The organism is Undibacterium sp. RuRC25W, assembly GCF_049339825.1.
Taxonomy (GTDB): domain Bacteria; phylum Pseudomonadota; class Gammaproteobacteria; order Burkholderiales; family Burkholderiaceae_D; genus Undibacterium.
The window spans coordinates 1-115,343 of sequence record NZ_JBMPPD010000003.1; the positions used below are offsets into that span (position 1 = coordinate 1).

Consider the following 115,343-nt stretch of genomic DNA (forward strand, 5'->3'; position numbering starts at 1 on the left):
TTCTTTGCTCACATCAAACAATTTAGGCGGGTTGCAACGCGATACGACAAACTCGCTGAACGATTTGCTTCATTTGTGGCAATTGCAGCTTCGATGCTTTGGTTAAAATAAATGTCAACACGCCCTAGTTAAATTTTCTAATGTCAACTCAGGTGCAATGTCTTTTGCTGGCTTGAGGACTTTACTCTGGTCAGCATGCGCTAAGACCTGACCCGACTTATCGAGCAAGAATGCGTAGCCGTCGCCAGATAACTTTACGTTCAGGATTTGTTCTACGATTTTCGTTAAAAAAACATCGGCAGCAACAACGCCGCCATCGCCTCCTTTTACAGGAGCTGCAAAAGAAATCATTAGCCCAGGTGGATTGACACCCATATAGGCTGAAGTAACGATCGGTTTTTTGGCTTCCATGGCAGCCTTGTACCAAGGCCGGACAGTTGGATCATAGCCAGCAGGCGGCGGATTGGCAGGATTATTGGTAAAGGTTTTATCTGGCTGCCCGAGGTAGACACTTAAAAAATTGCCTCCACCACGTATCATTGTGAGACTGGCTTCTAGGTCATTTCCCTTACCCAAGGCTTGCGACAGACTATCAACCAGAGAGGTATTAATCTGAATCCAGTTACTTAAGACGGCATTGTAGCTGGTGGCAACACTACGAATCTCGTTATCCAAGTCATTCACAATTTGTGACCGCATACGTAAGTAGCTACCAACAGTCAAAAATACCGTGCAGACTGTTACAAGCAAAGTAATAACGAAAATCAAACGCCCTTTGAGTGATTTCATCACATCTCCTTTGATATCTTGCCACGACAAATAGTAAAGAAAGACAAACGCCGAAAAGGTGCACAGACCTTTGAAGCATCAACTACATAGACTTGAATATGACGTTTTCATCTTACGCTGAAATATTACTTCGATATAAAATTTTTTCTGGAACGACACTTTTTTATACTATATTCTGGAACCAAAAACTGAAACAATTTTCACGTTACCCTACTAACTACGGTGCTTACAGCACGACGTATTCACGAATGATCTAACCATGAAAATAGTAAACACAGATCGGTTGGCGTTGCGTTTATTCAACACGAGTGACGCTGCATTCGTCTATGAGCTTCTCAATGACCCAAGTTGGATCCGGCATATCGGTGACAGGGGTATCACCAATGTAGATAAAGCGCGATCTTGGATCAACGATGGTCCATTACGATCACAGACAAATCACGGATTTAGTTTTTATGTCGTAACGCTCAAGGACACTGGGGTAGCAATTGGGGTTTGTGGACTAGTCAAACGTGAGGTCCTCAAACACGTCGATATCGGCTACGCATTTTTGCCACGGTATTGCGGACAAGGATACGCCGCAGAAGCAGCGCTCGCCACGTTGACCTACGCCAAGCAGCAACTCGGCTTGCAGAAGTTGGCCGCCATTACTTCACCGGAGAATGTCAGTTCAAACAAATTACTTAACAAGCTGGGATTTGAGTTTGAAGAGGTAGTGACGCTCGTGCTTTCGGGGGAGGAAAAGCGTAGCAATTTATATGGCTATATTTTTACGGATGAGAGTGAGGTCGATTTATCAATAGAAACGATCACAATCAATACCTGATTGCGTCTGGCAATGACCTACACCCCAGACGCAATCCTTCAGAAATCCTACAAAAAGCGATCGAGAATCTTACGACTGTGCCGATCAATCTCAAACATATCCCGAATCAAAAACTGTATCCCATGATTATCGGTCACCAACAAAGATGTCGCCCCAATCCGGCGAATATCTTCATCGCCACGAAGAACAAACTCTGTCTCACCGCGATCCGTACTCACATTCCAAGTACAGGGCAAGGCAAAGCTGCTGACGCTATTGATACGGTGAATTTCGGGCATAAACTCACGCCCTTCGAGCTCTTCTAGGACCAAATTCTTTGAATTCAGCGATAGGTCAGACAATTGATCGATCCAAGCGACTTCACGACCATCGCTTAAGACAATGGAAATACCAGCTAAAGGTGACTGAATCGGAAACGCCCTGACCGGCATGACATCGTCAAAAATTTCATTGGCTTCATTGGTCAGTACTAGTTTGCCAAAAGAATTCCGTTGCAGTTCAAACTTGGTGGTACTCATTCTTGTTCCTCAACTAAGGCTGCGTTTCTTGCTTGAGCCTGATACAGATTATAGTAAGCGCCTTGTTTGGCCATTAATTCATCGTGTCCACCGACTTCGACGATCTGCCCGCGATCAAGCACAACGAGACGATCTGCTTTATGCAAGGTGGACAACCGATGGGCAATTGCTATTGTGGTACGGCCTTTGACCAGATTATCCAAGGCTTTTTGAATTTCTTTTTCGGTTTGCGAATCGACGGACGAGGTTGCTTCATCCATGATCAGAATACGTGGATCGATCAGCAAGGCACGGGCGATAGAGATACGCTGACGCTCGCCACCAGACAGTCCCTGACCTCGTTCACCAACCATAGAGTCATAACCTTGCGGCAGTCTTAAAATGAATTCATGCGCATGCGCTGCACGTGCTGCGGCAATGATGTCGTCGCGGCTTGCATCTGGTTTGCCATAGGCGATGTTTTCAGCAATGGTACCAAAGAACAAGAAAGGTTCTTGCAAAACGAGACCAATGTTGCGACGGTAATCTGACACGGCGAATGAACGTATATCGACGCCATCAAGCAAAATTGCTCCTTCCGAGACGTCATAGAAACGGCAGATCAAATTGACGAGAGTACTTTTTCCTGAACCACTATGACCAACCAAGCCGATCATCTCACCGGGCTTAATAGTCAACGAGATGCCGCGGTTAACTGCACGATTACCGTAACGGAAACCGACTTCGCGCAATTCGATCTGCCCTTTCACTTCGTTTATGTGGACTGGATTTTGCGGATCTGGAACGCTGGAAACGTGGTCCAATATATCAAAAATACGTTTAGCAGCTGACGCTGACTTTTGCGTTACAGAGACGATACGACTCATGGAGTCAATACGTCCATAGAAACTACCAATAAACGAAACGGCAGCAACCAGCGCACCCACTGTGATTTCATTTTGGGCAACCTGCCAGATGCCAAACGCCCAGACAACTAAAATACCAATATCAGTCAAAAAGGAAACCGTTGGGGAAAATAAGGACCAAACTTTATTGAGCTTATCGTTGACGGCTAGATTGTGCCTATTTGCCTCACGGAAACGACCTGCTTCACGCGATTCCTGGGCGAAGGCTTTTACGACGCGGATACCTGGAATCGTATCGGACAAGACGTTCGTTACCTCACCCCATACACGATCAATTTTTTCAAACCCGGTACGTAATTTATCGCGGACAAGATGAATCATCCAAGCGATAAATGGCAACGGTAGAATAGTGACGAATGCTAGTTTGGTATTGATCTGCAGTAGAAAAGCCGCTGTCATGATGAACATCAGCACGTCTGTCGCGAAATCAAGTAAGTGTAAGGACAAATAAACGCAGATACGGTCACTCTCACTGCCAATGCGCGACATCAGATCACCTGTTCGCTTACCACCGAAATACTCCAGCGATAATTTAAGCAAATGTTCATAGGTCGCCGTGCGCAGATCAGCACCAATCCTTTCTGAAACCAACGCGAGGATATAGGTTTTACCCCAGCTTAATAACCAAGCAACCAGAGCAGAACCAAGCAAGCCACCGATATAGATCACAACCAATTTAGGATCTACATCTTTATGATTTTGATAAGGAATCAATACTTCATCTGTCAATGGCTTGGTCAGGTAACGCGGAATCATGTGCGCTGCGGTACCTAATAACATCAGCGTGAAACCGATAAACAATTGCACACGGTACGGATAGGCGAAACGCCATAAGCGAAATAATGTCCAAGTGGACGGCGGCGTGTGGATAACTTTGGTACAGACCGGGCACTCCTCCTCATCTGGCGCCAGCACTGCTTTACAGCTTGGGCAAATATTCTGCTCAGCCTCAACGACAGGCAATCCAGTGATGTGACTTTGTAATTGCTTGTTGAACTGATCAAGTAAGCGAATCGCCAGTAAATTTTGCCCCAGCGTGAACCGCCATTTGGCCAGCAGCCCTTGCTCATCGGATAACTGCAGATAGCCTACGCCAGCATGATCATGATGCGTTAACTGCAAATCTTTACGATAAGTCCACTTTTCCCACGTTGAATCTCCCGCAGCCTTTGACACTATCCCCTGATTAGTCACGACGATTAAGCCTTTAACGAAACGAAGTTTGTGATCGAGGTCAACCTCAAACGCACTTAAAACGTTTTCGCCTTGGGCGACTTGCTGTGACAATTCATTTTGCCATCTTGCTGGAAGGGCCGAAATGGATGATTCAGAACTGAGTTGTGGTGTGGTCATCGTGCTGCAAACTCCGGAGGTAGAGCTTGTCCCGCGTCAAATCGGGACATATTTTTGAAAAAAAGAGATAAGTTGCCGTCCGTTATAAGCTTCTGGCGTATCACGGAGACGACAATTTACGGTATTCTATCGAAAGAAATTAATCAGGCGAAACTGATCAAGAGACTTAACTGACGTTGCGCTGAAAGCGCAAGTATATCAGTTGACGAGTCTGATGCAGTCGGTTTGTATTGATTATACGAATGGTGCCAGATCGGAATAAATAAATTTTGTCATTTTTATTTTTAAAATGACAAGGAATTTTCTGAATAAGAGAAGAAAAACTCTAAAATGATAAGACCCGGTCAAAACAACCTGGCCACAAAGAAATTACTTACATGACGACAAAGAAGAAAGACATCAGCATTCTCCGTGTAAATCATTTGCGCGGACCGAATATCTGGACCTACCGCCCAGTGATTGAAACATGGCTGGACATTGGTGCGCTGGAAGACACCCCCTCAGATCAGTTACCGGGTTTATATGAGAGACTAACGACCTGGCTCCCTGGTTTAGTTGAACACCGCTGCGGCGTCGGTGAGCGTGGTGGTTTTCTGGCGCGCCTCAAAGAAGGTACATGGGCAGGACATATTTTAGAACACGTTGTTCTGGAATTACAAAATCTGGCAGGCATGCGTACCGGCTTTGGACAAACACGCTCAACACACGAGGTTGGCGTGTACAAAATGGCATTCCGAACACGTGAAGAGCAAGTTGGTCGTGCTGCATTAAACGCTGGTCGTGATTTGCTGATGGCTGCCATTGAAGACAAACCGTTTGACCTTGAAGCCAAAGTTGCTGAGTTGCGAGATCTGGTGGATGATCGCTGCCTTGGTCCAAGCACTGCAAATATTGTTGATGCTGCAACAAGCCGCAAAATCCCATCAATTCGTCTTACCGATGGCAATTTGGTTCAACTCGGTTACGGCGCGGCACAACGCCGCATCTGGACAGCGGAAACAGATCGCACCAGCGCCATCGCTGAAGGTATTGCATCAGATAAAGATTTAACTAAAACGCTACTCAAAGGTTGTGGCGTTCCGGTACCGGAAGGTTGCATTGTCCGCAGCGCCGAAGAGGCATGGGAAGAAGCACAAGACATCGGTTTGCCAGTCGTAGTTAAACCTTATGACGGCAATCATGGTCGAGGCGTCTCTCTGAACTTGATGACACAGGCCGATGTCGAAGCTGCTTACCATTTGGCTGCGCGTAAAGGCGACAGTAAAAGTGTCATCGTTGAACGATTTATCGCTGGTGACGAGCATCGCATTTTGGTTGTCGGTAAAAAAGTGGTGGCTGCCGCTAAAGGGGAATCCCTGTGGGTCGTCGGTAATGGTGTATCGAATATTAAACAGCTTGTCGATGATCAGATCAATATTGATCCCCGTCGTGGCACTGGCGAAGATTCGCCACTCAACGCCCTTGATCCGGAATACGGCGCAGAAATTTTGCTTGAGCTCAAACGTCAGGGAATGGATGCATTCTCTGTTCCTGTTGATGGACAACGGGTACTGATTCAGCCAAATGGCAATGTCTCTATGGATGTAACAGACTTGATTCATCCAGAGGTCGCAGCCGCAGCGACGCTTGCGGCGCGCGTCGTTGGCCTGGATATCGCTGGCGTCGATCTGGTTGCCGAAGATATTTCCAAGCCATTATCACAACAGCGTGGCGCAATCATTGAAGTCAATGCCAGCCCAGGCCTGTTAGCACATATTAAGCCAGCCAATGGTGAAGGCCGTGAAGTTGGAAAAGCGATTGTCGAACACCTATTTTCCTCAGAAGAATCTGGCCGCATCCAGATTGTAGGTGTTGCAGGTACCCACAACACTAGTCTGATTTCCCGACTGATTGGTGGATTACTCCACATCAGCAACAAGCAAACTGGCGTCGCCAGCAGTCAAGGCCTATATCTCAATAAACGTTTGGTGAGCGAAGGTGATTGTACGACCTGGGATAGTGGACAACGGCTATTGATCAACCGCAATGTCGAGGCTGCTGTTTTTGAAACGAATGCCCGTGCCATTCTGAAAGATGGTCTCGCGTACGATAAATGCCTGGTTGGCGTCGTAACAGATATGGGTGGCCACGCTGCGCTGGCTGATTACTATATTCAGGACGCAGATCAGATGTACAAAATCATGCGTACGCAGGTTGATGTCATTCTGCCCGAGGGTGTCGCCGTACTCAATGGCGCTGAACCAGCAGTCGTTGAATTGGCAGAACTATGCGATGGCAAGGTCATTTTCTATGCGCTCGATGCTCATTTACCTTCGCTCGTTGACCACAGAGAAAAAGGAGAGCGTGTCGTGTTCTTACGAGAACAACATATCGTTCTGGCGGAGGGTGCAAACGAAACTGCACTATTGCCACTGTCATCTCTCAAGCCTGCTAAAGCATCGCAACCAGAAACTATCTTGGCCGCTGTCGCTGCAGCATGGGCGCTGAATATCGATCCGGAACTCATTGAGGCAGGTCTCCGAACATTTGACTCGAGCCCGAAACAAAATATCGACGGGTAATCACAACAAATACCCAGGTTTATTACAGCAAGCAATCGACAAAGTACCTCAATGTAGTGCTGTAATGAACTGTTTGAACATGTAGCTATGTAGCGCCTAATTAATACTATTTTCTTGGTAGCGAGACAGAACAGATCATTGGTCGCTACCTGATTTACGCCCCTTTCAACAGGACTAAGTTTTATGGAAGTATCACGCATACGTGCCCTGCGCGGCCCCAATCTCTGGAGCCACCATACGGCAGTAGAAGCCATCGTTGCTTGCGACGAGGCTGAATGTTCAATTGAAAAACTCATCGGTTTTGAAGACCGCCTGCGAGCTTTATTCCCTGAACTAAGCATACTGCAACCAACCGGACACAATGATGCTATCTCTATGGCACACGTATTTGAGTTGGCAGCGCTCGGACTACAGGCGCAAGCCGGATGTCCAGTTACTTTCAGTCGCACAACGCAGACCTTAGAGTCTGGTATTTTTCAGGTTGTGGTTGAATACACTGAAGAGTCTGTCGGTCGCCTCGCGCTTGAACTCGCGGAAAAACTTATCAATGCAGCTCTAAAGAATGAAAATTTCGACTTGAATGTCGCGTTAGATCAATTGCGCGAACTAGACGAAGACGTGCGTCTCGGACCATCAACCGGATCCATCGTCAATGCTGCGATTGTCCGCAATATTCCGTATCGTCGTCTGACGGACGGTAGTCTGGTCGCTTTAGGCTGGGGCTCACGCCAACGTAAGATCCAAGCTGCCGAAATGGACGGCACTAGTGCGATCGCTGAAGCGATTGCCCAAGACAAAGAACTGACCAAAAAACTATTGCATGCGGCTGGTGTTCCAGTACCAATGGGACGTTCCGTGAGCAGTCCGGATGATGCATGGGAGGCAGCATTAGAAATTGGCCTCCCCGTAGTCATTAAACCTAAAGACGGCAATCAGGGTAAAGGCGTAACAGTTAATGTGACAACACGTGAGCAACTCGATGCTGGCTATCACACAGCCGCTGAGTTCCGTGATGACATTCTGGTAGAACGCTTCCTTCCTGGCAATGACTTCCGCTTGTTAGTGATTGGCAACAAGCTTGTCGCCGCAGCGCGCCGTGATCCACCGCAGGTAGTCGGAGATGGCAAGCAAACTGTGCGTCAATTGGTTGAGCAGGTCAATAAAGATCCGCGTCGCGGTAGTGGTCACTCCACGTCCCTTACAAAAATCCGTTTTGATGATATCGCCCTCGCAAGCCTTGCCAAACAGGGTTACGAAGCTGAATCAGTTCCACCCAAAGGACAGCGTGTCATTCTTCGAAACAACGCCAACTTGTCGACGGGTGGTGCCGCGACGGACGTGACGGATGATGTTCATCCTGAAGTCGCGGCACGTGCCATCGCCGCTGCACAAATGATCGGACTCGACATTTGCGGCGTGGATCTGGTCTGCGACAGCGTTCTAAAACCGATTGAGACGCAAAAAGGTGGCATCGTAGAGGTTAATGCAGCACCAGGATTACGTATGCACCTCTCGCCATCTTTTGGTAAAGGCCGTGCCGTCGGTGAAGCGATTATCGAAGCTATGTTCGACGAAGGCGATGATGGTCGCATTCCTATTGTCGCAGTAACGGGCACCAATGGCAAAACGACGACGGTACGACTGATCGCCCACCTCATGACTGCCAGCGGCTTACGCACTGGCATGACCAATACCGATGGGGTGTATGTCGAAGGCCGCCAGATTGACAGCGGCGACTGTAGCGGCCCACGTAGTGCACGCAATGTACTATCCCACCCTGACGTTGATGCAGCCGTATTTGAAACTGCACGTGGCGGTGTATTACGTGAAGGTCTGGCTTACGATCGTTGCCAAGTTGCCGTGATTACCAATATCGGTTCTGGTGACCACCTAGGTCTCAACTACATAACGACAGTGGAAGATCTGGCCGTGTTAAAACGCGTCATTGTGCAGAACGTTGCCGATGATGGTTATGCCGTTTTAAATGCGGCAGATCCAATTGTGGCAAACATGGCGGCTAATTGCCCATCGCCTATCATTTTCTTCGCAGCCGATAAACAGCAAGCTGTTATTGCTGCGCATCGCGCACAAGGAAAACGTGCCGTGTATGTTGACAATGGCAACCTAGTTGCTGCTGAAGGCAAATCACGCGAAACCATTCCATTAGCAGACATTCCAATCACCCGCAACGGCAGCATTGGTTTTCAGGTAGAGAATGTGATGGCATCGGTAGCAGCGGCATGGGCTGTGGGCCTTTGCTGGGAACATATCCGCGCTGGCTTGAAGACCTTTGCTAATGAGGCAGACAACGCCCCAGGCCGCTTCAATGTATTTAACTACCGTGGTGCGACGCTGATTGCCGATTATGGCCATAATCCAGATGCGATTCTGGCATTGGTAAAAGCGGTCGAAACAATGCCCGCAAAACGTCGCTCTGTCGTGATCAGTGGTGCTGGCGATCGCCGTGATCAGGATATCCGCCAACAGACTGAAATTCTTGGCGAAGCCTTCGATGATGTCATCCTGTATCAGGATCAGTGCCAACGCGGACGTGCGGATGGTGAAGTAGTTGCATTGTTACGTGAAGGACTCAAAGGGGCGAGCAAAACCACGCGTATCGACGAAATCAACGGCGAATTTGTCGCAATCGACCTGGCAATGGATAGGTTAAATGAAGGTGATATGTGCCTGATTTTGATCGATCAGGTTGAAGAAGCGTTAGCGCACATCGCTGCACGGGTCGCTCATAGTTAATCCGAGATCGAGATCATCTCGCTGACCATGCCGGGCACATGAATTCAATTTCATGCCCGGCATTTTTACCTCTTATGACGTTAACCTCAACGGTCAGAGCACCGGCTCTTTCACAATGCCAACCGCACGAAATACATTGGCACCACTGGCCAGCATATATACGCCGCCACAAAAAAACAGGCTAGCAATCAATTTAGGGATAAGACTAAAAGACGCGCCAGGAAAGGTTCGCCAGATAATGACGCTGACGATAGGAAAAAACAAACCGAAAAGCATACGACCAAACCAACCGGCATTTCCTTCCGCTCCGGTTGCGCAATTTTTATAAGCAAGAGCATTAAATTCGCCACTTTTATTCTTGCCAGCCAAAACAACTTCATTACCTTCATTAATCAACACTGGTTCTTTTGATTTCAGTTTTACTTGCTTATCACCAACCTGAAATAGGGCAATATGCATGGTACTCACCTCAGATTCATTACCACCACTGATACTAACGGTATTGCGCACACTTGCAGCGTGTCCTTTTAGTCGATCCATACTTGTCTCCATCTAATTTTTAGAAATTCACTTCATTTTTTAACCCCATTACGCTACTGCCAAATACAACTCACAACAAACTAACGTTCAAAACAAACTACAACTCACTTAAAGTACAACTAAGTTTAATTAGGGACAACCTGATAGCCGACTACACTGCCATTCCAAAAACAATCTGCTCACTGACAAGCGCTTTGATCGGCGGTCCAAAGCTATGAATATTAGGCAAAGTGGCATTGTGATGCGCGATGATCACAGCAGCCTGCGCATGCTCCTTATCATGGGTAGTATGCGCGTCTGAGACAAGGATAGCTGGAAATCCGAGAGCCGCAGCACGACGTGTGGTGGTATCAACACAGAACTCACTGGCATAACCACAGATCAGGAGTTGCTCGACTCTCTCACGCGCCAGCAAATCAGACAACTCCGTTTTCAGAAAAGAATCTGGTGTTGTTTTACGCAGAATGATATCCCCCTCCTCAACCACCAGATTTTGTTCTAACTGCCAGTTTTCGCCACCAAATTCTAGTCCAGAACTAGTTGATTCGTGTTGAACGAAAATGACCGGAACGCCTGCGTACCTAGCACGTTCAGCGAGTATATTGATACGCGCAATAACCGCATCCGCCTCAAAAGGGTGTGGCTCAGGGTCGAATAAACCGCGTTGTACATCAATAATCAGTAGAGCAGATTTCATTGATAACGAGTCCGGTATGAGAAAAACGAATGCAAATCCACTTGCTGGGCGCGATAACTCCGGTTTGCAGGTGTTTCTCAGTCGTCACCATACCTTACAGAGACCGCTTTGCATCGATTATGCTCAAGTTAAACAATGCAACAACGTACTTCTAGAAATTCTACAACTAGATAAAACATTATTTACATCATCCAGATCTCTGGACACAAATAACTACGAGAGCAACGGTCTGTGCTGGAGCTGCGCAATCGGGATGTCAATCAGCGGCAAGTGCTTATCAGCAGGAATGTTTCCTTCGACCATCAGCGATGTGTACCGCAAGCAGCAAACGCGTAAAAATGAAGAAAAATTATCAATATGTCCACGATAAAGACTGAGCTCATCGTACAACTTGGTGATCAACTGGTTGGTACTCATACCATCACGCTGGGCGATGTCTTGCAGTGTATTCCAAAACATCGTTTCTAAGCGAATAGAAGTCACGACGCCATGCAAGCGCAAAGAACGCGCTTTTGACTCATACAAGCCTGGGTCAGCTTTTACAAAAATCTCACACATCATGTCTCCCGTCGATCAACGATGCTTTATCGGAAAAGTTTTTACTTAATTATACGGTCAATGACAGTTTGGCAAATAATTTTCTATGACCGACCAAATCTTAGCGATAGCGAGTAAAAATCGTCTTTTGTAATATAGGCCCTCTCCATTCGAATTTAAGCACTCATTTCAATAGAACAACCTTTGTAATGTTGTTATCGTTTTTAGATAACTACCGTCCATCGATCCAACTTCTATTTATGGAATCGTTAGTTAAATTTCATCGCCAGCTAGAAACAATGCGCCCAGCACTAATACGATTTGCATTGATTCGAATGCGGAATAAAGATGCTGCGGAGGACGCTGTGCAGGAGGCCTTACTTGCCGTACTGGAAAAGCCCGATCAATTTGAAGGTCGCTCCAGTTTGCTAGTCTACGTAACCGCCATACTCAAGTTCAAAATCATTGATCACTCAAGGGACAGGAAAAAAGAAACCATTCTCGACAGATACGATAATGATTTCGATACGCTTGCCGTGGATAATCAAGATATAGGCGACGGCTATAAAAATAAAATTCTGCATTCTCCAGAGAATCCTGAAAACACAATGCAAGAGCAGGATTTCTTTCGCCTTTTAGAACACTGCCTTGATAATATGCCAGAAAAATATGCGAAAGTATTCGTCATGCATGAATGGCTGGAATTCGATACCAACGAGACTTGTCATGAGTTGAACTTAACGACCTCTCATCTTTATGTACTTTTGTATCGTGCTCGTTTACGTTTAAGCAAATATCTCAGCGTAAATTGGTTTGGAGATCACTAATTATTGATATGTGTATTCGCTAACTGTCGCATCAGGTGACCCTATTAGTATTCTAGGGAGTGACATACCCCATTTATTAATCGCAGCGATCTGTTCACATCATCGTCTGTGACACAGATCGCTACGACATTCGAAAGCGAACAAAAGCCTAAGGTAAATAATCTACCAGTTTTGAGCACCACCGTCTCGCGCAAACTGCCAATGCGTTTTCTGACAATGTTCACCACACCCTGAGACTTTTAACCTGCTGCACGCCGTGCAGAGAGTAACTAAGCCCGCAATAAAATCAAAAACTGAGCGAGCCACGCAGGATGAGCTGGCCACGCTGGTGCAGTCACAAAATTCCTATCTGTCACAGCATCGGTGACAGCGATATTGGCATAAATACCACCTGCTGCTTCAACTTCTGGCTGACACGCAGGATAGGCAGAGCACCGCACTCCTTCCAGCACTTTCGCAGCTGCTAAAATTTGAGCGCCATGACAAACGGCAGCGATCGGTTTGTTACTATGCGCAAAATGTTGCGTAATAGCGATGACACGCGGATTAAGTCGCAGATATTCTGGCGCCCTTCCTCCAGGAATCACTAGCGCGTCATAGTCATGCTCATTAATCTGTGCAAAATCATGCGTAATCGCAAACCGATGCCCAGGCTTTTCAGTATAGGTTTGATGCCCTTCAAAATCATGGATAGCAGTCATAATAAAATCGCCAGGTCGTTTATCTGGGCAGACTGCGTGAACCCGATACCCCAATGTCAGTAAAGTCTGAAACGGCACCATGACCTCATAATCTTCGACAAAGTCACCAACCAACATTAGTATCTTTTTATGTTCCATCGTATCTCCAATCGGTTATGCGTTATATGCTAGAAAACCCCTACCAAATCACCACAGATCTCAATTCAAATAGCCCCTAATCTCCGCTAATCATGTCGGCAGCAGAATAAGATAAATCAAGAAATAGCGGTCCATTGTCGAGTAAATCAGAGACAGCGCGGTAATGATGGGATACTACACGTCCGTAGTAATTGAAATAAAAACCCTTAAATTAAAGATAAGGGCAAGAAAATTCTCAGGTCGCAACTTATTACACAAAAATATGCAAAAATTTGCGTTAGTTAAACTATTTTTGCTCTTAAGAACAATGTTTGAGTAATGATTTCGTATAAAATTCAACCACGCAACAGGGGCTATCGTGTCCTTGTTCATACGGCAAAAAGTACCCGGAGACAAAATGCCCGAAGTTGCATCATTATATAAGAACAAAGTTCTGCTACTTTCACAGACTTTTTTCATCAAAGATAATAAAAATGAGCTTTTACTGTGTGCGCACAAGTATGACTTTGATATCTTATTTTTTGATCAAATGAGTGAGTTTGTCACTGCTGTTGAAAGATCCAAAGACAATGATCTTTTTGTCATCGATCTCGACGTGCTGTACAACATGCAGAACGACATGTCGCAGCAACGCCGTCAGACGATGTTCCTGAGCGACTTACTGCAAAGACTCCCTGTCCATCAAAACTACGTCTATTTACAGACAGTGCGCCAGGGCGAGCGCTTCTTGTTGCAGCAGAAACTGGTCGAAAGCAATTGCCTCGCCTATGCCGAAAAACCAATTACAAATGACATGCTCGTCGATAAGTTATTCAACTTATTTGGCTTGCACAAACGAGGCGAGTCCAACACCATCATCTATCTAGGTGAAAATATACCGCTGGATTTAGAAATATTGACAAAGAATGGCGTTGATATTATCCAGTGCGCCGATGCACGTGCATTGCACTTGCGGGTCAAAGAGACCCAACCTGATATCGTTCTGATCAATGAAACGCAGTACCTAAACACAGAAGCGCTGGTGCGGGTCATCAAGAAGAATATTGAATTTGATCCCGGCCGTGAAATTATCATGCTCCAAGATAAATCTGAACCACGCTTGGCGCGTAAGGCACTGGAGAGCGGATTTGATGAAATTCTTATTACAACAGATAGCGATGTACTGACACGCCAGATACTCAACCGGATTAATAAAATTCGTGCCAGCAAGGATTTGATTAGCCGCGACCGCGCGACAGGTCTGCTCAATAAAGTAGGTTTGCAGAATAAGGCGCTTGAAATGATTCGCCGCGCTGCCCGCGTTGACAAACCACTCGCTTATGGGATCATCGATATCGACAAATTCAAGACAATCAATGACACTTGGGGTCACTATTTCGGGGATATCGTCATTAAACGCCTGTCGCTAGTGTTATCGGCGCAGTTGGGCGAATATGATTTACTCAGCCGCTTCGGTGGCGAGGAGTTCGTTGCTGTATTCTGGGATTGCGATCTCGAACAGGGCAAACAAAAGCTTGATGCCATGCGCGAGGCATTTGGCAAAATCGTGTTTGAAGTGACCCCCAACGAAATTAAACATTTCAGCTTCAGCGGCGGTGTCGCCGACTTCCCGAGTTTTAAGACTGAAAATGATCTCTTCTTACAAGCTGATGCCATGCTTTACCAAGCAAAACAAGGCGGACGCAATCAGATTTGCATCAAGCCGACAGAACTAAACACCTAGTCTCAGGCAAAGCACGACCCGGATAAACGCAGACCGAGCTCATCCGGGCAACTGTTCTGGATGTTAGGCTATTCGGCTGTGCTTATCAAAATTAGCTCTTTCCAATGTCGACTGCGTTTATTTTCCTGCGATGACACCAATCACATCATGAGCGCCGGCACCAAATAATAACTCTTTGAGATGCCCAAGCTGATCGCGCACTTGTGCTGCCTTTTCGAACTCAAGATTTTTAGCATGCTCAAGCATTAACTTTTCAAGGCGCTTGATTTCGCGGCTAATCTGTTTCTCGCTCATCATTTCATATTTCGCCTGCTCTTGCGCTATCGCTAAATCTTCTTTGGCTTCTTGAGGATTGTAGACGCCATCGATAATATCTTTGATCTGCTTACGAATACCAGTCGGTGTAATGTTGTTTGCCAGATTGAATGCCAACTGTTTATTACGTCGACGCTCCGTCTCCCCCATCGCTCGTTTCATAGAGTCAGTGATCTTATCGGCATACAGAATCGCCTTACCATGCAAGTTACGCGCTGCACGGCCTATGGTCTGAATCAGACTTCGTTCAGAACGCAAGAAACCTTCTTTATCTGCATCAAGAATCGCGACCAGAGATACTTCGGGAATATCCAGCCCCTCACGCAACAAGTTAATACCCACCAGCACATCAAATGTCCCGAGACGCAAGTCACGGATAATTTCCACCCGTTCAACCGTATCAATATCGCTGTGCAAATAACGCACTTTAATCCCATTTTCTCCCAAAAATTCAGTCAACTGCTCAGACATTCGTTTTGTCAGTGTCGTCACCAATACGCGCTCATTCTTTTTGACCCGATCAGTAATCTCCCCGATCAGGTCGTCAACCTGTGTCAATGCGGGACGGACTTCAATTTCCGGATCGACCAGCCCTGTCGGACGCACCACTTGCTCCACCGTCTGATCAGCATGCTGATGTTCGTAGTCGCCAGGGGTCGCTGAGACAAATACGGTTTGTCGCAATTTACTTTCGAACTCAGCAAATTTCAGCGGCCGATTATCGAGCGCTGAAGGCAAACGGAATCCATAATCAACCAGGTTTGTTTTTCGCGCCCGGTCACCGTTGTACATCCCGTTCAACTGACCAGTCAACACGTGCGACTCATCGAGAAACATCAACGCGTCCGCAGGCAAATAATCAATCAACGTCGGTGGTGGTTCACCTGGTTTTGCACCACTCAAATGACGCGAGTAGTTCTCAATCCCTTTGGTGAAGCCGATTTCAGCCATCATTTCAAGATCAAAACGGGTGCGCTGCTCAATGCGTTGTTCTTCAATCAGTTTGTTTTCGCGACGGAAAAAATCCAGTCGTTCGCGCAATTCTTCTTTGATCGTTTCAATGGCCCGCAATACGGTTTCTCTTGGCGTCACATAGTGCGAGCCTGGGTACACCGTGAAGCGGGCAATCTTTTGTTTAATCCGACCGGTCAATGGGTCAAATAATTGCAAGTTTTCAATCTCATCATCAAACATCTCTACCCGCACTGCCAATTCAGCATGCTCGGCTGGAAAGATGTCGATGGTATCGCCGCGGACGCGGAAGGTGCCACGCGCAAAATCTACCTCATTGCGTGAATATTGCATTTGAATCAAGCGGGCGATCACATCGCGCTGACTGACTTTGTCTTTCGTACGCAAAGTCAGGATCATTTTGTGGTACTCGCTGGGATTACCAATACCATAGATCGCAGAAACGGTGGCGACGATAATGACGTCGCGACGCTCCATCAGTGACTTGGTGCAAGATAAACGCATTTGTTCAATATGCTCATTGATCGCCGAATCTTTCTCAATGAACAAGTCACGCTGTGGCACATAGGCCTCTGGCTGGTAATAATCATAGTAAGAAACAAAATACTCAACAGCGTTCCGAGGAAAAAACTCACGAAACTCACTATATAACTGCGCTGCAAGGGTCTTATTTGGCGCAAAAATAATCGCGGGACGACCGGTGCGGGCGATCACATTGGCCATCGTGTACGTTTTACCTGAGCCAGTCACACCTAATAACGTCTGAAAAAACAAGCCATCGTCGATACCCTCGACCAATTTAGCAATCGCGGCAGGCTGATCTCCCGCCGGTTCAAACATCTGGTACAGCTGAAAAGCTGAATTTGGAAAGGAAATAAACTTGGATTCATCCAAAGTCTCAGATAATGCGACTGAATTCACTGGTGCTACCGCCATGATGCTCTTACCTTTGCTAAAATATGAGGCTGTCATAGAACTTACTCAAACAGGCCGTCTTGCGTAATACCCTTGCGCAGCTTTATGCTACTGGTACCACCCGTACCTTCATCTCCGGCTGATCTGGCCTGAAAGTTTTTGCGTAAGTTTTATGTGTTGCATTGCTTTTACATTGCTAATTACTCAATCATACCAACCTTCTCTGTCACCGACAGACAACTATTCATATTATCACGATGACTGCTCTTGCCTCCTCCCCTCTGTTCTCCGCCATCGAAATGGCGCCACGTGACCCTATCCTAGGAATTACTGAAGCCTTTAACGCCGATCAAAACCCTGCCAAAGTGAATCTTGGTGTTGGCGTCTACTATGACGATAATGGCAAAGTGCCATTATTAGAATGCGTCAAAAAAGCGGAAGCCATTTTGATTGAAAAATATGCACCACGCACATACTTGCCAATCGAAGGTCTAGCTGCCTATGATAAAGCAGTGCAAGAATTGGTCTTTGGAGCAGACAGCGCCGTTGTGACTGAAAAACGTGCCATCACAGCGCAAGCAATCGGTGGTACAGGTGCACTCAAATTGGGTGCCGACTTCCTGCAACGTTTCTCTCCGAATTCCGAAGTCTGGATCAGCGATCCGAGCTGGGAAAATCATCGCGCCCTCTTTGAATCTGCGGGATTTAAAGTCAATGCGTACCCTTACTATGATGCGTCAACGCGTGGCGTGAACTTCAGCGGCATGCTCAACGCCCTCAACACGATGCCATCAGGCTCTATCGTCCTGTTGCACGCTTGCTGCCACAACCCAACCGGTGCAGATCTCACCGACGATCAATGGACACAAGTCATCAGCGTCGTGACAACACGCGGCTTGATTCCTTTCCTCGACATGGCTTATCAAGGTTTTGGCGACGGCATTGAAGCTGACGGTAAGGTGGTACGTCGTTTTGCAGAAGCAGGTGGCGCATTGTTCGTGTCCAACTCTTTCTCTAAATCGTTCTCTCTGTATGGCGAACGTGTTGGTGCCTTGAGTATTGCGGCAGGCAGCGCAGAAGAAGCAGCAAGGATTATGTCGCAATTAAAACGCGTGATCCGCACTAACTACTCAAATCCCCCTTCACATGGTGGCCAAGTAGTGGCGACCGTGCTCGCAACACCTGAGTTACGTCAGATGTGGGAAGAAGAACTGGCTGGGATGCGTGTTCGTATCCGCGACATGCGTAAAGCTTTTGTAGAGAAGTTAAAAGCACAAGCACCATCGCATGACTTTGGTTTTGTGATGCAACAACGTGGCATGTTCTCTTACTCAGGTCTAACCAAAGAACAAGTTGGCCTGCTGCGTGAAAATAATTCTATTTATGCAGTAGACACAGGCCGTATTTGCGTTGCAGCGTTAAACAGCAAGAATATTGATCTGGTCATCGCGTCGATCGCTCAGGTTTTGTAATTGAAAAAGCGTGGGACCATTGACAAGTAACGGTTCGACGCATATAATCTTTGTCTCTGTTCCCTGATAGCTCAGTTGGTAGAGCGACGGACTGTTAATCCGCAGGTCCCTGGTTCGAGTCCAGGTCGGGGAGCCACAGAATTCGAAGTACGTAGTGAACTTAATAAAAAATCACTGCAAAAAAAGTTTAACGAAGATTTTATCTTCTATTCCCTGATAGCTCAGTTGGTAGAGCGACGGACTGTTAATCCGCAGGTCCCTGGTTCGAGTCCAGGTCGGGGAGCCAAATTTTAAGGGCTTAACATGATTGTTAAGCCCTTTTTCTTCGCCAGAAATTTCTGGAAGCGGTAATTAACCACTTTCAAGTCACTTCCGGTTCGTGCAACTCAAGCAATTGAGATAGCACTTCCAGACACCGCTGCCAGTCTGTTTCAGTGTGGTCAGCTCCTCATAGTTTCCAAGCAATTCCCAAGCTTTACACCGATTGGCTAACGCTAAATCTCGCTTCGTCGATGCATAAGAAAATTTTCCCATGATGCCGTCAGGGCCCACTGCATTATGTTTCATGCATGAATATGATCATCGACGAACGTGAGATACCATTTCTCGCGCCGCTCCACACCTATCTCCTGAAAATGATCATAATGATCATAAATTTTCAACCATCATCCGTCTTCAGACAACGCACTTACAAATAGTCACAATCGTCATAACTGCGTCACATTAGAGGATTAATCTTTCCTTAAATCAATTTTTTCCGATCGCATTTTTAGTGTCACTCATATCGTGCTCAATCTCATCTCCCCCGCTATCCGTCTGATGCAAGGTTTCCGCATCAGTCACAAAGTTATCTTCGTCGCAACAGCATTCGCGATTCCTTTGTTCGTTGTTGTTACCCTCTTGTTTAGCGAAATGCAAGCAGAGGTCGCCGCTACCAGAGAGAAGCAAGTAGCGATACAACAAATTCAGGAATTTCAGTTACTGCAAGTTGACGTCCGAAAGTATCGTGCGTTAATGCACATGCAACTGACAGGCAATAAACAAGTTACCACCCCATTAAACGCCAGCAAAGCAGCAATCGATAAGGGCATCGAGAAACTAAGCAATCAATCTGCTGCAGATGAACTCAAAAAACTCTGGCTAGATCTGAATGCAAAACAGGGAAGCATGAAAGCTCCTGAAAGCTTTACCCACTATACGCAATTACTCGATGTGCTGAATCAACAGATTACCAACATAGCTTACTCCAGCAAACTGGCTCTCGACAGCGACTTTACGACACATGAACTTACCAGCATTTATCTGAACAATATTCCATCGATCGTTGATAAATTAGCAGTCATGGCAGCACGTGGTGCAGCGTACATCGACAGCGGGTTATTTGAAGCAGGCGAGGATGTCACGCTTAACTCAACGCAAATGCTCGCCAGACAAGAGATCAAACAACTGACGGAGCAAACCGAGTCGCTTGAAAAAGAAAATCCATCCTATAAAACCATCCTAGAAAACATGAGGGGCCACATGGGGATTGGCCTGAAGTTTCTAGAACGTGCTCAGGACGAAGTCCTCGCCTCTGTCAACCAAAGCTCTGGTAACGCCTTCCTGGCCGCAGGACAGGAAGGCGTAGACAAACTGAATATTTCCGAAGCGACCATCATGCAGCAGATCAATGCTCGGCTTGATGCGCATATCCACGAACTGAACCAGAAAATTCTGCGCATGTTCGGTGCCATTATTGTGTTGGTTTTGCTAGCATGCTACTTCTTACTTGGCATCTACGTTTCTCTGGCGCGAGACATCGGCGTTCTCACAACAGCCATCGAAAAAACTGCAGCAGGCGATCTTCAGCACAATGCATCAAGTAATGGTAAAGACGAACTTGCTGAGCTGATTAATGCTGTAGGAAAAATGAATCGTGGGCTCAGCAATCTGGTCAACAACATCCGCACCGGCGCTGAAAACGTCAACAGCATCGCCAAAGAGATTCACCATGAAAACGTAGACTTGGCAAACCGCACAGAGCACCAGGCAGGCGCGTTGCAACAAACAGCAAGCTCAGTAGAGGAATTGACCAGCACGATCAAAGAAAACGCCAGCAATCTATCTCAGGCAGGTAGCCTGATCAACTCGTCTGCTGACTCCGTCCAACAAGGCTTGCAAGTCATGGACAAAGCCATTGAAACGATGCAAACAGTCACAACGACATCACGAAAAATTTCTGAGATCATTGGTGTGATGGATGGTATTGCGTTTCAAACTAATATTCTTGCTTTGAATGCGGCCGTAGAAGCTGCCCGCGCTGGGCAGGAGGGTCGCGGCTTTGCAGTTGTTGCAAGCGAAGTAAGAAATCTCGCACAGCGTAGCGCGAACGCTGCCAAAGAAATTAAAGGCCTCATCATCTCCTCTGGAGAGGCGATCCAGCATGGCAGTAACATGATCAATAGCGCCGGACAAACGATGCGCGAGATTGCAGAAAACGTCGAACAAGTGACAGATCTGATCAAACATGTGAGTAACGCAAGTCAGGAACAAAGCGCAGGCATCTCTAATGTCAATGAAGCCATTAGTAGCATTGATGAGATCACCCAACACAACGCTAGCCTAGTAGAACAAGCAACCAAGTCCACCGATAAATTAGAAAGCCAAGCTATCGACTTAAGCGCTGCCGTCAGTGTCTTCAAAACGGGTCGCACCAATGACCTATCGGAGCGCTCGAACATCGCTCATGAAAGCAAAGCACCGGCAAAAGTCATGCGCGCATCCAGAAGCCAATTGAAACGAATTGCTTAGCGTAAAATAAAAATCCCCAGTAAATCATCAATTTACCGGGGATTTTTTATTAAGGTGTCACTACGGTGCAAGCAAGGTGAGAATGTCACGCAACTCATCCCTGATCTGGTACAAATTCACTGGAATCTCTTCCGGCTCATTCGCACTCGTGGAGGAGCGCCCAGAGCTGGCAAGCAACTTATTGCGTGCGCCATTGATCGTAAATCCTTGCTCATACAACAATTCGCGAATACGCCGTATCAATAACACTTCATGATGCTGATAATAGCGCCGGTTACCCCGCCGCTTAACCGGCTTCAACTGCGAAAACTCTTGTTCCCAATAGCGCAATACATGCGACTTAACACCACATAATTCACTTACCTCGCCAATCGTAAAATACCGCTTGGCGGGGATTGGTGGCAATGTGACAGATTCAATCTTAATTTCAGTCATCTATTTTTTAAGCAGCATGAGCAAGAGGTTGACCACTAGCATCATCCACCATGCCTTTCAGTTTTTGACTGGCATGAAAGGTAACAACGCGACGAGCAGTAATAGGAATTTCCTCACCAGTTTTGGGGTTGCGACCAGGACGCTGAGGCTTATCGCGCAACTGAAAATTGCCAAAGCCGGACAATTTAACAGATTCACCTCTTTCCAAAGCGTCACGAATTTCATCGAAAAAAGTCTCTACCATATCCTTCGCTTCACGCTTATTCAGGCCCACTTGCTCAAACAGCAATTCAGCCAACTCAGCCTTGGTTAAGGTCGGTAATTCTTTTTCCGCCTGCGAGCGCGCTCTTGCTTCTAGCATCGCTCGGTTCAAATCAGCATCCAACACCGATTGAAATTCAGCGGAATTTACGTCATTCATTATCAAACTCATCTAATTATTATCCGGCAATACCAGTTTTGCTATTAACGCAACTTAGCCGAAAATTTCAGGCCAGCGGCGGAGGTCAGAGCAGTCATTGCCATTTCAACTCTGTCGTCTTGTAAGGTCTGAGTATCTTGCAAGCTAAAGCGGAATGCAAGACTTTTTTCATCTGCATCTAAGCCCTTACCGCGATATTCATCAAACAAAACAACGGCTTGCATAATGTTACAAGCTTCATTGTTTAGCGCTTCTTCCTTAAACACATCCACCAAATCTTGCACTGAAACACTTTGTTTTACGACCAGCGCCAGATCGCGCGTCACTACCTGGAATTTCGAGATTTCACGATACGCTGGCACAGTGACGTCCTGCAATGTGGAAACTTCGACTTCGAATACAACTGGCGCCAAAGGCAAGTCGTACTTTTGTTGCAACCGTGGGTGCAACTCGCCAATGAAACCAATCAGCTTCCCATCACATTCTATGCTCGCACTACGTCCAGGATGCAAAGCAACGTGCTCGGTTTTGGCGAAGCGCAAAACCTTTGGCGCAAACAATGCTTCCAGATCTGCTTTCACGTCAAAGAAGTCTACATTTCGATGCGGGGCGCCCCACTGCTCTTCTATAACCGGACCATAAGCCAGTGCAGACAAATGCTTAGGCTGATGGTAACCAGCAACAGACAGCGGACCATCGACGACGCGTTGATCACGCAAATACACTGCGCCGATTTCAAAAATACGAACGCGGTTAATTTTACGGTTCAGGTTATAACGCGCATTCGCGATCAGACTACCGATCAGGTTCGTGCGCATCACGCCCATTTGACTTGCAATTGGATTCAGTAATTTGATTGGTGCATCATTGCCGGCAAAGTCTTTTTCCCATGCCTCTTCAACAAAGCTATAGTTCACGACTTCTTGGTAATCCTGGTCAGCAATTAAGCGACGGATTGCGAATAAGGAACGCTTGTTTTCTGGATCGATCAACATCGCACTGGCAGCCACTGGAGGCAATGCCGGAATATTTTCAAAGCCATACACACGCGCCACCTCTTCGATCAGATCTTCTTCGATCTCAATATCAAAGCGATATGACGGTGGCGTGACGAGAAACTCACCCTCTTGATGAGTGAACTGTAGGTTCAAGCGAGTGAAAATATCAGCAATGCTTGCGTCAGTCAGCGTTACGCCGATCACTTTTTGTGCGCGTGCAGTACGTAGTTTTACTGGCAAACGTTGTGGCAGATTAACAATCTGATCATCCACTGGACCAACTTTTACTTGTTCTGCACCACCACAGATCTCAACGATCAATGCAGTAATACGTTCAATGTGCTCGACGATGTTTTCAAAATCAACGCCACGTTCAAAACGATGCGCAGCATCAGTAGAGAAGTTGAAACGACGCGCACGACCCTGAATCGCATTTGGCCACCAGAACGCGGCTTCGAGGTAAATATTCTGCGTTTCCAGCGTAACTGAGGTGGAATCGCCACCCATAATACCGGCTAAGGATTCAATTTCTTTTTCATCAGCGATCACGCCAATCCACTCATCCACAGCGACCGTATTGCCATTCAACAGCTTGACTGTCTCGCCAGCTTTACCCCAGCGCACATCCATGGAGCCATGGATTTTATCGAGATCAAACACATGAGATGGGCGACCCAGTTCCAACATAACGTAGTTAGAAATATCCACTAAGGCAGAAATCGGACGCTGACCGCTACGCTCCAAACGTTGCTTCATCCATTCCGGCGTTGCAGCTTTTGCGTTCACGCCGCGGATAACGCGGCCACAGAAACGGCCGCATAAATCCGGTGCAGAAACTTTCACTGGCAGAATTTCATCCAGAGACACTGGAATAGCCTTTGTCGTTGGCAGATGCAAAGGCGTCCCTGTCAATGCAGACACTTCACGTGCCACACCTAATACTGACAAACAATCGGCTTTATTTGGGGTCAGCTTAATTGTAAATTTGAGATCATTGAGCAGGTAGTAATCACGGAAGTTTTGCCCTACCGGCGCATCGACTGGCAATTCCATCAAGCCACCAGCATCGTCCGATAATTTCAGTTCACGTGCAGAACACAACATACCCTGAGACTCAACGCCACGCAGTTTGCCGACCTTGATTTCAAATGGTTTGCCGTCTGCACCCGGCGGCAATACAGCCCCCGCCATCGCACATGGGATACGAATACCGACGCGCGCATTTGGAGCGCCGCAAACGATATTCAACAGCGTACCAGTACCGACATCGACCTGACAGATATTCAAACGGTCTGCATCAGGATGCTTAGCGATTTCGCGAATTTCCGCGACAACGACATTGTTAAAAGGAGGAGCCACAGGTTCAACTTCTTCGACCTCTAAACCCGACATGGTCAACAGATGAGAGAGTTCATCCGAAGACATTTTCGGATCAACCATGGTGCGAAGCCAGTTTTCAGAAAATTGCATAATTCAGCCGTCTAATGTGAGATGCCTGAGCGCAGTGCGCTCAAAAATTTTAGTTGAATTGCTTCAGGAAGCGTAAATCGCCTTCGTAGAACAAACGCAGATCGTTGACGCCATAACGCAGCATCGTCAAACGTTCAAGGCCTGAGCCAAACGCAAAACCGATATATGTTTCAGGATCAAGGCCCATATTACGAATCACGCTTGGATGTACTTGACCGGAGCCAGAGACTTCTAACCAGCGCCCTTTCAATGGGCCACTACCAAACGCGATATCGATCTCCGCTGACGGTTCGGTGAATGGGAAATACGATGGACGGAAGCGCACTTGCAAGTCATCAGTTTCAAAAAACGCTTTGACGAAGTTCAGATAAACGCCCTTCAAGTCAGCGAAACTGATATCTTCTGCAATCCACAAACCTTCAACCTGATGAAACATCGGCGAATGGGTCGCATCGCTATCAACACGATAGGTGCGCCCCGGGGCTATAACTTTAATTGGTGGCTTGTTCATGCGGGCATAACGCACTTGCATGGGGCTAGTATGCGTACGGAGCAACAACTGCTTATCCTGGCTATCTTTGCCATCGATATAAAATGTGTCCTGCATAGAACGTGCTGGATGATTTTCCGGGCTGTTCAAGGCAGTAAAGTTGGTCCAGTCGGTTTCAATTTCTGGGCCATCGGCCACATCAAAACCGATCGAGCGGAAAATTTCCTCTACGCGCTGCCAAGTGCGCATGACCGGGTGAATACCACCCACGCTGCGACCACGACCAGGTAAAGTCACGTCAATGGCTTCCGCATTCAGACGTGCTTGCAATTGTGCATTGGCGAGCGCATCACGGCGCTCAGTCAAGGCGGTTTCAATTTGCACTTTGGCAGCATTAATCACTGCGCCTTGTGTCTTACGTTCATCTGGGGAGAGTTTGCCCAGACTTTTCATCTGTTCGGTAATCTGGCCACTTTTGCCCAGATATAAGGCTTTCGCATTTTCCAGCGCAGCGGCATCTGCTGCCGCAAGAAAATCAGCACAAGCTTGGCTGACGATTTGGTCTAAAGGGTTCATGCGTTGTTCCCGCTTACAAACTGATAATGATAGAACTTTTACAAAAGCTAGCCAAGCAGACGTTCTGCGACAGTAAGAAAAATATCTTTAGCACAGCAACGAAACAAGATTAGTTTGATTCAAAGTTCTCAATGCGCTGAAAACAAAACGGGGCATAGGAATCAACCTCTGCCCCGCTTGATAGATGCAGTATGTAAAACATACCGCAAGCAACTACAAATTACTAATTACGCAGCCAGGTTGGCTTTAACTTGATTAACAATCGCAGCAAATGCTGGTTTGTCCATCACAGCCATGTCTGCCAGTACTTTACGGTCGAGTTCAATAGAAGCTTTTTTCAAGCCGTTCATGAACACACTGTAAGTCATACCGTGTTGACGTGTTGCTGCGTTGATACGAGTAATCCACAGTGCGCGGAATACGCGTTTCTTGTTGCGGCGATCGCGGTATGCGTATTGGCCAGCGCGCATAACTGCTTGCTTAGCAATACGGTAAACCTTACTACGACGACCACGGTAACCTTTTGCAAGGTTTAAAACTTTCTTATGACGGGCACGAGCTGTAACCCCACGTTTTACTCTAGGCATAATAACTCCTTAATAATGAGTATGAGGTTAAGCTGTTGGCATCATGCGCATTACGGATACCATGTTGGTGTCATGAACACCTACGGAACCGCGCAATTGACGTTTGTTTTTGGTCGTTTTCTTAGTCAAGATATGACGTTTGAAAGCTTGACCGCGTTTAACGGTACCACCTGGACGTACGCGGAAGCGCTTTTTTGCGCTGCTTTTCGTCTTCATTTTTGGCATAGCACTATCTGTCTATTACGACAGCCTCATTTTATATGATGGTAGGTGGCAGCAACAATCGCTACTCTTGGATGCCTACTTCTCACTTATGTGACCTGCTAATTAATTCTTAGCAGGTCTTTCGCAATACGCATTCAACGCACATCGCAAAATTCTTTTAATTACTAATTACTTCTTTTTCTTCGGTGCCAGAATCATGACCATCTGGCGACCTTCCATTTTTGGAAACTGCTCTACCTGACCGTAAGGTTCCAGATCCAGTTTCAGGCGCTCAAGTACGCGCATACCGATTTCCTGATGCGCCATCTCACGACCACGGAAACGCAATGTGATCTTGGTTTTATCGCCATCATCAAGGAATTTAATCAAATTACGCAGTTTGATGTTGTAATCGCCATCATCAGTACCAGGGCGGAATTTAACTTCCTTAACCAAAATGACTTTTTGCTTCAATTTGGCTTCGTGAGCTTTTTTCTGCTCCTGATATTTAAACTTGCCGTAATCCATCAAACGACAAACTGGTGGTTGCGCGGTTGGTGCAATCTCCACCAAATCCACATTAGCCTCTTCGGCCAAGCGGAAGGCTTCACCCAGTTTAACGATCCCCAGAGGTTCGTTATCAACGCCAGACAAGCGCACTTCAGGCGCGGTAACTTCACCGTTGATACGATGTGTTCTTTCGGTAGCTATTGCAGTTTCCTTTAAAAAATAAAATCTTTACCGTGCTATCTCCCTCAAAAAGGGAGATTGCTGACCGATCTGTTAAACCTTATTTGCTATCTCATCTTGCAGACGAGAAATGAAGGCATCCAGAGGCATTACCCCAAGATCCAGATTGCCACGCGTACGCACAGCGACTGTGTTGGCATCCCGCTCTTTATCGCCGATTACTATAATGTAAGGTAATTTTTGAATAGAATGCTCGCGTATTTTATATGTAATTTTCTCATTACGCAAATCAGTATTTACTCTAAACCCTTGTTTTTTCAGGTTTTCCGCAACAGCCTTGGCATATTCCGCCTGAGACTCTGAGATATTAAGCACTGAAACTTGCACTGGCGCCAACCATAATGGCAAAGCGCCCGCGTGATTTTCGATCAAAATACCAATGAAACGCTCCATAGAGCCAACAATCGCACGATGCAGCATGACAGGAACTTTACGGCTATTATCATCAGCAACATATTCCGCACCTAAACGCCCTGGCATAAAGAAATCCACCTGCATAGTACCAACCTGCCAAGGACGACCAAGACTATCTTTAAGATGATACTCAATCTTAGGTCCGTAGAAAGCACCCTCACCAGGCAACTCCTCCCACTCAGTCACGCCACAACTACGCAAGCCAGCACGCAACGTCTCTTCGGCCTTATCCCAGATTTCATCGGTACCAATGCGATTATCCGGACGCAAGGCTAATTTAATAGCAATGTTTTCAAAACCAAAATCTTGGTAAACCTTCATTGCTTGCGGATGAAATGCAATGACTTCATCCTGAATCTGCTCTTCAGTACAGAAAATATGCCCATCATCCTGCGTAAACCCACGCACACGCATAATACCGTGCAAGGCGCCAGATGGCTCATTGCGATGACACTGACCGAACTCACCAAAACGCAATGGCAAGTCACGATAGCTCTTCATACCAGAATTAAAAATCTGCACATGGCCTGGGCAATTCATCGGCTTGAGCGCATAAGCACGATTTTCTGATTCAGTGACAAACATGTTGTCTTTATAATTAGCCCAGTGACCAGTTTTATTCCACAGGCTACTATCGAGGATCTGCGGCCCTTTAACTTCCTGATAACCACAATCCTGATAGACCTTGCGCATGTATTGCTCAATTTGCTGCCAGATAGTCCAACCTTTAGCGTGCCAGAACACCAAACCCGGCGCCTCATCTTGAAAATGGAAAAAGTCCAGCGCCTTACCGAGTTTGCGGTGATCGCGCTTCTCTGCCTCTTCCAGCATATGCAGGTATTGCTCCTGATCTTCTTTTTTAGCAAAGGCAGTGCCGTAAATACGCTGCAACATTTCATTTTTAGAGTCGCCGCGCCAGTAGGCACCGGCCAGCTTCATCAGCTTAAACACCTTCAGTTTGCCTGTTGAGGGCACATGCGGACCACGACACAAATCGGTAAAGCTACCTTCGGTGTACAAAGACACATCCTGATCAGCAGGAATTGACTCGATAATCTCCGCCTTATAGGCCTCTCCAATGGACTTAAAGTACGCAACAGCCTCATCGCGAGGCAATACCTTACGAGTGACTTGTTCGTCTTTTTTAGCCAATTCGGCCATTTTCTTTTCAATCAACACCAGATCATCTGGTGTGAATGGGCGCTTGTACGAGAAGTCGTAATAAAAACCGTTTTCGATCACAGGACCAATAGTAACCTGCGCATCGGGAAATAATTCTTTAACAGCATACGCCAGCAAATGCGCTGTCGAGTGACGAATCACTTCCAACCCGTCCGCATCTTTGTCAGTCACAATCGCTAACTCAACGTCGGCCTCAATCAAGTGCGACGTATCAACCAACTTACCATCCACGCGACCAGCCAGCGCTGCCTTAGCCAGACCAGCACCAATACTGGCTGCAACTTGCGCAACCGTTACTGGCGCATCGAATTGTCGTTGCGAACCATCAGGAAGTTTTACTGAGACCATATCACTCTCCAGAGAGAAAGAAGTTTGCTAAAAAAGGGAATTTAAAAAATGCAGACGAAAAAAAAGCACGGCTAGCCGTGCTTTTTCACATTTAATACCGACGAAAAAGATCCTCGACTAGAGTCGCTCCCAAACCATTTGCGTGGTAGTTCGCGGTGTCATAACCAGGATGCCTTTCTCGCTCTTATCTAAAGGTATTACTAATTCTATGGTAGACACGATTGGACTCGAACCAACGACCCCTACCATGTCAAGGTAGTGCTCTAACCAGCTGAGCTACGCGTCTAAAGAAACAAGAGTATAGCAGAAGCTCTTAATCAATTACTAGCCCCTGAAGCCATTTTTTTGTCATTCTGGGGCATTTATATCCATCACACGCCCCAACAGCCAAAACGACTCCTCTCAACATCCATCGCCACTTCACACGAAACAATGCTCGATCACAATCGCAGTTGCATCGCTAAAGAGACATCGCAACATCCACTTACTGACGCCGCACATCCTGCACACCGTTCACCTCGCGAATAATAGTCAAAGCTTTTTGTAGCTGTGTCGTCCCACCGATTTCAACCGTAAACGACATGCGCGCTTGTGATTTCGCACTTTGCGTATTAACACCGATCACATTGATTTTTTCACGCGAAAACACTTCAGAAATATCCCTCAGCAAGCCCTGCCTGTCTTGCGCCATAACAAAAATATCCACCGGATAAACGGTATCTTTTACTTGCTCACCCCAGGTGGTCTGAATTACCCGCTCGGGCGCCTTATTGCGCATTTCCGCAAAATTCTTGCAAGTTAAGCGATGAATCGACACACCCTTGCCGCGCGTCACAAAACCAACAATATTATCCGGTGGTGCAGGCTTGCAACAACGTGCCAACTGCGTCATCAACCCGTCCGTACCGACAACAAGCACACCCGACTTTGCACCCTGTGTAACGCTTGAAGCACGACTCTTATTGGCGACAAACTCATCAGGCTCCTCGACTGGCGCATTATCACGTAAGACAGTTTCGATCTGACGCAGGCTAAATTCATCCTTACCGACAGAAAGAAAGAAATCATCCAGCGCCGCAAAGCCCAACTTACGCGCCAACTCTTCCAGATTAACCGCCGTCTTTCCCTCACGCTGCAAGGTCTTTTCAACCATGCTGCGCCCATAGGTCAAGGTTTCCTGCTGATCTATCGCATTAAACCACGCGCGAATCTTACTACGGGTTCGGGTGCTGACAGAGTATTCGGGATTGAGCCAATCACGAGAAGGGCCTGTCTGCGCCGACCCAGCTTTGAGCGTAATAATCTCAACAGTCTGGCCATTCTGCAAACGTGTATTTAATGGCACCATAACACTGTCAACGCGCGCTCCACGACAACGATGCCCAACATCAGTATGGAGCTGATAAGCAAAATCAACGGGAGTAGCGCCGCACGGCAACTCAATCACCCTTGCCTGCGGCGTCAAAACATAGATGCGGTCATCGAGACTTGCTGCCTTTAGTTTTTGCACCCATTCGCGCTGCACCTCCTCATGCTCAACCACTGCATCTGCGATGTCAGTTTTCCACGCCAACAGCTGTCTTAGCCAAGCGATTTTCTCGTCATATTCCTGAGCCGTAAAATTGGATCCGCCGCTCTCCTTATAGCGCCAATGTGCCGCCACGCCATATTCCGCAAACTGATGCATCTCACGGGTGCGGATCTGCACCTCTAAAGGTCGCCCATCCTCCACAACCACAACGGTATGCAAGGACTTATAACCATTGGATTTAGGACGCGAAATATAGTCATCAAACTCTTTAGGAAGTGGCGCCCAAGCATTGTGGACTATACCGAGAACTGTATAGCAATCTTTAATATCATCAACAATGACGCGGAATGCTCGAACATCGTAGAGTTCGTCAAAATGAACGGACTTACCCTTCATTTTTTTCCAGATACTATAGATATGCTTAGGACGACCGCTGACCTCAGCCTTCACACCTGCAACTTTTAACTCTGCATTAAGCCGCGCAATGGCACTGACGACAAAACTCTCTCGCTCCACCCGCTTCTCTTCTAACATTTTTGCAATACGCTTGTATTGCTCAGGCTCGAGAAAGCGAAACGATAGATCTTCTAACTCCCACTTTAATTGCCACACCCCAAGGCGATTTGCCAATGGCGCATACAAATCCATCGTCTCGCTTGCATACTGCTTCGATGCACCATCTTCGCGCTTACATTCAGCGAAATAGCGTAAGGTCGTGACTCGAGAAGCGAGCCGCACCAGAACCACGCGCATGTCAGTTGCCATCGCAAGCACCATCTTGCGCAAGGTCTCCATTTGGGCCGCGGCTTTTTCAGCGGCATCCTTGCCTTTTCCTGCATCATGCTGGGTTAGCGCAGCTTCGCGCAACTTCATCAACCTCCTTATCCCCGTCACGAGGTCGGTAATCTCCTTCCCAAACCGCGCTTCAATTTGCGGAGCAACTGCGGGACATAACTCCGGCAATTCAAACAATAACGCAGCAATCCTCGAATCCACATCGGTTCTTAGCATCGCTAACGTAGAAACCACGCCCAGCACAAACTGCAAAGCGTTTTGCTCTGTCACGACCCGCAGGTCCGTGTAATAGGGGGTGACAAATTCGAGAGCTGTAATTAAGCGCTCTTTGTCCGCATCTGACAGGCCGTCAGCCAATTGAGATGCTGAAGCCGAAATGGAAGTCGATACCATGCTAATCTTTACTTTTGTGCAGCCGTCACAACAACTTCAATTAACCACTCTGGATTCGCCAACTTTGCCTCAACTGTTGCTCGTGGCGGAGAACTCCCAGGCGTAACCCAATCGTCCCATACTTTATTCATCTCACCGATGAGTGAAATATCTGTCAGAAAAATCTGACATGACAAAATACGCGACTTATCGCTTCCAGCCTCTTGCAGCAAACGATCGATGTGCCCCAACACCTCCACTGTCTGACCAGCGATGTCATTACCAGGAACCTCAGGAATTTGCCCTGCCAGATAAACTACACCGTTATGTATCGCCACTTCAGACAGGCGGGCACCAACATGCAATCTTTTAATTTCCATTTTTTACTCTTCTTTAAAAATTCTTTTACAGCTCGTCAACGGCTCACTGTATCTGCAGACTGACTTACCGACCTATTACAGTCGATATTCAATCGTCACGCAGTAAAAAATCGCGCGCTATAGCAATCTGCTCTGCACTCACAAAGGTTGGTGCATGTCCAACCGATGAAATCTGCACCAAGGTTGCACATGGCCCCCTTTTGGTCATTTCCGTTACCGTCTCAAGCGACAGTAAATCCGAATTTTCACCGCGCACAACCAAAGTCTTGCTTCGAATCGCATCGTAAGCAGCCCACAACATCGCCTCGCCCGCGGTCACCTGCTCAGCTGTCACCGATTTAAATGGCAGGCCCAATCCCAAATCGTAATGCTTAATCCACTGTCCGGCCGCATTCTGTCGTAAGACGTCACGCGCAAGCTTTTCCCATTGAGCATCTGTATGTACACCAAAGGGTTGCGAAATTGATTTGATGTAACCCAGCGCCTCGTCAAACCGGTCAAATGCGACCGCCTGCCCCACATACTCACCAATCCGTGCTAATGCAACGGGATTAAGGGCTGGCCCGACATCATTAAGAATCAACTTCCGTATCGGGCTACCCTCAAGCGAAGCAATACCCATACCAATCAAACCGCCCATGGAAGTACCGAACCAATCCACCTTCACGACATCCAGACGGGCCAGCAAGGTCACCATATCGCTCACATACTGTGGTATCTGGTAATGCATAGGGTTACGCAAACGTCCAGACGCGCCACGACCAACAACATCTGGACAAATAACACGATAGCGGTCAGCTAAGTTTTTTGCTAATGCATCGAAGTCGTCAGAAACGCGGGCTAAACCATGGACGCAAACCAATACCTCTGGATTGAAAGGATCGCCCCACTCCTGATAAGACATTGTATGCAAACCGGTTGGAGATAAACACTGAACGGATTTTCGTCTGGCTTGCATAGGGATCCTCAAGAGTTAAATGTTTCTAGCATTGCAATTTGCTATTGTAACGAACACTGCTCTTTATATCATTGATTTCAGAAGATATTGCCCGCTTTTCTTCACGTTAATCGGAAGATGGCCGTCTAAGAGAGCTGTACTATTTTTATCAAAATAAAAAACGACACCATAAAAAAAGCCGACAATATTTGTCGGCTTTAACTATGAATAACATCTTATTTGTTGCCCCAATGAATCCCCTTAGGCGTTAGACAAAAGCAGACATATCCAAAGTCGGTTCTGTTTTAGAAATAATCTCGTCAACTGTAACACCTGGCGCTAACTCAACCAGTTTCAGACCTTTCGGGGTCACATCAATCACACCGAGATCAGTGATAATCCGGTTCACAACACCAACACCTGTCAACGGTAAGTTGCACTGACTCAGAATTTTATGCGCGTCACCTTTTGCCACGTGTTCCATTAGTACAACAACCCGCCCAACACCAGCAACCAGGTCCATCGCACCGCCCATGCCCTTCACCATTTTCCCTGGGATCATCCAGTTCGCCAAATCACCCGTCTGACTTACCTGCATCGCACCCAAAATCGCTAAATTGATTTTTCCGCCACGAATCATTGCAAACGAATCTGCTGAGCTAAAAATCGATGAGCCAGGTAAGGTTGTGACGGTTTGTTTGCCCGCATTGATCAAATCAGCATCAACTTCATTCTCTGTCGGGAAAGGACCAATACCCAGCAAGCCATTTTCAGATTGCAACCAGACTTCTACCCCTTGCGGCACATGATTAGCAACTAAGGTCGGCAAGCCGATACCCAGATTAACGTAAAAACCATCTTGCAATTCTAATGCTGCACGCGCAGCCATTTCATCACGATTCCATGCCATGTTTATCTCCTGATCTTATTTCGATGGGCGCACTGTACGTTGCTCGATGCGCTTCTCTGGGTGTGCATTGACAACGATACGTTGCACAAAAATACCCGGGGTATGCACCTCATCAGGATCAATCTCGCCGATTTCGACCAACATTTCCACTTCTGCTACAGTAATTTTTCCCGCCATAGCGACATTTGGATTGAAATTACGCGCCGTTTTACGATAAACAAGATTACCTGCTTTATCGGCCTTCCAAGCGTTAACGAGCGAGACGTCCGACACTAAAGCACGTTCCATCACATATTGATGACCGTCGAATTCACGGACCTCTTTGCCTTCAGCAACGATGGTACCGACACCAGTTTTGGTGAAGAAAGCAGGAATACCTGCACCACCTGCACGTAATTTCTCTGCAAGAGTACCTTGTGGTGTGAATTCCAACTCCAACTCACCAGCTAGATACTGGCGCTCAAATTCTTTGTTTTCACCAACATAAGATGAAATCATTTTTTTAATCTGGCGCGTTGTCAGCAATTGGCCCAACCCAAAACCATCAACGCCAGCGTTGTTGGAAATCGCTGTCAATTCTTTCGCACCAGTATCGCGCAGCGCTGCGATCAAAGCTTCTGGAATACCACACAATCCAAATCCGCCAACGGCGATCGTTTGTCCGTCTTTGACGATGTCCGCCAAAGCAGTTTTTGCGTCGGGATAAACTTTATTCATTACTGTTCCCTTCTGTCTTCTCGAAATTATTGGATATCAACATCTTTTATTTATATGGCAACCAGATCCTGCTCTACATACCGATAATAAGGTATCTCCGTCTTGCAAAGATCTGCAAAAAACTAATGCATCGGAACATGCCTCTGGTAACCAACGCCTAGTCTTTAATTTTCTTCAAGGATATGATGCTACGCTATACTTCGCAATACCGTAAAACTACGAAACGCAGTTTAGCCTACCAGCCTCATCTCTGCCGACCTATGGATTTTAAAAATAACATCGATTTTGCTCGCATTTTTCAGTTGGCACCGATAGGTATGTGCATATCCCAAAATCGCATCATACTTGCCTGCAATGATGCACTGACCCTGATGTTTGGGCTCAACCAAGATTTGCTCATCAGCGCTTCGTTTCAGATTCTTTACCCCACCCCTGACGAATTCGAGAGAACCGGAGCAAGAATTGCTCCCATCATGAATACTAAAGGGAGCTACTCGGATGAGCGAATCATGAAACGAGCAAGTCAGGAACTGTTCTGGTGCCACGTTTCTGGACGCGCACTCGACAAAGAAAATCCCCGCACGGCGGAAATATGGACGTTCGAGGACTTGAGCTCAAAAAGACCGGTAAGCGCGGAACTCACACCAAGAGAGCGTGAGATTTCCGCAATGATCGTGGAAGGAAAAACCAGCAAAATGATTGCAAAACAAATCGGTTTAAGCCCAAGAACGGTGGAGATGCACCGGGCTAAATTGATGCGGAAATTTTGCGCTTCAACCTCGAGCGAGTTGGTTCATAAACTATTAGGCCCGATCCACTAACAAACCGCTCGACGAAAACACTCCATGTTAACATTAAAAACTACCATCAGAAATAGCTCAGCGGCGTCGTTTCTGTGCAGTTTTAAATTCAGCAAATTTTTGTTTAATTACTTCAGGTAATGGCACCGACTTTTCAATAGCAGGATCAATCCAAACAACTTTGGCACCGCCTTCAGCATACAACGAATAGCCATCGCCAACTGAACGCATTTCCTGAATCGTTTCAAAACTAGTACGGCCCAAGGTAGAGATATAGGTACAGACCTCGACCTGCCCGGGATATTTGAGGGGCTTTTTGAAAGTACAATGCGCATTGACAATCACAGGACCATGGCCTTTCTCATCTGGCAAACAACCCATCATTGCAAGCCATTCAATACGGGCCTGTTCCATATACTGAAAATAAACAGTGTTATTCACGTGCCCCATTGCATCCATGTCGCCCCAGCGAATCGGAATGGTGACGGTATAAACCAGCTTTTTGTCACCCGTTCCCATTATTGAACACTCATCCCATCATCCGCAGTAACGATCGCTCCATTGAGGAATCGTGACTCTTCTGCCGCCAACAACAGTAACAAACCATCAAGATCTTCAGGAGTCCCGACACGCTTACGCGGGAGCATCTCAATTAATTTCTGCCCCTGCTCGGTGTCGAAATACTCCTCATTAATTTCAGTGGAGATATAGCCAGGACAAATGGCATTAACGTTGATGCCATATTTCCCCCATTCGACAGCCATTGCTTTTGTCATGTGTACGACAGCGGCTTTACTCATGCAGTAAATACCTATCTGAGGCAAGACCCGCAAACCAGCAACAGAAGCAATATTGATAATACGGTGCTGCTTGCGAGGATCGCCTTTGTGACGGGCAATCATACGCTTCGCCGCCTCCTGAGCAACAAAAAAAGCACCCCGTTGATTGGTATCCATGACGTACGCATAATCATCCGGCGTCACATCTACCAAACGTTGCGTGGTAGATACACCAGAATTGTTGATCAAGATGTCGATCGGACCAGCTTCAGTCTCAGCGTGCGCGATTGCGGATTTGATGCTCGCGTAGTCCGTCACATCCAAGGCAACCACATGCGCTGCGCCCCCCTCAGCTTCAATCTCTGCACGCAACTCCTTGAGTCGATCGATACGGCGCGATGCCAGCACAACCTGCGCTCCGGCTTGCGCCAAAATCTTTGCAAATCGAGCACCTAAGCCACTAGATGCACCGGTTACCAGTGCAATTTTTCCTTCAAAGTTGACTTCTATGCCCATCAGTATCTCCACGAAAAATTTAAAACGTTTTGCATTCTGTGTGAGTTGCTATGATGACATAGAGATCACGTTTGTGTTGTATGGATTTACGTTCGACATGCATTTTTATTGCTAATTCACACGTAAACCCTGTTAAATTGATGCGTTGATAACATGCCTCTGCCATAATTCAAGACTCACCAAACATCTGGTTGGTGACCTTCGTCTAATCTGAAACTTGCAGATTAACTTTACAGCAGATAACATGCTGAAATTAATTTAGCACGTTCGTTCGAAAATATTTCCAGAAAGTGATTACACCCATGACCCAAACCATTCTTGAACAATACGGTCCACGCGATACCATGGAATATGATGTCGTCATTGTGGGTGGTGGACCTGCCGGACTATCTGCTGCCATTAAATTAAAACAACTGGCCGCAGAGAAAGGTAACGAAGTCTCTGTTTGCGTTCTAGAAAAAGGTGGAGAATTAGGCGCGCATATTCTCTCTGGCGCGGTCATGGATCCGCAAGCTTTAACTGAATTGATTCCAAATTGGAAAGAACTCGGCGCACCGCTCAATACACCAGTTACGGAAGACCGTTTTTTATTCTTAACCGAGACCAAAGCACACAAAACACCAAACTGGATGTTGCCACAATGCTTCCAAAATCACGGCAACTTTGTGATTTCGCTCGCTAACGTCGTACGTTGGCTAGGTCAGCAGGCAGAAAACCTTGGGGTTGAAATTTTCCCTGGCTTTCCAGCCGCTGAAATCCTATACAACGACGACGGCTCTGTGAAAGGTGTTGCGACGGGCAATATGGGCGTGAATCGCGAAGGCGAACCTGGAGCTGCATTCCAGCTAGGCATGGAGTTACACGCAAAGTACACGTTATTTGCAGAAGGTGCACGCGGTCACTTGGGTAAACAATTGATCGCTAAATACGACCTGAACAAAGGTAAGGACCCACAGACCTATGGCATCGGCATCAAAGAATTGTGGGAAATTGATCCTGCAAAACATCAAGAAGGTCTAGTCATTCACTCTGCTGGCTGGCCATTAGACAGCAGCACCTACGGGGGCTCCTTCTTATATCACTTGGAAAACAATCAGGTAGCGGTTGGCTATGTGGTCGGACTTGGATATGAGAACCCTTATCTCTCTCCGTACGAAGAGTTCCAACGTTACAAAACACATCCAGAAATTCGTCAATTCTTCGAAGGGGGGAAACGAATTGCCTATGGTGCACGTGCGATTACGGCGGGCGGCTTGCAATCGTTGCCAAAACTGACATTCCCTGGTGGTGCCTTGATCGGTTGTGATGCAGGCTTCCTCAATGCTAGCCGCATTAAAGGTAGTCACGCTGCAATCAAAACCGGTATGCTGGCAGCGGATGCTGTATTCGCTGCACTCGGTGAAAACCGTCAATTCGACGAAGTGACCACGTACAGCACCGCCTTTGAGGCATCATGGTTGCACGAAGAATTGCACAAGGCACGTAACTTTAAGCCATGGATGAGCAAAGGTCTATACCTTGGCACATTGATGGTTGGGATCGATCAGGTTGTCTTTGGTGGTAAAGCACCGTGGACCTTGCGTCATACGCACGCAGATCACGAATGCCTGCGTCCGGCATCCGAATTCCAGCCTATCGCTTATCCAAAACCAGACGGTAAATTGACGTTTGACCGCTTATCGTCGGTATTCATTTCAAACACGAACCACGCTGAAGATCAACCTATACATTTGACTTTGAAAAATCAAAATGTACCGGTCGACATCAACCTAGCGAAATACGCTGGCCCAGAGGCGCGCTATTGCCCTGCAGGCGTATATGAGTTTATGAAGACGGATGATGGTAAAGACCGTTTGCAAATCAATTCACAAAACTGTGTTCATTGCAAAACTTGCGATATCAAGGATCCAACGCAAAATATCGTCTGGGTAACACCAGAAGGTGGCGGTGGTCCGAACTATCCGAATATGTAATAAAAAAGCCGCTGGAATAAATACTCCAGCGGCTTTTTTATGAATCTTCTAAACTTCGACAGGGATGCACCCGCAATGATGCTCCTACAAAACAAGTGTTTACCAATTCTCTTTTAAAATTTTCTCTAACCAGAACGTACCTATCACGGTTTTTACGTCCGTGATCTTTCCTTCGCGCACGAATGCCAAAAGTTCGTCTCGCGTCGCTACGAAAGTTTCAAGAAACTCACCATCATCTAATTCAGCATCACCCGCACTCAACCCCTGAGCAAGGTAGATTTCCAGATGCTCATCTGCATAGGCGATCGCATTGTGGATAGTGCAGACATGTCGCCATGTGGTTGCCGTATAACCGGTTTCCTCTTTTAATTCTCTCTTAGCACAGACGAGAGTATCTTCACCAGGATCTATTTTTCCAGCTGGGAACTCAATAAAAACACGGTCTAACGGATAACGAAACTGCCGCTCCATCAGTACTGTGCCATCGCTGAGTAAAGGAATAATGACCACCGCCCCGGGATGGCGAATATATTCACGGGTCGTTACTTTGCCATCTGGAAGTACAACAAAATCCTTTTGGACTTGCAAAAAATCACCATCATAAACCAGACCACCGTCAAGTTTACGCTCTCTCAAATGGCCATCATTGGCAAATTCATCAGTGATTTTTTCAGACATGATCGCGTCTCAAATAACGATAAACAAAACCTGGAAAGCCTAAGACGATGAAGAGACAGAAGCTGATAGCATAAAATTCCCACCCTTGCGGGAAAGAGTTACCCTCAGACCGCTCTAGAGCAAAGCCAAGTTGACCGACCAGTATGTACAGAACCAGAAGTTCAATGACTCTCAACCAAAATGGCTTCAACAAAGAAAAACGCTGTATCGCGAAGAAAGCGAAACAGCGTTCATTTATATATGGCAGGTTGGCGGTAACTACCGCCAACACAACCACTAACCACACAGATGCGGAGCTACTCAAAAGATTCTGCCTTAGGATGCGAGTGTCTTAACAATGGCGTTCAGACATGTCGACATCAAAGTATCAGGGAGCAAACCCATTACAAGAACCGCTGCACCATTTAGACTCAAGATAACGCGCACATCAAAACTTGGGTTGATCACAGCGTTATCTGATGGTTCATCAAAATACATCAGTTTAACAACGCGTAGGTAGTAAAACGTACCAATCAGTGAGAACAGCACGGCGACCAAAGCCAACCATAATTGATGGCTCGCGACTACCGATTGCAAAACAGAGAACTTAGCATAGAAGCCCATCATCGGCGGAATACCAGCCAACGAGAACATCAGCATTAACATGACAAAGGCAAACCATGGGGAACGTTTGTTCAAACCTTTGAGATCGTCTAGATTATCGGCCTCAAAGCCAGAGCGGGACAGCAACATGATCACACCGAAAGTACCAAGCGTTGTTAAGACATAAGTGATGCTGTAGAACATCGATGCACTGTATGCATCAGCCGCCAGACTGGAGTCGCCATTAACAACTCCAGACAACAAGCCAAGGAGCATAAAACCCATCTGTGAAATGGTCGAGTACGCAAGCATTCGTTTCAGATTTGTTTGCGCAATAGCGGTCAAGTTACCAACAGCCATGGACAATACCGCCAGAACGATCAACATTTGTTGCCAATCGACCGCTTGGGAAAACAAGCCTTCTACCAACAAACGGAAAGTGATCGCGAAAGCAGCGAGTTTCGGAGCGCCACCCAGCAGCAAAGTGACCGCCGTTGGAGATCCTTGATAGACGTCAGGTACCCACATATGAAAAGGAACCACACCCAACTTAAAGGCCAGACCAGCAACAAGAAACACAATACCGAACACGAGAATTGTTTTGTTACCAGCGGGATCAGCAGCAGCTCTTGCTACTTCAGATAATTCAAGAGAACCTGTAGCACCGTAGAGCATAGAAATACCGTACAACATAAAACCAGAAGCAAGTGCTCCAAGAATGAAATACTTCATTGCGGCTTCTGTCGATACAATGTGATCACGCCGTAAAGCAACCAGCGCATACAAAGACAAAGACATTAATTCCAAACCAAGGTAAATAATCAAGAAATTATTACCCGAAATCATAATCATCTGACCAAGCAAGGAGAACAAAGCGAGAACGTAAAACTCACCGCCCAACTTACCGTTACTCATTCCCCTATCAGTCACATATTGCCGTGAGTAAATCAACGTCATACCTATTGCGACGTAAGAGAACATCTTTAACAGCATCGACATCGGATCTGACACGAACATGTTATTGCTAACATAGGTCGAACCGTCATTATTTGCCGTCGCAATCGTCAATCCTCCGCAAGCCAATAGCGTAAGAATGCTCATGACAAAAGTCACATTCCGTTTGCTGTCTGCTAAAAACATATCAACCAGCAAAATCACGCAGGTCGCCAGGAGCAAAAATATTTCAGGATAAAGTGGTGTGAAGTTCATATTATTCAGTTCTACTAGCATTGATCTGCTATCACAGGATCTACTCATCGTACACCGTGTGACGGGCTTGCTTGTCTATATCCTTAGTTAGAGTGGCAACTTAGAAACAGCCACATGCTTCAAAAGATCACTTACTGAGACCTGCATCGCATCAGTAAATGGCGCTGGATACAGCCCCATCGCAATGACTGCAATGGCTAAAACACCCAGCATAAAAAACTCGCGCTTATTGATATCGCTTAAATGAGCAACGTGGTCGTTCGTAATTTTACCGAATACAACACGCTTCACCATCCATAACGAGTAAGCTGCACCAAAAATCAGCGCAGTCGCGGCCAGCATACCAATCCAGAAATTAAACTGAACAGCACCCAGAATCACCATAAACTCGCCAACAAAACCGGAAGTTGCTGGCAAACCGCAGTTAGCCATCGAAAACAGTACGAACAATGCAGCAAACTTAGGCATTTTATTAACGACACCGCCGTAGTCCACGATCTGACGGGAGTGAACGCGGTCATACAGAACACCAATACACAGGAACATCGCGCCAGAGATAAATCCGTGAGAGATCATCTGCACAATTGCGCCTTGCATAGACATCGCGTTAAACATGAAGAAGCCAAGAGTAACAAAACCCATATGAGCAATGGAAGAGTACGCTACCAACTTTTTCATGTCAGCCTGAACCAGAGCGACCAGGCCAATATAAATCACAGCAATCAAAGACAACGTGATCATGAAACCAGCCATGTAATGACTTGCATCCGGTGCAATAGGTAATGAGAACCGCAGAAAACCGTATGCACCCAGTTTCAACATGATCGCAGCAAGTACAACTGAACCACCGGTAGGCGCTTCAACGTGAGCATCTGGCAACCATGTATGCACTGGCCACATTGGCACTTTCACTGCAAACGCCATCAAGAACGCACAAAACACCATTACCTGCTCAGTCATACTCAATGGCAACTGGTGCCATGAGAGAATATCAAACGAGTGACCTGCTTTAATATACAGATAAATAATGGCAACCAACGTCAACAACGAACCGAGCAACGTGTACAAGAAGAACTTGAACGCTGCATAAACGCGGTTTGGACCACCCCAGATACCGACGATAATATACATCGGGATCAACGTCGCTTCGAAGAACACGTAGAACAGCATTCCGTCGAGTGCGCAGAACACACCAATCATCAGGCCTGACAGAATCAGAAATGCGCCCATATACTGCGCTACCTGCTTTTCAATCACTTGCCATGCTGCGATAACGACGATCACAGTGATGAATGCCGTCAATGGCACCAGCCACAGCGAAATACCATCAATACCGAGCGAATAGAAAACATTGAATTTTTCAATCCAAGAAAACTTTTCAACGAACTGCATACCGTGTGCACTGTTGTCGAATTGAGTGATCAATGGAATCGTGGCAAAAAAACTTGCCAGAGAACCGATCAAAGACACACCGCGTACCAGACCAGGATTATCATCCCGTCCGAAAGCTAATACAAAGAGGCCAAACGCGATTGGACACCAAATCGCCAGGCTGAGTAAGGAGGAAGTTGACTGCATCATGATTATATTTTTATAGCCGAGGTCACTTATTTAGCAAAAGGAAATGGCATGAAGTACACAAGGAACCCCAGAACACCCAAAATCATTACAAAAGCATAGTGATAGATATAACCACTTTGGAACAAACGAATGCCACGCGAGAACCAACCGACTAACTTCGCGCTACCATTTACCACCAAACCATCAATCAAACCTTTGTCACCGATATTCCACAATCCGCCACCTAACACACGAGCACCGCCTGCAAATACGACTTCATTGAATTTATCCAAGTAGTACTTATTATCAAGCAGGTTGTAGATTGCGCTGGAATTCTTCTTGATCGCCGTTGGAATCGACGGCTTCACCATATAGAAGAAATACGAAGTTGCTACGCCAGCCAACGCCAACCAGAACGGTAAGGATGTGAGTGCATGGATCGCCATCGCGACAGGACCATGGAACTCATCCTTCAATTCTTCCATTGCTTTGTGCGCTTCGTTGACAGTAATTACTTTCTCAAAGAACGCGCCAAACAACATTGGTTCAATAGCGATGAAACCGATAATCACAGACGGAATTGCCAGCATCACTAACGGGAACCAGACGACAAATGGAGACTCGTGCGGTTTTTGACCTGGTGCCAGACCGTGATGTTCGTCATGATCGTCGTGCGCATCATGTGCATCATGTGCATCATGTGCGTCATGTCCGTCATGTCCATGAGCATGACCAAAGTTTTCTTTACCGTGGAAAACCAAGAAATACATGCGGAAAGAATAAAATGCTGTCACAAACACACCGGCTAATGTTGCAAACTGCGCGAAACCTGCACCTGCCAGATGGGAAGCCTGAACCGCTTCAATAATGCTGTCTTTGGAATAGAAACCAGAGAAAAACGGTGTTCCAATCAATGCAAGGGAACCGACCAAAGAGGTGATCCATGTGATTGGCATGTATTTACGCAGCCCCCCCATGTTTCGAATATCTTGATCGTGGTGCATACCAATAATCACAGAACCTGCAGCTAAGAATAACAAGGCCTTGAAAAACGCATGTGTCATCAGATGGAAGACAGCAACGGAGTAAGCTGAAGCACCAAGTGCAACCGTCATATAACCCAATTGAGACAGCGTGGAGTAAGCAACAACGCGTTTGATATCGTTCTGAATAATCCCCAAGAAACCCATGAAGAGCGCGGTGATAGAACCAATAACCAAAATAAAAGACAAAGCGGTATCAGACAACTCAAACAACGGCGACATCCGAGAGACCATGAAGATACCAGCGGTAACCATCGTTGCAGCATGAATCAGCGCGGAAATCGGTGTTGGACCTTCCATCGAGTCTGGCAACCAGACGTGCAGCGGAAATTGAGCTGATTTACCCATAGCACCGATGAACAGGCAGATACAAGCAACAGTAATCAACATCCAGTTTGTACCCGGCAACAACAGCTTTGCTAACTCTTCTTTCTTAGCAAAAACTTCTGCATAGTTCATGGAACCGGCGTAGGCCAAGATCAGACCAATACCCAGGATAAAACCAAAGTCACCCACACGATTAACTAAGAAAGCCTTCATGTTGGCGTAGATCGCTGTTGGTTTGGTGTACCAAAAACCAATCAGCAAATAAGACACCAGACCAACCGCTTCCCAACCGAAGAAGAGTTGCAGAAAGTTATTGCTCATAACCAGCATCAACATCGAGAATGTGAACAAGGAAATGTAGGAGAAGAAGCGATTGTAGCCCTCATCTTCTTGCATATATCCAATCGTGTAGATGTGAACCATTAACGAAACAAAGGTGACCACGCACATCATCATTGCTGTCAGATTATCAACCAGAAAACCCACCTCAAGTTTCAAACCTTCCACCTGCATCCACTGATACAAAGTCGCGTTATAAATTGGAGCACCATCAATCAATGCATTTAATGTCATGCAAGAAATGATGAAAGCAACCAATACACCGAGTATTGTTGCTGTATGTGAGACTTTACGTCCCACGACGTTACCGAAGAACTTGGTGCCCAGCAAACCCGCAATGGCAGATCCTGCCAGTGGTGCCAGAGGTACCGCCAATAATAGTTGTGGGTTAAGTTGCCCCGCCATGATGACCCTTTTGTTAGCTTGTTACTTTTTTAAATCGCCAGCGAATGAGGGGTTGTCCCGAAGCGCAACAACCCATCCACATTATCCCTTGAGTGCGTCCAGATCTTCAACGTTAATCGTGTCAAGGCTACGGAACATGACGACGAGAATCGCTAAACCGATTGCTGACTCAGCAGCAGCAACCGTCAAAATAAAGAACACAAAAATTTGCCCTGCTGCATCACCTAAATAATGCGAAAACGCGATGAAGTTAATGTTCACAGCCAACAACATCAATTCTATTGCCATGAGTAACACAATAATATTTTTACGATTCAAGAAAATACCAACAATTGAAATCGCGAATAAGATTGCGCCTAAAATCAGATAGTGCGTCAATGTCAAAGCCATGTTAATTCCCCTGCTTTTCTGTTGCTGCGATCGTAGCGCGATCGGACTCAGCTTTCATCTTCACGATACGTACACGATCTTTACTTTGTACTTTGACCGCTTGAGCAGGATCAACGTATTTACTGTCTTTGCGACGACGTAAGGTCAATGCAACCGCTGCAACGATAGCCAGTAACAGGATAGCTGCTGCGACTTCAAAAGCCAGTTGGTAGTGATTGAAAGTTACCAGACCGAGGTTTTTTGTATCGCCGATATTGTCACCATTTACGTGGTGCTGTGTATCGATGCGCAGGAAACCGCGCCACAATACGGCAGACATTTCCAATACGACGACAACACCCACCGTTGCAGCCAGAGGGAAATGACTCCAGAAACCTGCTCTTAACTTATCAAGATCGATATCGAGCATCATGACCACGAATAAGAAAAGCACCATGACCGCGCCGACATAGACCAACACGAGAACAATCGCCAAGAACTCAGCCTTTAACAACATCCAAATTCCAGCTGCGGTAAAAAACGCCAATACCAAAAACAGTGCGGAGTGCACAGGATTACGTGCAGTAATTACCTGTGTCGCAGCAAGGATCAACATTGCTGCGAATACATAAAATAATGCGGTTGAAAATTCCATATCGAAACCGTTCCAATTATCGGTAAGCCGCGTCAGCAGAACGTGCTGCGGCAATTTGTGTTTCGTAGCGATCGCCTACGGCCAACAACATTTCTTTTGTAAAGTACAGATCTCCACGTTTTTCGCCGTGGTATTCCAAAACATGCGTCTCAACAATCGAGTCAACAGGGCAGGATTCTTCGCAAAAACCACAGAAAATACACTTGGTCAGATCAATGTCGTAACGGGTAGTACGGCGCGAACCGTCAGCACGCTGATCGGATTCAATCGTGATCGCCATTGCTGGACAAACTGCTTCACACAGCTTACAAGCGATACAGCGTTCTTCACCGTTTGGATAGCGACGTAAAGCGTGCAAGCCACGAAAACGTGGAGATTGCGGCGTCTTTTCTTCCGGGAATTGGACAGTAATCTTGCGTGCGAACATGTAGCGACCGGTCAATGCCAATCCCTTAATCAGTTCGCGCAGCATCAGGCTGCCAAAAAAATCTTTAATTGCTTCCATTTTCTTCAGCCTCTTACTTCCAAATATTCCACGGGGTTTGCATCCACGCCGCAACAAACACCAAATACACTAAAGTCAGGGGGATAAACACCTTCCAGCCCAAACGCATGATCTGATCGTAACGATAGCGAGGGAACGATGCACGCGCCCAGATAAACATGGAAACAACAACAAACGTTTTAATACCAAGCCAAATCCAGCCTGGGATGAAATCCAAGAAACCGACAGGTGCAGACCAGCCACCGAGGAACATCAAGGATGCCATTGCGGAAATCAGGATCATGTTGGCGTATTCAGCCAAGAAGAACATCGCGAAAGACATGCCAGAATATTCAACCATGTGACCAGCAACAATCTCTGACTCACCTTCAACGACGTCAAACGGATGGCGATTCGTTTCAGCAATACCAGAAATCACGTAGACCACAAAAATTGGAAACAGTGGCAACCAATTCCAAGACAAGAAATTTAAACCTATGTGTGCAAAATAACCCTTGGTCTGACCATTGACGATATCTGTCAGATTCAAACTGCCGGACACCATCAACACGATGACCAGTGCAAAACCCATCGCGATTTCGTACGATACCATTTGCGCAGACGCACGCATCGCGCCGAGGAAAGCATACTTAGAATTAGAAGCCCAACCTGCGATAATGATACCGTAGACTTCCATCGAAGTAATCGCCATCACCAGCAGCAACCCAGCATTCACGTTAGCCAACACTGTTTCAGGACCAAAGGGGATCACAGACCATGCTGCCAACGCAGGCATAATCGTCATGATTGGAGCTAATATAAACAGTACTTTGTTTGCTTTTGCCGGAACAATAATCTCTTTTAACAGCAATTTCACAGCATCTGCGATTGGCTGTAACAGTCCCGCAGGACCAACACGGTTAGGGCCCAGACGGATATGCATCCAGCCAATCATCTTACGTTCCCACAATGTGAGGTACGCAACACAACCCATCACTGGCAACGTGATACAGACGATTTTGACCAAGGTCCATACCAGTGGCCAGAAATAACCAAAGAAACCCTGCCCTAAGTTTTCAATAGTGAGCAGCAAATTCATTACGCACGCTCCACGTTAATAGTTCCGAACATGCCGTCAAGGTTGCTAGTTCTTTCATGACCGGCAGCGACTTTTACCACATTTTCTGGAAGAGACTGATCAATACCAACGCTTAACAATATCGAGCCAACTTTCGTGAACTTGACCATGTCACCGCTACTAACGCCTAATTTCTGCGCAAGTGATGCACTAATCCATGCCAGCGTTGCTTGCGCATCCGCAGTTTTTTGCAGAGATTCTGCGCGACGAACAATACCGTCTGTGCTGTAAATCGAGACATTTGTCACACGCTCTAAGCCGACTGATGCAGCGCTCACCGCAGGAGCAACATCAGCAACATTATTCAATACCGTTGCAATATCAGCTTGTGCTAACACGTCATCACGAATGGCTTCTGCCGTCTCGAAATCAAAGTTTTCAAGTCCCAACAAGTTACCCAGAACACGCAATACTTTCCATGCAGGACGGGTATCTCCTAATGGCTTTACAACGCCGTGGAAGCTTTGCGGACGGCCTTCGCAACTAACGAAGGTACCTGAAGTCTCAGTAAATGGAGACACTGGCAATAACACGTCAGCATATTCAGCACCGTGCTTGAACGGTGACATCACTACAACCATTTCTGCCTGCGCTAATGCTGCTTTTGCTTGCACAGGATGAGCAGAATCCAATGTCGGTTCTGCATGCAATACGATGTAGGCTTTTTTCGCTTCAGCAAAAACTGGTTTTGCAGACATGGTTGGAACCGCGTTAGCGATATAGCCGCCAACGGTGTTTGCAGCCTCAGTCAGGTACCCGAAAGTTGCTTCGGTATTTTTTGCGATCCACTGCACCAACGCATGCAATTTTGCCGCTTCGGGATGATGGGAGGCAGTGTTACCAAGGAACACACCAGCATTACCAGCGATCAGGCTGTCAGCAATTTTCGACGCAACTTCCGTCGCTGCCACAGATTCCAGACCAACTGGAACGGAAACTTGCTTCTTACCCGCAACAGCAACCGCCACTTCAGCCAAGAAAGAAACCCATGCAGAAGGAGCAAGAATCGCTTTGTTTGCCAACTTGATCAGTTGCTCATCATCACTCGCGTTGAGGACGCTTAACTTCGTACCCAACTTCACAGACTGACGCAAACGTGCAGCCAGAACAGGATGATCTTTACGGAAGAAAGAGCCAACAATAAAGACGTTTTTCAACTTGCCGAATTCGCTGATGGAAGTACCAAGCCATGGCTTGATTTGACCATTCAGGCTGAAATCAGACTGACGCAAACGGAAATCGACGTTATCGGAACCCAAGCCACGAACAACGCGTTGCAGCAACGACAATTCTTCAAGTGTTGAGTGTGGTGCTGCGACGGCAGCAATTGCATCAGCGCCATGTTCGTGGCGTACGTTACGCAAGCCATGAGCGACATATTCAAGCGCTGTCTGCCAGTCAGTTTCCTGCCATTGACCGCCCTGCTTGATCATTGGCTTTGTCAAACGCTCAGCACTGTTTAATGCCTCGTAGGAGAAACGGTCTTTATCAGAAATCCAGCATTCATTGATGTCTTCGTTTTCCATCGGTACAACACGCATGACCTTGCCACTCTTTACCTGAACGATCAGGTTAGAACCCAGGGCGTCATGTGCGCTGACAGATTTACGACGGGATAATTCCCATGTCCGTGCAGAATAGCGGAAAGGTTTAGACGTTAGTGCGCCAACTGGGCAAAGATCGATCATGTTACCGGACAATTCAGAATCAACTGTCTGTCCAACAAACGATGTAATTTCAGAGTGTTCGCCACGGTTGAGCATGCCGAGCTCCATCACGCCAGCGATTTCCTGACCAAAACGGACACAGCGCGTGCAATGAATGCATCGGCTCATTTCTTCCATGGAGACCAAAGGTCCTACATCTTTGTGGAAAACGACGCGCTTTTCTTCTTCGTAACGCGATGTCGTACCACCATAACCAACGGCTAAATCTTGCAACTGGCATTCACCGCCTTGATCACAGATTGGGCAATCCAAAGGATGGTTAATCAGAAGGAATTCCATCACCGCTTTTTGTGCCTTCACCGCTTTGTCGCTCGATGAACGCACAATCATACCGGGCGTAACTGGCGTCGCACATGCTGGCAATGGTTTAGGTGCTTTTTCAACCTCAACCAAGCACATACGGCAGTTCGCCGCAATAGATAACTTTTTGTGGTAGCAAAAATGGGGGATGTACGTGCCAAGTTTATTGGCCGCGTCCATTACCATACTGCCCTCTAGGACTTCGACTTTTTTGCCGTCTATTTCGATTTCAACCATGGTTTACTCTAAGTGTGCTAACCGAATCTGGCTTACAGGTAAGTAGGAACCAAGCAATGCTTATGCTCGATGTGATATTCAAATTCTTCGCGGAAATTCTTGATAAATGCGCGAACTGGCATTGCAGCCGCATCACCCAACGCGCAAATTGTTTTGCCTTGGATATTGTCTGCAATGGAGTTGAGCATATCGAGATCTTCAGGACGCCCCTGACCGTGTTCAATACGATGAACCATACGATACAACCAGCCAGTACCTTCACGGCATGGAGTACATTGACCGCAAGATTCTTCAAAATAGAAGTACGACAAACGCAATAAAGATTTGACCATACAGCGGGTTTCATCCATCACAATCACAGCACCAGAACCGAGCATGGAGCCTGCTTTAGCGATAGAGTCGTAGTCCATATCAGTAGCCATCATGACGTCACCAGTCAATACTGGCATCGATGACCCACCTGGAATAACTGCTTTGATCTTTTTGCCATCGCGCATACCGCCAGCTAACTCTAAGAGCGTAGCGAATGGTGTGCCCAATGGAACTTCATAATTGCCTGGTTTAGCAACGTCACCAGACATAGAGAAAATCTTCGTACCACCGTTGTTTGGTTTCCCAAGCGCAGCATACTTTTCTCCGCCCATTGCCAAGACAAATGGAACAGCGGCAAAAGTCTCAGTGTTATTGATTGTTGTCGGTTTACCGTACAAACCAAAACTTGCGGGAAATGGTGGTTTGAAGCGCGGCTGACCTTTTTTACCTTCTAAGGATTCCAGCAATGCCGTTTCTTCGCCACAGATGTAAGCACCATACCCGTGAAAAGCATGCAACTGAAATGAAAAGTCAGAACCAGCAATCTTGTCACCTAACATACCAGCAGCACGCGCTTCTTCAATCGCTTCTTCAAAGCGATCGTAGTCAGCAAAAATTTCACCGTGAATATAGTTATAACCAACTGTAATGCCCATTGCGTAAGCACCAATAGCCATGCCCTCAATCAATGCATGAGGATTGTAGCGGATGATATCGCGATCTTTGAATGTACCTGGCTCACCTTCGTCAGTGTTGCACACTAAATACTTCTGACCCGGGAACTGACGTGGCATAAAACTCCATTTCAGACCGGTAGGAAAGCCAGCACCGCCGCGACCACGCAGCGAAGATGCCTTTAGCTCAGCAATAACTTGCTCTGGAGGAATTTTTTCAGACAGAATGCGCTTTAAAGATTCGTAACCACCACGGGCAACGTAATCTTGCAAATGCCAGTTTTTTCCGTCCAGGCCAGCCAAAATCAAAGGCTTAATATGGCGATTATGCAGACTCGTCATTATTTTCCTGCCTCTTTCAGTTCGTTCACCAGTGTGTCGATTTTATCGTTCGACATCAGGCTGCACATTCGTTTGTTGTTGACCAGCATGACAGGCGCATCACCGCACGCACCCATACATTCGCCTTCGATCAGCGTGAAATGTCCGTCTGCTGTCGTTTCTTTGTAATCAATACCCAGCTTTTGCTTCAGATGATGCGCAGCGCGCTCACCACCGGATAAGGCGCAAGGTAAATTTGTACAAACAGAAATCTTGAACTTGCCTACAGGTTTCGTGTTGTACATGTTGTAGAAGGTTGCAACCTCCTGAACCGCGACAGCAGGCATACCGATGTAATCTGCCAGAGTCTGCATGACTTCTGAAGAGATCCAACCGGTTTCGTCCTGAGCAATAGCCAACGCTGCCATAACGGCAGATTGCCGCTGGTCAGCCGGGAACTTTGCAAGTTCGCGATCAATTTTTTTAAATGCCTGCTCTGATAACACCATAGCCAATGCCTCGAATCAACGCTAAAAAGCGTCTTTTATCTATCAATCTCACCAAACACAATATCCTGAGTACCGATGATGGTTACAGCATCAGCAATCATGTGACCCTTAGCCATTTCATCCAGACCTTGCAAATGCGCATAACCTGGCGCACGGATCTTCAGACGATATGGCTTATTCGCGCCATCAGACATCAAATAAATACCAAATTCACCCTTCGGATGTTCAACGGCAGAATATGCTTCGCCAGCTGGAACATGGAAACCTTCCGTGAACAATTTGAAGTGATGGATCAGCTCTTCCATATTCGACTTCATGTTCACGCGGTGTGGAGGTGCCACTTTGTGATTATCAGAAATCACAGGACCCTGATTATTTCTCAGCCACTCAACGCATTGTTTGATAATGCGGTTGGACTGACGCATTTCTTCAACACGAACGAGATAGCGATCGTAGCAATCGCCATTAACACCAACCGGAATGTCAAAATCGAGCAAGTCGTAGATTTCGTATGGTTGTTTTTTACGCAGATCCCACTCGATACCAGAACCACGCAACATAGGACCAGTAAATCCTTTTGCCAATGCACGCTCAGGACTCACAACACCTACACCAACCAGCCGTTGCTTCCAAATACGATTATCTGTCAACAGCGTTTCGTACTCGTCAACATAACCTGGAAAGCGATTAGTAAAATCTTCAATAAAATCGAGCAGAGAACCTTGGCGATTTTCATTCATTTCACGCATAACCTTCGCATTTTTCAACGCGGAAGTCGTGAACTGAGGCATCTTCTCTGGCAGATCGCGATAAACGCCACCTGGGCGGTAGTACGCTGCATGCAAACGCGCACCAGACACTGCCTCGTAGCAATCCATCAGATCTTCACGTTCACGGAATGCATACAGGAACACCGCCATCGCACCAACGTCGAGAGCATGCGCACCGATCCACATCAAGTGATTCAGAACACGGGTAATTTCATCGAACATCACGCGAATGTACTGAGCACGCATTGGAACTTCGAGTCCCAGCATTTTCTCAATCGCCATGACGTACGCGTGCTCATTAGACATCATCGACACGTAATCGAGACGATCCATATAAGGTACTGATTGCAGGAATGTTTTTTGTTCAGCCAGCTTTTCTGTCGCACGATGCAACAAACCAATATGCGGATCCGCACGCTGAATAACCTCACCATCCAACTCAAGAACCAGACGCAAAACACCATGCGCAGCCGGATGTTGAGGACCAAAGTTGAGGGTGTAATTCTTAATTTCGGCCATTATTTGATCCCGTAATTTTCTTCACGAATAATACGTGGTGTATTTTCACGCGGCTCTATCGTCACTGGCTGATAGACCACACGTTTTTGTTCTGCATCGTAACGCATTTCAACGTAACCCGAGACCGGGAAATCTTTACGGAATGGATGACCGATAAAGCCGTAGTCAGTCAGAATACGACGCAAATCATTGTGTCCATCAAACAGAATACCGAACAAATCAAAAGCTTCACGTTCGTACCAGTTTGCACCATTCCACACATCAACCAAAGATGGCACAACTGGCATCTCATCATCTGCAGCGAATACTCGCACACGCAGACGTACATTATTTTTTATCGACAGCAAGTGAGAAACGACCGCAAAGCGCGCACCGTCCCATGCACCGTCTCCGTAGGTTGAATAATCAACACCACACAGATCAATCAACTCTTCAAAATGCATATCTGGATGATCGCGTAAGTCGCGCATCACATGCAGGTACTCAACAGGAGAGACGACAATTGTCAGCTCTCCGAGTGCATTTTTCAAATCGACAAGGCGATCGCCCAACACGACTTTGATTGCTGCCTCAAGATTTTCTAATTTAGTTGTCATAGTTAACGGCTGCCTTAGCATTCGCGCGATTAGCGAGCGATGGTATTAGTACGTTTGATCTTGTTCTGAAGCTGAATAACGCCATAAATCAACGCCTCTGCAGTCGGAGGACATCCAGGCACATAAATATCAACCGGAACAATGCGATCACAACCACGAACAACAGAATATGAATAGTGATAATAACCACCACCATTAGCACATGAACCCATGGAAATAACCCAACGTGGCTCTGCCATCTGGTCGTAAACTTTACGTAACGCTGGCGCCATTTTATTGCAGAGCGTACCAGCCACGATCATCACATCAGACTGACGCGGAGATGGACGGAAAACCACACCGAAACGATCCAAATCGTAACGGGATGCGCCAGCGTGCATCATTTCGACAGCACAGCAAGCCAAACCAAACGTCATTGGCCACATCGAACCAGTACGAGTCCAGTTAATCAGCTTATCAGCCGTCGTTGTGACGAAACCTTCGTTTAATACACCTTCAATAGCCATAATCCATCACTCCCAATCCAGAGCGCCTTTTTTCCAGATGTACCAAAAACCGACACCGAATTCCAACACAAAACCAACCATGATCAAAAAGCCAGACCAACCTAGTTCACGCAAGGACACAGCCCAAGGGAAGAAGAAAGCAGTTTCAAGATCAAAGAGGATAAAAAGAATTGCGATAAGGTAGTAGCGCACATCAAATTTCATGCGAGCATCTTCGAATGCTTCAAAACCACACTCATACGCAGATGTTTTTTGAGAATCTGGCTTGTAAGGAGCAAGAATGCGCCCTAACAGTTGCGGCACCACTCCAACACCAATGCCGACCAGAATAAAGAGAAGAACTGGGAAATAATTTTCGAGGCTCACGTTAGGCTACCTGTAATTGAACGCCACATTGAAGCAAACCACACTTTGAAACCATCATCAAATAATGATTGCTTCCTCGACAAAATCAGAAAAGAAAAACTGACTTATTGCTTTGGTGCCGACGACGAGACTCGAACTCGTACAGCTTTCGCCACTACCCCCTCAAGATAGCGTGTCTACCAATTTCACCACGTCGGCATAAGCCCAGCATTCTACTCTGATTGACCTCATTGTTCAACGCACAATTGCGGAAATTCAAGGTTTTTTTGCTGGAAATACGTAATTTATTTAGGAATCTGATTTGTCGCAGGAGCAGAAGCCGCAGATGCGGTCGCAGCGGCAGCATTTGTAACCGGCGCAGCTTTCACAACTGACACATTATCCATCACACCTGCTGCAGGCTTGCGATTGCCCGCATTCACACCTAACAACAAAGTTGCTGCAAAAAATAAAGCCGCCGCAACGCCTGTTGAACGCGATAAAAAATTGGAGGAACCTGTCGCCCCAAATAAACTACCAGAAGCACCTGAACCGAATGACGCGCCCATATCTGCGCCCTTACCATGCTGCAGAAGCACCAGACCGATAATTGCCAACGCGGACAGGACCTGAACAACAACGACCAAAGTAAAAAAAGTTTGCATTCAAAACACCCAAAAAAGATTAATCCACTTAACTACATTAATTCATTAACACGCAGAAATGATCGCCAAAAAATCTACCGGACTCAATGCAGCACCACCGATCAAGCCACCATCAATATCTTCCATTGCCAGAAGCTCTTTGGCGTTTTCTGGCTTCATACTTCCACCATACAAAATCCGCACCACATTTGCTGCCGCAACGCTTTTTATAGCAAGCTGACTACGCAAGAATGCGTGCACATCTTGCGCCATTTGCGGCGTCGCAGTTTTACCGGTACCGATTGCCCAAACAGGCTCATACGCAACAACAACTCTAGCCAACTGCCCATCGGTCAGAACATCAATCACTGCTTGCAATTGCGCTGCGACGACTTCATTGGTCGCACCGCTTTCGCGCTGCTCCAATGTTTCACCAACACAAACCACTGGCATAATATTTTCAGACAACGCAAGCACCGCTTTTTGCGCAACCAGTTCATTGCTTTCGGCGTGGTAAGCGCGACGCTCAGAATGGCCCACAATCACATACTTGCAACGACAATCGGCCAGCATTGCGGCAGACACCTCACCTGTAAATGCGCCCTTTGCATGGTCAGAAACATCCTGAGCACCCCAAGCAACCGAGCTCTTTTCAAGTACATCCGCGCATTGCGCCAAATACGGCGCAGGCGCGCACACCAAGGTTTCAACCGCATCACCTACTGGCAAGCCAGCAATAATTCCGGTTAGCAGAGTTTGATTAGCAGAAAAACTGCCGTTCATTTTCCAATTGCCAGCTATCAGAGTACGTCGCATAGTAAGTCTTCATATAAATAACCGCCTATTGTATCTTGACGGGATATGCACGGTCAAACCAACAAGATGCCTAATCGCAGGTATTACCACAATACCACCGTTACACTAGAATATGAGAACGGGCGCACAAAAAATATTACTGCAGTTGCAATACTATTTTTCCAATATGCTCCCCCTGCTCCATCATCGCATGCGCAGACCCAGCTTGCTCAAGTGGAAAGACCTTGTAAATCACAGGGCGCACACGCCTAGATTCCAGCAACGGCCACACCTTTTGCGACAATTGCTGCGCAACAGCTGCCTTAAAGGCAATATTTCTTGGACGGAGAGTCGACCCAGTAATCGTCAAACGGCGACGCAAGACTTGCGCCAAATCCAGATCGGTCTTAGCACCACCCAACAAAGCAATAATCGCAATCCTGCCATCATCCGCAAGGCAATCCACCTCTTGCGGAATATAACTTCCGGCAACCATATCCAAGATAACATCAACCCCTTTGCCACCAGTTAGGTCCTTGATAACGGCAGAGAATTGTTCAGTTTTATAATTAATGCCGCGCTCTGCACCAAGTTGCTCAGTCGCACGGCACTTTTCCTCGGTTCCTGCGGTGGCGAAAACGCGATGCCCTAACGCGCTGGCAATCTGAATCGCCGTCACACCAATACCTGAGGTTCCACCCTGCACCAATAGCGATTCCCCATCACTCAACCTTGCCCTGTCAAAGACGTTGCTCCAGACCGTAAAAAAGGTTTCAGGCAACGAGGCAGCTTCAAGCATCGACAAGCCTTCTGGCAAAGGCAAACACTGCCCCGCAGGCGCTACACAATACTCCGCGTAGCCACCACCCTGGACTAGAGCACACACCCTATCACCGACCTGGAAGTTAGTTCCAGTCAAATCGCCGGAGACAATCTCACCCGCCACCTCCAATCCTGGCAGGTCAGATGCACCCGGTGGCACAGGATAAAAACCCATACGTTGAAGAACATCCGGACGATTAATTCCTGCTGCATGTACACGAATCAATACTTCGCCTTTACCAGCCTCAGGGATTGGGCGATCCGTCAATTGCAACACCTCCGGACCACCATATTTACTTATCTCAATCGCTCGCATAATTACTCCGTTAAGAAATTAAAAGATTATTGTATGCCAATAAAAAAACGTCCGTGTTTTTGCACGGACGTTTTTCAATAAATCAGTAGTTACTCAGAAAATTATTCAGCGAACCGAATAATTTTTCTACTCAAATTACTGTTGCTGTTGCTGTTGCTGTTGCTGTTGCTGCTGCTGTGGCGCCGCCTCACCTTCAGCGACTGCCGCTTTCATAGACAATTTGAAGCGACCACGATCATCAGTTTCCAGCACTTTAACACGTACTTGCTGACCTTCTTTTAAGTAATCAGCAACAGCATTCACGCGCTCGTTAGCGATCTGGCTAATATGCAGCAAACCATCCTTACCTGGCATGATCTGGACGATCGCACCGAAGTCCAACAACTTCAGAACAGTGCCTTCGTAGACTTTGCCAACTTCAACTTCTGCTGTCAATTCTTCGATACGGCGTTTTGCTTCCTGACCTGCTGCTGCGTCCACAGAAGCAATAGTAACAACGCCTTCATCACTGATATCGATCTGCGTACCTGTCTCTTCAGTCAGGGCGCGAATCACTGCACCACCCTTACCGATGACATCACGGATTTTTTCTGGATTGATCTTGACTGTGATCAGGCGCGGGGCAAAGTCAGACAACTCAGTTTTACCAACTGGCACTGCTTCTTGCATTTTACCCAGAATATGTACGCGACCTTCTTTAGCCTGAGCCAAAGCAACTTGCATAATTTCTTTAGTAATACCTTGGATCTTGATATCCATCTGCAATGCAGTAATACCTTCTGCAGTACCGGCAACTTTAAAGTCCATATCACCAAGGTGATCTTCATCACCCAGAATATCTGTCAACACAGCAAATTTATTGCCATCTTTGATCAAGCCCATCGCGATACCTGCAACATGTGCTTTCATTGGCACACCAGCATCCATCAATGCAAGGCAGCCGCCGCAAACTGATGCCATCGAAGAAGAACCATTCGATTCAGTAATTTCGGATACCAGACGGACAGAGTAGCTAAAATCTTCTGGATCTGGCAATGCTGCTTGCAATGCACGTTTCGCCAAACGACCATGACCGATTTCACGACGTTTTGGCGTACCAACACGACCAGTTTCACCAGTTGCAAATGGAGGCATGTTGTAATGCAGCATAAAGCGATCAGAGTACTCACCCATCAGCGCATCAATTTTTTGCTCATCACGTGCAGTACCCAATGTCGCAATCACCAACGCTTGTGTTTCGCCGCGCGTGAACAATGCTGTTCCGTGCGTACGTGGCAAAACGCCAGTACGGATAGTAATTGGACGCACAGTGCGTGTATCACGGCCATCGATACGCGGCTCGCCTTCTAGGATCTGTGAACGAACAATTTTCGCTTCCAGATCGAACAGGATGTTACCAACTTCAGAAGAATCAGGTGCAGCAACGCCAGTTGCCGCTGCTTGCGCTGCCAATGCCGCTGAAACGCTAGCAGTAGCTGCTTTCAATTGTTCTGTACGGGCTTGCTTTTCTTTTGTTTGATAAGCAGCGCGCAGCAATGGCTCTGCAACAGCAGATACTGCAGCGATCAAAGGCTCATTCTTAGGTGCTGGTGCCCACTCAACTTCAGGCTTACCACCGTCACGTACCAATTCATGAATAGCGTCGATGACGGCTTTCATTTGTTCGTGACCATAAACCACCGCACCCAACATCACTTCTTCGGACAATTGTTGCGCTTCAGACTCAACCATCAACACAGCTGTTTCCGTACCAGCAACAACCAGATCCAGTTTCGAGGATTTCAATTGGGTTGCAGTTGGATTAAGAACGTATTGACCATCGATGTAGCCAACGCGTGCCGCGCCAACAGGACCGCTAAATGGGATGCCAGCAACAGAGATAGCTGCAGAAGCACCGATCATTGCGGCGATATCCGGATCGATTTCCGGATTAACAGACAAAACGTGAACGATCACTTGCACTTCGTTCAGATAACCTTCTGGGAACAATGGTCGAATTGGACGATCGATCAAACGGGATGTAAGTGTTTCTTTTTCAGAAGGGCGGCCTTCACGCTTAAAGAATCCGCCAGGAATACGGCCTGCAGCGTAAGTTTTTTCCATGTAATCCACGGTCAATGGAAAGAAATCCTGACCTGGTTTAGCATCTTTTTTAGCAACAACAGTTGCCAATACCACAGTATCTTCGATAGATACGACAACGGCACCAGAAGCCTGGCGAGCAATTTCACCTGTTTCCAGAGTGACTTGATGTTGACCGTATTGGAAGGTTTTAGTTACTTTATTAAACACAATGTGTCCTTTCTATTATGCCGACAGATTTTCAGGGGCTGTCGTTCACCTCACCGCGAGCAATCTGCAAAGATTGCTTTTTGTTCAGTCCTCAATATACACATTGAAAATCGAACCAAAACTTTAAAATATCGACAATTTTTATCTTCAAAAAGCCCGCTAACTAAGCGCGCTAAAAAGCAAAAAGCCTGCGACAGTCAACTGACGCAGGCTTTTTACTATAAATTGTTTGCCAGATACAGCAAGAATTACTTACGCAAGCCGAGTTTTTCGATCAGAGCGCGATAGCGATTCAAGTCTTTACCTTTCAGGTAAGACAACAGGCTCTTACGACGGTTAACCATCATAATCAAACCACGACGGGAATGGTGATCTTTACCGTGCGCTTTGAAGTGACCGTTCAGGTCATTGATGCGCGCTGTCAACAACGCAACTTGCACTTCTGGAGATCCGGTGTCGTTTAGACCACGCGCGTTATCCGCTACGATAGCGGCTTTTGCATTTTTTTCGATAGACATAATTTTCCTTTACATGCGATAACAAGAGTCGTAGTTACGATGAAACCCACTACTAAACCGTCGTTATCGTGAAATAAAACCCCGCCGAAATGACGGGACCCGCAACTATAACATGAAAATCCAGAAACAATCAAACCTGTGGATTGAGCTTTTCAGATTTAGACTCTAATTTATTCAGCGCGGATATGTACGCTTTCGCAGAAGCAACAACGATATCAGGATCGGCACCGACACCATTCACAATACGCCCAGCTTTAGACAGCCGCATCGTAACCTCGCCCTGAGATTGCGTTCCTGTTGTTATTGCGTTCACTGAGAACAATAACAATTCAGCACCACTTGCCACCTTTGACTCAATTGCGTTCACGATTGCATCAACCGGTCCGTTACCTGTCCCCTCGCAACTGACTTCTTTACCTTGATTGGAGAATACAACTTTAGCCGTTGGCAATTCACCGGTCTCAGAATGCTGCGACAGCGAAACAAAATGAAATGCTTCCTTGTCGTTCGCCTGCTCTTCGTCAGAAACCAACGCGAGAATATCTTCATCGAAAATATCAGATTTGCGGTCCGCCAATTCTTTAAAACGCGCGAACGCAGCGTTGACGTCAGCTTCAGATTCCAGCGTGATGCCCAACTCATCAAGGCGCTGCTTAAAGGCGTTACGCCCTGACAGTTTACCCAATACGATTTTATTTGCGCTCCAGCCCACATCTTCAGCACGCATGATTTCGTAGGTGTCGCGCGCCTTCAAAATGCCGTCCTGGTGGATGCCTGATGCATGCGCAAACGCATTTGCACCAACCACAGCTTTATTTGGCTGCACCGCAAAACCGGTAATCTGAGAAACGAGTTTGGAAGCCGGGACAATTTGTGTCGTATCGATGCCCAACTCGAGGTTAAAGTAGTCTTTGCGCGTGCGAACTGCCATCACGATTTCTTCCAACGCTGTATTGCCTGCGCGTTCACCGAGACCATTGATCGTACACTCCACCTGACGCGCACCACCAATCATCACACCCGCCAATGAGTTGGCAACCGCCATCCCTAGATCGTTATGGCAATGTACTGACCAAACAGCCTTGTCTGAGTTCGGGATGCGCTCACGTAAATTTTTCAGCATCGTGCCGTACAACTCTGGCACCCCGTAGCCGACGGTGTCTGCAAAGTTAATCGTTGTCGCGCCCTCCTTGATTACAGCCTCAATGACACGGCACAAGAAATCCATTTCGGAGCGACTGCCATCTTCAGGACTGAATTCCACATCATCCGTAAAATTACGAGCATATCTGACTGCCTGAATCGCCTGTTCAAGCACCTGATCTGGTGACATGCGCAGTTTTTTTTCCATATGCAATGGTGACGTCGCAATGAAAGTATGAATGCGCTTGCGCTGCGCAGCCTGCAACGCCTCAGCAGCACGAGAGATATCACGATCATTCGCACGCGACAGAGAACAAATAATCGAATCTTTGATCGTTGCCGAAATCGCCTTGATCGACTCAAAATCACCTGGCGAAGCTGCGGCAAACCCTGCCTCGATCACATCGACTTTCAATCTCTCTAGCTGCTTGGCGATACGAATTTTTTCATCCTTGGTCATGGATGCGCCTGGTGACTGTTCGCCGTCGCGCAAGGTAGTGTCAAATATGATGAGTTTGTCTGCCATGGTGTTCTCCTGAAGGTAGTACGAATTTGAAAATGTCAAAATGCCAAAACGTTGTTTATTTCTGAATATTCTCCAGCTCACCCTTGCAAGACACACATGGATAAGGATATTACTCGAATTGGGGGTATAGGGGATTTAGCGCGTTACCGCACTAGTAGAATTGCAGATAGCAGTAGCGAACCCGCGTTGGCGTTGGTGTCGATTGCTAGAAGTGATGTAACGTAAATGTTCATGCTGAAGACTATAAGCGCGAACGCTAAAAAGTGCAAGATTTTATAGCAGCAAGTACCCAATTAAATTAGGCCAAAACATAAAAAAGCCACAATGTTTTTTGATCATTGTGGCTTTAGCTTAAAAAAACGAAATTTTATTTTTCATCATGCGGCTCATGACTAGTCTGAATAATACTGATAGGCCGACCATTTCTCCAGCGCCAGAGCAACACTGCATATCCAGACAAACCATACAATACAAACAAGCCAAACAACACCTTAGGAGGGTCACTAACAACGATGACGTACACGAGCAAAATGAGTAGCGGTGCAATGAATGGGAAGCTACGCTTTAAATTTAAATCTTTGAAACTATAAAACGGTACGTTAGTCACCATTGTCAAACCCGCAAACAAGGTAATACCCCATGTGTACCAGTGCAAGTTCACTGGCAAAATTTGCAGATCGTCCATCAGCAAAACAAAACTGGCAATCAATGCTGCCGCAGCTGGACTTGGCAACCCTTGAAAATATCGCTTATCAACCACCGCAATATTGGTATTAAAACGGGCTAAGCGCAAAGCAGCACCGGCACAATAAACGAACGCACCAAGCCAGCCTAATTTACCCATTCCGCGAAGCGCCCACTCGTATGCGACCAGCGCTGGCGCAGCACCAAAGGAAATCATGTCAGACAAACTATCGTACTGGGCACCAAATTCGCTTTGAGTATTGGTCATCCGTGCAACTCGACCATCAAGGCTGTCCAAAACCATTGCTCCAAAGATCGCTACCGCTGCCTTGAGAAAATTTTGATCCATTGCCATCACAATGGCATAAAAACCGCAAAATAGCGCAGCAGTCGTGAAGGCATTTGGCAGCAGATAAACGCCGCGCGCACGCTGTTTCGCCACCCCCGGCACACTATTGCCGTCGACGTCGATTCTTTGCTGGGTTTTGCGTACGCCTTTTGGAAAAAGCTTAAAACTACCTTTGGGTTTACGTGATTTTAAAGATGGCATGCGTTTCTAGTTCGATAATCTGATTCGATAAAAATAGCCCGAACAGGTCGGGCGAAAACTTGCAACTGATTTTCTAAGTATAACCCTCTTTCCCCATATCGAAAACCGAGATCTGGCAAGCACTACCGCTAACGACTTATTTCAGTCTTAGCTTACCTGCAATATGGATAGAAAGCGAGGTGTAACCAGGCTCAAAACTCGGCACTTCTACGGGAGGAGCTGCTACGCTCATTCTTTGCATCAGTGGCGCTGCCATCGCCATCGGGCGGATCATGCTACCTGCGTTATCAAAATCCAGTGACTCGATCACGATATCTTCCGGCTTTTTACCCATAGCATGAGTGATCATCGTCAATTTATCAGTAAAGTCCTTATATCCTGCGGCAATCCGCTCAGACTCGAGCTTAGCAACTGCCCCGTCTGACAAACCAAAATGAACGCCATTGAGCGCCAATACTGATTGTGCGGCCGCTGTCGTAGTAGACAATTGCTTTAAATTCTGGGTTTTCACTTCCAAATACTGTCCAGAGCGCCAACCAACTAATTGGTGCTTAGGAGGTTGTCCGGCAACTTTCATGTCATCACTATAAACGGGGTACGTATAATAACCACGCGTACTCAGTTCCGCCTGTGGATCTTCCTTCTTAATCAGCTCTGTACCGAACCTCATCTTTTGATTTACTCGGGATGCAGCAACAGCTTTATCTTTATCCTGGTCTTCAATGAAGAACGTCACAATAGCCTGGTCGTTATCCGCCTTGATTTCCGCATTGCCGGCGAGGGTAATCACCGTGCCAGAGATACTTTGAGCGAACACTGGCAGAGAAAATAGTAAAGCTGTGGTTAATCCAAGGATTTTTTTCATGATAGTTTTTCTTCTCGGTCGATGTGATCAACAAATCTTTCTGTGATCATCTGTTTATATAGTTATCTTTGTGAGGCTAGATACACGTCAGACCGCAGGCTTAGTGCTAAGTTTCATCTATTGCAAAAAGCTTACTTTTTATAACGGTTGCTTTTAGTCGCTCCATCGACTACCCCACATTAATACCAATTCAATGATCAAAAAAAATCGCCCATCAACGTGGGCGATTTTTGATTTAGTTTGCTAACTAAAGCATGAAGCAAAATTAGTTTTTAGATTGATCAACTAATTTGTTTTTTGCAATCCAAGGCATCATTGCTCGCAACTTAGCACCGACTTCTTCGATTTGATGCTCAGAAGTCAGGCGACGACGAGAAATCAATGTTGGCGCGCCAGCTTTGTTTTCCAAAATAAAGCTCTTAGCATATTCACCAGTCTGAATATCTTTCAAGCATTGGCGCATTGCATCTTTAGTCGCGGAAGTCACAACTTTAGGACCTGTTACGTATTCGCCGTACTCAGCATTGTTGGAGATCGAGTAATTCATGTTAGCGATACCGCCTTCATAAATCAGATCAACGATCAATTTCAGTTCATGCAGACATTCGAAATAGGCCATCTCTGGAGCGTAGCCAGCCTCAACCAGTGTTTCAAAACCAGCTTTGATCAGCTCAACAGCACCGCCGCACAGAACAGCTTGTTCACCGAACAAATCTGTTTCAGTTTCTTCGCGGAAGTTTGTTTCAATAATACCAGCACGACCGCCGCCATTTGCCATCGCATAAGACAACGCGATGTCACGAGCAGAACCAGATTTATCCTGATAAACAGCGATCAGGTGAGGAACGCCACCACCTTGAGAATAAGTACCACGTACTGTGTGACCTGGCGCTTTTGGCGCGACCATGATCACGTCCAGATCTGCACGCGGAACAACTTGACCATAATGTACGTTAAAGCCGTGAGCAAATGCCAAGACTGCGCCTTGTTTTGCGTATGGAGCGACGTTTTCAGCGTAAACCTGAGCGATGTTTTCATCTGGCAGCAAAATCATGATGACGTCAGCTGCTTTTACTGCTTCATTCACTTCAGCGACTTTCAAGCCAGCACCTTCAGCTTTGCTCCATGAAGCGCCGCCTTTACGCAATGCGACCGTCACATTGCAACCAGAATCGTTCAAGTTTTGCGCATGTGCGTGACCTTGGGAGCCATAACCGATGATGGCAACGTTTTTACCCTTAATTAAGGAGAGATCACAATCTTTATCGTAGAAAACTTTCATTTTGTATCCTGTTTAATTTATTAATTTATAAATTTAAAAATTTAAATATTTTTGCTTTTTGCCGTTTGCCGACGAATTACTGCTAGATCCTACTAGACCTTCAGAATACGCTCACCGCGTCCAATGCCAGAACCACCTGTACGCACAGTTTCTAAAATAGAGGTACGGTCGATGGAATCAATAAAGGCATCCAGCTTTCCTTTATTTCCGGTGAGTTCGATGGTGTAGGTTTTCTCAGTGACGTCAATAATGCGTCCACGGAAAATATCTGCAGTACGCTTCATCTCTTCACGCTCTTTGCCAACTGCGCGCACTTTAATCAGCATGAGTTCGCGTTCAATGTGAGCGCCTTCAGTCAGATCAACTACCTTAACAACTTCAATGAGCCGATTCAGATGCTTAGTGATTTGCTCGATAACATCATCCGACCCGCTCGTGACGATGGTCATACGAGAAAGCGTCGCGTCTTCTGTCGGCGCCACCGTCAGAGTTTCGATGTTATAGCCACGCGCAGAAAACAAACCAACAACGCGGGATAAGGCACCAGCTTCATTCTCAAGGAGTATGGAAATAATATGTCTCATCACAGATCCTCCGAACCAAGCAGCATTTCAGTCAGACCTTTGCCCGCCTTCACCATTGGCCAGACGTTTTCAGTCTGATCAGTAATGAAATTCATAAATACAAGTCGGTCTTTCATTGCAAATGCTTCACGTACCGCACCATCAACGTCAGCAGGATTCTCAATCTTCATACCGACGTGACCATAGGCCTCAACCAGCTTGGTAAAGTCCGGCAGTGAATCCATGTACGATTCGGAATACCGAGAACCGTAATCAATTTGCTGCCACTGCCTTACCATGCCAAGGAAGCGGTTGTTGAGCAAAATAATCTTTGGTGTGAGGTGATACTGCTTACACGTTGCCAATTCCTGGATACACATCTGGATAGACGCTTCACCGGTAATGCAGGCAACCGTCGCATCTGGATTAGCCATCTGAACACCCATAGCATAAGGCAAGCCCACGCCCATGGTCCCCAAACCACCAGAATTAATCCAGCGACGAGGCTTATCAAAATTATAATATTGGGCCGCCCACATTTGATGCTGACCAACGTCAGACGTAATGAAGGCATCACCCTTTGTTACTTCCCAGACTTTTTGCACAACTGACTGTGGCTTAATCACTTCGCTTGAAGTTGGATACTTGAGGCAGTCGCGACTGCGCCATTCTTCAATTTGCTTCCACCAAGCGGCAAGTGCTTTGGGATCTGGGCGTGTTTCAACAGCGCTCAACTGTGACAACATTTCAACCAGTACGTCTTTGACGTTACCGACGATAGGGATGTCAACTTTGACCCGTTTAGAAATAGATGATGGATCAATATCGATATGAATAATTTTACGTGGATTCGAAGCAAAATGTTTAGGATTGCCGATCACTCGATCATCAAAACGCGCACCAATCGCGATCAATACATCGCAATGCTGCATCGCCATGTTGGCCTCATACGTACCATGCATACCAGGCATACCGACGAATTTCTTATCACTAGCGCGATAAGCTCCTAAGCCCATTAACGTGTTCGTACATGGGAAGCCAAGTTCATCGACCAACTTGTTAAGCTCGGGGGCGGCATGCGCTAGAATGACACCACCGCCTGTGTAAATCATCGGACGCTCTGCCTGCAGCAATAGTTGCACTGCTTTGCGGATCTGGCCTGCATGGCCTTTGTCTACTGGCTTGTAAGAGCGCATTTCCACTTCTTTGGGATAGTGGTATGTCGTCTTGTGCATGCTGATATCTTTGGGAATATCAACCAATACCGGACCAGGGCGACCTGTCGTCGCGATGAAGAACGCTTTTTTGACCGTCTCCGCCAAATCGCGCACGTCTTTTACAAGAAAGTTGTGTTTGACGCAAGGACGAGTAATACCCACGGTGTCACACTCTTGGAAGGCATCCTGACCGATAACGGCACTAGGAACCTGACCAGAGATCACCACCATAGGAATAGAATCCATATACGCCGTCGCCAGACCTGTCACCGCATTGGTCACGCCGGGACCAGAAGTAACGAGAGCAACGCCGACTTTATTGGAAGAACGGGAGTAAGCATCAGCTGCATGAATCGCCGCTTGTTCGTGGCGTACAAGAATGTGCTGAAACTTGTCCTGATTGAAAATTGCATCATAGATATAGAGTACCGCACCGCCCGGATATCCGAACACGTGCTCAACACCCTCTTCGGCAAGACACTTTACCAGTATCTCTGCGCCTGTAAATTCTGAACTCATTATAGTTGTCCTTTCAAGGTCCATAGGAAATTGATCGGATGCTCTTTCCTAGCGAAATCGACATACAAATCCGGTAAGCTGATATTCCTTTTTCGTACGTTCACATTTCCGTTTACATTTCCGTTGGAAATGGTTCCAGGCGATGCTTAGTGCACTCGTTCAATCAGAGGTAAGGCTTTGTAACGACAGACTTCTCACGCTTGTGGCATGGGTTAGAACAAACAGCTTCATTTAAAGCGCACCAGCTGGCGATAACATTGTGGGTTATTCCAAGCAGGTATTTGATGCTCCGAGATTTTGGAGCGGACTCATACGGTAATGCGTTGCAGCATTTTGGTCAAGTGTATTTCTTAATAAAATTAGTTTCCAACGCTTGAAATCTTTTCACGAACACAAAAATCAGGACACAATGTGCTATTTTTGCTAGCATATGCGCAATTTTCAAAACATGTGCACGGTTTACGTTATCAAACGTTTTTAGAACTAAAAGCAGAAATATTCTGATAGATAGTAGCCGTAAAAACAACACATCAACATCATTGCCATAAAAAACATAAATAAATAGCGCTTTTCATTGCGCAAATACTAATTTTTAAAATAGGACCTATCAATTTGTCCTGGCACGGTTTGGGGTGGCGACAGCGAAGATGCCGGAACCACGACATTAACGCCATTAGAAAAGACGTGCGCCAGTCCTAAATGCAGAGTAACTCTATGAATATTGCCAACAATGGCTACTGATAAAGAATTAGCAAACTTCCTCGAAGGTGTCGAGAGGCGCGCTTTTAAACATGCCCTTTACACGGTAAGGAATGAAGAATCGGCTCTGGATATTGTCCAAGAGGCAATGATTAAAATTTCTGAAAAATATGGCGATAAGCCAGCAAATGAGCTGCCCATGTTATTTCAACGTATTTTACAAAATACGATGTTGGATTTTTTCAGACGCGAAAAAGTCCGCAATACATGGGTTAGCCTTTTTTCAAGTATTACCCCAAACAACAATCAGGGTGACGACAATTTTGACCTACTGGAGAGCTATGCGGCAGAAGAAGGTACCGAAGCCGCTGAATCAACTGCTGACAAACTTGAGCGTGAGCAAGTCCTTAATATTATTGATGAAGAAATAAAAAAACTCCCAGCACGTCAACGGGAAGCGTTCCTCATGCGTTATTGGGAAGACATGGATGTCGCAGAAACCGCCGAGGCGATGGGCTGCTCAGAGGGAAGTGTTAAAACTCATTGCTCTAGGGCAACTCACGCACTAGCCACATCATTAAAGGCTAAAGGAATACAGTTATGAACTACTCGAAAGAATTGCAAGACCTCGACTTTGCATACAAAGTCCGGCGCGCACTGAATGAATCAGCCGAAGGCTTGCCTGCACCTACACTAGATCGCTTAGCACAAGCACGTAAAACAGCTATGGCCCGTAAAAAGCCGGATGGTGGGGTCAAAGTTCATGTTTTCAGTGGCATATTGGCTGGCAGCAACGGCTTTTCCTTCCCTGGCCCATCGACGTGGACTGGGCGGCTTGGCTTGATCATCCCGCTACTTGCCTTGGTCGCTGGACTTGCTGGTATTTACCAGCACGAAAAAGAGCAACGGATTACTGAACTGGCCGATATCGATACTGCAGTATTAGTTGATGAATTACCACCAGCTGCTTACGTTGACACCGGATTTACGGCCTATCTGAATAAAGCGGAGGAATAAGCGTGACGCTTTGCAATGTACGTCAATTCCTCATCGTTACGTTTATCACCCTCTGGTTACCGTTCGCCTATGCTAACGGTAACCATCCTGCTCCAGCATCAGCGCCTGCGACTAATCAGGCCAAACCCCTTTGGTCAGAATTAAGTCCGATACAAAAGCAAGCACTGACACCGTTGGCGGCAGAATGGGATCCGATGTCAGAAAATGGCAAAAAAAAATGGATTGAAATAGCAAACCGCTATGCCACCATGAAGCCCGCAGAACAACAACGGCTGCAAGAAAGAATGCGTGACTGGGTTAAATTAACTCCTGAGCAGCGTCGTGCTGCCCGAGAAAATTATGCTCATACAACACAATTAAACCCAGAAAATAAATCTGCGCAATGGCAACAATATCAGCAACTGACTGACGAAGAAAAAAAACGTCTTGCCAATCAACATCAAAACAAGAAAAATCTGACAAATCTGGTTGCTGAATCAATCAAAAATCCGCAAGTAATCGCGCCGATCAAAGTCGGACCTAAGCCAGCAGCAACTAAACCAGCGACAGCTACTACAGTACCAACTGCTCCGGCGACATCGGTAGGGTCTGCGACAAGCTCAAGTGCAGCTGCGCCTGCGGCACCAACACCAGTAGAAGCGCCCGCAGCTGCAAGTGCTAGCTCCGTAACACAATCTGTCGCGAAATAAATCAGTGAATACAGACTTACAAGCACCGTCTCTGCGTCGTCGATTAATTTGCATGGTCTATGAGGCCATGCTTTTGTTTGGCATCGTCTTTGTATTTGGTTTCATTTTTGATGTAACAACACAAAGTAAAAGCGCCTTAATGTTAAGGCATGGTCGTCAAGCTTGGTTGTTCTGTGTGGTTGGCGCCTACTTTATATTCTGCTGGAGCCGTAGCGGTCAGACGCTGGCAATGCAAACCTGGCGCATTCGCGTCACTAACCAAGATGGCAACAAACTGCCCGTGATTAAGGCCATCATGCGTTATGTTCTTGCATGGATGTGGTTTGTTCCTGCCATGGCGTTGAGTTATGAATTTGAGCTCAAAGAGTGGTCAATGATGATTTTGCTAACGCTTGGCATGACAGCGTGGGCACTCACTGCCAGACTAGATAAAAATGGGCAGTTTTTGCACGATAAATTAGCAAAAACCTGCGTGATTCAAGTTCCAGAACAAGTACAAAAAACGTCAGATGCCTGAGTACTTTTTGCTGGGTACGTTTTGATGTTAGCCTGATCAATGTTATTCTAATGAAATAACTAAGGGCTTACACAAAACTCTCACCCAGTCACGGCGATATCAGTCCTCGTCTTACGACATAAAGCCATAGCGTCTCCGGGCCGATTTTGAGTCAGTCCTATCATCTATTGAGATTGAATGACATGCAACACAAAGCTCCTCGCCGCACCCGAGAACGTATCCTTGAACTGTCGCTGCGCCTATTTAATGAATTTGGCGAACCCAATATCACAACAACTGTTATTGCGGAGGAAATGAACATTTCCCCAGGCAATCTTTATTATCATTTCAGAAACAAAGATGATATTGTTAACTCTATCTTCACGCAGTTTGAGTCTGAAATTAATAAAAAATTGGCCTTCCCGCAGGGGCGCAAAGCCAATATCCAAGATATCTGGACGTACCTTCATTTGACATTTGAGCTGGTCTGGCGCTATCGTTTTTTTTACCGTGATTTAAACGATTTGTTATCGCGCAACAGGAAGCTAGAGCTCAATTTCAAACAGATACTGTCACATAAGATTAAGGTGGCTACCGAACTTTGTATCGGTCTGCGTACGGATGGCGAATTTGAAGGAACCGACATGGATATAGACGCCCTGTCAACCAACATGGTCGTTGTCGCCACGTATTGGCTTTCGTATGAGTACGTCCGCAATCCACGCAAATATACTGAATTACAAACCATGTCCGAATCCCTTGCACGAGGCTGTTATCAGGTCATTTCGCTGATCAGCCCGTATTTACGGGGCAACACTAAACACGTATTTGAAAAGCTCTCGCAAGATTATTTGCAGAAAATAAATCAAGCATGAAATCCGTTTGCGTCTACTGTGGCGCCTCGCCAGGTATCACACCTGATTATGCTGTCGCGGCTCGTCAGCTTGCAGGAACCTTAGTTTCGCAGCAATTAAGCTTAGTCTATGGCGGTGGCAATGTTGGCCTCATGGGAATCATCGCAGATGAAGTACTACGCCTAGGCGGAACTGTGACAGGCGTTATTCCACAAGCATTGATGGACAAGGAAGTCGGGCACATTGGACTGACAACCTTACACATCGTAGAAAATATGCACCAACGAAAAGCGCTTATGGCAGAGTTGTCAGATGCCTTTATCGCTATGCCAGGGGGTATCGGCACTCTGGAAGAGCTGTTTGAAGTGATGACTTGGTCGCAGTTAGGGTTTCATGACAAGCCAATCGGCTTACTCAATGTCAATGGCTTTTACGACGGTCTGCTCAAATTTCTGGCGCATACCAAAACACAAGGGTTTCTGCGGTCTAACCATCTCGATATTCTTTTATCTGCAGCAGGCCCCGAACAACTGCTTCAACGATTAAGGGCTTATATTCCTGTTCAGACCCGCAAATGGCTAGGCAACAAGGATCTATAGTTTGCGTGGTTTTCATATTGCTAATCCAACGTTTTTCTTTTTTTCAGCCAACAACTTGTTTCAGTCACCCCTCGAAATAGGGTTCTTGGCGAAATTAAGAGTAAAATGCGACTTCAATCGTTCTTTTACCTGTTTATTTCGCCATTATGAAATTCTCCAAGCAATTCTCTTTGTACCAATCTGAAGCGACCCACTTTATCCAAAGTTTAAAAAGCGCTAATCCCAAATTAGAACAAGGACAACGTGATGGACGTGCCCTCCTTTGGGATAAGGCACCAGTGGATCTCAGCATACAAAAAGACACTTTAGAATCCATTGTTCCACAACAACCGTATGTCTACCAAAACAAGGCATAAGCCTGCTTCATCGCTTTGTCTGTGAGCCTGTGAGTACAAGCACACTCCCCCCTACTGATCTGCCGTTGGTTGGCGGTACTGATACCACGCCCGACGTGGTGGATGGTCTGGCGTTTGCCAAACTATATGGGGAACCCCTATTCAAATTACCGAACGATCTCTACATCCCGCCTGATGCCCTTGAGGTCTTCCTCGAAGCATTTGAAGGCCCATTGGATTTATTGCTGTATCTGATCCGTAAACAGAATTTCAACATTCTTGATATCCCGATGGCGCAAGTCACATTGCAATATCTCAAGTATGTCGATCAGATTCGCAATCACAATCTGGAACTTGCCGCAGAATATCTGCTGATGGCGGCGATGCTGATTGAAATCAAATCCCGCATGCTACTACCCTCGACCAAAACCGCCGAGGGTGAAGAAGCAGAAGATCCACGCGCCGAACTCGTCAGGCGTCTGCTGGAATACGAGCAAATGAAGCTCGCTGCTTATGACTTAAATGCAGTGCCACAACTTGGTCGTGATTTTTTACATGCTCAAGTCTTTGTCGAGCAAAACACGGTCCTTCATTGGCCGCAAGTTGAACTTGCAGATATCCAGGCAGCATGGAAAGATATTTTAAAACGTGCGACTCTGGTCGCACATCATAAAATTAGTCGCGAAGAGCTATCGGTGCGGGAGCATATGTCAGGCATTTTACGCAAGTTGCAGTCTGCAAAATTTGTCGAGTTTTCTGACCTCTTTGATCCTTCGCGCGGCGCTCCTGTACTGGTTGTTAATTTTGTCGCCTTACTTGAACTTGCGAAAGAAACACTGATTGAAATTACGCAGGCTGAAGCATTCGCACCAATTTATGTGCGCCTTGCCTATTCGCCAAGCTGATTATTGACCAGCGGACTGTGTAACCAGTTTATCGAATAACCTCTGAATTCATTGAATCACTTACTATGAAAATCATTTCATCCATTGAAGAATTGCGCGACCATCTGAGTGGCCAATTGCGTACTGCATTTGTACCGACCATGGGCAATTTGCATGAGGGTCACTTGTCGCTCATGCGGCTAGCAAAAAAACACGGTGATCCGATTGTTGCATCTATTTTTGTAAATCGCCTGCAGTTCGGACCCAATGAAGATTTCGATAAATACCCGCGCACATTCCAGGCCGACGTAGAAAAGCTAGAAAAAGAAGGTGTCTATATCTTGTTCGCACCCACCGAAAAAGATTTGTATCCTGAGCCACAAGAATTCCGAGTTCGACCACCAGATGATCTAGGGAATATTCTTGAAGGCGAGTTCCGTCCAGGATTTTTTACCGGAGTGACCACCGTCGTCTTAAAACTCTTTTCTTGCGTGCAGCCTCGCGTCGCCGTGTTCGGTAAAAAAGATTATCAGCAATTGATGATCGTCCGCAACATGAGCAAACAGTTTGCGTTACCAACTGAAATTATCGCTGCCGATACATATCGCGCAGAGGATGGACTGGCACTCTCATCCCGCAATATGTATTTATCGGAAGCAGAGCGCGCTGAAGCACCAACGTTATACGCCGCGCTGAACGATGTGGCCAACGAGGTGCGTAGCGGTCATCTCGACATGTTTGAATTAGAGCGCAAAGCGATGGCAAAGCTGGCCAATCGCCAATGGAAACCAGACTATATATCGATCCGCAAACGTGCCGACTTACAACCACCTTCCGCTGGCGATCTGGCACAGGGTGCGCCGTTAGTTGTACTTGCTGCTGCGAAGTTGGGCAACACGCGCCTGATTGACAATCTGGAAATTTGAATTGAAACTGCGCCAGATCAGTGTCCTACACCCTCTACTGCTTCTGCAACTGCTGCTGATCGCTTGGAGTTCCACAGCGTTAGCAGCAGTGAGCGTGAAGGATGATGCGCAACATACGATTACGCTGACACGACCAGCGCAGCGCATTATCAGCCTCGCACCCCATGCGACTGAATTATTGTTTGCAGCAGGTGCAGCGAACAACATCGTCGCTGTAAGCGACTATAGCAATTTTCCTGAAGCTGCTAAAAATCTGCCGTCCGTGGGCAATGTATTCGCCTTAGATACCGAACGACTCTTGGCGCTCAAACCTGATTTGGTCGTAATCTGGGGTACTGGCAACGCGAAAGTATTGGCCAACAAATTACGCAGCCAGCACATCACTGTGTTTGAAAGCGAACCACGTAATTTTGAAATGGTGGCAAGCTCCATTGAGCGACTATCCCTCTTGGCAGGAACTGAAACTGTTGGCAATACTGCTGCAGTCAATTTCCGGCATCGGCTAGAGGATCTGCGCAAAACCTATCGACAACCAGATAACGCAACGCCAATCACTGTTTTCTATCAGGTATGGAGCAAGCCACTCATGACGTTGAATGATGAGCACATGATATCGGCATCAATACGACTTTGTGGTGGCGTTAACGTGTTTGGTAAATTAAAAGACTTGAGCCCGACAATCACCACAGAAGCGTTATTGGCAAGTAATCCCAACGTCATCGTCACCGGTGGTGATAATAATGATAGCCTCAATGAATGGCGTCAGTTCAAAATGCTTAACGCCATAAAGAAAAATCATTTATATGCGGTCCCTGCAGACTTACTCAATCGTGCGGGACCACGCATTCTTGATGGCACAGAGGCGCTCTGCAAACAACTCGCCCTTGCCAGAGAAAAATAACGAGGTCGAGTGCAGTTATTTGATCAATGCATACAGCACACGTCTCTGTTTACGGCGATAATGCTGCATCTGGCCGAATTTTCGGCCTCCTTTTTTTGGGAATGCAGTAATGCGTAAAGGTATTTTACTTGCGGGCGCCGCCTACACCATCTGGGGTTTGTTTCCACTCTATTTCAAAGCCCTACACTCGGTTCCTTCATTAGAAATTTTGTTAAGCCGTATGTTATGGTCACTTTTATTTTTAGTGATTGTGTTGAGCTTACGTCGGCAATGGGACTGGCTGGCAATAGTGCGGCGACAACCCAAACTCATCGCTAGCTTTGCCGTCAGCGCCTTGCTTTTATCTGCCAACTGGTTTATTTACATTTGGGCGGTCAATGATGGAAGGGTGATCGATGCCAGTCTTGGGTATTTTATGACCCCGTTAGTCAACATTCTGATTGGATCTATTTTACTCAAAGAACGTTTGCGCTTGGGTCAATGGGTAGCAATTTCATTCGCTGCCTTTGGTGTAGCGTGGATGACTTTCCAGACTGGCCATTTACCTTGGATAGGATTGTCACTCGCAGGAACGTTTGGCACCTATGGATTATTGAGAAAAACAGCTGCACTCGGCGCGTTAGAAGGACTCTCACTAGAAACAGCGATTTTCTTTCCATTTGCTTTCGGCTACCTGACCTGGCTAACGATGCACGGACAGAACGCTCTCATTACCAGCGGAACCGATATCAAGGTATTACTGGCTTTAAGCGGCCCAATTACAGCAATTCCCTTGCTCATGTTTGCTGCTGGTGCTCGTCGCATTCCGATGACCACACTTGGATTACTCCAGTATATTGCGCCTTTTGTGCAATTAATGCTGGGTGTCTGGATATTTAATGAAACCCTAGATGCGCATAGACTGATTGGCTTCGTTGCCATCTGGGTCGCCTTAATTGTTTATTCTGGTGAAGGCTTGTGGGTTAATTTCAAGCAAGTAAAGATCTCTCAGTGAGAAGTGCATTGTACGTACTGCATGCATAGCTCAGACGTAACATGGTAAGCAGATGAGTTAAAGAAATACCGTTTATTTTTTATTTGCATGAAAGCAACTAAAATCTCTGAGCATAGACTGACAGGGGTATCTTCTCCATTAAAAACCACAAATTACAAGGGGAGGATGCGGCTCAAAAAGCCCCACCCATCGTTTCATGTTAAAGTACCGACTTCGCTAGGGGTCCTGGAAATTTTTTCTGGGTGAGATAGTCCCTTGAACCTGATCTGGATAATGCCAGCGAAGGGAAGCGCAAAGTCCACGCTGTTTATATTCCTGTCTATGCTTTGTTTGCTCCTTTGCTGCCATCCTGCATGCGCACAACGAGTACAACGAGCACACCATGACACAATTCACTGCACGCCCTTCCATCCTTTCTTATCCCGCACTTCGCCCCACGTTGATGGCTATCGCTATTGCACAACTAATGTGCATGACAGCGGCATACGCTGCTGCCGAACCTGAAGCAGCAGTTAACGCAGACGCACAAGCACAGCCCCTACAAGAGGTGGTTGTATCCGGCAATAAGAGCGCGCAAAAACCCGACCATACCAAAGTCACTGGTTTTATTGACCAAAAACTGATCGATACGCCATTTTCGGTCAATACATGGGGCGTGCAGCAACTGCAGGATCTGCAAATTCGCTTAACAACAGATGTTGTTAAATACGATGCCAGCATCAATGATGCCTATAATGCGGTCGGCTATGCAGAACAGTTTTCTATTCGTGGCTTTGCACTGGATAACGAATATAGCTATCGCAAGGATGGCTTTGCTATTCCTGATGATGGCGTGATTCCTCTTGAGAACAAAGAAACCATTGAAATACTGAAGGGTGTTTCAGGTTTTGAGTCGGGCTTTGCAACGCCCGGTGGCATCATCAATTATGTCACCAAACGTCCAACGGATAGCGATCTGCGAAGTATCACAACCAGCATCTCTGAACGTGGCACCTTATATGGCGCGTTAGATTTAGGCGGTACCTCGTCAGATAAACAATTTGGCTACCGCATCAACGCCGCAGAAGAACGCTTACGCTCTTATATCATTGGCGCGAATGGCAACCGTCAGTTTCTTTCTGGCGCCTTTGACTGGCATTTATCGTCGCAATCCTTGTTGCAATTTGATTTCGATTACCAGCACCGCGCACAAATCTCTGCACCGGGCTTTCAGCTGACCAACGGTACCGATTTGCCACAGGGCATTCGCGCCGATATGATGCTCAACAACCAACCTTGGTCAAAACCGGTTGATACGACTGATAGCGATATTGGACTGCGATACGAGTACAAACTCAATAGCGTTTGGACTGCAAGCATTAGCGTCAATAAGCACGAATTCAAACGAAATGACTATACCGCTTTCCCCTACGGATGTAGCACCGGCAACATCCCTTCTGGCTACTGTGCGAATGGTGACTACGATGTGTACGACTATCAAAGCGTCGGCGAATCAAAATCATCGTGGGGTAGTCAGGCATTATTGAGCGGAAAATTCACCACTGGCTCTTTTCAACACAAGTTCGCTGTTGGCTTGAGTGACTCACAGCGGAAGGACTATTTTGGTGAATATGTCTATGATTTCGCTGGTACAAGTAATATCTTCCATCCGATTGTCGTTGGTCAATCCACCAATTCGACAGGCCCGGTGATGTTGCAGCGGACGGATAAGGAATGGTCAGCATTCGTGCAAGATGCGATCAGTTTAAGTGATGCATGGACACTGCATGCAGGCATTCGCCATCTCAACATTCATCGTACTCAACTGGGCTATCCTGGATATCAGCATAATTACTGGGTACCCAATGTTGCCATCGTCTACAAACCTACACAAAACACCTCATTATACGCATCCTTTGCGCAGGGCTTGGAACATGGCACTGTCGCGCCTGTCGGTACGAACAACGCCACTCAAATGCTTGATCCGGCAAAGTCCAAACAGCTTGAAATCGGTATAAAAACGGATGCGCGCAAAGATCTCAGTCTGAGCGCAGCGTTGTTTCGCATTCAAAAACCGCTTGAGTATATCGACACCAATCAGGATAGTAATTTTAATAATTACATTCAAAATGGGACTGCAAGACATACTGGCCTTGAATTCACAGCACAAGGCAAGGTCACATCTCAACTTACGTTTGGTGCAAGCCTGACGGCGCTGGACGCGATACAAGAGGGTACTGGTGACGCTTCACAAGATGGTAAGCGCGTACTGAACGTGTCTAAGCTCAAATCAACCGTCTACGTCGATTATGCAGTTGCAAGCATCAAGGGGCTGGATCTGAATGCAAGCTGGCAATACTCAGGCAACAAAGCCTATACGCCCGATAATTCAGTGCTTGTACCGAGTTACCAAGTCTACAATGCGGGTGCACGTTACGTCACCCGCTTCGGCAACACAACGACCACCCTGCGCTTTAATGTTGATAACGTCTTCAACAAATTCTACTGGCGCGACGCAACCCAAGAACTGGGCGGTTACCTGTTCCCTGGTGCATCACGCATCTATAAATTATCTGCGCAATTTGATTTCTGATTGATTGGCTTATGTTGATGGACGACGGACTCAAGGCGACCCAAAGAATTTTGGTTGTGGCTTGAGCAAGTTGTCAGACTTGACTGCATTCTCCGCCTGCGCGGAGAATGACAAAGCTGATGTATTTTTTTAGTTGGTGTTTTGGGTTTGGGTTTGGGTTTGGGTTTGGGTTTGGGATCGGTTTTGATTTTTCCCGCTTGAGACAAACCAATTTGTGCGAGACGAAAACGGATCAAAAAGTATCTTTGCAAGAGCGCAGCGAGTTTAGATACCTCCCCATTTTGCGTAACGCTCCAAACATGCTGGAATACTAATTTTCAGATGAAAAATAAAGTCGCGAGCGATCTCTCAAGACATCAAACATTCGTTCTGACCAAAAAATCAACACCAATCTCACGCCAGGCTTCGATCTCTTTCTGCAACCAATACGCCACCGTCGGATGCAACGTCACCCAGTTACGACGCATTTCTAACTCGATACCGCGCTTCATTTTCAGACGAATATCTTCGTAATCAAGATCAGCACGAGAATGCATCAACATGACAGATAAGCGCAACGCCAATATAGCTTTGGCAAAATCAGCATCGACCAGCGCCTCACCTAGCTTACGCAGATTACCTTTTTGACTCAGGATGAGCTTACTCATAATACGTTGCTCGCGGGTAGTAAACCCAGCCATGTCCGCATTTTCTATCATATAAGAGCCATGCTTATGATAACCAGTGTGCGAGATCGCCATCCCTACTTCATGCAGCCGTGCGCTCCATAACAGTAAACGCAAGTAATTATCTGACGTAGGTTTAAGTTGTTGATAGAGTGATTTCACCATATCAACCACCCGATTTGCACGCGCCATATCAGCGTTAAATACCGTCGCTAATTTTTGTACTGATACTTCACGGCGATCACGTTTTGTTGAGCGCAGGTACAAATCCCACATCACCCCCATACGCAAGCCAGCCTCAATCGGCAAGAGCAATTCAATGTTGAATTCGGTCATCAGGCCGATTAAAATCGCCAACCCGCCCACAACCATGGCAACCCGCTCAGGTTTAATACCACTAAGCTCCAGATCACTGATTTTGCCGCATTGAACACAATATTGCTTTAGAGCGTTAAGGCTAAGTAATGTGATTTTTCCATCACCTAGTCCACCCTTGATGATGGCATCTGCAATGGCACGCATCGTGCCTGATGAGCCGTAGGCCTTACGCCAATGCTGAGGCTGATATGTTGGAGCAGCATCTTCAAACATGGAACGTGCCGACAGAATAGCGGCCTCAAAAGCCGCATCAGTCAAACGACCGTCAGGGAAAAAGTTGGTACTCGTCTTGACCGTACCGATACTGAACGACTCGACGTTCACAATCTCATGACCCCGACCAAGAATAACCTCTGTCGAACCACCACCTATATCCATGACTAAGCGACGCTCGCCAGGAATAGAAACGGAGTTTGACACGCCCATATAAATCAGGCGCCCCTCTTCCTCGCCAGAGATAACATCGATCGGATGGCCGATTGCGGCTTCCGCCAACGGCATGAGTGCTGCAGCATTTTTTGCGATGCGGATCGTATTTGTCGCAACAACTCGCAAATAATCGACGGGATAAGCATTCAGAATTTCACGAAACCTACTTAGGCAGTCAATCGCACTCTGCATTGCCTCCGGTGTCAGGTTACCTTGATCATCAAGTCCAGCCGCCAGTCTGATCGGTTCCCGCGCACTTTTAACTACGCGAATGGAATCCCCTTCGTGACGAGCGATATGCATACGAAAACTATTAGAACCCAGATCCACGGCGGCCAGCATGTTTGCTTTCCTTCTAAAGGTAATACCAGTCAATATTTTAGCGTTATAGGAAAATGATACTAATCATTTTTTATGACATTGCAATGACGATCACATCGTCCGATGTCAGGCATCGTTTCTTGTCTTACTGCGGAACAAAGAATCGCTCACGCATACTGTCTAGCCCAGTCGTATTGAGCATTTCGGCTAATCGTTCAGCTGGACGTTTTGCTGGCATTCCTTTGTATTCAGCAATAATCAATTCGTTTTTCATGGAATGTTCCCAGCCAACCAATTCCGTCACTCTGACCTGGTAGCCGTGCGCCTCTAGTTGCAAGCAGCGTAAAACATTGGTGATCTGACTACCAAATTCACGCGTGTGAATAGGATGACGCCACATTTCTGAAAGCGGATTATTGCGCACTGCATCGCCTTTGTTCTTGCGTAACTCCGAAGCCACCTCAGCCTGGCAGCATGGAACCAACACCATGCACTTGGCTTTCTTTTTTAAAGCAAATTGAATGGCGTCATCTGTCGCAGTATCACATGCATGCAACGCGGTCACGATATCAATCTGCGGTGGAAGTTGATCAGAATGGGTGGACTCAGCGACCGACAAATTAAGAAACGACATGCCCGGAAAGTTAAGTCGCTGGGCCAGCTCGGTTGACTTTTGCACCAATTCATCGCGCGTCTCGATACCATAGATGCGCGCGTTACTCAGGGCTTGCTCGGATTTAAAAAATAAATCGTACAAAATAAATCCTAAATAAGACTTCCCAGCACCATGATCAACAAGACTGATATTAGGATGAGACTCTTGCAACTTAAGTAACAAAGGTTCAATGAATTGATATAAATGATAGACCTGTTTCAATTTGCGGCGACTATCCTGATTCAATTTGCCATCACGCGTGAGGATGTGCAACTCCTTGAGCAGCTCAACAGATTGGCCCGGGCGGATTTCATGCTTCTCTGGTGCTAGTGAGGCCTGTGGAGTTTGATTTTTCACGGCATTTTTCTTCATTTTTCTGTGCTCGATCATTATAGGATGGTAAATCAGGTCGAAAACAATAGGTGTATTTTTTCATCACCCTATGACCGACATGTCGCGCGGCATTCCTCATTGTACTAGTTGCTGTCATTGACTGGCCGAACAGTCTTTGTTGCCGTGCAATGCGGGCCTATCTTGCATGAATCATTCATATGTTTAACATGCCGATCACCTGCAAATAACAACGTATAAAAGCAAAAAGCCAACCCGTGTGGATTGGCTTTTTGCTTTTTGTTTTGGTAGGCCGTGCGGGATTCGAACCTGCGACCAACGGATTAAAAGTCCGCTGCTCTACCAGCTGAGCTAACGACCCAAAACCTGCTAAAAAAATCTAAAAACTTAATCGCAACTTAAGCTTCTTTTGTATTCGTGGTAGGCCGTGCGGGATTCGAACCTGCGACCAACGGATTAAAAGTCCGCTGCTCTACCAGCTGAGCTAACGACCCGAAAGACCGAAATTATATGGCGTTTCAGCCCCTCTGTCAATCCCCGTCTTAGGATTTAATCCTTATACTGATTACTTCACGGGGGACAGGCGACTCTTAGCAGCTTGTGCAGCTTCAGTGCCAGGGTATTGAGAGATCAACGCTTCGAGTGTTTTCTTAGCAGCAGGCTTGTCCTTAAGCTCCGTATAACAGCCAGCGATGTTTAACATAGCATCAGGTGCTTTTGGGTGATCAGGATAGGCTTTGATCAACTGTTGCATAGCAGAGACTGTGCTTTTACAATCACGTTGTGCATAGTAGGAATTGCCAAGCCAGTACTGCGCCGAACCCAGATAAGCCGATTGCGGATAAGCAGCGATAAAACTAGTAAATGCCGGAGCAGAATTTTTGTAATCACCTTCTTTGAACAAGGCCATCGCATTATCAAAGGCACGTTGTTCATTCACCTCAACAACCGCATCCTTACCATCAACAGTCATGCGTTTAGGTTCAATTTTACGCAAACGGTTATCCAGATCCACATAAAAATCCTGCTGTCGGCGCTGGGTATTGGCGATATCATTTGACAACACTTCTATCTGCCCACGTAACTTCGCTATTTCTGAACGCAACTGCTCATTCTCATTTGCCAGATCCAGTGCCGTGCTTTTATTGGCCTTAGTGTCATCCGTTTTATCCAGACGCACATTGACGGCATCCACTTTTGCACGCAAATCAAGAATTGCTTTACGCGCTTCGTCGTCGTCAAAAATACCGGCTGACGCGATACCGGGTGCTAACGCAGCAAATAATGCAGCAACAAGAATCGATGTGCGAAAAGAAGAAAGTTTCATAGGAATCATTAAGTAGAAGTACCGGATGAAAAAGACGGAAGAGCAACAACCTGACGTGGACTAACAGGCACCGTCAAATTACCAAAAGCAAGTCGCATTTGAGCGCCCATAATAGAAAGGCGCCGGCCACTCAAAAAGTGACCGACGCGATGCATTTCACAGGCAATTAGCCAATCAAAAAAAGACTGTTATTGATAGACGACATCAGCGCGGCGATTTTCAGCCCAAGATGCTTCGTCGTGACCAGTTGCTTTTGGTTTTTCTTTACCCAAAGACACTGCTTCCATTTGAGCCTCTGGTACACCCAACAGGCTCATGGATTTACGAACAGCCTCAGCACGTTTTTGACCGAGCGCCAGGTTGTATTCGCTACCACCACGTTCATCGGTATTACCTTGAATCAGAACCTTACGCGCTTTATTGGTACCGAGGTATTTGGAGTGATTTTCAACGACAGATTTGTAGTCATCTTTCACGATATAGCTATCAAAGTCGAAGTACACACTGCGTTTAGCCAATACACCTTGTGGATCATTCAAAGGATCAACAGAACCCGTCACCACTGTTTTTACTGCATTGGTGTCAGCGGTTGGCGTAGTTGCAGTTTGCACTGGTTTTTCTTCTACTTTGGCTTTATCTTCCAGAGGCACTTTGGATGCACAAGCAGTCATCAGTACAACACTGGAAATCATCAAAGCGATGCTTTTAGTTTGGGAAGTGAAGCGCATATTCTCTCCTGATAAAATGAGTAAAAATTATTTCATAAAGGGACCCCAGGTGGGCTCCCGAATATCTCCGGCTTGCACCGTCAATCTTTGTTTTACTTTGCCATCAACAGAAACAACAGCGAGTGCTGCACGACGACCAGACTCGGTTGCATACATGATGTAACGACCATTAGGCGAAAAACTAGGTGATTCGTCTTTTGTTGTATCGGATAAACGTTGCTCTTGTCCGCTCACCAGATCTAACGCGTATAGCTGAAACTTTCCTTCGCGTCTTGAGATATAAGCCAAGGTCCGACCATCTGGAGAGATGCGCGGCGTAATATTATAGCTACCGTTAAATGTGACACGCTTAGGCTCTCCACCATTGGCATTAATGCGGTAAATTTGCGGACCACCACTACGGTCACTCAAAAAGTACACAGACTCACCATCTGCCGAAAACTGCGGCTCGGTATCGATGCTGCTACTGCTAGTCAATTTCTTCAATCCAGAGCCATCAGCAACAATCGTATAAATCTGCGTCAGCCCATCACGAGAGAGGGCAATAGCCAGACGACTTCCATCGGGAGACCACGCCGGTGCTGAGTTACTGCCCTTGTAGTTAGCAACCACCTTGCGCTCGCCAGTTACCAGGTTTTGTACCCAAATGACTGGTTTTTTTGCCTCAAAAGAGACGTAAGCCACCTTAGTCCCATCGGCAGACCAAGCGGGAGAAATAATGGGTTCATTGGATCGCAGTGCAACCCGCACGCCCTCACCGTCAGCATCGGCAACTTCTAGCCGATATTCTGAACCGGACTTAGTCACATAGGCGATTCGTGTAGAAAAGGCACCGCGGACACCGATCAATTTCTCGTAAATATCATCCGCAATTTTATGTGCCGTCAACCGAGTATTTATAGGTGACGTGGCGACCGCAAACCCAGATAAGGTAGAGGATTTAATCGTGTCGAGCAATTTGTAACGAACATCAAAACGCCCATCAGCCAAGCTCTGCACACTACCGACGACCAATGCTTCTGCTCCACGCTTCTTCCAATCATCGAAATTAACTGGCGTCGTCTCAGTGACAACCGCGCCGGCATCAATGATTTTAAAGTAGCCACTGCGTGACAAATCATCTTTGATAATATTGGTAATTTGTTGTGGCGTTAAACCTTCATTGGCAAAAGAGGCAATAGCAACAGGAATCTGGGTAGAACCAACGCCAGACACCTCTACGCGCAACTGGGCGTAAGCAGGCATGCTACCACTGAGACTGATCCCAGTAACGACTACGGCACCCAATGCCATTTTTTTGATCATAGACATCATTGCAAATTACTCTTCTTTCATTTTGTAATGCAAATCCAGGCTGGTTGCAGCGGCACCAGAGCTGTCGCGAGGGAAAGGCTGCGCTTTATCAATCCCCTTCGCTACCGCGTCATCAAACGCCTGAATTCCGGATGATTTCAGTTTACGGGCGGGTCCACGCAAATAGCCATCTGGCAGCAAATCAATCTGATAAACGACCTCAGGACTACCTGCAACCATATCTGGTGCATTGTAAATGGTATTTGAACGAATTTTCGCAGCAATTTTTGCACCGTAACTGGGGTCACCGCGATTATTACCAGTAGACCTTGCAGCCGTGCCTGAACCACCACTCCCAGTCGCGCCAGCCTGTGCTGACAGGCGCTGCATATTCTCTTTGAACAACTTATCACTCGCCGTTTTTTCTTTCGCTTGCTGAACTTTCTGATCTGCAAGCTTCTGCTTATCCAGCTTTTCCTGCTTTTCTTGTTTTAGCTTTTCGAGTTCTTTTTCTTTTTTAGCTTGCAACTCTTGCTCAGCAAGACGTTTTTTGGCTAAATCTCGGTCTTTTTCTTTCTCTTTTTCCTTTTTCGCCTGCAACTCTTCCTGCTCTCGTCGCTCTTTCCTTTGTTGCTCAGCGACGTCTTCCTGACGTTGCAGTTCTTTTTTCTTTTCGAGGCGTTTGCGCTGTTTTTCTTGCTCTATCACAATATCAGGATCTTCTTTGGGCACTTCTTCTTTGATCACTGGCGCCGGAGGAGTCGCCACCTGCTCAGCCGCAGGCTCAGGAACAACGGGAACAGGCAATGGTGCAGCGTCACGCATGGTCATATCCCATACTTCAGCTTCGACTGCCGTCGCCTCTTTGTTCTGCCATTTAATACCAATCCATAAAAAAACAAACAGCAACAAATGCACCAGCACAGCGAGCGCAATTGCGCGTCCCTGACCTGATTGATATTGCTGGAAATAGGATCGTCCTGAGATAGAAGCTTGATTCATACGTGAATGTGATTCGCCAAGGTTGACTTGGTTCCCTAAAATATGAAAATTTTATGGTGATGCCTGAATTATAAGCTTGCTAAGGATAATTTAGCAGGTTGCCACTTAGTATCGGTAACAAAAACATCTGAGTCATCCAAAAAGTAGCAGATAAATTATCAAATAGCTATCAATTCTACGATTTCTGAGATGGTCCGAGCTAAAAGAATATGACGGATATTAGTCAACTAAGGCCTCCGTCATTTTTTCTATGCTGCTCAGAGCCTCTGTAACGCCGCCAGCAATGGTTCGCACGCATCTGCGATACGATCAATGCTCTGCTCCCTCAACGCAGCTAAATCAGGTTTTAGATCACTTTGCAGCCCCGCCCATTTCAGTAATGCATGACAAGCATCTGGATGATCGAATAAACCGTGCAGATATGTGCCCAGGATCAGATCATCCGGTGAGCGCGCACCTTCATCCTGACCGCTAATATTAAATACTGGCAAAGTATCATTGCTAGCATAAGTAATCCCCATATGGATCTCGTAGCCAATCACCGGTACCTGAGTGTCTCCAAAAATGCAAACACCACTAACTTGTTCAAGTCGTTTGTCTGCGGTGAGTTCCGTCGTAATATCGATTAGTGCCAACCCTTCTGTATCGCCGGGCTTTCCTTCTACGCCCAGTGGATCACTCACCATTTGACCAAGCATCTGGTAACCACCGCAAATACCGATGACCTTTCCGCCATATCGCAGGTGTTTTTCTATCGCATGCTGCCATCCTTGCTGCAATAAAAATTCTAGATCTGCACGCGTATTTTTACTACCAGGCAAAATAATCAAATCTGCAGCGGGGATTGCTGTACCAAGACCAATAAACTGAAGATCTACGTCAGGGTGGGTGCGTAATGCATCGAAATCTGTATGGTTCGAGATCCTTGGAATCACCGGTACAATGACTTTAAATTTGCCGTTCGATGATTGACTTGATTGAATCGCGTCTTCTGCATCCAACTGTAAGCCGTGCAGGTAAGGCAGTACCGCTAACACGGGCTTACCGGTTTTTTCTTCGAGCCATTTCAAGCCAGGCTCCAGCAAGCTGACATCGCCACGAAAACGATTAATCACAAAACCGATAATGCGCTTTTGCTCTGATTCAGACAGGCACGCCAACGTGCCAAGAAAGTGCGCGAATACGCCACCACGATCAATATCTGCGACCAAAATCACTGGGCAATCTACCGCCTCTGCAAAGCCCATATTGGCAATATCACGATCACGCAGATTAACTTCCGCCGGGCTACCCGCCCCTTCAACGATGATAGCGTCGTAGGTGCGTTGTAGGCGGGCATAAGACTCTAATACCGCGCCCATCGCTACCGTTTTATATTGATGGTAATCGCGAGCATTCATATCAGCCCGGACTTTGCCATGGATAATAACTTGCGCACCGGTATCCGAAGAGGGCTTGAGTAACACCGGATTCATATCGGTATGTGCAGGCAGACATGCTGCCTGCGCCTGTAGTGCCTGGGCGCGGCCAATTTCGCCCCCGTCGACGGTAACTGCGCTATTGAGCGCCATATTTTGCGGTTTCAGCGGCACGACGCGCACGCCCTGTCGGCACAACAAACGGCACAATGCGGCGACGACCGTACTTTTGCCTGCGTCGGAAGTGGTGCCTTGCACCATCAGGGTAGAAATTTTCATGATTGTATTTGAATAGGGGGAGATGCCTTTCCCTGACCACTTTGCCAACCGCCGCCCATTGCTTTGACAAGGTAGACTGCATTCAACATTTGTTGCCCCTGAATCTGCACCAGTTGGCGCTGATCCGACAGTAAGGTTTGCTGTGCAGAGATCACGTCGAGATAGGTCGCCAGTCCACCGGTGTAACGGTCATTAGCCAGAGTCAAGACGCGCTGGGCGCTATTTACACTCGCCTGGGCTTGTTGCCTTGCGCGCGCGAGCAATACCCCGCCCTGCATGCCGTCCTCTAACTCCTGCATCGCAACTAGCACATTCTGGCGATAATTCGCAACCGTAGCAGTGTAAGCAGATTGGGCAAAACGAACGTTTGCATTTGTCTTACCGCCATCAAACAGCGTCTGTGCTGCAGAAGCGCCAAGTGACCAAAGGATGCTTGGCGCACTGATCAAATTGCTAAACTGGTTGCTATTCCACCCACCGTTAGCTTGTAATATCAGCGAGGGGAAATAGGCTGCACGCGCCACGCCAACATTAGCATTAGCGACGGCAACAGCACGCTCAGAAGATGCAATATCCGGCCGATGCTGCAACAGATCTGAAGGTAAACCAACTGGGATGGCGGGTGGCGTAAAGCTGCTCACTTTTTCGGAGAGGCTAAATGCCGGCGCAGGCTTTCCTGTCATCGTCGCCAACGCATGCTCAAACTGCATGCGCTGCTTTTGCAAGAGTTCTAATTGCGTTTGATTGGCTTGCAACAGTGCTTCTTGCTGCGCCACATCAAGGCCCGATGCGACACCGAGATCATGACGATCCGTAATAAATTTCAATGCCCTACCTTGCAGATCAATCGCTGTACGTACCACCTCAATTTCGGCATCAAGCTCACGCACATTAAAATAATCTGCCACCAATTCTGCCATGAGTACGAGCCGGACATTTTCGAGATCAGCTACGGCAGCTTGCTCTGCGGCGCGAGCACTTTCGACGGTCTTACGCACTCGGCCAAACAGATCGGCTTCATAACTCACCGAAAACCCTAATTGCTGGCTATTTTGTACAGTCGACTGATTATTGACGTTGTAAGCAGACTGAGGGCGATCCGCAGAAATTTTTAACCGCGAACTACCCACTTGCGCACCAATTTGCGGAAATAGCCCCGCATTAGCGACACTTGCTTGTGCCTTTGCCTGCTCGTAATGGGCTGTCGCCACCTGCAAACTCTGGTTATTGGCAAGCAGGCTAGAAGCTAATTGATTTAACTCGACATCCTGAAACATTTCCCACCAGGTTCCCTTGATGTCAGCATCACCTGGTTGAGCAACAAGAAATGGTGCTTCAATATGCCAATGAGTTGGCATCACCAGTTCAGGCTTTTTATATTCAGGACCTGCCGTACACGCACCAAGCAAAGCCAGTGCGCTGATTGCTAAGCTGTGCTTTGCGAATTTCATGCGGCCGCCTTTTTATCGTCTTCTGGCTTCGATGGCGACACAATCACCGTATCTTTATCTGCCAGTGAGTCCGCTGGATTCAATATCAGTTTATCATTGACTGTAACGCCGCTCAGAATTTCCAGCTTATTACCGAGATCATGGCCAATGGTGACGGTCTGCAAACGCACCAAACCATTGGCATCAACGACCGCCACGCGCGTACCTTCCGGACGGAACAAGATCACGTTGGAGGGAACAGTCAGGATTGAGCTTGTGCCGCCAAGGGGCAATGCCACTTCCACATAAGCACCCGCGAGCAACGTATTATCCTTATTTGGCAAGTTGATTTCTAACTGCAATGTTCTTGTAGCGACATCAATCACACCTGCTGTACGAACGACCGTTCCATGGAAAATTTGTCCTGGCAATTCTTTCTGTGAAATGCTGACGGTGTCTCCCGCTTTAATGCGCTGTGCATAAGCCTGTGGAACATACACGTACACCCGCAGAGAATCAACCTGCGCCAGGCTAAACAAGGCTTTCGCAGCACCACCATTACCAGCGTCGATCAGATCGCCCACTTCAACATTACGGCGAGTAACCACACCAGAAAAAGGTGCAATCACGCGTTTAAACTCGACTTGTTTTTGCAATCGCACAACATTGGCTTCCGACGCTGCCACATTCGCTTTTGCCTGCGCAAAGGCGCTGGTCCGTTCATTCAGTTCTTGCTGAGTTACCGCATCCTTTTTACGCAGCGCCTCCCAACGTTGAGCAGACGTTTTGGCCAAATCAAGGCTGGATGCAGCCTGCTCACGTGCGGCGATCGCCTGCGCGAGTTGTTGATCGACTTCAGGCGTATCAATCTCCGCGAGCACGTCCCCCTTATTGACACGAGCACCGATATCTTTATTCCAGCGGATAACGTAACCACTACTCCGCGCAAAAATAGGCGCTTCGATCATGCCTTGTAACGTCGCTGGCAAGGTCAGCTCACCTTTACCAGACGCTGGTTTCGGAGTCACTGTGTAGACATACAACTTGCTGTGATCTGCTGTCGCTTCGGCCAAGGCATGCGCGTGGCTTGCCCGCAGCGCAAACGTTGCAACACCACCAATACCCAAACAGAGCAGGACACCTAGACTGATTAAACGGGCACGATGCAAAATAGGTTCTCGGTGCGGATGAGCTGCATGTGGGGGCAAACCATCTTGCTGGTGAGACTGCGTGCCATGAATACCTAGATCGGCGTGACGTTTTTCAGATTTCTCAGACATGTTAAGAGTTCCCTTCTTCTGCAACTGGTAAGCTGGCATCTGCGACGTGGTGACGTTGCCCGACGTGCCGATTATTTTTTTCCTGACGATGATTCAGATAGCGATGAATGCCTGCGAAGACGATAGGTACAAAAAACAAAGTAGAGATCGTCGCAAATAACAAGCCACCAATTACGGCTCTACCTAATGGCGCATTTTGCTCCGCGCCTTCACCAAAACCAACGGCCATTGGGATCATACCGATAATCATCGCCAGTGCTGTCATCAATACCGGACGAATCCGCGTTGCACCGGCTTCTAATGCCGCCGACAGCGGTGGTAAGCCATCATTGAGACATTGCCGCGCAAACGACACCATCAAAATACTGTTTGCTGTCGCCACACCCATCGTCATAATCGCACCTGTTAATGCAGGTACGCTCAGGGTTGTACCTGTCAGGAACAACATCCAGACAATCCCGGCCAGTGCCGCAGGCAATGCCGTAATAATGATGAACGGATCCACCCAAGACTGGAAGTTCACGACAATCAATAAATACACCAATACGATTGCCATGGCGAGACCTACACCAAGACCGACGAATGACGACCTCATGGTCTCAACTTGGCCACGGATAGTAATGGTCGCACCACGTGGCAACTCTGCGCGCAATTGATTAACTAGTTTTTCTGTTTCACCAGCCACTCCCGCCAGATCACGCCCCTCCACGCTGACATACAAATCGATGACTGGTTTGATGTTGTAGTGCGAGATCACTGCGTATTGCTCCGCTGGTTTGACATCCACCAGATTACTCAACATTTGTGACTGCATCCCCCCCACTGCAGAGGCGTTAGCAGCGTTGGCTGCATTCGCCGCTTTAACCGGGGTGCGCAACAAGGTGTCCAAATCACTAATCTGGTATTGCGGCGTCTGCACTGCCACACTATAGACCACGCCATTGGCCGGATTAAGCCAGAATGCTGGTGCAGTCTGAAAACTACCTGACAGTGACACCAACAAGTTCTGCGCAACATCAACAGGATTTAAACCCAGTTGTTTGATCTGACTGCGATCCATAGTTAAGGCGAGTGTTGGCAGGTTATTTTTTTGGTGAATATGTACATCCACGGCACCTGGAATGGCTTTTACCTGCTTCATCAACTTACTAGCGAGTTGATAATTGGTGTGCAAATCAGCACCTGCGATCTGAATATCCAACGCTGCGGGCAAACCAAAATTGAGAATCTGCGTCACAATATCCGCAGGCTGGAAGAAAAACTCAACGCCAGGGAAACGTTTTGGCAACTCACGGCGCAACTGCTCAACATAGATTGCTGTCGCATGATGGTCTTCTGACAGTGACATCAGAATTTCAGCATCCATCGTCCCTATCGTTCCGGCATTGCTATAAGAAAGATTAATACCGCTGTAGGGCAAGCCAATATTATCCAGAATTGTTTCTAATTCATTGGCAGGGATGATTGTGCGGATGAACTTTTCAACCTCATCTGCAGTTCTTGCTGTTTCTTCTAAGCGGGTACCGGTAGGCGCCCGCATATGCAAGCGAATTTGACCAGAATCGACGCTCGGGAAAAAGTCACGCCCAAGAGTAAATACCAAGCCGCACGACAGGACACAGAAGGCAAGAAACGCACCGCCAAACACCTTACGATGCGTCAATAAGGTCGATAGGATAATGATATAGCCACCGCGGAATTTTTCAAACCCAGCGTCAAACCGGCGATAGACACGTTGCAACAGACTTGGCTTCGCATGGGGATCGAGGTGCGCATGACCCATCATCAACATCACCATGGTTGGCACCAGCGTCCGCGACAGGACATAGGACGCCAGCATCGCAAACACCACTGCTTCGGCCAGAGGAACGAACAGGAACTTCGCAACACCCGCCAAGAAAAACATCGGTACGAAGACAATACAAATACACAAGGTTGACACCAGCGCCGGAATAGCAATTTCACCGGCACCATCAAGAATCGCTTTATGTAAATCGACACCTTGATGTAAATGTCGCTCAATATTTTCAATCGTCACCGTCGCATCGTCGACCAGAATGCCCACGGCCAAGGCCAAACCACCTAGCGTCATAATATTGATGGTTTCTCCCATCGCATATAAAGCAAGAATAGAAGACAAAATCGACAAGGGAATCGACACTGCAATAATCAGAGTACTACGCCAGTTCCCTAAAAATAGCAAAATCATGGCGGCGGTTAAACATGCCGCAATCAGTGCTTCATGGATCACGCCGCTAATCGCCGCTTTCACAAAGACAGACTGATCAAACAAGGTCGATATTTTTAAATCCTTTGGCACACCTTGGGCAACCGCTGGCAACATTCCCTTGAGAGTATTGACGATGTCGAGTGTAGAAGAACCACCGTTCTTTAATACAGAGAGCAGTGCGCCACGTTGTCCGTCCTGACGTACGATGTTGGTCTGTGGCGAAAAACCGTCCCGAACGCGAGCGACTTCGGATAAATAAGTGGTGCTGCCATTTTTTGCAACGACTGGAATATTATTAAGCCCAGCAATCGTATCAGGCGAACCATTCATGGCGACGTTGAATTCGGTGGCACCAATTTTTGCAGTACCAGATGGCAATGCCAGATTTTGTGCATTAACCGCACTGACAATATCGGTTGGCGTGAGACCTTTTGCCAGTAACGCTTTATTGTCCAGATCAACCGATACCACCCGCATTTTCCCGCCATAAGGGTACGGAATCGCCGCCCCCGGTACAGTAATCAGTTGCGGGCGTAGGAAATTAATGGCGGTATCACTCAATGCTTGCTCTGTCATAGTAGGACTAGACAAGCCAAGCTGAACGACAGGAATACTCGATGCCGAGTACTTAATAATCAATGGCGGCGTAATCCCGGGAGGTAATTGACGTAGTTGCGCCTGTTCAATCGCCACCACCTGCGCAATCGCCATTTGAATATTGACGTTAGGCTGAAAAAAAATCTTGATAATCGCAATACCCGCCAGCGATTGCGACTCGACATGCTCAATATCATTGACCGTCGTAGTCAGACTACGTTCATTCGTCGCAGTAATCCTCTGCCCCATTTCTTGCGCAGAAAGACCACCATAGTTCCAGATAATGCTGACAACCGGGATATTAATGTCGGGCAAAATATCCGTCGCCATTTTGGTCAAGACCAAGGGCGTGGACAATAAAATGAGCAGCGCCATGACGATAAAAGTGTAGGGGCGCCGAAGAGCAATCTGAACAATCCACATGTTTTAATAACCTGGAAACGGAAATTGGACAGCGTAACAAATCCATGTTTGATCACAACCAACGACCCGCTGACCATCTACGACGGCGTTTCGTTGCATACTTGCGATCTTAACAACAATAAATTTATTGTAACTGCAGGGTTGACTAGCCTCATCGAACTAGCAGAAAGATTGCCGATCTGCCAGTGATTGAAACTAATGATTCCGGATTGTAGCGGAAAAAATGAAATAGAATTGTATCGCTATTATTTAACAATACATACTTTCTGCATAGGCAGAGTAGCCGTAGACAGAGCTAAAAATCAAGCTTGTGCGCGCTGCCAAGCGGCAATAATCTCACGCAACTGACGCAATCCATGTTGTATCGCGGCGGGTCCAGGAGATAAAATATCCGGAGATTTAATCTCGACGATCCAGCGATGTCTGACGGCAGGAATCTGCGACCAATTCTCTCGCTCTGCGACAGTTTCTGGTCGAAATTTTTTTCCACACCAGGAACCAATGATAATATCCGGCCCTCTTCTGATGACTTCAGCGGGATCAGCAATGATGCGCTGTTTCGCACTGAAATTCACTGCCAGATCAGCGAATACGTCATCACCACCAGCGACCGAAATCAACTCAGAGACCCAACCAATCGCAGACATTAATGGATCGTTCCACTCTTCAAAATAGACTTTGGGACGGATTTTCTCTATGGCGGTCTGCGCCTTGATGGCGTCAATCTCATTCTGCAAGCTTGCTATCAACATCTCCGCTGCTGCTTGCTTATCAACCAATTGCCCTACCGTTTTGATCATACGAAAGATGCCAGCAATCGTGCGCTGGTTAAAGGCATGTACCTCAACGCCAGCGTTGATCAACTCACGACAAAGTTCTGCCTGCATATTTGAATATGCCAACACGAGATCAGGTTGGACGGCGAGAACCCGCTCTACTTTACCTGATGAAAAAGCACTGATTTTCGGCTTTTCTTCGCGCGCGCGCGCAGGACGGACAGTATAGCCAGAGATGCCGACCACGAGATCTTCGGCACCGAGTGCATACATCACTTCGACAGCTTCTGTCGACAAACATGCTACACGTTGATACAAACTCATTTCAGTCCCTTCGCTATATCAGTACTGCGATGCTGACGCGCCTGGTCGAGTAAGGCGCAGATCGCCTTTGCACCTTCAATTGTGCGGGGACCCGGACGATTCATCAGATCTCCCTCGATCACTAACAGGTTGTGATTCTTGTTCGCTAACAGGGTCGGAAAATTCTTCCATTGATCAATATCGTTCTTACTGTCACCCATTGAGGTGGTACCTATAATCAACTCAGGATTTGCCTGCAATACCGCTTCTACCGTCACCACTGGTGCAGATGGCGCGAGTGCACCAAACATATTTTCACCACCGCACAGACGAATCGCATCGCTGACAATGTGTTTGTCATTCAATGTATATAAAGGGTGCCCCCATACCTGATAAAAGCTACGTACCTTAGATTTATGCTGATTTTGTATTGTTAACTGTTGTAGCTGTTGCTGAAAAGTGGCGGCGGCTGATTGTGCAATGGCTTCTGTCTCCATTAATTGTCCAAGATTAATCAGCGTCTCGGGAACCTGAGATAATTTTTGCGGTTCGCTGAAAAAAAAGGGAATACCCGATTTCCGTAACGTATCCAATTGTTGATTGAAGGCACCATGCATCCAAACGACCATTAAGTCTGGCTTTAAAGCGATGATTCGCTCAAGATCAACTTGACGCAGGTCTCCTATTCTCGGAATTGCTTTAGCCGCTTCAGGATAATCGCTGTACTTCACGGTACCGATTATTTTGCTACCGCCGCCTGCCGCAAAAATGAGCTCTGTGACGTGCGGTGCTAGGCTAATCACGCGTCGCGCAGGACGATCAAGTGTTACCTTGTTACCCAAATCATCTGTGACTGTCACTGCTGCGACACCATACATGCTCAAGGTGCTCAGCATTGCTAGTAATATCGTGGTAAAGCTTATTCTGAATAATTTATGCATATTGCTGTGTCCATTCATTCAAGGCATGATTCAAACGTTGCCACCCAACCTCAGTGCCCGGTAAGCCGAAACGCACGCCATGCGGGCGGAACGGTGCCTGGGCAAACCAACGCAGCCAAATACCGCGCTCAGCCATAAAGTGCCATAACAATTCCGTGCGACCCTCCAGATCACGGTGGCTCGACCATTGAAATAAATCTGTGCCAGAAGAGCTGATGGAAGCATCACTGAGCAGGTCGCGTAATCGCTGTCCTTGTTGTTGTAAATAGTGACGAGTATCAGCCTGCCATGCGACATCACCGAAAGCGGCAATCGCAATTTGTTGTGCAGGTCCACTTACCGTCCAAGGCCCCAGCATGGCACCCAATCGTTGTAATAGCTCAGACTGTGCGGCGACAAAACCCAAGCGTATGCCCGCTAAACCAAAAAATTTTCCGACCGAGCGCAATACAATTAAGCCTGGCTGCTTCGTGTGGCTGGCAACACTCAATGCAGGTACCGTGTCGCCAAAGGCCTCATCGACAACTAGCCAGCCGCCACGCTGCGCAAGTCGCGCAGCCCAGGTGAGGAGTGTTTCTGGCTCAACCATTTCACCCGTCGGATTGTTGGGATTACACAGTACCACCACATCAGCCTGATCGATAGCTGCCTCAAGTAAAGGATAAATACAGTCTGTCACCTGGTGACCGCCGCGACGCCACTGATGTGCATGCTCAGCGTATGACGGTGCAGAGACAAGCACCTTGGAGTGACCTGATAGGGCATGGCGCAGGTGTGGCAATGATTGAATCGCGGCTTGTGTGCCCGCGACGGCGAGCATCTCTGGTGCGCCATAATACGTCATGGCAGCAGCGATTAACTCATCAGAATGTTCAGGCAAACGGTGCCAAGCATTGTCTGCGATGCTAGGTGCAGGATAAAAACGTGGATTAATCCCTGTGGACAAATCGAGCCATTGATCTAATGGGCGCTTGAAATTATTGACTGCATCGCGTAGGTTACCGCCATGCTCTAACAAACTATGCTGCATACAAAGCTCCCCCCATGAAAATCGCAGTCAAAATAATGACGCCCGACCATAACACGGCGGCATTCAACACCAGTCGCCACGCGCTACTAATGTCTTTCGATGAAGCAGGCCGCCCTGCCCCTAACAATGGACGAATCTCATCAACACCGTCATAGCGCGCACTACCGCCCAAGGCCAGACCGAGCGCGCCCGCACCTGCGGACATCACTGAGCCAGCATTGGGGCTCGGCCAGCCAGGTGCCTGCGTACGCCAGCAGTGAAGTGCTAACCGCGTCTGACCCAATAGCGCGTAACTAAGAGCGGTCAGCCGTGCAGGAATCCAATTCAACCCATCGTCGATGCGGGCTGCCACACAACCAAAGCGCAAAAACCGGTCGCTTCGATACCCCCACATCGCATCAAGTGTATTCGATGCGCGATACAACACGGCACCCGCACCACCCAACAAAACGAACCAGAATAGCGTACCGAACACGGCATCACAACCATTTTCCAAGACCGACTCAACACTGGCTTTCGAAAGATATTCTTCATCCCCCTGGGTAGTATCTCGGCTGACAATATACGAAGTCAGGCGGCGTGCCGATACCAGATCACCATTCTCTAAGGCCCTCTGAATGGGTAAATTATGGTCACGCAAACTACGCAGCCCAACACAAAAATACAAAAGTAAAATGTGTAAAACAGGTGCAAGCCAAACACTAAACCGCGTAGCCAGCAACAAAAGGACTTGGGTGATCACCACCAAAGGCAACACCGCCACACACCAAGCAAACGCGCCGGTCCAACGACTTGCATGCAAATGGTTGAGGCTTGACTCAATGCGGATTGCCCAATTCCCAAAACCAACCAACGGATGCCAGCGGCTGACCTCACCAATCAACATATCGACGATCAGTCCCACCACAACACAACATGCGACCTCGACACCAGTCAACATCAACATGATTGTCCCTTCAGATATAAAGGCAATCCCGCAGCGACCCACACGACGCTTTCGCACACAGCGGCGACATCTTGGTTTAATCGTCCTGCTTCATCCACGAACCAGCGTGACACAGCCCCCATCGGCACAATACCCATACCCACTTCATTCGATACCAGCATCACCTCACCGACTGCACTCGCAAGCGCATTGAGCAATGCCTGCCGCTCCTGCGTGAATGCCGGCGGTGGTGTAATCGTTCCGACGTCCGGAAAGTCTGTCTTTCCTGAAAATAGACAGTTCGAAAGCCAGACTGTGAGGCAATCGATGATCACAATGGTATCTCTCCGGCTATATGTTTCAATTGCCGATCCCAAACTGAGTGGCTGCTCTACGGTAGTCCAGTGCGGTGGTCGTTGCTGCTGATGGTGAAGAATTCTTGACTGCATCTCTGGGTCAGACGAAGGACAAGCGGTGGCGATATACACAACCTGCTTTCCACCAGCACTCCTCTCTTGCACCATACGTTCAGCAAACCTGCTTTTACCCGAACGTGCACCGCCAAATACCAGCATATGCTTCATCATTACTCCGCTAAAAACAGACGCGCGACCATCGCTGGGTCAGAGGGGAAATACGCATGAAAATACGATGCCCTTGTATTGCCAACTTGGTACAGTGCTTCACCTTGCGCTCCATCACGCTGCTTACTGGCGTGAGAAAATGGCATCAGCGTCGTGTCGAACCGTGAATAATGGAATGTGTGCCCACGTAGAGCGAATGTGTTTGTAGTCTCTTTCGTCGAATCCGACCATTCCTGCCCGCCAAGCGCAGCCAGTCGTTGCTGCATGATGACGCGACCAGATAAAAGTCCTGCCATCGCCCAGGTCTGTCTGTTCTGGTCTGTTAATGCATCGGTCAGTACCATCATACCGCCACACTCCGCCCAAATAGGCAGTCCAGCTGCATGCGACCGCCGGACTGAATCGAGCCATTGCTGCGACCGCGTCAACGCCTCAGCGTGTAGCTCAGGATAACCGCCCGGCAAATACAGTGCATCGGCCTGCACTGGAATCGCTTCATTTGCTATCGGCGAAAAATAAATAAGTTCAGCGCCAAGATCTTGTAGACAACGCAGATTGGCTGGATATAAAAATGCAAAAGCTGCGTCGCGGGCGATGGCAATTGTTTTACCTTGCAGAGGCTTTGCTGATTCAACTGCATCGACAAGTGAATCAACATCGCTGTCAAACGATGTTTCCGGCAACGCACTCCAGGCATCCATGTTGAGCGATAATTGGTCAGCCATGCGATCCAGTATCGTATCGATGTCGGACACTTCTTGTGGCAATACCAGCCCTAAATGGCGCTCTGGTAAAACCTGCTCCTGCCGCATAAGACTGCCAAGTAAAGGAATATCCCGCATCGCTTCCGCCACCATCTTTGCGTGGCCTTCGGACGCCACACGATTGGCAATGACGCCAGCAAGATTGACCGGTCCAAAATCCCGCAAACCCAGTGCCAACGCCCCAACGGTCTGCGCCATGGCCGATGCGTCCAATACGGCCAAGACAGGAACGCCAAATGCCCGTGCCAGATCTGCTGAAGAGGGATTGCCATCATAGAGCCCCATCACGCCTTCGATCAAAATCACATCTGCACTTTGTGCCGCTTCTGCTAACATCGCTTGTGATGCAGCGTGCCCAACCATCCATAAATCCAGCGAGTACACTGGAGAGCCACAAGCGCGCTCCAGTATCATAGGGTCTATAAAATCAGGACCCGCCTTAAAAATACGAACAGTCTTTCCCAGTTTGACTAATTTTCTTGCGAGTGCTGCTGTGGTGGTGGTCTTGCCCTGCCCTGAAGCGATCGCCGACACCATAACAACCTTGGCTGAAGTGCTTACCATTCCACACCTGCCTGCGCAACGATACCGTCTTTAAATGCATGCTTAACGACTTGCATCTCTGTGACCGTGTCTGCAATCGCAATCAGCTCTGGCAGAGCGCCCCGACCAGTCACCACCACATGTTGCATTTCTGGTCTAGCATCCAAATCCTCGATCACCGTCTGAATGTCGAGATAGTGGTATTTGAGGGCGATATTGAGCTCGTCGAAAACAACCAACCCTATCGTCGGATCATTGAGAAATTTCTTCCCCTGCTCCCAGGCTTTCGTCGCCTTTTCGATATCACGTTCGCGATTCTGAGTTTCCCAGGTATATCCTTCACCCATGGCATAGAATTGCACTTCATCAGGGAAACGGCGCAAAAAGATTTCTTCACCGGTCGACATGGCACCTTTAATAAACTGTACAACGCCGACTTTCATGCCATGTCCCAGCGCGCGCATCACCATCCCAAAGGCACTTGAACTTTTTCCTTTGCCATTGCCGGTATGCACCAACAGCACGCCCGTTGTTCGCTGCGCCTGTTCTATTTTTTCGTCTATCAATGCTTTCTTGCGCTGCATGCGCCGTTGATGACGTGTGTTCAACTCGTCTATCTCAGTGGTGGAAGCAAGATCCTTGCTTGTGTCTGGTGATTCGTTAGAAATGTCAATGTTACTCATGATGATCCTGGTTAATCGCGGGGTAAAAACAGCGTTTGTCCGTGGTGGGTAAATCGTTCAATAGGATGTCCCAGACAATGACTCAATTGTTCTGCATCTAAAATTTGCTCAGCGGGCCCTGCCATCCAGCTGCCGTCCCCCATCAGTAGTAAGGCATGGGTCGCAATACGATAAGCCAGATTTAAATCATGGCTGACCATCACGACCGTTTTATTTTGTTCGCGGCATAACGTAGAGAACAACTGCATGACCCGGACCTGATGCGCCAGATCGAGGGCATTTGCAGGCTCATCTAATAACATGCATTGTGCATCCTGCGCCAGCAAAGCCGCGATGGCGACACGCTGCCGCTCACCGCCAGACAGGCTGCGTACATCACGCTGCGCCAGATCATCAACATCCAATTCACGCAGGGCTTGCATCGCGATATGCAAATCTGAATCAGACTCCCAGTACTGCGTTCCCTGGTAGGGATGACGAGCGCTTAAGACCGTATCAATGGCGCGATAAGCAAATGCATCGGTTCTATTTTGCGGCAAAAAAGCTCGCTCTCGGGCTAGCGCCAACAACGGCCAGTCACGCAGTGATTTATCGTGCAAAAAAATCTGTCCGGATTCAGCATCGCGCAAGCCAGCTAGGGTTCTTAGTAGAGTACTTTTACCCGCACCATTCCGACCGATAATGCACCAACACTCGCCCGCATTGATCGTCCAATTAAGGTGTTGTATCAGTTGACGGTTGCCAGCCTTAAGGCTCAGATCACGAATATCCATCAGCGCCTCCGCAATTGATGCAATTGAAGCAAAAACACCGGCACACCGATGATCGCTGTGATCACCCCAACCGGTAACTGCTGTGGCGCGACGGCGGTACGAGCGATAGTATCGGCTAACACCAGAAAACTCCCCCCAGCCAACGTGGCGGCAGGAATCAATAATCGGTGATCGGGCCCCAATGCAAAGCGACATGCATGTGGCATGATCAGTCCAACAAAACCAATACTACCAGCGGTACTGACAGCGCTTGCCGTCAATAATGCAGAGCAGAAAAATAACAGCTGCCGCAAACGCCCCACATTGACACCAAGTGTCGTCGCATTATCAGCATGCATTGCTGCCACATTAATACCCCGCGCATTGCGCATCGCGAACAAGAGCACGCCGACACCAATGATCCACGGCATATAACGTCCCTGTGTATTTGACAAATCTCCGATCATCCAAAAAACCATGCCACGCAAGCGGCTGTCAGGGGCAATGGACAACATTAAAGTAATCAACGCACCGCATCCGGAAGCAACGATCACACCAGTCAGCAATAAAACGGGGGCGCTGCCATCACTGCTGCCACTGCCGCGCAAATCGCGATAGGCGAGCGCAAATAGCAATAAAGCGACGATGATCGCGCCGGCAAACGCCGCCATGTCGACCATCCAGAATGTCCCATAAAACAAAATCATGGCCAAGGCGCCTACCGATGCGCCTCCCGAGATGCCGAGCACATACGGATCTGCTAACGGGTTACGCAATAAAGCCTGCATCAGGACACCAGACAATGCCAATGTCGCACCGGTAATAAAGCCCGTTAATGCACGTCCCAAGCGAAGTTCTAATAAACTTGCAGCAAGTGATGCAGGTTCACCACGAATCAGCTCGATCAAGGCTTGCCACAACTCACTAAGATTCAGACTTACTGAACCAGTAAGGCAAGCGATGATGATGCTCGCGAAGGCAATAAAAATTAAAAATGGGAGTACCACGCCAGCACGAATCGCCGCTGATATCGACGGCTGATGCGGTAGATGCGGCAGGTGCGGACGCTGACGAAAAGAAAAGAAAGACATGGGCGTTATGCCTGAACCATAAAATTGGGGGGGGGAGCGAGCACTCAATACACTCAGCGGTGACCACCCATTGCTTCAACTACAAAATTGACTGGTCATAGCAATTTAAGGTACCGACCAATCAACGCATCAAACATTTATTTTCAGATCTCATCGCAACGACTGCCCCTGCTGAAATCTGGCAAAGCTTTATACATCTCAAACAATACAAAACCGCCCCAGATAGCTGGAGCGGTTCTTCATATCATCCGAAAACGGACATAAACCCATCCCGGCAACGAACGACAAAGTAACCGAGAGGAGGTGTGCATGTTGTATTATTTAAAACCGTAATTCAGACCAACGTACACGTTGGAGCCAGGCGTGTTATAGCCATAAGCCAACGCATAGTTTTTATTCAATACGTTGTTCCAGCGAGCCAGTAAAGAAATGTCTTTTGTTACGGCATAAGTACCATACAAATTCATTAAGCTATAGCCAGCCAAAGTACGCACATTAGTAACGTTATCAAACCGATTGCCACTAAACAGTGTTTCCACACCAATTTTAGCTTTATTTATTGTGTATTCTGCCGCAAAGCTTGCATGTTGTTTTGCCCGACGCGCCAGACGTTTACCGGTTGTATCGTCCTCAGGATTTTGAATATCGAGAGAACCGCGCAACATCAGATCTGCCATGCGCGTGCTACCGCCCAGCGTAATACCTAACATCGTTGCTTGATCAACGTTGTAAGCACAACCATAGGGATGCGTAGACGTTTGCACAGGACAAACATTTGTACTGACGAGAAGATCAGTTGCCTTGTTTTGGTACACAACAGCACTTAACTGCGTCGTCAGATTCTCGTAGTAAATGCCAACTTCCGCATTTTTTGCTTTTTCAGGTTGATTGGTCGCAATGCCATAACCAGGATAGTAAAGCTCATTGTACGTGGGTGCACGGAAGCTGGTACCGTAGCTGGCATTGACTCGCCACTCTGATGTCAAACGGTAACCGTACGCAACACCTCCGGTGGAGTTGGAACCATAGACTGAGCTATTATCATTACGCACACTTACGCTGGCTAAATGCGCATCTTGTTTCCAAACATAAGAAGCAGCAACAGAATTTGTCGTGCGTTTCTGATTGAGTGCAGCTGTCGAGCCATTCACTTTTTCCTGACGGCTTTCTGCAATCAATTGCAAAACATCCTTACCTAATCTGATATCGTTCTGGAAACTGATCAGATTTTGATGCGTATCGATTTGACTTTGACCGTATGAAGCGTCCGTAAAATTGAGATTATTGGATTGCGCAAACTGCACATGCGAAGTCCACATATCATTGACTTTGACATTGCCGTAAACAGCGATAGTTTGCAACTGCTCAACGGAGTGGTCATCGTAAGATGGGCCTGAATCAAATTGCGCATTCAAGCGACTTTGCATAAATTTAATACCCGCTTCGTAACCTGGTGCGAGTTGCCAATTAAAACTGCCGCTCGCGCTATCAAGCTTGTAACCATCATTATCTGCGTTATAGCTATATTTACCAGCGCTAGGATTCGTTGCAGAGAAACCCGTATTGTTCTCATGCCCAACATTGAGGGCATAGTTAAATTCATTGCCCGACGAGCCAAAGACACCCGCCTGCATTTTACGTAAGCCATAACTACCAGCGCCAACTGATGCTGTCAGCGATATAGGGCCACTTCCTTTTTTTGTGAAAATCTGAATAACGCCACCCATCGCATCAGCACCATACAAGCTGGATAATGGCCCATAAACGATTTCGATATGATCAATTTGTCCCAATGGAATGGTTTCCCAACTGGCACCACCGACCGTTGATGAGCTGTAACGCACACCGTCAATCAATACAATATTTTGCGCATTGCTACCACCGCGCATCAACACGGAAGAAGTCGTTCCAGCACCGCCGTTACGCGTGATTTCAATGCCACGTTGTTGTTGCAGTAAATCAACTAAAGATTCGGAACCAGCTTGTGCGATTTGTTCGGAGGTAATGATGACGTTGTCGGCCAATACGTCCTTAGCGGCCTGAACCTGACGTCCAGCAGTCACAACGATGTTTTGAGCAGTACTATTGGAAACGGACTGAGCGAAGGAGGCAGCTGGAAAAGCAGCGGCCACGGCCAACGTAATGGCGAGAGGTTTTAATACAAGATTCATGCTAATGAGAATAAATAGATCACGCAGCCAACGTCCCCGCAGGCAGCCTAGAACAAAATAATCACGTAACAGAGGTGGTTCAGCTGATTGTCCCCAAAACTAATAAGTTCAGAACCAAAGTCAGTCAACAACGAAACTCCCCGTTCGTATTACTTCACGTATTCTGGCCGGTATCCGGGCTGACAAATATCACCATCTGACCTTCCCATGCAAACAAGCACAGTGGTATTGCAAGATGGCTGGCTCAACACGAAGTTGAACAATTTGTACACCGTTGCGGGGGCAGCACATTTATATTGCCTCGAAGCATTAAATTAATCTAGCCGATAGAGCAAGCGAAGAGCAATTTGAACCAAGAAGAAATTGATGTTTCCCGTTTAACCGCAAACATGAATATGTCTGCGAGCACCAAAACACCGCCATTTTATAGATGGATGGCACTGCGAGCAAGACAAGTCTTACCCTATCGATCAATCTGACTACTTACACAACCTGATTAATAGACAGTAAGACGATGCTTGGACGCAAGGAGAAGCTGTCGTAAGCCATCGAAATGAGGACGCGCCCAAATTAATAGGGCGACGTCAAAGTAAGCGTTAACTATTCTCAGACCACCGACATATTTTGACTTGTCATTGAAACCCAGGCACTGATTAATTCACCGTCGTTACTTGGTAAGCCACTTAGGGCAATGCCTATGCGGTAATTTTCGCCCTTCAACACTACGTGCTTTACTTCGCATTGACAACTGACATGAATAAGCTCTGCGCGGTTGGCCAGAGAAGGTATCTCGATAATGAGGGGGTATGTGACATCAAGAGATAAGCCTTGCGCGCACTCGAGCAAAAGACCGTTTTTGGAACTATTGACCGCGTTACACACGATGAGTCGACCATCTTTGAGTTTGACGCCAGCACGCCAGGTGACGTTGACTCGGGGGGCTTTTCGTAGTTCTATCATATGCGTCACACCATCAAGGTACACACTACACTTTAAACCCCAAAATGCGCCAAATCTCATCGAGTGCCAGCATGACGAACCCCAGGGAGCATATTTACATGACGAGATTTTATTTGCCACTTTTGATGGCGTCATCCCGTTAAAACAACAACGGTATTTACGTCAAAAACAGAGACGTGTTCATCAAAAAAACACAAAAATAGTAGCATCACTAAAGTAGGGTTGTCTCTGTGCACGACGCGAATTCGAAACGCTGTTCCATTTGCGCCACACGTTTTGCTAAGCTGACAACCGTATCACCCTGCTGCCAAGCCGCCAAGATCCTGATGACGCCCGCATGAGAAACGATCACTGCCTGCTCCATGGACTGTTTTTGCAAATCAGCAATAAATGCCATTACCCGCTCAACCATTTGCAATAGCGTTTCCCGCTTGCCTGGCGAGTAACCAACAACATCCGCCGCCCAGGCATCGATCTGATCACGAGGTATCAGATCCCATGCTTGCATTTCCCACTCACCAAAATGAAGCTCTAGAAGGCGCTCATCAATAACAGGATTGGGATGCAAATGATTTGCTAAGTTGAGACACCGCGATAATGGACTGGTAAACACTGGCAATGAGCCAGACCAGCGCCGGCGCAGGGTTTCAGCGCAGACGCCGATATCGTCGGCACTCGTCGGGACGTCGGTCTGACCATAGCAAATACCTGCTGGAATAAGCGGTGCGGTATGCCGGATCAGGTAGAGATACATGATCAGACTGGTGCGTGAGCCAGCAAGCCAAGGTAAAAAACAACTTCGGTCAATTGCTGAACCGCACCGAGGCAGTCACCGGTATACCCGCCAATCCGGCGAACGAACAAACGTGCAAACCAGAACGCCGACAGCGGCATCAAGATCAAAGCGGGCAACAACCGCTCAACGACTACCGGTTGCCACAACAGAATGGCAGCCAGCGGTACTAGCACACTCAGACAGGCAACACCAAACTCATTGGAACTCATAAATTGCGCAAGCGGCTTTGCCTTCCCTTCGTGTCTGGCATAGTCAAGCAACCAGATTAAGCTGCAAGAGAGCAGGCGAGAAAGCGGATGCGCAATCAGCAGTGCTGGCACTACCAACACAGCAGGCAAACTCACCAACAATACAAATTTCAACAACAACATCAGGCAAATACCAATCGTCCCATAAGCACCGATCCGCGAGTCTTTCATGATGATAAGGACGCGCTCTGGCGTAGTTCCTCCACCAAAACCGTCACAGACATCAGCAAAACCATCTTCATGAAACGCACCTGTGACCCAGATGCCGGCAACCATCGACAACACAACTGCGACAGCTGGCGGCCACCATTGCAATACCGCGATATAGACACCGCTCACAACACCACCAACCACCCAACCAACCGCAGGAAAATAACGTGACGACTGTTGTAACCAGGCCGCCTCAAATCCAACCCAATGTGGAATCGGGATACGGGTAAAAAACTGCAACGCGATAAAAAATAACCGCAGTTGATGCAAGCACTGTTGGCGTAGATGGGCAATCATCAAATTAGCTCAATCTACGCTTTTTTCGCTGACTTGCGCAGTACCGAAGGTCGCCATTTGGTTCAGGAAATTAACAGCAGCCTGCACCATCGGATACACCAAAGCGGCACCAGTCCCCTCACCCAGACGCAAATCAAGTTGCAACACAGGGTTGACATCCAACTCCTTGAGCATGCGTGCATGACCACTTTCATCCGATTGATGAGAGAAGACGCAATAATCGAGAATCGCCGGCTCCATCCTTGCGGCCACCAGCAACGCACTAGTGACAATGAAGCCATCAATCAGCAATACCATGCGTCGCTCCGCTGCAGCCAGCATTGCCCCCACCATCATCGCGATTTCGAAGCCGCCAAAACAAGCCAGCACATCGAGTGGCGCACTTACCTCAGAATGCAAATTGACCGCGGCTTCAATCACTTTCTGCTTATGCAAAATGCCGGCCGTTGTCAGGCCCGTACCTGCACCAACGCAATCCGCAACCTGCACGCTGGTCAGTTTATGCATTACCGCCGCAGCAGCGGTCGTATTGCCAATGCCCATCTCGCCAAAACCAAGCACATTCCCCTTCAAGACACTGACGAGATCTCGCCCATGCTGCAATGCCACCTGACATTGCGCAGCACTCATCGCAGGTTCTTTAGCGAAATTACGCGTCCCTGGCGCCACTTTGCGTTGATGAAGTACATCACGCTGACCAAAATCGTGGTTCACACCTGCGTCAACAATGTGTAGTTCAATACCATTCTGACGCGCAAAGACATTGATTGCAGCACCTCCGGCTAGGAAGTTTTCTACCATCTGCCAAGTCACATCTTGCGGAAAAGCAGAAATACCTTCGGCGACAACACCGTGATCGCCTGCAAAGACGATGATCGCTGGCGATTTCAGTACTGGCGCAACGGTTTGCTGGATCATCCCAATTTGTGCAGCTAACTGTTCGAGCCGTCCAAGACTACCCAATGGTTTGGTTTTATTGTTAATCGCAGCAGTTAACGCTGCGTCCAGATCGGTGTTCTTTGTTGTGCTAATGCTCGCCATCATGGGATATCAGTAGTAAAAACGATTAAATAAAATAACGGACCAAGTCGCCACAGCGATGATCAATGTCAACAATACGGCAGCGCTGCCGAAGTCTTTTGCATTTTTTGATAGCGTGTGACGCTCCAGAGACACACGGTCTACGACAGCCTCAATCGCAGAGTTAAGTAACTCAACGACCAGTATCAGCAACAAGACAGCGATCATCATTAATTTTTCAAATGCGGACACAGGCAAAGCCAGGGCCGTCACGATACCAATAACGACCAGCACTAGCTCTTGTCGGAATGCATGTTCATTTTTCCAGGCCGATTTAAAGCCATCGATAGAATAAAAGAAGGCGGAAAATATCCGCTTAACACCACTTTTGCTTTTAAACTCACTTACTTCTTGTTCTTTGGCGGCCATAGTTCATCCTTAATACATGGGACTACTATTCAATGACGAGAAATTGACCAACAATATGTCATTTCTCTCATCCCCATCTAGCAGCGTTATTAAGCCGATCACGCCTATCTGAGGGATACTCGTCAACAGACTGATCAGCTACCGAATGCATGTTGCCGCGAATTTTACATGACAATGCGGCTCAGTTTTTTCTTATTGTCACGTAAAAAAGCTTTACTTTGATGACATGCAAGCATAATCAAAAAGAATGTATAAAAAATAAAAAAATAGAAAAAAATAGAAAGAAATAGAAAGAAATAGAAAAAATGTCTCACAACGCAAGCTATTAAGCCTGCTGCACCGCATCGTCAAAAAGAGACAAGACGCATAATAAAGACCAATTCATTCGCAAAATTACATCATTTTGAACAGAATCACGACGATTAATGACATTTTACAACGCGAATCAATGACGAACTTTTCACATTGTGGTATAACAGTTCTATTGCATTGCATCACAGATCCTATGAAAATCGACGCTCCAGCTTCAGATAAAACTTCTATTCAGGTCATAGAACGCATGGTTTCTCTGCTTGATGCGCTATCGCGCTATCAAGACCCTGTCAGCCTCAAAGAGCTGGCAATTGTCACAGGCCTACACCCTTCAACCGCCCACCGCATACTCAATGACCTCGTAACTACCCGTTTTGTTGATCGGGCAGAAACAGGTTACTACCAGTTAGGGATGCGTTTATTGGAATTAGGTAACATCGTAAAAAGCCGTCTCAACGTACGTGAAGCTGCACTCGATTTTATGCGTACCTTGCATCGCCATACCGGCCAGACCATCAATCTGTCGGTACGTCAGGGCGATGAGATTGTCTACATTGATCGTGCATTTTCAGAACGCTCAGGTATGCAGGTGGTACGTGCGATTGGTGGACGCGCACCGTTGCATCTGACATCGACAGGTAAATTGTTTTTGTCTCTAGATGAGCCAAAAGCCATCCGAGCTTACGCCACCCGCACCGGACTCTCTGGCCATAATAAAAACTCCATTACTGATCTGGCTAAGTTGGAGAAAGAATTAGCCGAAGTACGGATAAAAGGTTACGCAAGAGATAACGAGGAGCTCGAATTAGGTGTGCGATGTATGGCTGCCGGCATCCATGACGATAGCGGCAAAATGATCGCAGGGTTATCCATCTCCGCCCCAGCTGATCGTCTGCAAGAGGACTGGCTCAGCAATCTTACTGACACAGCACAGCAGATTTCAATTGCATTAGGCTATAACCCAGTCTGAGTGCACAAGGCGCTCACACCGATGACTGGGCAGACATCGAAGAAACAGTTCTGCTACAGATAAAAAGCGCTACGCATCCTATCTGTAGTCAGATCACTGACATCACGGCTCAACTTGCACTCATACTTTAAACCCAAAACGCTCTAATCGCGGCAAGTAATAATGATCGCCATTCAAAGAAAACATCAAACGCTTCACCTGGCCCGTAATTAATTCTCGCTTTACCAAACCGATATAGCGTGAGTCTTTACTATTATCGCGATTATCGCCCAGCATCATGTATTGCCCCTCGGGCACTTTGACTGGTGCGAACGTCCGGATGGCAAAGCGATCAGGCATAACGATGATGTTATGATCAAGACTTCCGAGGCGCTCTTTATACACCAGTTGTTCGCCAGAAAATTCACGTTGCGGCGTCAAATGGTCGTCGCTCAGCATCGAGATCGGCTCGTAGTTCGCAGCCTGGCCGTTGATATACAAATGTTCATCGCGCATTTCTACGATATCACCCGGCAAAGCGACAAGGCGTTTGACCAGACGAACCCCATCTTCCGGCGAAGTGAAAGTAACGATATCACCGCGCTTAGGATCATCGAGGCGTTTAACGATCACATCCGTAAATGGCACTTTCAGGTCGTATGCGATACGGTCACAAATAACCCGATCACCTTCGAGTAAGGTGGGGTACATAGAACTGGAAGGCACTGAATAATAATCAGCGAGCGCACTTCTGACCAAGGCCATGCCCAACATAAACACTAAAAACCCTTTATTGTCGGCAACTATTTTTTTAATATTCATCGTCTTTGCTCCTTGTTGTCTGGAAATTCGCTCAAGTAAATGACTTGCACTCAAGCTTCTCTTTGCCTGAAGTCTCTTTTGGACAAAAAAATACCCCGAAAGTTCGGGGTATTTTTAAATTACAAAATAGAAATTATTTTGCGCTCATCAGTGCAACTGTTGTATCCAACATACGGTTGGAGAAGCCCCACTCGTTGTCGTACCAGCTGGAAACTTTCACCAGACGACCATTCACTTTAGTCAATGTTTCGTCATAAGTAGAAGATGCTGGGTTGTGGTTGAAGTCAACGGAAACCAACGGTGCTGTGTTGTAATCCAGGATACCTTTCAACGCGCCTTCAGATGCGTCCTTCAATACTTTGTTAATTTCTTCGACTGTTGTGTCGCGTTTAGCGATGAAAGTCAGATCAACAACAGAAACGTTGATGGTTGGAACACGCATTGCGTAACCATCCAACTTGCCATTCAATTCTGGCAATACCAGACCAACTGCTGCAGCTGCACCAGTTTTTGTCGGGATCATGCTCATTGTTGCTGAACGTGCACGACGCAAATCTTCATGCATAACATCAGTCAATACCTGATCGTTGGTGTATGCGTGGATCGTTGTCATCAAACCGCTTTCGATACCGATCGCATCGTTCAGTGGTTTTGCCAATGGTGCCAAGCAGTTTGTTGTGCAAGAAGCGTTAGAGATCACTGTATCTGTTGATTTCAGAACACCGTGGTTCACGCCGTACACAACTGTTGCGTCAACATCTTTACCGCCTGGAGCGGAGATAATGACTTTCTTTGCGCCGCCAGCCAAATGAGCAGATGCTTTTTCTTTGGTTGTGAAAAAGCCTGTGCATTCCAGAACGACGTCAACGTTGAGTTCACCCCAAGGAATGTTCGCTGGGTTACGCTCAGCAAACACTTTGATTTTGTCGCCATTGACGATCATTGTGTCGCCTTCTACGCTCACTGTGCCAGGGAACTTGCCGTGGGCTGTGTCGTAGCGTGTCAGGTGGGCATTGGATTCAGCATTGCCGAGATCATTGATAGCAACGATCTGGATTTCATTTTTGAATTTGCCACCTTCATAGTGAGCGCGAAGGATGTTGCGGCCGATACGGCCATAGCCGTTAATTGCGACGCGAATCGTCATGTTTTTATCTCCAAAGGACTTTACAACAATAAATAAACAACAAAATAACCTGTTATTACTGACACCTGACGCTGAGACCACCGCATCTACTGCGTCGACTATGTCCGCTACGCCCGCAGATTCAACTTATCTGTGAGCAGTCTGCGCGCGATCTACCTAATGTACTGCCGACGAAGTAGGCATTGCATTCACCGAGGCCATAAGGACAGACAAATCACGCCAGCCGTAACCGACCTCATTCAAATCAATACCATCCCAGGTAAATGCCTGCTTGTGGAGTTCAACACCGCCTAAGTCTTCATAGAAATTTTTGGCAATCGCGTTACCAGAAATCACCCACACCAACAAGCTTTGCGCTCCCTGCGCCTGCAAGGTACGTGCTACTTTTTGCACCATCCGGCGACCAATACCAGAACGTTGCCAAGCCGGACGCAAATAAATTGCCGTCAGTTCCGCTTGCATACCGAATTTCGCTTCAGGCAGTACCATGCCAGAGGCGAAGCCAATAATGTGGCCCTCACTTTCAGCCACATAAACGCAAACACGGTCACCAGCAGCTGGAAGCGCTTCGAGAATCTGCTTCCAATGCAAGAAGCTATCCTCAATCCGCATCTGATCCAGATAAGTATCTGGAATCATGCCGCGATAGGTCGTTTGCCAACTATCAACTCGTACCGCAGCAATCGCTTCTGCGTCTGCTACAGTAGCACGACGTAAACTGACTTCTTTGATACTGCTCATCATGTCAGTCATTTTACTTAAGCTAGGGTTGCTTTGACTTTGGCAACGACGTTGTCAACAGTAAAGCCAAACAACTTAAACAACACGCCAGCAGGAGCAGATTCACCGAAGGTATCAATACCGACAACCGCACCTTCTAAACCAACATATTTGTACCAGAAGTCCGTTACACCAGCTTCTATCGCAATACGTGGCAAGCCTTTGCCCAGAACTGCTGATTTGTATGCAGCATCTTGACGATCAAACACATCGGTCGATGGCATAGAAACAACACGTACTGCGATACCCTGCTCAGCCAGCGCCGCTGCGGATTTCACGGCTAATTCAATTTCAGAACCTGTAGCAATCAAGACTGCTTTGGCATTTGCGACGTCTTGCAAGACATAACCACCACGTTGGATGTCAGCGATTTGTTGCGCGCTACGCTCTTGGTAAGGGAGATTTTGTCGAGAGAAAATCAGCGTGGATGGGCCATCATTACGCTTAACAGCGTGTGCCCATGCTGCCGCAGATTCTACGGTGTCGCACGGACGCCAGTTATCCAGATTCGGGATCAAACGCATGCTGGAGATGTGTTCTACGGATTGATGCGTAGGACCATCTTCACCCAGACCGATAGAATCATGCGTAAACACGAACAGTGTACGGATTTTCATCAGCGCAGCCATACGAATCGCATTGCGGCTGTAATCAGAGAATGTCAGGAAAGTCGCGCCGAAAGGGATGTAGCCGCCATGCAAAGCAATACCGTTCATCATCGCGCTCATGCCAAATTCACGCACACCATAGTTGATGTGATTACCAGCCTGATTGCCACGCACCGCAACGCATTCTTTCCAGTTCGTCAGATTAGAACCGGTCAGATCAGCAGAACCGCCCAAGAACTCTGGCAAGGATGGCGCGAAGGCCTGAATCGCATTCTGGCTGGCCTTACGGGTAGCGATGTTTTCTTTTTTATCAACGCATGCAGCAATCGCCTTTGCCACGACTTCATCAAAATTGGCTGGTAAGTCGCCCTTCATACGGCGGGTCAGTTCAGCCGCTTTTTGTGGGAATTGTGCGGTGTACGCTGCAAATTGTGCATTCCAGTCGCCTTCAACTTGTGCGCCGGCAGCTTTGGCATCCCATGCAGCATATACATCAGCAGGCATTTCAAATGGCGCGTAGTCCCAACCGATGTTCGCACGTACCGCAGCGACTTCTTTGTCGCCCAATGCAGCACCGTGCACGTTGTGCGTGCCTTCCATGTTCGGCGAACCTTTACCGATAATGGTTTTGCAGCAAATCAAGGTTGGCTTATTAGATGTTTTAGCAGCAGCAATTGCTGCATCAACAGCCACCGCATTATGACCGTCTACCGCACGGATCACGTTCCAGCCATACGCTTCAAAACGTTTTGGTGTGTCGTCAGTGAACCAGCCTTCAACGTGACCATCGATAGAGATGCCGTTGTCATCCCAGAAAGCGATCAATTTATTGAGTTGCAGCGTACCAGCTAACGAGCATGCTTCGTGAGAAATGCCTTCCATCAGGCAACCGTCGCCCATGAACACGTAAGTGTGGTGGTCAACTACATTCAGACCCGCTTCATTGAATTCAGCAGCCAGAAGCTTTTCAGCCAATGCCATACCGACGGCATTAGTGATGCCTTGCCCCAGAGGACCAGTGGTCGTCTCTACACCCGGTGTCACGTGAACTTCAGGGTGACCTGCGGTTTTGGAGTGCAATTGACGGAAGTTACGGATCTCGTCCATCGACAGATCGTAGCCTGTCAAATGCAATAAAGAGTAATGCAACATCGAACCATGACCATTCGACAACACAAAACGATCGCGGTTTATCCACGTTGGATTCGATGGATTGTGGCGATAGTGACCTTTCCACAATGCAACAGCGATATCAGCCATGCCCATTGGCGCGCCCGGATGACCGGAATTGGCTTTTTGTACCGCATCCATCGACAACGCGCGGATCGCATTTGCCATTTTAGAAAGAGTTGCTGGTTGTATAGTTGAAATCATGGCGGTAGAAGATAGTTTGAGAAGACTGGTCAGTAAAGCCTGAAGGAAAAATCAAATTCAGACCCTGCAAAGCCCAATATTTTACCAGAGCACGAGGTCACTTAATACAGATATTCCCTATTGAGCTTGCTTCAAAGTCCAGTTAAGCGGCATCAGGATGCATAATAAATTTCATTAAAAACAACTAAATAGAAGTTATAACAATATACCTTCAATGAAACTTACGCAAAATTATTCCATCAAGTCATCACAAATAACACTAAATCCCTGCTCCAAAGCTATCAAGCTACCAGCGTGATCGCATTTCAATCCTGATGTACTGAAATCGCCAGATTCACCGCGTGGACGATATAATCCAAGAAATATACGAGGACAACAAAAAGAGAACCTCGAGGATATTTCTTCAATTATGCAAGGTCACATCGCACTGCAAACGTTGACAGAAAAATTAAACCAAGTCACTCACCACGAATAAGCGCCATTCACTATGCCTCGTTTTTTTTGCGACCAATCCCTAACATTAGGCGCCACCATCTCTCTGCCAACCGACGTGGCACATCACGTGTTTGTGCTGCGTCTACAAATTGGCGACATCATTCATCTGTTTAACGGGGAAGGTGGTTGCTTTGTCGCCAGCCTGACGGAGATTGAAAAAAAACGGGCCAGTGCAGAATTAAAACTGTTTTTACCAGATGAAGTCGAGTTACCTTATTCCCTCAGTCTCGCACAAGCCTTGCCTGAGGGGAGCAAAATGGATTGGATCATTGAAAAAGCAGTTGAACTGGGTGTCACAGCAATCCAGCCCTTAGCGTCGCAACGATGCGTCGTCCGGTTATCGGCAGAACGCGCTGAAAAGAAAGTCGAGCACTGGCGCGGCATCATCAGCGCCGCAGCGGAACAATGCGGACGCAACCGACTTACACATCTGACAGCACCGATGGATCTCAGCAAATGGCTAGCACAGCAAGATATGCATCAGCGCATTATGCTATCACCACGCGCCGATCAGTCGCTCACTGACTGGGCAAAACATCACCCGCCGCAAGCTGTCGCGCTATTAATTGGTCCTGAAGGTGGCCTCAGTGATGACGAAGAACGGCTCGCGAGTCGCCACGGTGTGTTATCACTATCGATGGGTCCGAGAATTTTGAGGACAGAAACTGCTGGTCTGGCAGCTGCATCTATTCTCAATGCGGCTTGGGGTGGAATGTAGGTTGTTTTTTTGGGGGCACAAGTTTCTCCGCGCCCGCGTAAGCGGGAGTTTCGTGTCGCTTCCTTGCTTTGGTAATCGGTGACAATCTATTCTGGTCACTGTCTGCCATTCACTTCACGCCAGAACCATTGAGCATCAGTGTTTTAATCATTCCGACCGGCGCACTGCCATATCCCAGGAATTGCTCATGGAATTGTTTGAGCTTGAATTTGTCCCCCTGTTGTTTTTTCAGTTCCTCGCGCAAATCAAGGATTTCACTAAAACCGCTGAAGTAGCTCGCTAATTGCACGGAAGAATACTGCACACGCTGCCATTTTCCATCGGCTTCTGCCTGTGTCTGGAAAGCATGATTAATCAGGAAATCTTTTGCCTGCACTTCAGTCATTCCCAGCACATGCACGCTGTAATCAAGGATGGTATTGCATACTGCACGCAAATTCCATTTGTAATACATCAACCACATTTCTGGAGAGTTCTCGCCATATCCTGATTCCAACATCATACGTTCACTATAGACCGCCCACCCTTCAATCATGGCACCATTACCAAACAGTGTCTTGATAACAGACGGCGACTGGTTTGCG

General features: G+C 47.2%; 103 protein-coding genes, 6 tRNA genes, 1 pseudogene and 2 riboswitches (1 of these 112 running past the window's edge). Of the genes and pseudogenes, 26 read left to right on the forward strand and 84 right to left on the reverse strand.

What is annotated here, in order from left to right:
* A pseudogene (locus tag ACO0KV_RS02275) lies at positions 1-111 on the forward strand (IS5/IS1182 family transposase); the annotation flags it as partial.
* Positions 112-114: 3 nt separating this feature from the next.
* Here ACO0KV_RS02275 and ACO0KV_RS02280 read toward each other — a convergent pair.
* On the reverse strand, positions 115-789 hold the full coding sequence (locus ACO0KV_RS02280; protein WP_423039493.1) for a cache domain-containing protein: 675 nt from the start codon (positions 787-789) through the stop codon (positions 115-117).
* A 259-nt stretch (positions 790-1,048) separates the two neighbouring features.
* On the opposite strand from ACO0KV_RS02280, the gene ACO0KV_RS02285 reads away from it, so the two are divergent.
* Positions 1,049-1,615 (forward strand): GNAT family N-acetyltransferase, encoded by a 567-nt coding sequence (locus ACO0KV_RS02285; protein ID WP_423039495.1) that lies wholly within the window; start codon positions 1,049-1,051, stop codon positions 1,613-1,615.
* Between the two features lie 47 nt (positions 1,616-1,662).
* Here ACO0KV_RS02285 and ACO0KV_RS02290 read toward each other — a convergent pair whose 3' ends face one another.
* Together ACO0KV_RS02290 and ACO0KV_RS02295 are read right to left on the reverse strand one after the other, a co-directional pair.
* Entirely contained in the window at positions 1,663-2,133 is a 471-nt protein-coding gene (locus tag ACO0KV_RS02290) for a DUF1854 domain-containing protein (RefSeq protein ID WP_423039497.1), read from the reverse strand.
* Entirely contained in the window at positions 2,130-4,391 is a 2,262-nt protein-coding gene (locus ACO0KV_RS02295; protein ID WP_423039499.1) for an ABC transporter ATP-binding protein, read from the reverse strand. The genes ACO0KV_RS02290 and ACO0KV_RS02295 overlap by 4 nt, the downstream gene beginning before the upstream one ends.
* Positions 4,392-4,768: 377 nt before the next feature.
* Between ACO0KV_RS02295 and cphA (ACO0KV_RS02300) the strand changes: the two genes are divergently transcribed.
* On the forward strand, positions 4,769-6,952 hold the full coding sequence (gene cphA, locus ACO0KV_RS02300) for a cyanophycin synthetase (RefSeq protein ID WP_423039501.1): 2,184 nt from the start codon (positions 4,769-4,771) through the stop codon (positions 6,950-6,952).
* Positions 6,953-7,135: 183 nt separating this feature from the next.
* Positions 7,136-9,706, forward strand: a complete 2,571-nt coding sequence (cphA, locus tag ACO0KV_RS02305; protein WP_423039503.1) for a cyanophycin synthetase — start codon at positions 7,136-7,138, stop codon at positions 9,704-9,706.
* A gap of 93 nt (positions 9,707-9,799) precedes the next feature.
* On the opposite strand, the gene ACO0KV_RS02310 is transcribed toward cphA (ACO0KV_RS02305), so the two are convergent.
* The 3 genes from ACO0KV_RS02310 to ACO0KV_RS02320 form a co-directional block, all read right to left on the reverse strand.
* Positions 9,800-10,246 carry a hypothetical protein gene (locus ACO0KV_RS02310; protein ID WP_423039505.1) on the reverse strand — a complete coding sequence of 149 codons (447 nt, stop codon included), beginning with the start codon at positions 10,244-10,246 and terminating at the stop codon, positions 9,800-9,802.
* A gap of 151 nt (positions 10,247-10,397) precedes the next feature.
* On the reverse strand, positions 10,398-10,943 hold the full coding sequence (locus tag ACO0KV_RS02315) for a cysteine hydrolase family protein (RefSeq protein WP_423039507.1): 546 nt from the start codon (positions 10,941-10,943) through the stop codon (positions 10,398-10,400).
* Between the two features lie 213 nt (positions 10,944-11,156).
* Positions 11,157-11,504: a ribbon-helix-helix domain-containing protein gene (locus ACO0KV_RS02320; protein ID WP_423039509.1), complete on the reverse strand. Its 348-nt coding sequence runs from the start codon at positions 11,502-11,504 to the stop codon at positions 11,157-11,159.
* A gap of 236 nt (positions 11,505-11,740) precedes the next feature.
* Between ACO0KV_RS02320 and ACO0KV_RS02325 the strand changes: the two genes are divergently transcribed.
* A complete protein-coding gene (locus ACO0KV_RS02325; protein ID WP_423039511.1) occupies positions 11,741-12,307 on the forward strand; it encodes a sigma-70 family RNA polymerase sigma factor in 567 nt (188 codons plus the stop codon).
* 269 nt (positions 12,308-12,576) lie between these two features.
* Here ACO0KV_RS02325 and ACO0KV_RS02330 read toward each other — a convergent pair whose 3' ends face one another.
* Positions 12,577-13,146 (reverse strand): DJ-1/PfpI family protein, encoded by a 570-nt coding sequence (locus tag ACO0KV_RS02330; RefSeq protein WP_423039513.1) that lies wholly within the window; start codon positions 13,144-13,146, stop codon positions 12,577-12,579.
* Between the two features lie 529 nt (positions 13,147-13,675).
* Between ACO0KV_RS02330 and ACO0KV_RS02335 the strand changes: the two genes are divergently transcribed.
* Positions 13,676-14,869 (forward strand): diguanylate cyclase, encoded by a 1,194-nt coding sequence (locus ACO0KV_RS02335; RefSeq protein ID WP_423039515.1) that lies wholly within the window; start codon positions 13,676-13,678, stop codon positions 14,867-14,869.
* Between the two features lie 117 nt (positions 14,870-14,986).
* Here the strand turns inward: ACO0KV_RS02335 and uvrB are convergent, their stop codons facing one another.
* Complete coding sequence (gene uvrB / locus ACO0KV_RS02340) at positions 14,987-17,092, reverse strand: excinuclease ABC subunit UvrB (RefSeq protein WP_423039813.1); 2,106 nt, start codon at positions 17,090-17,092, stop codon at positions 14,987-14,989.
* 236 nt (positions 17,093-17,328) lie between these two features.
* Here uvrB and ACO0KV_RS02345 point away from each other — a divergent pair, with 236 nt between their 5' ends.
* The 4 genes from ACO0KV_RS02345 (at position 17,329) to ACO0KV_RS02360 (ending at position 21,333) form a co-directional block, all read left to right on the forward strand.
* Positions 17,329-18,543: an aromatic amino acid transaminase gene (locus ACO0KV_RS02345; RefSeq protein ID WP_423039517.1), complete on the forward strand. Its 1,215-nt coding sequence runs from the start codon at positions 17,329-17,331 to the stop codon at positions 18,541-18,543.
* 60 nt (positions 18,544-18,603) lie between these two features.
* Positions 18,604-18,679 (forward strand) — tRNA-Asn (locus ACO0KV_RS02350).
* 74 nt (positions 18,680-18,753) lie between these two features.
* A tRNA-Asn gene (locus ACO0KV_RS02355) sits at positions 18,754-18,829 on the forward strand.
* A 500-nt stretch (positions 18,830-19,329) separates the two neighbouring features.
* Positions 19,330-21,333 carry a methyl-accepting chemotaxis protein gene (locus ACO0KV_RS02360; protein WP_423039519.1) on the forward strand — a complete coding sequence of 668 codons (2,004 nt, stop codon included), beginning with the start codon at positions 19,330-19,332 and terminating at the stop codon, positions 21,331-21,333.
* 60 nt (positions 21,334-21,393) lie between these two features.
* Here ACO0KV_RS02360 and ACO0KV_RS02365 read toward each other — a convergent pair whose 3' ends face one another.
* The 14 genes from ACO0KV_RS02365 to ACO0KV_RS02430 all read right to left on the reverse strand — a co-directional run bounded on the left by ACO0KV_RS02365 (position 21,394) and on the right by ACO0KV_RS02430 (position 34,850).
* Positions 21,394-21,768, reverse strand: coding sequence for a MerR family transcriptional regulator (locus tag ACO0KV_RS02365; protein WP_423039521.1), 375 nt, complete (start codon positions 21,766-21,768; stop codon positions 21,394-21,396).
* Between the two features lie 7 nt (positions 21,769-21,775).
* The gene (locus tag ACO0KV_RS02370; protein ID WP_422989871.1) at positions 21,776-22,189 is read right to left on the reverse strand and encodes an integration host factor subunit alpha; all 414 of its coding nucleotides are present in this window, start codon (positions 22,187-22,189) and stop codon (positions 21,776-21,778) included.
* A 44-nt stretch (positions 22,190-22,233) separates the two neighbouring features.
* On the reverse strand, positions 22,234-24,657 hold the full coding sequence (pheT, locus tag ACO0KV_RS02375) for a phenylalanine--tRNA ligase subunit beta (protein ID WP_423039523.1): 2,424 nt from the start codon (positions 24,655-24,657) through the stop codon (positions 22,234-22,236).
* Between the two features lie 49 nt (positions 24,658-24,706).
* Positions 24,707-25,723 (reverse strand): phenylalanine--tRNA ligase subunit alpha, encoded by a 1,017-nt coding sequence (gene pheS, locus ACO0KV_RS02380; RefSeq protein ID WP_423039525.1) that lies wholly within the window; start codon positions 25,721-25,723, stop codon positions 24,707-24,709.
* Between the two features lie 227 nt (positions 25,724-25,950).
* Positions 25,951-26,310 (reverse strand): 50S ribosomal protein L20, encoded by a 360-nt coding sequence (rplT, locus tag ACO0KV_RS02385; protein WP_186911883.1) that lies wholly within the window; start codon positions 26,308-26,310, stop codon positions 25,951-25,953.
* Positions 26,311-26,337: 27 nt separating this feature from the next.
* Positions 26,338-26,535 carry a 50S ribosomal protein L35 gene (rpmI, locus tag ACO0KV_RS02390; protein WP_110253942.1) on the reverse strand — a complete coding sequence of 66 codons (198 nt, stop codon included), beginning with the start codon at positions 26,533-26,535 and terminating at the stop codon, positions 26,338-26,340.
* Positions 26,536-26,703: 168 nt separating this feature from the next.
* Positions 26,704-27,225 carry a translation initiation factor IF-3 gene (infC, locus tag ACO0KV_RS02395; protein ID WP_186911918.1) on the reverse strand — a complete coding sequence of 174 codons (522 nt, stop codon included), beginning with the start codon at positions 27,223-27,225 and terminating at the stop codon, positions 26,704-26,706.
* A 72-nt stretch (positions 27,226-27,297) separates the two neighbouring features.
* The gene (thrS, locus tag ACO0KV_RS02400; protein ID WP_423039527.1) at positions 27,298-29,208 is read right to left on the reverse strand and encodes a threonine--tRNA ligase; all 1,911 of its coding nucleotides are present in this window, start codon (positions 29,206-29,208) and stop codon (positions 27,298-27,300) included.
* A gap of 209 nt (positions 29,209-29,417) precedes the next feature.
* Positions 29,418-29,494 (reverse strand) — tRNA-Val (locus tag ACO0KV_RS02405).
* Positions 29,495-29,692: 198 nt separating this feature from the next.
* Positions 29,693-31,927, reverse strand: coding sequence for a RelA/SpoT family protein (locus ACO0KV_RS02410; protein ID WP_423039529.1), 2,235 nt, complete (start codon positions 31,925-31,927; stop codon positions 29,693-29,695).
* An 8-nt stretch (positions 31,928-31,935) separates the two neighbouring features.
* A complete protein-coding gene (locus tag ACO0KV_RS02415; RefSeq protein WP_423039531.1) occupies positions 31,936-32,286 on the reverse strand; it encodes a RidA family protein in 351 nt (116 codons plus the stop codon).
* 88 nt (positions 32,287-32,374) lie between these two features.
* Positions 32,375-33,244, reverse strand: coding sequence for an alpha/beta fold hydrolase (locus ACO0KV_RS02420; protein ID WP_423039533.1), 870 nt, complete (start codon positions 33,242-33,244; stop codon positions 32,375-32,377).
* 247 nt (positions 33,245-33,491) lie between these two features.
* Positions 33,492-34,133 (reverse strand): CoA transferase subunit B, encoded by a 642-nt coding sequence (locus tag ACO0KV_RS02425; protein ID WP_423039535.1) that lies wholly within the window; start codon positions 34,131-34,133, stop codon positions 33,492-33,494.
* Between the two features lie 15 nt (positions 34,134-34,148).
* Positions 34,149-34,850, reverse strand: coding sequence for a CoA transferase subunit A (locus ACO0KV_RS02430; protein WP_423039537.1), 702 nt, complete (start codon positions 34,848-34,850; stop codon positions 34,149-34,151).
* Between the two features lie 260 nt (positions 34,851-35,110).
* Between ACO0KV_RS02430 and ACO0KV_RS02435 the strand changes: the two genes are divergently transcribed.
* The gene (locus tag ACO0KV_RS02435; RefSeq protein WP_423039539.1) at positions 35,111-35,671 is read left to right on the forward strand and encodes a LuxR C-terminal-related transcriptional regulator; all 561 of its coding nucleotides are present in this window, start codon (positions 35,111-35,113) and stop codon (positions 35,669-35,671) included.
* Positions 35,672-35,728: 57 nt separating this feature from the next.
* Here ACO0KV_RS02435 and ACO0KV_RS02440 read toward each other — a convergent pair whose 3' ends face one another.
* Together ACO0KV_RS02440 and ACO0KV_RS02445 are read right to left on the reverse strand one after the other, a co-directional pair.
* The gene (locus ACO0KV_RS02440; RefSeq protein WP_423039541.1) at positions 35,729-36,169 is read right to left on the reverse strand and encodes an acyl-CoA thioesterase; all 441 of its coding nucleotides are present in this window, start codon (positions 36,167-36,169) and stop codon (positions 35,729-35,731) included.
* Positions 36,169-36,945 (reverse strand): SDR family oxidoreductase, encoded by a 777-nt coding sequence (locus tag ACO0KV_RS02445; RefSeq protein ID WP_423039543.1) that lies wholly within the window; start codon positions 36,943-36,945, stop codon positions 36,169-36,171. Before ACO0KV_RS02445 ends, ACO0KV_RS02440 begins: the two co-directional genes overlap by 1 nt.
* A 302-nt stretch (positions 36,946-37,247) precedes the next feature.
* Between ACO0KV_RS02445 and ACO0KV_RS02450 the strand changes: the two genes are divergently transcribed.
* Complete coding sequence (locus ACO0KV_RS02450) at positions 37,248-38,918, forward strand: electron transfer flavoprotein-ubiquinone oxidoreductase (RefSeq protein WP_423039545.1); 1,671 nt, start codon at positions 37,248-37,250, stop codon at positions 38,916-38,918.
* Positions 38,919-39,017: 99 nt separating this feature from the next.
* Here ACO0KV_RS02450 and ACO0KV_RS02455 read toward each other — a convergent pair whose 3' ends face one another.
* The 28 genes from ACO0KV_RS02455 to ACO0KV_RS02590 form a co-directional block, all read right to left on the reverse strand.
* Positions 39,018-39,596 carry an NUDIX domain-containing protein gene (locus ACO0KV_RS02455; protein ID WP_423039547.1) on the reverse strand — a complete coding sequence of 193 codons (579 nt, stop codon included), beginning with the start codon at positions 39,594-39,596 and terminating at the stop codon, positions 39,018-39,020.
* On the reverse strand, positions 39,589-39,900 hold the full coding sequence (locus ACO0KV_RS02460; RefSeq protein WP_423039549.1) for a DUF2818 family protein: 312 nt from the start codon (positions 39,898-39,900) through the stop codon (positions 39,589-39,591). The genes ACO0KV_RS02455 and ACO0KV_RS02460 overlap by 8 nt, the downstream gene beginning before the upstream one ends.
* 11 nt (positions 39,901-39,911) lie before the next feature.
* Positions 39,912-41,396: an NADH-quinone oxidoreductase subunit NuoN gene (nuoN, locus tag ACO0KV_RS02465; RefSeq protein ID WP_423039815.1), complete on the reverse strand. Its 1,485-nt coding sequence runs from the start codon at positions 41,394-41,396 to the stop codon at positions 39,912-39,914.
* A 78-nt stretch (positions 41,397-41,474) separates the two neighbouring features.
* A complete protein-coding gene (locus tag ACO0KV_RS02470; protein WP_423039551.1) occupies positions 41,475-42,968 on the reverse strand; it encodes an NADH-quinone oxidoreductase subunit M in 1,494 nt (497 codons plus the stop codon).
* Between the two features lie 26 nt (positions 42,969-42,994).
* On the reverse strand, positions 42,995-45,061 hold the full coding sequence (nuoL, locus tag ACO0KV_RS02475; RefSeq protein ID WP_423039553.1) for an NADH-quinone oxidoreductase subunit L: 2,067 nt from the start codon (positions 45,059-45,061) through the stop codon (positions 42,995-42,997).
* 81 nt (positions 45,062-45,142) lie between these two features.
* Entirely contained in the window at positions 45,143-45,451 is a 309-nt protein-coding gene (gene nuoK / locus ACO0KV_RS02480) for an NADH-quinone oxidoreductase subunit NuoK (RefSeq protein ID WP_423021926.1), read from the reverse strand.
* 1 nt (position 45,452) lies between these two features.
* Complete coding sequence (locus ACO0KV_RS02485; RefSeq protein ID WP_423039555.1) at positions 45,453-46,085, reverse strand: NADH-quinone oxidoreductase subunit J; 633 nt, start codon at positions 46,083-46,085, stop codon at positions 45,453-45,455.
* A gap of 16 nt (positions 46,086-46,101) precedes the next feature.
* On the reverse strand, positions 46,102-46,590 hold the full coding sequence (gene nuoI, locus ACO0KV_RS02490; RefSeq protein WP_422975968.1) for an NADH-quinone oxidoreductase subunit NuoI: 489 nt from the start codon (positions 46,588-46,590) through the stop codon (positions 46,102-46,104).
* Between the two features lie 13 nt (positions 46,591-46,603).
* On the reverse strand, positions 46,604-47,668 hold the full coding sequence (nuoH, locus tag ACO0KV_RS02495; protein ID WP_423039557.1) for an NADH-quinone oxidoreductase subunit NuoH: 1,065 nt from the start codon (positions 47,666-47,668) through the stop codon (positions 46,604-46,606).
* Positions 47,668-49,971, reverse strand: coding sequence for an NADH-quinone oxidoreductase subunit NuoG (nuoG, locus tag ACO0KV_RS02500; RefSeq protein ID WP_423039559.1), 2,304 nt, complete (start codon positions 49,969-49,971; stop codon positions 47,668-47,670). Before nuoG ends, nuoH begins: the two co-directional genes overlap by 1 nt.
* 32 nt (positions 49,972-50,003) lie before the next feature.
* Positions 50,004-51,299, reverse strand: a complete 1,296-nt coding sequence (nuoF, locus tag ACO0KV_RS02505; protein ID WP_423039561.1) for an NADH-quinone oxidoreductase subunit NuoF — start codon at positions 51,297-51,299, stop codon at positions 50,004-50,006.
* Positions 51,299-51,787 carry an NADH-quinone oxidoreductase subunit NuoE gene (gene nuoE / locus ACO0KV_RS02510; protein WP_423039563.1) on the reverse strand — a complete coding sequence of 163 codons (489 nt, stop codon included), beginning with the start codon at positions 51,785-51,787 and terminating at the stop codon, positions 51,299-51,301. Before nuoE ends, nuoF begins: the two co-directional genes overlap by 1 nt.
* Before the next feature lie 35 nt (positions 51,788-51,822).
* A complete protein-coding gene (locus ACO0KV_RS02515) occupies positions 51,823-53,076 on the reverse strand; it encodes an NADH-quinone oxidoreductase subunit D (protein ID WP_423039565.1) in 1,254 nt (417 codons plus the stop codon).
* A complete protein-coding gene (locus tag ACO0KV_RS02520; RefSeq protein ID WP_423039567.1) occupies positions 53,076-53,672 on the reverse strand; it encodes an NADH-quinone oxidoreductase subunit C in 597 nt (198 codons plus the stop codon). Before ACO0KV_RS02520 ends, ACO0KV_RS02515 begins: the two co-directional genes overlap by 1 nt.
* A gap of 29 nt (positions 53,673-53,701) precedes the next feature.
* The gene (locus tag ACO0KV_RS02525) at positions 53,702-54,178 is read right to left on the reverse strand and encodes a NuoB/complex I 20 kDa subunit family protein (RefSeq protein ID WP_186911854.1); all 477 of its coding nucleotides are present in this window, start codon (positions 54,176-54,178) and stop codon (positions 53,702-53,704) included.
* A gap of 6 nt (positions 54,179-54,184) precedes the next feature.
* The gene (locus ACO0KV_RS02530; protein ID WP_423039569.1) at positions 54,185-54,544 is read right to left on the reverse strand and encodes an NADH-quinone oxidoreductase subunit A; all 360 of its coding nucleotides are present in this window, start codon (positions 54,542-54,544) and stop codon (positions 54,185-54,187) included.
* Positions 54,545-54,657: 113 nt separating this feature from the next.
* Positions 54,658-54,742, reverse strand: a tRNA-Leu gene (locus tag ACO0KV_RS02535).
* Between the two features lie 86 nt (positions 54,743-54,828).
* Complete coding sequence (gene secG / locus ACO0KV_RS02540) at positions 54,829-55,188, reverse strand: preprotein translocase subunit SecG (protein ID WP_423039571.1); 360 nt, start codon at positions 55,186-55,188, stop codon at positions 54,829-54,831.
* 45 nt (positions 55,189-55,233) lie between these two features.
* Entirely contained in the window at positions 55,234-55,983 is a 750-nt protein-coding gene (gene tpiA / locus ACO0KV_RS02545; RefSeq protein WP_423039573.1) for a triose-phosphate isomerase, read from the reverse strand.
* A 136-nt stretch (positions 55,984-56,119) separates the two neighbouring features.
* Positions 56,120-57,100, reverse strand: coding sequence for an NAD(P)H-quinone oxidoreductase (locus ACO0KV_RS02550; RefSeq protein WP_423039575.1), 981 nt, complete (start codon positions 57,098-57,100; stop codon positions 56,120-56,122).
* A 135-nt stretch (positions 57,101-57,235) separates the two neighbouring features.
* A complete protein-coding gene (pnp, locus tag ACO0KV_RS02555; protein WP_423039577.1) occupies positions 57,236-59,392 on the reverse strand; it encodes a polyribonucleotide nucleotidyltransferase in 2,157 nt (718 codons plus the stop codon).
* Positions 59,393-59,640: 248 nt separating this feature from the next.
* Positions 59,641-59,910: a 30S ribosomal protein S15 gene (gene rpsO, locus ACO0KV_RS02560; RefSeq protein WP_423039579.1), complete on the reverse strand. Its 270-nt coding sequence runs from the start codon at positions 59,908-59,910 to the stop codon at positions 59,641-59,643.
* Between the two features lie 130 nt (positions 59,911-60,040).
* The gene (locus ACO0KV_RS02565) at positions 60,041-61,579 is read right to left on the reverse strand and encodes a 2-isopropylmalate synthase (RefSeq protein WP_423039581.1); all 1,539 of its coding nucleotides are present in this window, start codon (positions 61,577-61,579) and stop codon (positions 60,041-60,043) included.
* Between the two features lie 367 nt (positions 61,580-61,946).
* Entirely contained in the window at positions 61,947-62,813 is an 867-nt protein-coding gene (pssA, locus tag ACO0KV_RS02570; RefSeq protein ID WP_423039583.1) for a CDP-diacylglycerol--serine O-phosphatidyltransferase, read from the reverse strand.
* Positions 62,814-62,949: 136 nt separating this feature from the next.
* Entirely contained in the window at positions 62,950-63,678 is a 729-nt protein-coding gene (locus tag ACO0KV_RS02575) for an SIMPL domain-containing protein (protein WP_423039585.1), read from the reverse strand.
* 265 nt (positions 63,679-63,943) lie between these two features.
* Positions 63,944-64,960, reverse strand: a complete 1,017-nt coding sequence (gene ilvC, locus ACO0KV_RS02580; RefSeq protein ID WP_423039587.1) for a ketol-acid reductoisomerase — start codon at positions 64,958-64,960, stop codon at positions 63,944-63,946.
* A 92-nt stretch (positions 64,961-65,052) separates the two neighbouring features.
* Positions 65,053-65,544, reverse strand: a complete 492-nt coding sequence (gene ilvN / locus ACO0KV_RS02585) for an acetolactate synthase small subunit (protein ID WP_423015898.1) — start codon at positions 65,542-65,544, stop codon at positions 65,053-65,055.
* Positions 65,544-67,259 (reverse strand): acetolactate synthase 3 catalytic subunit, encoded by a 1,716-nt coding sequence (locus ACO0KV_RS02590; RefSeq protein WP_423039588.1) that lies wholly within the window; start codon positions 67,257-67,259, stop codon positions 65,544-65,546. Before ACO0KV_RS02590 ends, ilvN begins: the two co-directional genes overlap by 1 nt.
* A 730-nt stretch (positions 67,260-67,989) precedes the next feature.
* On the opposite strand from ACO0KV_RS02590, the gene ACO0KV_RS02595 reads away from it, so the two are divergent.
* The 12 genes from ACO0KV_RS02595 to ACO0KV_RS02650 all read left to right on the forward strand — a co-directional run bounded on the left by ACO0KV_RS02595 (position 67,990) and on the right by ACO0KV_RS02650 (position 78,225).
* Positions 67,990-68,562 carry an RNA polymerase sigma factor gene (locus ACO0KV_RS02595; RefSeq protein ID WP_423039590.1) on the forward strand — a complete coding sequence of 191 codons (573 nt, stop codon included), beginning with the start codon at positions 67,990-67,992 and terminating at the stop codon, positions 68,560-68,562.
* Positions 68,559-68,975, forward strand: a complete 417-nt coding sequence (locus tag ACO0KV_RS02600; RefSeq protein ID WP_423039592.1) for a DUF3619 family protein — start codon at positions 68,559-68,561, stop codon at positions 68,973-68,975. The genes ACO0KV_RS02595 and ACO0KV_RS02600 overlap by 4 nt, the downstream gene beginning before the upstream one ends.
* A gap of 2 nt (positions 68,976-68,977) precedes the next feature.
* On the forward strand, positions 68,978-69,664 hold the full coding sequence (locus tag ACO0KV_RS02605; protein ID WP_423039594.1) for a DUF3106 domain-containing protein: 687 nt from the start codon (positions 68,978-68,980) through the stop codon (positions 69,662-69,664).
* Positions 69,665-69,668: 4 nt separating this feature from the next.
* Positions 69,669-70,181 carry an RDD family protein gene (locus ACO0KV_RS02610; protein WP_423039596.1) on the forward strand — a complete coding sequence of 171 codons (513 nt, stop codon included), beginning with the start codon at positions 69,669-69,671 and terminating at the stop codon, positions 70,179-70,181.
* Positions 70,182-70,363: 182 nt separating this feature from the next.
* Entirely contained in the window at positions 70,364-71,035 is a 672-nt protein-coding gene (locus ACO0KV_RS02615; RefSeq protein WP_423039598.1) for a TetR/AcrR family transcriptional regulator, read from the forward strand.
* A complete protein-coding gene (locus ACO0KV_RS02620; RefSeq protein ID WP_423039600.1) occupies positions 71,032-71,613 on the forward strand; it encodes a TIGR00730 family Rossman fold protein in 582 nt (193 codons plus the stop codon). The genes ACO0KV_RS02615 and ACO0KV_RS02620 overlap by 4 nt, the downstream gene beginning before the upstream one ends.
* A gap of 146 nt (positions 71,614-71,759) precedes the next feature.
* On the forward strand, positions 71,760-71,969 hold the full coding sequence (locus ACO0KV_RS02625) for a DUF3460 family protein (protein ID WP_423039602.1): 210 nt from the start codon (positions 71,760-71,762) through the stop codon (positions 71,967-71,969).
* A 29-nt stretch (positions 71,970-71,998) separates the two neighbouring features.
* Complete coding sequence (locus ACO0KV_RS02630) at positions 71,999-72,853, forward strand: segregation and condensation protein A (RefSeq protein ID WP_423039604.1); 855 nt, start codon at positions 71,999-72,001, stop codon at positions 72,851-72,853.
* Between the two features lie 65 nt (positions 72,854-72,918).
* On the forward strand, positions 72,919-73,758 hold the full coding sequence (gene panC / locus ACO0KV_RS02635) for a pantoate--beta-alanine ligase (protein WP_423039606.1): 840 nt from the start codon (positions 72,919-72,921) through the stop codon (positions 73,756-73,758).
* A gap of 1 nt (position 73,759) precedes the next feature.
* Positions 73,760-74,659: a cobalamin-binding protein gene (locus ACO0KV_RS02640; protein ID WP_423039608.1), complete on the forward strand. Its 900-nt coding sequence runs from the start codon at positions 73,760-73,762 to the stop codon at positions 74,657-74,659.
* A 109-nt stretch (positions 74,660-74,768) separates the two neighbouring features.
* Positions 74,769-75,653: an EamA family transporter RarD gene (gene rarD, locus ACO0KV_RS02645; RefSeq protein WP_423039610.1), complete on the forward strand. Its 885-nt coding sequence runs from the start codon at positions 74,769-74,771 to the stop codon at positions 75,651-75,653.
* 208 nt (positions 75,654-75,861) lie between these two features.
* Positions 75,862-75,958, forward strand: a riboswitch (TPP riboswitch).
* A 77-nt stretch (positions 75,959-76,035) separates the two neighbouring features.
* The gene (locus ACO0KV_RS02650; protein ID WP_423039612.1) at positions 76,036-78,225 is read left to right on the forward strand and encodes a TonB-dependent siderophore receptor; all 2,190 of its coding nucleotides are present in this window, start codon (positions 76,036-76,038) and stop codon (positions 78,223-78,225) included.
* A 356-nt stretch (positions 78,226-78,581) separates the two neighbouring features.
* Here ACO0KV_RS02650 and ACO0KV_RS02655 read toward each other — a convergent pair whose 3' ends face one another.
* The 27 genes from ACO0KV_RS02655 to ACO0KV_RS02785 form a co-directional block, all read right to left on the reverse strand.
* The gene (locus tag ACO0KV_RS02655; protein WP_423039614.1) at positions 78,582-80,039 is read right to left on the reverse strand and encodes a Ppx/GppA family phosphatase; all 1,458 of its coding nucleotides are present in this window, start codon (positions 80,037-80,039) and stop codon (positions 78,582-78,584) included.
* A gap of 124 nt (positions 80,040-80,163) precedes the next feature.
* A complete protein-coding gene (locus ACO0KV_RS02660; RefSeq protein WP_423039616.1) occupies positions 80,164-81,045 on the reverse strand; it encodes a class I SAM-dependent methyltransferase in 882 nt (293 codons plus the stop codon).
* Between the two features lie 264 nt (positions 81,046-81,309).
* Positions 81,310-81,385: transfer RNA gene (locus ACO0KV_RS02665), tRNA-Lys, on the reverse strand.
* Between the two features lie 57 nt (positions 81,386-81,442).
* Positions 81,443-81,518 (reverse strand) — tRNA-Lys (locus ACO0KV_RS02670).
* A gap of 71 nt (positions 81,519-81,589) precedes the next feature.
* Complete coding sequence (ybgF, locus tag ACO0KV_RS02675; RefSeq protein ID WP_423039618.1) at positions 81,590-82,351, reverse strand: tol-pal system protein YbgF; 762 nt, start codon at positions 82,349-82,351, stop codon at positions 81,590-81,592.
* Between the two features lie 188 nt (positions 82,352-82,539).
* On the reverse strand, positions 82,540-83,079 hold the full coding sequence (pal, locus tag ACO0KV_RS02680; protein WP_423039620.1) for a peptidoglycan-associated lipoprotein Pal: 540 nt from the start codon (positions 83,077-83,079) through the stop codon (positions 82,540-82,542).
* Positions 83,080-83,106: 27 nt separating this feature from the next.
* The gene (gene tolB / locus ACO0KV_RS02685; protein WP_423039817.1) at positions 83,107-84,384 is read right to left on the reverse strand and encodes a Tol-Pal system beta propeller repeat protein TolB; all 1,278 of its coding nucleotides are present in this window, start codon (positions 84,382-84,384) and stop codon (positions 83,107-83,109) included.
* A gap of 15 nt (positions 84,385-84,399) precedes the next feature.
* A complete protein-coding gene (gene tolA / locus ACO0KV_RS02690) occupies positions 84,400-85,374 on the reverse strand; it encodes a cell envelope integrity protein TolA (RefSeq protein ID WP_423039622.1) in 975 nt (324 codons plus the stop codon).
* Positions 85,375-85,631: 257 nt separating this feature from the next.
* Positions 85,632-87,053: a cobyric acid synthase gene (locus tag ACO0KV_RS02695; RefSeq protein WP_423039819.1), complete on the reverse strand. Its 1,422-nt coding sequence runs from the start codon at positions 87,051-87,053 to the stop codon at positions 85,632-85,634.
* A gap of 14 nt (positions 87,054-87,067) precedes the next feature.
* Positions 87,068-88,522: an efflux transporter outer membrane subunit gene (locus ACO0KV_RS02700; protein WP_423039624.1), complete on the reverse strand. Its 1,455-nt coding sequence runs from the start codon at positions 88,520-88,522 to the stop codon at positions 87,068-87,070.
* Complete coding sequence (locus tag ACO0KV_RS02705) at positions 88,519-89,781, reverse strand: efflux RND transporter periplasmic adaptor subunit (RefSeq protein WP_423039626.1); 1,263 nt, start codon at positions 89,779-89,781, stop codon at positions 88,519-88,521. Before ACO0KV_RS02705 ends, ACO0KV_RS02700 begins: the two co-directional genes overlap by 4 nt.
* A gap of 1 nt (position 89,782) precedes the next feature.
* Positions 89,783-93,031, reverse strand: a complete 3,249-nt coding sequence (locus tag ACO0KV_RS02710) for an efflux RND transporter permease subunit (RefSeq protein ID WP_423039628.1) — start codon at positions 93,029-93,031, stop codon at positions 89,783-89,785.
* Between the two features lie 302 nt (positions 93,032-93,333).
* Positions 93,334-94,131 carry an ABC transporter substrate-binding protein gene (locus tag ACO0KV_RS02715; protein ID WP_423039630.1) on the reverse strand — a complete coding sequence of 266 codons (798 nt, stop codon included), beginning with the start codon at positions 94,129-94,131 and terminating at the stop codon, positions 93,334-93,336.
* The gene (locus ACO0KV_RS02720; protein WP_423039632.1) at positions 94,128-95,051 is read right to left on the reverse strand and encodes a cobalamin-binding protein; all 924 of its coding nucleotides are present in this window, start codon (positions 95,049-95,051) and stop codon (positions 94,128-94,130) included. The genes ACO0KV_RS02715 and ACO0KV_RS02720 overlap by 4 nt, the downstream gene beginning before the upstream one ends.
* A complete protein-coding gene (cobD, locus tag ACO0KV_RS02725; RefSeq protein WP_423039821.1) occupies positions 95,044-96,069 on the reverse strand; it encodes a threonine-phosphate decarboxylase CobD in 1,026 nt (341 codons plus the stop codon). The genes ACO0KV_RS02720 and cobD overlap by 8 nt, the downstream gene beginning before the upstream one ends.
* A 1-nt stretch (position 96,070) precedes the next feature.
* Positions 96,071-97,021 carry an adenosylcobinamide-phosphate synthase CbiB gene (cbiB, locus tag ACO0KV_RS02730; RefSeq protein ID WP_423039823.1) on the reverse strand — a complete coding sequence of 317 codons (951 nt, stop codon included), beginning with the start codon at positions 97,019-97,021 and terminating at the stop codon, positions 96,071-96,073.
* A complete protein-coding gene (gene cobU, locus ACO0KV_RS02735) occupies positions 97,021-97,590 on the reverse strand; it encodes a bifunctional adenosylcobinamide kinase/adenosylcobinamide-phosphate guanylyltransferase (protein ID WP_423039825.1) in 570 nt (189 codons plus the stop codon). Before cobU ends, cbiB begins: the two co-directional genes overlap by 1 nt.
* A gap of 2 nt (positions 97,591-97,592) precedes the next feature.
* Positions 97,593-98,918, reverse strand: a complete 1,326-nt coding sequence (locus ACO0KV_RS02740) for a cobyrinate a,c-diamide synthase (protein ID WP_423039634.1) — start codon at positions 98,916-98,918, stop codon at positions 97,593-97,595.
* Positions 98,912-99,580, reverse strand: coding sequence for a cob(I)yrinic acid a,c-diamide adenosyltransferase (gene cobO / locus ACO0KV_RS02745; protein ID WP_423039636.1), 669 nt, complete (start codon positions 99,578-99,580; stop codon positions 98,912-98,914). The genes ACO0KV_RS02740 and cobO overlap by 7 nt, the downstream gene beginning before the upstream one ends.
* An 11-nt stretch (positions 99,581-99,591) precedes the next feature.
* Positions 99,592-100,353 carry an ABC transporter ATP-binding protein gene (locus ACO0KV_RS02750; protein WP_423039638.1) on the reverse strand — a complete coding sequence of 254 codons (762 nt, stop codon included), beginning with the start codon at positions 100,351-100,353 and terminating at the stop codon, positions 99,592-99,594.
* Entirely contained in the window at positions 100,353-101,423 is a 1,071-nt protein-coding gene (locus tag ACO0KV_RS02755; RefSeq protein ID WP_423039640.1) for a FecCD family ABC transporter permease, read from the reverse strand. Before ACO0KV_RS02755 ends, ACO0KV_RS02750 begins: the two co-directional genes overlap by 1 nt.
* 317 nt (positions 101,424-101,740) lie before the next feature.
* Entirely contained in the window at positions 101,741-103,594 is a 1,854-nt protein-coding gene (locus ACO0KV_RS02760; RefSeq protein ID WP_423039642.1) for a TonB-dependent receptor domain-containing protein, read from the reverse strand.
* 148 nt (positions 103,595-103,742) lie between these two features.
* Positions 103,743-104,022, reverse strand: a riboswitch (cobalamin riboswitch).
* A gap of 178 nt (positions 104,023-104,200) precedes the next feature.
* Positions 104,201-104,554, reverse strand: a complete 354-nt coding sequence (locus ACO0KV_RS02765; RefSeq protein WP_423039644.1) for a PilZ domain-containing protein — start codon at positions 104,552-104,554, stop codon at positions 104,201-104,203.
* A gap of 211 nt (positions 104,555-104,765) precedes the next feature.
* On the reverse strand, positions 104,766-105,308 hold the full coding sequence (locus ACO0KV_RS02770; RefSeq protein ID WP_423039646.1) for a histidine phosphatase family protein: 543 nt from the start codon (positions 105,306-105,308) through the stop codon (positions 104,766-104,768).
* A 2-nt stretch (positions 105,309-105,310) separates the two neighbouring features.
* The gene (locus ACO0KV_RS02775) at positions 105,311-106,105 is read right to left on the reverse strand and encodes an adenosylcobinamide-GDP ribazoletransferase (protein ID WP_423039648.1); all 795 of its coding nucleotides are present in this window, start codon (positions 106,103-106,105) and stop codon (positions 105,311-105,313) included.
* 9 nt (positions 106,106-106,114) lie between these two features.
* Positions 106,115-107,146, reverse strand: a complete 1,032-nt coding sequence (cobT, locus tag ACO0KV_RS02780; protein ID WP_423039827.1) for a nicotinate-nucleotide--dimethylbenzimidazole phosphoribosyltransferase — start codon at positions 107,144-107,146, stop codon at positions 106,115-106,117.
* Between the two features lie 9 nt (positions 107,147-107,155).
* Positions 107,156-107,554 carry a diacylglycerol kinase gene (locus ACO0KV_RS02785; RefSeq protein ID WP_423039650.1) on the reverse strand — a complete coding sequence of 133 codons (399 nt, stop codon included), beginning with the start codon at positions 107,552-107,554 and terminating at the stop codon, positions 107,156-107,158.
* Positions 107,555-108,059: 505 nt separating this feature from the next.
* On the opposite strand from ACO0KV_RS02785, the gene ACO0KV_RS02790 reads away from it, so the two are divergent.
* Positions 108,060-108,836 carry an IclR family transcriptional regulator gene (locus ACO0KV_RS02790; RefSeq protein ID WP_423039652.1) on the forward strand — a complete coding sequence of 259 codons (777 nt, stop codon included), beginning with the start codon at positions 108,060-108,062 and terminating at the stop codon, positions 108,834-108,836.
* A gap of 120 nt (positions 108,837-108,956) precedes the next feature.
* Here ACO0KV_RS02790 and lepB read toward each other — a convergent pair whose 3' ends face one another.
* The 4 genes from lepB to tkt all read right to left on the reverse strand — a co-directional run bounded on the left by lepB (position 108,957) and on the right by tkt (position 113,579).
* The gene (gene lepB / locus ACO0KV_RS02795) at positions 108,957-109,637 is read right to left on the reverse strand and encodes a signal peptidase I (RefSeq protein WP_423039654.1); all 681 of its coding nucleotides are present in this window, start codon (positions 109,635-109,637) and stop codon (positions 108,957-108,959) included.
* Between the two features lie 133 nt (positions 109,638-109,770).
* Positions 109,771-110,784, reverse strand: a complete 1,014-nt coding sequence (gene gap / locus ACO0KV_RS02800) for a type I glyceraldehyde-3-phosphate dehydrogenase (RefSeq protein ID WP_423039656.1) — start codon at positions 110,782-110,784, stop codon at positions 109,771-109,773.
* Positions 110,785-110,940: 156 nt separating this feature from the next.
* Entirely contained in the window at positions 110,941-111,528 is a 588-nt protein-coding gene (locus ACO0KV_RS02805) for a GNAT family N-acetyltransferase (protein ID WP_423039658.1), read from the reverse strand.
* Positions 111,529-111,542: 14 nt separating this feature from the next.
* Entirely contained in the window at positions 111,543-113,579 is a 2,037-nt protein-coding gene (gene tkt / locus ACO0KV_RS02810; RefSeq protein WP_423039829.1) for a transketolase, read from the reverse strand.
* Positions 113,580-114,033: 454 nt separating this feature from the next.
* Here tkt and ACO0KV_RS02815 point away from each other — a divergent pair, with 454 nt between their 5' ends.
* Positions 114,034-114,759, forward strand: a complete 726-nt coding sequence (locus ACO0KV_RS02815; RefSeq protein ID WP_423039660.1) for a 16S rRNA (uracil(1498)-N(3))-methyltransferase — start codon at positions 114,034-114,036, stop codon at positions 114,757-114,759.
* Between the two features lie 109 nt (positions 114,760-114,868).
* Here the strand turns inward: ACO0KV_RS02815 and ACO0KV_RS02820 are convergent, their stop codons facing one another.
* Positions 114,869-115,343, reverse strand: the final stretch of a protein-coding gene (locus ACO0KV_RS02820) for a DUF885 domain-containing protein (protein ID WP_423039662.1). 1,325 nt of this gene lie beyond the right edge of the window; only the last 475 of its 1,800 coding nucleotides appear in the window; its start codon lies off the right edge, out of view; its stop codon occupies positions 114,869-114,871.

Coding starts and splice junctions, on each gene's coding strand:
- ACO0KV_RS02440 (WP_423039541.1), bottom strand. CDS start 36,169: ATGGGAACGGGTGACAAAAAGCTGGTTTATACCGTCACCATTCCGATT.
- ACO0KV_RS02370 (WP_422989871.1), bottom strand. CDS start 22,189: ATGAATGACGTAAATTCCGCTGAATTTCAATCGGTGTTGGATGCTGAT.
- ACO0KV_RS02455 (WP_423039547.1), bottom strand. CDS start 39,596: ATGTCTGAAAAAATCACTGATGAATTTGCCAATGATGGCCATTTGAGA.
- ACO0KV_RS02575 (WP_423039585.1), bottom strand. CDS start 63,678: ATGAAAAAAATCCTTGGATTAACCACAGCTTTACTATTTTCTCTGCCA.
- cphA (WP_423039501.1), top strand. CDS start 4,769: ATGACGACAAAGAAGAAAGACATCAGCATTCTCCGTGTAAATCATTTG.
- ACO0KV_RS02425 (WP_423039535.1), bottom strand. CDS start 34,133: ATGGCATGGAATCGTGATGAAATGGCTGCGCGTGCAGCATTAGAATTG.
- ACO0KV_RS02625 (WP_423039602.1), top strand. CDS start 71,760: ATGAAATTCTCCAAGCAATTCTCTTTGTACCAATCTGAAGCGACCCAC.
- pheT (WP_423039523.1), bottom strand. CDS start 24,657: ATGCAATTTTCTGAAAACTGGCTTCGCACCATGGTTGATCCGAAAATG.
- ACO0KV_RS02705 (WP_423039626.1), bottom strand. CDS start 89,781: ATGTCTGAGAAATCTGAAAAACGTCACGCCGATCTAGGTATTCATGGC.
- secG (WP_423039571.1), bottom strand. CDS start 55,188: ATGCAAACTTTTTTTACTTTGGTCGTTGTTGTTCAGGTCCTGTCCGCG.
- ACO0KV_RS02525 (WP_186911854.1), bottom strand. CDS start 54,178: ATGGCTATTGAAGGTGTATTAAACGAAGGTTTCGTCACAACGACGGCT.
- thrS (WP_423039527.1), bottom strand. CDS start 29,208: ATGGTCTCAGTAAAACTTCCTGATGGTTCGCAACGACAATTCGATGCG.
- ilvC (WP_423039587.1), bottom strand. CDS start 64,960: ATGAAAGTTTTCTACGATAAAGATTGTGATCTCTCCTTAATTAAGGGT.
- ACO0KV_RS02760 (WP_423039642.1), bottom strand. CDS start 103,594: ATGAATCTTGTATTAAAACCTCTCGCCATTACGTTGGCCGTGGCCGCT.
- ACO0KV_RS02785 (WP_423039650.1), bottom strand. CDS start 107,554: ATGGCCGCCAAAGAACAAGAAGTAAGTGAGTTTAAAAGCAAAAGTGGT.
- ACO0KV_RS02615 (WP_423039598.1), top strand. CDS start 70,364: ATGCAACACAAAGCTCCTCGCCGCACCCGAGAACGTATCCTTGAACTG.
- ACO0KV_RS02770 (WP_423039646.1), bottom strand. CDS start 105,308: ATGTATCTCTACCTGATCCGGCATACCGCACCGCTTATTCCAGCAGGT.
- nuoF (WP_423039561.1), bottom strand. CDS start 51,299: ATGACGAGTCTGCATAATCGCCATATTAAGCCTTTGATTTTGGCTGGC.
- ACO0KV_RS02595 (WP_423039590.1), top strand. CDS start 67,990: ATGGCTACTGATAAAGAATTAGCAAACTTCCTCGAAGGTGTCGAGAGG.
- ACO0KV_RS02710 (WP_423039628.1), bottom strand. CDS start 93,031: ATGTGGATTGTTCAGATTGCTCTTCGGCGCCCCTACACTTTTATCGTC.
- pal (WP_423039620.1), bottom strand. CDS start 83,079: ATGCGCTTCACTTCCCAAACTAAAAGCATCGCTTTGATGATTTCCAGT.
- cobO (WP_423039636.1), bottom strand. CDS start 99,580: ATGAGTAACATTGACATTTCTAACGAATCACCAGACACAAGCAAGGAT.
- ACO0KV_RS02790 (WP_423039652.1), top strand. CDS start 108,060: ATGAAAATCGACGCTCCAGCTTCAGATAAAACTTCTATTCAGGTCATA.
- ACO0KV_RS02365 (WP_423039521.1), bottom strand. CDS start 21,768: ATGACTGAAATTAAGATTGAATCTGTCACATTGCCACCAATCCCCGCC.
- tpiA (WP_423039573.1), bottom strand. CDS start 55,983: ATGCGACGTACTCTGATAGCTGGCAATTGGAAAATGAACGGCAGTTTT.
- ACO0KV_RS02600 (WP_423039592.1), top strand. CDS start 68,559: ATGAACTACTCGAAAGAATTGCAAGACCTCGACTTTGCATACAAAGTC.
- cobT (WP_423039827.1), bottom strand. CDS start 107,146: ATGGCGAGCATTAGCACAACAAAGAACACCGATCTGGACGCAGCGTTA.
- rpsO (WP_423039579.1), bottom strand. CDS start 59,910: ATGTCTATCGAAAAAAATGCAAAAGCCGCTATCGTAGCGGATAACGCG.
- ACO0KV_RS02655 (WP_423039614.1), bottom strand. CDS start 80,039: ATGCTGGCCGCCGTGGATCTGGGTTCTAATAGTTTTCGTATGCATATC.
- ACO0KV_RS02520 (WP_423039567.1), bottom strand. CDS start 53,672: ATGACAACTAAATTAGAAAATCTTGAGGCAGCAATCAAAGTCGTGTTG.
- ACO0KV_RS02430 (WP_423039537.1), bottom strand. CDS start 34,850: ATGAATAAAGTTTATCCCGACGCAAAAACTGCTTTGGCGGACATCGTC.
- ACO0KV_RS02435 (WP_423039539.1), top strand. CDS start 35,111: ATGGATTTTAAAAATAACATCGATTTTGCTCGCATTTTTCAGTTGGCA.
- ACO0KV_RS02320 (WP_423039509.1), bottom strand. CDS start 11,504: ATGATGTGTGAGATTTTTGTAAAAGCTGACCCAGGCTTGTATGAGTCA.
- ACO0KV_RS02345 (WP_423039517.1), top strand. CDS start 17,329: ATGACTGCTCTTGCCTCCTCCCCTCTGTTCTCCGCCATCGAAATGGCG.
- ACO0KV_RS02450 (WP_423039545.1), top strand. CDS start 37,248: ATGACCCAAACCATTCTTGAACAATACGGTCCACGCGATACCATGGAA.
- rpmI (WP_110253942.1), bottom strand. CDS start 26,535: ATGCCAAAAATGAAGACGAAAAGCAGCGCAAAAAAGCGCTTCCGCGTA.
- ACO0KV_RS02485 (WP_423039555.1), bottom strand. CDS start 46,085: ATGGAATTTTCAACCGCATTATTTTATGTATTCGCAGCAATGTTGATC.
- ilvN (WP_423015898.1), bottom strand. CDS start 65,544: ATGAGACATATTATTTCCATACTCCTTGAGAATGAAGCTGGTGCCTTA.
- ACO0KV_RS02590 (WP_423039588.1), bottom strand. CDS start 67,259: ATGAGTTCAGAATTTACAGGCGCAGAGATACTGGTAAAGTGTCTTGCC.
- cbiB (WP_423039823.1), bottom strand. CDS start 97,021: ATGTTGACTGGTGTCGAGGTCGCATGTTGTGTTGTGGTGGGACTGATC.
- ACO0KV_RS02515 (WP_423039565.1), bottom strand. CDS start 53,076: ATGGCCGAAATTAAGAATTACACCCTCAACTTTGGTCCTCAACATCCG.
- ACO0KV_RS02755 (WP_423039640.1), bottom strand. CDS start 101,423: ATGTCTTTCTTTTCTTTTCGTCAGCGTCCGCACCTGCCGCATCTACCG.
- ACO0KV_RS02410 (WP_423039529.1), bottom strand. CDS start 31,927: ATGGTATCGACTTCCATTTCGGCTTCAGCATCTCAATTGGCTGACGGC.
- ACO0KV_RS02565 (WP_423039581.1), bottom strand. CDS start 61,579: ATGGCAGACAAACTCATCATATTTGACACTACCTTGCGCGACGGCGAA.
- ACO0KV_RS02445 (WP_423039543.1), bottom strand. CDS start 36,945: ATGGGCATAGAAGTCAACTTTGAAGGAAAAATTGCACTGGTAACCGGT.
- nuoH (WP_423039557.1), bottom strand. CDS start 47,668: ATGAATTTGCTGCTCACTATTGAAAACTTAGGGCAGGGTTTCTTTGGT.
- nuoI (WP_422975968.1), bottom strand. CDS start 46,590: ATGGAAGCAATTAAAGATTTTTTTGGCAGCCTGATGCTGCGCGAACTG.
- ACO0KV_RS02280 (WP_423039493.1), bottom strand. CDS start 789: ATGAAATCACTCAAAGGGCGTTTGATTTTCGTTATTACTTTGCTTGTA.
- rplT (WP_186911883.1), bottom strand. CDS start 26,310: ATGCCTAGAGTAAAACGTGGGGTTACAGCTCGTGCCCGTCATAAGAAA.
- ACO0KV_RS02720 (WP_423039632.1), bottom strand. CDS start 95,051: ATGCATAAATTATTCAGAATAAGCTTTACCACGATATTACTAGCAATG.
- ACO0KV_RS02295 (WP_423039499.1), bottom strand. CDS start 4,391: ATGACCACACCACAACTCAGTTCTGAATCATCCATTTCGGCCCTTCCA.
- ACO0KV_RS02620 (WP_423039600.1), top strand. CDS start 71,032: ATGAAATCCGTTTGCGTCTACTGTGGCGCCTCGCCAGGTATCACACCT.
- cphA (WP_423039503.1), top strand. CDS start 7,136: ATGGAAGTATCACGCATACGTGCCCTGCGCGGCCCCAATCTCTGGAGC.
- ACO0KV_RS02335 (WP_423039515.1), top strand. CDS start 13,676: ATGAGTGAGTTTGTCACTGCTGTTGAAAGATCCAAAGACAATGATCTT.
- ACO0KV_RS02310 (WP_423039505.1), bottom strand. CDS start 10,246: ATGGATCGACTAAAAGGACACGCTGCAAGTGTGCGCAATACCGTTAGT.
- ACO0KV_RS02740 (WP_423039634.1), bottom strand. CDS start 98,918: ATGGTAAGCACTTCAGCCAAGGTTGTTATGGTGTCGGCGATCGCTTCA.
- ybgF (WP_423039618.1), bottom strand. CDS start 82,351: ATGAAACTTTCTTCTTTTCGCACATCGATTCTTGTTGCTGCATTATTT.
- ACO0KV_RS02650 (WP_423039612.1), top strand. CDS start 76,036: ATGACACAATTCACTGCACGCCCTTCCATCCTTTCTTATCCCGCACTT.
- lepB (WP_423039654.1), bottom strand. CDS start 109,637: ATGAATATTAAAAAAATAGTTGCCGACAATAAAGGGTTTTTAGTGTTT.
- ACO0KV_RS02660 (WP_423039616.1), bottom strand. CDS start 81,045: ATGAAGAAAAATGCCGTGAAAAATCAAACTCCACAGGCCTCACTAGCA.
- ACO0KV_RS02415 (WP_423039531.1), bottom strand. CDS start 32,286: ATGGAAATTAAAAGATTGCATGTTGGTGCCCGCCTGTCTGAAGTGGCG.
- ACO0KV_RS02325 (WP_423039511.1), top strand. CDS start 11,741: ATGGAATCGTTAGTTAAATTTCATCGCCAGCTAGAAACAATGCGCCCA.
- ACO0KV_RS02290 (WP_423039497.1), bottom strand. CDS start 2,133: ATGAGTACCACCAAGTTTGAACTGCAACGGAATTCTTTTGGCAAACTA.
- pssA (WP_423039583.1), bottom strand. CDS start 62,813: ATGCCATCTTTAAAATCACGTAAACCCAAAGGTAGTTTTAAGCTTTTT.
- ACO0KV_RS02715 (WP_423039630.1), bottom strand. CDS start 94,131: ATGAGTTTGTATCAACGTGTAGCATGTTTGTCGACAGAAGCTGTCGAA.
- ACO0KV_RS02750 (WP_423039638.1), bottom strand. CDS start 100,353: ATGGATATTCGTGATCTGAGCCTTAAGGCTGGCAACCGTCAACTGATA.
- ACO0KV_RS02330 (WP_423039513.1), bottom strand. CDS start 13,146: ATGGAACATAAAAAGATACTAATGTTGGTTGGTGACTTTGTCGAAGAT.
- panC (WP_423039606.1), top strand. CDS start 72,919: ATGAAAATCATTTCATCCATTGAAGAATTGCGCGACCATCTGAGTGGC.
- cobU (WP_423039825.1), bottom strand. CDS start 97,590: ATGAAGCATATGCTGGTATTTGGCGGTGCACGTTCGGGTAAAAGCAGG.
- nuoG (WP_423039559.1), bottom strand. CDS start 49,971: ATGGTTGAAATCGAAATAGACGGCAAAAAAGTCGAAGTCCTAGAGGGC.
- ACO0KV_RS02700 (WP_423039624.1), bottom strand. CDS start 88,522: ATGAAATTCGCAAAGCACAGCTTAGCAATCAGCGCACTGGCTTTGCTT.
- ACO0KV_RS02695 (WP_423039819.1), bottom strand. CDS start 87,053: ATGGTGCAAGGCACCACTTCCGACGCAGGCAAAAGTACGGTCGTCGCC.
- ACO0KV_RS02815 (WP_423039660.1), top strand. CDS start 114,034: ATGCCTCGTTTTTTTTGCGACCAATCCCTAACATTAGGCGCCACCATC.
- ACO0KV_RS02765 (WP_423039644.1), bottom strand. CDS start 104,554: ATGATAGAACTACGAAAAGCCCCCCGAGTCAACGTCACCTGGCGTGCT.
- ACO0KV_RS02550 (WP_423039575.1), bottom strand. CDS start 57,100: ATGCGAGCGATTGAGATAAGTAAATATGGTGGTCCGGAGGTGTTGCAA.
- ACO0KV_RS02775 (WP_423039648.1), bottom strand. CDS start 106,105: ATGATTGCCCATCTACGCCAACAGTGCTTGCATCAACTGCGGTTATTT.
- ACO0KV_RS02805 (WP_423039658.1), bottom strand. CDS start 111,528: ATGATGAGCAGTATCAAAGAAGTCAGTTTACGTCGTGCTACTGTAGCA.
- ACO0KV_RS02285 (WP_423039495.1), top strand. CDS start 1,049: ATGAAAATAGTAAACACAGATCGGTTGGCGTTGCGTTTATTCAACACG.
- tolA (WP_423039622.1), bottom strand. CDS start 85,374: ATGAATCAAGCTTCTATCTCAGGACGATCCTATTTCCAGCAATATCAA.
- uvrB (WP_423039813.1), bottom strand. CDS start 17,092: ATGGCGGTAGCACCAGTGAATTCAGTCGCATTATCTGAGACTTTGGAT.
- nuoE (WP_423039563.1), bottom strand. CDS start 51,787: ATGGTGTTATCAGAGCAGGCATTTAAAAAAATTGATCGCGAACTTGCA.
- ACO0KV_RS02470 (WP_423039551.1), bottom strand. CDS start 42,968: ATGATGCAGTCAACTTCCTCCTTACTCAGCCTGGCGATTTGGTGTCCA.
- pheS (WP_423039525.1), bottom strand. CDS start 25,723: ATGAACCCTTTAGACCAAATCGTCAGCCAAGCTTGTGCTGATTTTCTT.
- ACO0KV_RS02315 (WP_423039507.1), bottom strand. CDS start 10,943: ATGAAATCTGCTCTACTGATTATTGATGTACAACGCGGTTTATTCGAC.
- ACO0KV_RS02420 (WP_423039533.1), bottom strand. CDS start 33,244: ATGCAAGCCAGACGAAAATCCGTTCAGTGTTTATCTCCAACCGGTTTG.
- tolB (WP_423039817.1), bottom strand. CDS start 84,384: ATGATCAAAAAAATGGCATTGGGTGCCGTAGTCGTTACTGGGATCAGT.
- rarD (WP_423039610.1), top strand. CDS start 74,769: ATGCGTAAAGGTATTTTACTTGCGGGCGCCGCCTACACCATCTGGGGT.
- gap (WP_423039656.1), bottom strand. CDS start 110,784: ATGACGATTCGCGTCGCAATTAACGGCTATGGCCGTATCGGCCGCAAC.
- nuoK (WP_423021926.1), bottom strand. CDS start 45,451: ATGGCTTTGACATTGACGCACTATCTGATTTTAGGCGCAATCTTATTC.
- nuoL (WP_423039553.1), bottom strand. CDS start 45,061: ATGGCGGGGCAACTTAACCCACAACTATTATTGGCGGTACCTCTGGCA.